106 protein-coding genes and 4 pseudogenes (2 of these 110 only partly in view) are annotated in these 112956 nt (G+C 63.7%); 36 read left to right on the top strand and 74 right to left on the bottom strand.

The features are described 5' to 3' along the window. The 3 genes from ACNQP3_RS05790 to ACNQP3_RS05780 all read right to left on the bottom strand — a co-directional run. On the bottom strand, positions 1-1046 hold the start of the coding sequence (locus ACNQP3_RS05790) for a fimbria/pilus outer membrane usher protein (protein WP_012270821.1). Its footprint begins 1306 nt before the window's first position; the window shows 1046 of its 2352 coding nt (coding positions 1-1046); the start codon lies at positions 1044-1046; the stop codon falls past the left edge of the window. Positions 1047-1090: 44 nt separating this feature from the next. Next, on the bottom strand, positions 1091-1804 hold the full coding sequence (locus tag ACNQP3_RS05785; protein ID WP_012270820.1) for a fimbria/pilus chaperone family protein: 714 nt from the start codon (positions 1802-1804) through the stop codon (positions 1091-1093). Positions 1805-1910: 106 nt separating this feature from the next. Further along, the gene (locus ACNQP3_RS05780; protein ID WP_012270819.1) at positions 1911-2558 is read right to left on the bottom strand and encodes a DUF1120 domain-containing protein; all 648 of its coding nucleotides are present in this window, start codon (positions 2556-2558) and stop codon (positions 1911-1913) included. Positions 2559-2764: 206 nt separating this feature from the next. Here ACNQP3_RS05780 and dapE point away from each other — a divergent pair, with 206 nt between their 5' ends. Genes dapE through ACNQP3_RS05765 form a run of 3 tightly spaced genes read left to right on the top strand, consistent with a single transcriptional unit; the run spans position 2765 to position 5124 of the window. Beyond that, positions 2765-3916, top strand: a complete 1152-nt coding sequence (dapE, locus tag ACNQP3_RS05775) for a succinyl-diaminopimelate desuccinylase (protein ID WP_012270818.1) — start codon at positions 2765-2767, stop codon at positions 3914-3916. Next, the gene (locus tag ACNQP3_RS05770) at positions 3916-4728 is read left to right on the top strand and encodes a putative RNA methyltransferase (protein ID WP_012270817.1); all 813 of its coding nucleotides are present in this window, start codon (positions 3916-3918) and stop codon (positions 4726-4728) included. Before dapE ends, ACNQP3_RS05770 begins: the two co-directional genes overlap by 1 nt. Before the next feature lie 18 nt (positions 4729-4746). After that, positions 4747-5124: a hypothetical protein gene (locus ACNQP3_RS05765; protein WP_012270816.1), complete on the top strand. Its 378-nt coding sequence runs from the start codon at positions 4747-4749 to the stop codon at positions 5122-5124. A gap of 64 nt (positions 5125-5188) precedes the next feature. Here the strand turns inward: ACNQP3_RS05765 and ACNQP3_RS05760 are convergent, their stop codons facing one another. Next, entirely contained in the window at positions 5189-5398 is a 210-nt protein-coding gene (locus ACNQP3_RS05760; protein WP_003252255.1) for a cold-shock protein, read from the bottom strand. 233 nt (positions 5399-5631) lie between these two features. Here ACNQP3_RS05760 and plsB point away from each other — a divergent pair, with 233 nt between their 5' ends. From plsB to ACNQP3_RS05745, 3 genes are all read left to right on the top strand, one after another. After that, a complete protein-coding gene (gene plsB, locus ACNQP3_RS05755) occupies positions 5632-8118 on the top strand; it encodes a glycerol-3-phosphate 1-O-acyltransferase PlsB (RefSeq protein WP_012270815.1) in 2487 nt (828 codons plus the stop codon). A 76-nt stretch (positions 8119-8194) separates the two neighbouring features. Further along, positions 8195-8593 carry a YbaY family lipoprotein gene (locus ACNQP3_RS05750; RefSeq protein WP_012270814.1) on the top strand — a complete coding sequence of 133 codons (399 nt, stop codon included), beginning with the start codon at positions 8195-8197 and terminating at the stop codon, positions 8591-8593. Between the two features lie 33 nt (positions 8594-8626). Next, entirely contained in the window at positions 8627-9316 is a 690-nt protein-coding gene (locus tag ACNQP3_RS05745) for a DUF4197 domain-containing protein (RefSeq protein ID WP_012270813.1), read from the top strand. A 36-nt stretch (positions 9317-9352) separates the two neighbouring features. On the opposite strand, the gene ACNQP3_RS05740 is transcribed toward ACNQP3_RS05745, so the two are convergent. Both ACNQP3_RS05740 and ACNQP3_RS05735 read right to left on the bottom strand, forming a co-directional pair. Beyond that, positions 9353-12418 carry an efflux RND transporter permease subunit gene (locus tag ACNQP3_RS05740; RefSeq protein ID WP_012270812.1) on the bottom strand — a complete coding sequence of 1022 codons (3066 nt, stop codon included), beginning with the start codon at positions 12416-12418 and terminating at the stop codon, positions 9353-9355. 6 nt (positions 12419-12424) lie between these two features. Further along, positions 12425-13525 (bottom strand): efflux RND transporter periplasmic adaptor subunit, encoded by a 1101-nt coding sequence (locus tag ACNQP3_RS05735; protein ID WP_012270811.1) that lies wholly within the window; start codon positions 13523-13525, stop codon positions 12425-12427. A gap of 283 nt (positions 13526-13808) precedes the next feature. Here ACNQP3_RS05735 and ACNQP3_RS05730 point away from each other — a divergent pair, with 283 nt between their 5' ends. After that, positions 13809-15050, top strand: coding sequence for an acyl-CoA dehydrogenase family protein (locus ACNQP3_RS05730; protein ID WP_071890913.1), 1242 nt, complete (start codon positions 13809-13811; stop codon positions 15048-15050). 36 nt (positions 15051-15086) lie between these two features. On the opposite strand, the gene ACNQP3_RS05725 is transcribed toward ACNQP3_RS05730, so the two are convergent. Then, positions 15087-16472 (bottom strand): LLM class flavin-dependent oxidoreductase, encoded by a 1386-nt coding sequence (locus ACNQP3_RS05725; RefSeq protein WP_012270809.1) that lies wholly within the window; start codon positions 16470-16472, stop codon positions 15087-15089. A 237-nt stretch (positions 16473-16709) separates the two neighbouring features. On the opposite strand from ACNQP3_RS05725, the gene ACNQP3_RS05720 reads away from it, so the two are divergent. After that, on the top strand, positions 16710-17351 hold the full coding sequence (locus tag ACNQP3_RS05720; protein ID WP_012270808.1) for a TetR/AcrR family transcriptional regulator: 642 nt from the start codon (positions 16710-16712) through the stop codon (positions 17349-17351). A 232-nt stretch (positions 17352-17583) separates the two neighbouring features. Here the strand turns inward: ACNQP3_RS05720 and ACNQP3_RS05715 are convergent, their stop codons facing one another. Beyond that, the gene (locus tag ACNQP3_RS05715; protein WP_264316872.1) at positions 17584-18360 is read right to left on the bottom strand and encodes a class I SAM-dependent methyltransferase; all 777 of its coding nucleotides are present in this window, start codon (positions 18358-18360) and stop codon (positions 17584-17586) included. A 103-nt stretch (positions 18361-18463) separates the two neighbouring features. Here ACNQP3_RS05715 and ACNQP3_RS05710 point away from each other — a divergent pair, with 103 nt between their 5' ends. Continuing rightward, positions 18464-19084 carry a hypothetical protein gene (locus ACNQP3_RS05710; RefSeq protein ID WP_012270806.1) on the top strand — a complete coding sequence of 207 codons (621 nt, stop codon included), beginning with the start codon at positions 18464-18466 and terminating at the stop codon, positions 19082-19084. Between the two features lie 2 nt (positions 19085-19086). Here ACNQP3_RS05710 and ACNQP3_RS05705 read toward each other — a convergent pair whose 3' ends face one another. The 7 genes from ACNQP3_RS05705 to ppc form a co-directional block, all read right to left on the bottom strand. Beyond that, positions 19087-19776 (bottom strand): extensin family protein, encoded by a 690-nt coding sequence (locus ACNQP3_RS05705; protein ID WP_012270805.1) that lies wholly within the window; start codon positions 19774-19776, stop codon positions 19087-19089. Further along, positions 19776-20606: an isocitrate lyase/PEP mutase family protein gene (locus ACNQP3_RS05700; RefSeq protein WP_012270804.1), complete on the bottom strand. Its 831-nt coding sequence runs from the start codon at positions 20604-20606 to the stop codon at positions 19776-19778. Before ACNQP3_RS05700 ends, ACNQP3_RS05705 begins: the two co-directional genes overlap by 1 nt. Before the next feature lie 28 nt (positions 20607-20634). After that, on the bottom strand, positions 20635-21504 hold the full coding sequence (locus ACNQP3_RS05695) for a DUF72 domain-containing protein (protein WP_012270803.1): 870 nt from the start codon (positions 21502-21504) through the stop codon (positions 20635-20637). 3 nt (positions 21505-21507) lie between these two features. Further along, positions 21508-21798 carry a hypothetical protein gene (locus tag ACNQP3_RS05690; protein WP_012270802.1) on the bottom strand — a complete coding sequence of 97 codons (291 nt, stop codon included), beginning with the start codon at positions 21796-21798 and terminating at the stop codon, positions 21508-21510. 131 nt (positions 21799-21929) lie between these two features. Then, on the bottom strand, positions 21930-22604 hold the full coding sequence (gene tsaB, locus ACNQP3_RS05685; RefSeq protein WP_012270801.1) for a tRNA (adenosine(37)-N6)-threonylcarbamoyltransferase complex dimerization subunit type 1 TsaB: 675 nt from the start codon (positions 22602-22604) through the stop codon (positions 21930-21932). 91 nt (positions 22605-22695) lie between these two features. Beyond that, positions 22696-23346, bottom strand: coding sequence for an adenylate kinase (adk, locus tag ACNQP3_RS05680; RefSeq protein ID WP_012270800.1), 651 nt, complete (start codon positions 23344-23346; stop codon positions 22696-22698). A gap of 257 nt (positions 23347-23603) precedes the next feature. Then, positions 23604-26231 carry a phosphoenolpyruvate carboxylase gene (gene ppc, locus ACNQP3_RS05675; RefSeq protein ID WP_264316871.1) on the bottom strand — a complete coding sequence of 876 codons (2628 nt, stop codon included), beginning with the start codon at positions 26229-26231 and terminating at the stop codon, positions 23604-23606. Between the two features lie 165 nt (positions 26232-26396). On the opposite strand from ppc, the gene ACNQP3_RS05670 reads away from it, so the two are divergent. The 3 genes from ACNQP3_RS05670 to ACNQP3_RS05660 all read left to right on the top strand — a co-directional run bounded on the left by ACNQP3_RS05670 (position 26397) and on the right by ACNQP3_RS05660 (position 28271). Next, positions 26397-26741, top strand: a complete 345-nt coding sequence (locus ACNQP3_RS05670) for a hypothetical protein (RefSeq protein WP_012270798.1) — start codon at positions 26397-26399, stop codon at positions 26739-26741. A gap of 274 nt (positions 26742-27015) precedes the next feature. Beyond that, on the top strand, positions 27016-27429 hold the full coding sequence (locus ACNQP3_RS05665; RefSeq protein ID WP_012270797.1) for a DUF4398 domain-containing protein: 414 nt from the start codon (positions 27016-27018) through the stop codon (positions 27427-27429). Between the two features lie 50 nt (positions 27430-27479). After that, on the top strand, positions 27480-28271 hold the full coding sequence (locus tag ACNQP3_RS05660) for an OmpA family protein (protein WP_012270796.1): 792 nt from the start codon (positions 27480-27482) through the stop codon (positions 28269-28271). Positions 28272-28375: 104 nt separating this feature from the next. Here the strand turns inward: ACNQP3_RS05660 and ACNQP3_RS05655 are convergent, their stop codons facing one another. The 17 genes and pseudogenes from ACNQP3_RS05655 to ACNQP3_RS05575 form a co-directional block, all read right to left on the bottom strand. Then, positions 28376-28702 (bottom strand): hypothetical protein, encoded by a 327-nt coding sequence (locus tag ACNQP3_RS05655; RefSeq protein WP_012270795.1) that lies wholly within the window; start codon positions 28700-28702, stop codon positions 28376-28378. Beyond that, positions 28699-29622 (bottom strand): alpha/beta hydrolase, encoded by a 924-nt coding sequence (locus ACNQP3_RS05650; protein WP_179026980.1) that lies wholly within the window; start codon positions 29620-29622, stop codon positions 28699-28701. The genes ACNQP3_RS05655 and ACNQP3_RS05650 overlap by 4 nt, the downstream gene beginning before the upstream one ends. Continuing rightward, positions 29594-30601 (bottom strand): annotated as a pseudogene (locus ACNQP3_RS05645) (flavohemoglobin expression-modulating QEGLA motif protein); the annotation flags it as partial. The pseudogene ACNQP3_RS05645 and the gene ACNQP3_RS05650, both read right to left, overlap by 29 nt. Then, positions 30602-31321: an autoinducer binding domain-containing protein gene (locus tag ACNQP3_RS05640; protein ID WP_243567400.1), complete on the bottom strand. Its 720-nt coding sequence runs from the start codon at positions 31319-31321 to the stop codon at positions 30602-30604. It lies immediately after the preceding pseudogene. Continuing rightward, positions 31319-31591: pseudogene (locus ACNQP3_RS05635) on the bottom strand (flavohemoglobin expression-modulating QEGLA motif protein); the annotation flags it as partial. The gene ACNQP3_RS05640 and the pseudogene ACNQP3_RS05635, both read right to left, overlap by 3 nt. Before the next feature lie 51 nt (positions 31592-31642). After that, a complete protein-coding gene (locus ACNQP3_RS05630) occupies positions 31643-32191 on the bottom strand; it encodes a hypothetical protein (RefSeq protein ID WP_056796298.1) in 549 nt (182 codons plus the stop codon). Positions 32192-32220: 29 nt separating this feature from the next. After that, the gene (locus tag ACNQP3_RS05625; protein ID WP_012270791.1) at positions 32221-32925 is read right to left on the bottom strand and encodes a TetR/AcrR family transcriptional regulator; all 705 of its coding nucleotides are present in this window, start codon (positions 32923-32925) and stop codon (positions 32221-32223) included. Between the two features lie 144 nt (positions 32926-33069). Next, the gene (gene lysS / locus ACNQP3_RS05620; protein WP_012270790.1) at positions 33070-34572 is read right to left on the bottom strand and encodes a lysine--tRNA ligase; all 1503 of its coding nucleotides are present in this window, start codon (positions 34570-34572) and stop codon (positions 33070-33072) included. A 93-nt stretch (positions 34573-34665) separates the two neighbouring features. Next, positions 34666-35761, bottom strand: a protein-coding gene (gene prfB, locus ACNQP3_RS05615; RefSeq protein WP_123109230.1) for a peptide chain release factor 2 whose coding sequence is annotated in 2 segments (ribosomal slippage) — positions 34666-35688 and positions 35690-35761 — 1095 coding nt in all. Because the reading frame shifts where the segments join, the coding sequence is not laid out codon by codon here. Between the two features lie 131 nt (positions 35762-35892). Beyond that, on the bottom strand, positions 35893-36897 hold the full coding sequence (gene wspR, locus ACNQP3_RS05610; RefSeq protein WP_012270788.1) for a Wsp signal transduction system regulator diguanylate cyclase WspR: 1005 nt from the start codon (positions 36895-36897) through the stop codon (positions 35893-35895). A 51-nt stretch (positions 36898-36948) separates the two neighbouring features. After that, the gene (wspF, locus tag ACNQP3_RS05605; RefSeq protein WP_012270787.1) at positions 36949-37962 is read right to left on the bottom strand and encodes a Wsp signal transduction system protein-glutamate methylesterase WspF; all 1014 of its coding nucleotides are present in this window, start codon (positions 37960-37962) and stop codon (positions 36949-36951) included. Then, positions 37959-40262, bottom strand: coding sequence for a hybrid sensor histidine kinase/response regulator (locus ACNQP3_RS05600; protein WP_264316870.1), 2304 nt, complete (start codon positions 40260-40262; stop codon positions 37959-37961). Before ACNQP3_RS05600 ends, wspF begins: the two co-directional genes overlap by 4 nt. Next, positions 40259-40924 carry a chemotaxis protein CheW gene (locus ACNQP3_RS05595; RefSeq protein WP_060492686.1) on the bottom strand — a complete coding sequence of 222 codons (666 nt, stop codon included), beginning with the start codon at positions 40922-40924 and terminating at the stop codon, positions 40259-40261. The genes ACNQP3_RS05600 and ACNQP3_RS05595 overlap by 4 nt, the downstream gene beginning before the upstream one ends. Next, positions 40921-42195 carry a CheR family methyltransferase gene (locus tag ACNQP3_RS05590; protein WP_264316869.1) on the bottom strand — a complete coding sequence of 425 codons (1275 nt, stop codon included), beginning with the start codon at positions 42193-42195 and terminating at the stop codon, positions 40921-40923. Before ACNQP3_RS05590 ends, ACNQP3_RS05595 begins: the two co-directional genes overlap by 4 nt. Then, entirely contained in the window at positions 42192-42698 is a 507-nt protein-coding gene (locus ACNQP3_RS05585; RefSeq protein ID WP_012270783.1) for a chemotaxis protein CheW, read from the bottom strand. Before ACNQP3_RS05585 ends, ACNQP3_RS05590 begins: the two co-directional genes overlap by 4 nt. A 5-nt stretch (positions 42699-42703) precedes the next feature. Then, positions 42704-44326, bottom strand: a complete 1623-nt coding sequence (locus ACNQP3_RS05580) for a methyl-accepting chemotaxis protein (RefSeq protein ID WP_012270782.1) — start codon at positions 44324-44326, stop codon at positions 42704-42706. Between the two features lie 159 nt (positions 44327-44485). Next, entirely contained in the window at positions 44486-45166 is a 681-nt protein-coding gene (locus tag ACNQP3_RS05575) for a tellurite resistance TerB family protein (RefSeq protein WP_012270781.1), read from the bottom strand. 217 nt (positions 45167-45383) lie between these two features. Here ACNQP3_RS05575 and ydcS point away from each other — a divergent pair, with 217 nt between their 5' ends. The 4 genes and pseudogenes from ydcS to ACNQP3_RS05555 form a co-directional block, all read left to right on the top strand. Then, positions 45384-46535: a putative ABC transporter substrate-binding protein YdcS gene (gene ydcS, locus ACNQP3_RS05570; RefSeq protein ID WP_264316868.1), complete on the top strand. Its 1152-nt coding sequence runs from the start codon at positions 45384-45386 to the stop codon at positions 46533-46535. 88 nt (positions 46536-46623) lie between these two features. Then, positions 46624-47655 carry an ABC transporter ATP-binding protein gene (locus ACNQP3_RS05565; RefSeq protein WP_041166392.1) on the top strand — a complete coding sequence of 344 codons (1032 nt, stop codon included), beginning with the start codon at positions 46624-46626 and terminating at the stop codon, positions 47653-47655. Between the two features lies 1 nt (position 47656). Then, positions 47657-48568 (top strand): ABC transporter permease, encoded by a 912-nt coding sequence (locus ACNQP3_RS05560; protein ID WP_060492688.1) that lies wholly within the window; start codon positions 47657-47659, stop codon positions 48566-48568. Continuing rightward, a pseudogene (locus ACNQP3_RS05555) lies at positions 48558-49103 on the top strand (ABC transporter permease); the annotation flags it as partial. The gene ACNQP3_RS05560 and the pseudogene ACNQP3_RS05555, both read left to right, overlap by 11 nt. Here the strand turns inward: ACNQP3_RS05555 and rhlI are convergent. Next, positions 49103-49708: an acyl-homoserine-lactone synthase gene (gene rhlI, locus ACNQP3_RS05550; RefSeq protein WP_003138177.1), complete on the bottom strand. Its 606-nt coding sequence runs from the start codon at positions 49706-49708 to the stop codon at positions 49103-49105. The pseudogene ACNQP3_RS05555 and the gene rhlI overlap by 1 nt on opposite strands. Between rhlI and ACNQP3_RS05545 the strand changes: the two are divergent. Both ACNQP3_RS05545 and ACNQP3_RS05540 read left to right on the top strand, forming a co-directional pair. After that, positions 49704-49970 (top strand): annotated as a pseudogene (locus ACNQP3_RS05545) (ABC transporter permease); the annotation flags it as partial. The gene rhlI and the pseudogene ACNQP3_RS05545 overlap by 5 nt on opposite strands. Before the next feature lie 17 nt (positions 49971-49987). Further along, a complete protein-coding gene (locus tag ACNQP3_RS05540; protein WP_060492689.1) occupies positions 49988-51412 on the top strand; it encodes a gamma-aminobutyraldehyde dehydrogenase in 1425 nt (474 codons plus the stop codon). 69 nt (positions 51413-51481) lie between these two features. Here the strand turns inward: ACNQP3_RS05540 and ACNQP3_RS05535 are convergent, their stop codons facing one another. Then, positions 51482-52588, bottom strand: coding sequence for an NADH:flavin oxidoreductase/NADH oxidase (locus ACNQP3_RS05535; protein WP_264316867.1), 1107 nt, complete (start codon positions 52586-52588; stop codon positions 51482-51484). Positions 52589-52697: 109 nt separating this feature from the next. On the opposite strand from ACNQP3_RS05535, the gene ACNQP3_RS05530 reads away from it, so the two are divergent. Beyond that, positions 52698-52943: a hypothetical protein gene (locus ACNQP3_RS05530; protein WP_179026978.1), complete on the top strand. Its 246-nt coding sequence runs from the start codon at positions 52698-52700 to the stop codon at positions 52941-52943. A gap of 149 nt (positions 52944-53092) precedes the next feature. On the opposite strand, the gene recJ is transcribed toward ACNQP3_RS05530, so the two are convergent. Further along, positions 53093-54802, bottom strand: coding sequence for a single-stranded-DNA-specific exonuclease RecJ (recJ, locus tag ACNQP3_RS05525; protein WP_264316866.1), 1710 nt, complete (start codon positions 54800-54802; stop codon positions 53093-53095). Between the two features lie 8 nt (positions 54803-54810). Continuing rightward, on the bottom strand, positions 54811-55353 hold the full coding sequence (locus ACNQP3_RS05520) for a YaeQ family protein (RefSeq protein ID WP_003252169.1): 543 nt from the start codon (positions 55351-55353) through the stop codon (positions 54811-54813). A gap of 131 nt (positions 55354-55484) precedes the next feature. Here ACNQP3_RS05520 and ACNQP3_RS05515 point away from each other — a divergent pair, with 131 nt between their 5' ends. After that, complete coding sequence (locus ACNQP3_RS05515; RefSeq protein WP_012270770.1) at positions 55485-56684, top strand: CaiB/BaiF CoA transferase family protein; 1200 nt, start codon at positions 55485-55487, stop codon at positions 56682-56684. A 20-nt stretch (positions 56685-56704) separates the two neighbouring features. Next, on the top strand, positions 56705-57580 hold the full coding sequence (locus tag ACNQP3_RS05510) for a TIGR02285 family protein (protein ID WP_012270769.1): 876 nt from the start codon (positions 56705-56707) through the stop codon (positions 57578-57580). A gap of 184 nt (positions 57581-57764) precedes the next feature. Here the strand turns inward: ACNQP3_RS05510 and ACNQP3_RS05505 are convergent, their stop codons facing one another. From ACNQP3_RS05505 to xerD, 6 genes are all read right to left on the bottom strand, one after another. Then, on the bottom strand, positions 57765-58046 hold the full coding sequence (locus ACNQP3_RS05505; RefSeq protein WP_264316865.1) for a DUF3509 domain-containing protein: 282 nt from the start codon (positions 58044-58046) through the stop codon (positions 57765-57767). 79 nt (positions 58047-58125) lie between these two features. Continuing rightward, positions 58126-58545 carry a response regulator gene (locus ACNQP3_RS05500; protein WP_264316864.1) on the bottom strand — a complete coding sequence of 140 codons (420 nt, stop codon included), beginning with the start codon at positions 58543-58545 and terminating at the stop codon, positions 58126-58128. Between the two features lie 131 nt (positions 58546-58676). Further along, entirely contained in the window at positions 58677-60086 is a 1410-nt protein-coding gene (gene thrC, locus ACNQP3_RS05495) for a threonine synthase (protein ID WP_012270766.1), read from the bottom strand. Between the two features lie 61 nt (positions 60087-60147). After that, entirely contained in the window at positions 60148-61452 is a 1305-nt protein-coding gene (locus ACNQP3_RS05490; protein ID WP_012270765.1) for a homoserine dehydrogenase, read from the bottom strand. A gap of 83 nt (positions 61453-61535) precedes the next feature. Continuing rightward, positions 61536-62279 carry a thioredoxin fold domain-containing protein gene (locus tag ACNQP3_RS05485; RefSeq protein ID WP_012270764.1) on the bottom strand — a complete coding sequence of 248 codons (744 nt, stop codon included), beginning with the start codon at positions 62277-62279 and terminating at the stop codon, positions 61536-61538. Between the two features lie 153 nt (positions 62280-62432). Then, positions 62433-63329: a site-specific tyrosine recombinase XerD gene (xerD, locus tag ACNQP3_RS05480; protein WP_012270763.1), complete on the bottom strand. Its 897-nt coding sequence runs from the start codon at positions 63327-63329 to the stop codon at positions 62433-62435. A gap of 68 nt (positions 63330-63397) precedes the next feature. Between xerD and ACNQP3_RS05475 the strand changes: the two genes are divergently transcribed. Further along, positions 63398-65203 carry a cation:proton antiporter gene (locus ACNQP3_RS05475; protein WP_060492697.1) on the top strand — a complete coding sequence of 602 codons (1806 nt, stop codon included), beginning with the start codon at positions 63398-63400 and terminating at the stop codon, positions 65201-65203. A 3-nt stretch (positions 65204-65206) separates the two neighbouring features. Here the strand turns inward: ACNQP3_RS05475 and ACNQP3_RS05470 are convergent, their stop codons facing one another. The 6 genes from ACNQP3_RS05470 to ffh all read right to left on the bottom strand — a co-directional run bounded on the left by ACNQP3_RS05470 (position 65207) and on the right by ffh (position 69285). Continuing rightward, entirely contained in the window at positions 65207-65614 is a 408-nt protein-coding gene (locus tag ACNQP3_RS05470; RefSeq protein ID WP_012270761.1) for an acyl-CoA thioesterase, read from the bottom strand. 94 nt (positions 65615-65708) lie between these two features. After that, on the bottom strand, positions 65709-66059 hold the full coding sequence (rplS, locus tag ACNQP3_RS05465) for a 50S ribosomal protein L19 (protein ID WP_003252148.1): 351 nt from the start codon (positions 66057-66059) through the stop codon (positions 65709-65711). A 42-nt stretch (positions 66060-66101) separates the two neighbouring features. Then, positions 66102-66854 (bottom strand): tRNA (guanosine(37)-N1)-methyltransferase TrmD, encoded by a 753-nt coding sequence (gene trmD / locus ACNQP3_RS05460; RefSeq protein WP_003252146.1) that lies wholly within the window; start codon positions 66852-66854, stop codon positions 66102-66104. A 3-nt stretch (positions 66855-66857) separates the two neighbouring features. Beyond that, entirely contained in the window at positions 66858-67394 is a 537-nt protein-coding gene (gene rimM, locus ACNQP3_RS05455; RefSeq protein ID WP_012270759.1) for a ribosome maturation factor RimM, read from the bottom strand. Positions 67395-67399: 5 nt separating this feature from the next. Then, on the bottom strand, positions 67400-67651 hold the full coding sequence (rpsP, locus tag ACNQP3_RS05450; RefSeq protein ID WP_003252142.1) for a 30S ribosomal protein S16: 252 nt from the start codon (positions 67649-67651) through the stop codon (positions 67400-67402). Positions 67652-67908: 257 nt separating this feature from the next. Next, a complete protein-coding gene (ffh, locus tag ACNQP3_RS05445) occupies positions 67909-69285 on the bottom strand; it encodes a signal recognition particle protein (RefSeq protein WP_012270758.1) in 1377 nt (458 codons plus the stop codon). A 230-nt stretch (positions 69286-69515) separates the two neighbouring features. Between ffh and ACNQP3_RS05440 the strand changes: the two genes are divergently transcribed. From ACNQP3_RS05440 to ACNQP3_RS05430, 3 genes are all read left to right on the top strand, one after another. Continuing rightward, positions 69516-70325 carry a cytochrome C assembly family protein gene (locus ACNQP3_RS05440; protein WP_012270757.1) on the top strand — a complete coding sequence of 270 codons (810 nt, stop codon included), beginning with the start codon at positions 69516-69518 and terminating at the stop codon, positions 70323-70325. 9 nt (positions 70326-70334) lie between these two features. Beyond that, a complete protein-coding gene (locus ACNQP3_RS05435; RefSeq protein ID WP_264316863.1) occupies positions 70335-71540 on the top strand; it encodes a transporter associated domain-containing protein in 1206 nt (401 codons plus the stop codon). A gap of 274 nt (positions 71541-71814) precedes the next feature. Beyond that, the gene (locus ACNQP3_RS05430; RefSeq protein ID WP_012270755.1) at positions 71815-73113 is read left to right on the top strand and encodes an MFS transporter; all 1299 of its coding nucleotides are present in this window, start codon (positions 71815-71817) and stop codon (positions 73111-73113) included. Positions 73114-73145: 32 nt separating this feature from the next. Here ACNQP3_RS05430 and purT read toward each other — a convergent pair whose 3' ends face one another. The 5 genes from purT to ACNQP3_RS05405 all read right to left on the bottom strand — a co-directional run bounded on the left by purT (position 73146) and on the right by ACNQP3_RS05405 (position 76291). After that, complete coding sequence (gene purT, locus ACNQP3_RS05425) at positions 73146-74327, bottom strand: formate-dependent phosphoribosylglycinamide formyltransferase (protein WP_012270754.1); 1182 nt, start codon at positions 74325-74327, stop codon at positions 73146-73148. Between the two features lie 76 nt (positions 74328-74403). Then, entirely contained in the window at positions 74404-74871 is a 468-nt protein-coding gene (locus ACNQP3_RS05420) for a VUT family protein (RefSeq protein ID WP_060492700.1), read from the bottom strand. Positions 74872-74935: 64 nt separating this feature from the next. Beyond that, positions 74936-75133, bottom strand: coding sequence for a DUF1289 domain-containing protein (locus ACNQP3_RS05415; protein WP_012270752.1), 198 nt, complete (start codon positions 75131-75133; stop codon positions 74936-74938). Then, entirely contained in the window at positions 75123-75647 is a 525-nt protein-coding gene (locus ACNQP3_RS05410; protein ID WP_012270751.1) for a gamma carbonic anhydrase family protein, read from the bottom strand. Before ACNQP3_RS05410 ends, ACNQP3_RS05415 begins: the two co-directional genes overlap by 11 nt. Before the next feature lie 44 nt (positions 75648-75691). Continuing rightward, a complete protein-coding gene (locus ACNQP3_RS05405; RefSeq protein WP_012270750.1) occupies positions 75692-76291 on the bottom strand; it encodes a CoA pyrophosphatase in 600 nt (199 codons plus the stop codon). 123 nt (positions 76292-76414) lie between these two features. Between ACNQP3_RS05405 and ACNQP3_RS05400 the strand changes: the two genes are divergently transcribed. The 4 genes from ACNQP3_RS05400 to ACNQP3_RS05385 all read left to right on the top strand — a co-directional run bounded on the left by ACNQP3_RS05400 (position 76415) and on the right by ACNQP3_RS05385 (position 83949). After that, positions 76415-76972, top strand: a complete 558-nt coding sequence (locus ACNQP3_RS05400) for an NUDIX hydrolase (protein ID WP_012270749.1) — start codon at positions 76415-76417, stop codon at positions 76970-76972. Between the two features lie 25 nt (positions 76973-76997). Further along, positions 76998-77552, top strand: coding sequence for a L,D-transpeptidase family protein (locus tag ACNQP3_RS05395; protein WP_012270748.1), 555 nt, complete (start codon positions 76998-77000; stop codon positions 77550-77552). Between the two features lie 160 nt (positions 77553-77712). After that, on the top strand, positions 77713-79395 hold the full coding sequence (locus ACNQP3_RS05390; protein WP_264316862.1) for a ShlB/FhaC/HecB family hemolysin secretion/activation protein: 1683 nt from the start codon (positions 77713-77715) through the stop codon (positions 79393-79395). A gap of 27 nt (positions 79396-79422) precedes the next feature. Beyond that, positions 79423-83949 (top strand): hemagglutinin repeat-containing protein, encoded by a 4527-nt coding sequence (locus ACNQP3_RS05385; protein WP_264316861.1) that lies wholly within the window; start codon positions 79423-79425, stop codon positions 83947-83949. A 70-nt stretch (positions 83950-84019) separates the two neighbouring features. On the opposite strand, the gene gspN is transcribed toward ACNQP3_RS05385, so the two are convergent. The 12 genes from gspN to ACNQP3_RS05325 are packed head-to-tail and all read right to left on the bottom strand — an operon-like array spanning position 84020 to position 94442. Next, positions 84020-84679 (bottom strand): type II secretion system protein N, encoded by a 660-nt coding sequence (gene gspN, locus ACNQP3_RS05380; RefSeq protein WP_060515682.1) that lies wholly within the window; start codon positions 84677-84679, stop codon positions 84020-84022. Then, positions 84676-85062 (bottom strand): type II secretion system protein GspM, encoded by a 387-nt coding sequence (gspM, locus tag ACNQP3_RS05375; RefSeq protein ID WP_060515683.1) that lies wholly within the window; start codon positions 85060-85062, stop codon positions 84676-84678. The genes gspN and gspM overlap by 4 nt, the downstream gene beginning before the upstream one ends. Then, on the bottom strand, positions 85059-86132 hold the full coding sequence (gspL, locus tag ACNQP3_RS05370; protein WP_256098501.1) for a type II secretion system protein GspL: 1074 nt from the start codon (positions 86130-86132) through the stop codon (positions 85059-85061). The genes gspM and gspL overlap by 4 nt, the downstream gene beginning before the upstream one ends. Continuing rightward, positions 86129-86719 carry a prepilin-type N-terminal cleavage/methylation domain-containing protein gene (locus ACNQP3_RS05365; protein WP_012270743.1) on the bottom strand — a complete coding sequence of 197 codons (591 nt, stop codon included), beginning with the start codon at positions 86717-86719 and terminating at the stop codon, positions 86129-86131. The genes gspL and ACNQP3_RS05365 overlap by 4 nt, the downstream gene beginning before the upstream one ends. Beyond that, positions 86716-87084 carry a type II secretion system protein GspI gene (locus ACNQP3_RS05360; RefSeq protein WP_060492706.1) on the bottom strand — a complete coding sequence of 123 codons (369 nt, stop codon included), beginning with the start codon at positions 87082-87084 and terminating at the stop codon, positions 86716-86718. The genes ACNQP3_RS05365 and ACNQP3_RS05360 overlap by 4 nt, the downstream gene beginning before the upstream one ends. Continuing rightward, entirely contained in the window at positions 87081-87512 is a 432-nt protein-coding gene (gene gspH, locus ACNQP3_RS05355) for a type II secretion system minor pseudopilin GspH (RefSeq protein ID WP_060492707.1), read from the bottom strand. The genes ACNQP3_RS05360 and gspH overlap by 4 nt, the downstream gene beginning before the upstream one ends. A 3-nt stretch (positions 87513-87515) precedes the next feature. Further along, complete coding sequence (gene gspG / locus ACNQP3_RS05350; RefSeq protein ID WP_012270740.1) at positions 87516-87950, bottom strand: type II secretion system major pseudopilin GspG; 435 nt, start codon at positions 87948-87950, stop codon at positions 87516-87518. Positions 87951-87967: 17 nt separating this feature from the next. Beyond that, complete coding sequence (gene gspF, locus ACNQP3_RS05345; RefSeq protein ID WP_012270739.1) at positions 87968-89170, bottom strand: type II secretion system inner membrane protein GspF; 1203 nt, start codon at positions 89168-89170, stop codon at positions 87968-87970. Positions 89171-89173: 3 nt separating this feature from the next. Next, positions 89174-90622, bottom strand: coding sequence for a GspE/PulE family protein (locus ACNQP3_RS05340; protein WP_060515685.1), 1449 nt, complete (start codon positions 90620-90622; stop codon positions 89174-89176). Continuing rightward, on the bottom strand, positions 90622-92376 hold the full coding sequence (gene gspD / locus ACNQP3_RS05335) for a type II secretion system secretin GspD (protein ID WP_177335392.1): 1755 nt from the start codon (positions 92374-92376) through the stop codon (positions 90622-90624). The genes ACNQP3_RS05340 and gspD overlap by 1 nt, the downstream gene beginning before the upstream one ends. Positions 92377-92379: 3 nt before the next feature. Further along, entirely contained in the window at positions 92380-92805 is a 426-nt protein-coding gene (locus ACNQP3_RS05330) for a pilus assembly protein PilZ (protein WP_012270736.1), read from the bottom strand. Next, positions 92802-94442, bottom strand: coding sequence for a hypothetical protein (locus ACNQP3_RS05325; protein ID WP_060515687.1), 1641 nt, complete (start codon positions 94440-94442; stop codon positions 92802-92804). Before ACNQP3_RS05325 ends, ACNQP3_RS05330 begins: the two co-directional genes overlap by 4 nt. Before the next feature lie 224 nt (positions 94443-94666). Between ACNQP3_RS05325 and ACNQP3_RS05320 the strand changes: the two genes are divergently transcribed. Continuing rightward, entirely contained in the window at positions 94667-96742 is a 2076-nt protein-coding gene (locus ACNQP3_RS05320) for a PhoX family protein (protein WP_264316860.1), read from the top strand. A 40-nt stretch (positions 96743-96782) separates the two neighbouring features. On the opposite strand, the gene gspK is transcribed toward ACNQP3_RS05320, so the two are convergent. Next, positions 96783-97748: a type II secretion system minor pseudopilin GspK gene (gene gspK, locus ACNQP3_RS05315; protein ID WP_264316859.1), complete on the bottom strand. Its 966-nt coding sequence runs from the start codon at positions 97746-97748 to the stop codon at positions 96783-96785. A gap of 145 nt (positions 97749-97893) precedes the next feature. On the opposite strand from gspK, the gene tatA reads away from it, so the two are divergent. The 3 genes from tatA to tatC are packed head-to-tail and all read left to right on the top strand — an operon-like array spanning position 97894 to position 99175. Beyond that, complete coding sequence (gene tatA / locus ACNQP3_RS05310) at positions 97894-98127, top strand: twin-arginine translocase TatA/TatE family subunit (protein ID WP_012270732.1); 234 nt, start codon at positions 97894-97896, stop codon at positions 98125-98127. Next, on the top strand, positions 98127-98417 hold the full coding sequence (gene tatB, locus ACNQP3_RS05305; protein WP_012270731.1) for a Sec-independent protein translocase protein TatB: 291 nt from the start codon (positions 98127-98129) through the stop codon (positions 98415-98417). Before tatA ends, tatB begins: the two co-directional genes overlap by 1 nt. Next, positions 98414-99175: a twin-arginine translocase subunit TatC gene (tatC, locus tag ACNQP3_RS05300; RefSeq protein WP_060492713.1), complete on the top strand. Its 762-nt coding sequence runs from the start codon at positions 98414-98416 to the stop codon at positions 99173-99175. The genes tatB and tatC overlap by 4 nt, the downstream gene beginning before the upstream one ends. A 40-nt stretch (positions 99176-99215) precedes the next feature. Here tatC and ACNQP3_RS05295 read toward each other — a convergent pair whose 3' ends face one another. Further along, positions 99216-99527 (bottom strand): NIF3 1, encoded by a 312-nt coding sequence (locus tag ACNQP3_RS05295; RefSeq protein WP_012270729.1) that lies wholly within the window; start codon positions 99525-99527, stop codon positions 99216-99218. 3 nt (positions 99528-99530) lie between these two features. Then, a complete protein-coding gene (gene purL, locus ACNQP3_RS05290) occupies positions 99531-103430 on the bottom strand; it encodes a phosphoribosylformylglycinamidine synthase (RefSeq protein ID WP_012270728.1) in 3900 nt (1299 codons plus the stop codon). 232 nt (positions 103431-103662) lie between these two features. On the opposite strand from purL, the gene mltF reads away from it, so the two are divergent. Then, entirely contained in the window at positions 103663-105120 is a 1458-nt protein-coding gene (mltF, locus tag ACNQP3_RS05285) for a membrane-bound lytic murein transglycosylase MltF (protein ID WP_012270727.1), read from the top strand. Positions 105121-105131: 11 nt separating this feature from the next. On the opposite strand, the gene tadA is transcribed toward mltF, so the two are convergent. The 6 genes from tadA to ACNQP3_RS05255 form a co-directional block, all read right to left on the bottom strand. After that, complete coding sequence (gene tadA / locus ACNQP3_RS05280; protein WP_060492714.1) at positions 105132-105611, bottom strand: tRNA adenosine(34) deaminase TadA; 480 nt, start codon at positions 105609-105611, stop codon at positions 105132-105134. Continuing rightward, positions 105611-106993, bottom strand: coding sequence for a multicopper oxidase family protein (locus ACNQP3_RS05275; RefSeq protein ID WP_012270725.1), 1383 nt, complete (start codon positions 106991-106993; stop codon positions 105611-105613). Before ACNQP3_RS05275 ends, tadA begins: the two co-directional genes overlap by 1 nt. 204 nt (positions 106994-107197) lie before the next feature. After that, positions 107198-108775, bottom strand: coding sequence for a glutamine-hydrolyzing GMP synthase (gene guaA, locus ACNQP3_RS05270; RefSeq protein WP_012270724.1), 1578 nt, complete (start codon positions 108773-108775; stop codon positions 107198-107200). A gap of 78 nt (positions 108776-108853) precedes the next feature. After that, complete coding sequence (gene guaB / locus ACNQP3_RS05265) at positions 108854-110323, bottom strand: IMP dehydrogenase (protein WP_012270723.1); 1470 nt, start codon at positions 110321-110323, stop codon at positions 108854-108856. Between the two features lie 86 nt (positions 110324-110409). Then, the gene (locus ACNQP3_RS05260) at positions 110410-110967 is read right to left on the bottom strand and encodes a hypothetical protein (RefSeq protein ID WP_012270722.1); all 558 of its coding nucleotides are present in this window, start codon (positions 110965-110967) and stop codon (positions 110410-110412) included. A 47-nt stretch (positions 110968-111014) separates the two neighbouring features. Continuing rightward, the gene (locus ACNQP3_RS05255; protein ID WP_012270721.1) at positions 111015-111770 is read right to left on the bottom strand and encodes a sulfite exporter TauE/SafE family protein; all 756 of its coding nucleotides are present in this window, start codon (positions 111768-111770) and stop codon (positions 111015-111017) included. A gap of 97 nt (positions 111771-111867) precedes the next feature. On the opposite strand from ACNQP3_RS05255, the gene ACNQP3_RS05250 reads away from it, so the two are divergent. Together ACNQP3_RS05250 and xseA are read left to right on the top strand one after the other, a co-directional pair. Next, positions 111868-112746, top strand: a complete 879-nt coding sequence (locus ACNQP3_RS05250) for a LysR family transcriptional regulator (protein WP_012270720.1) — start codon at positions 111868-111870, stop codon at positions 112744-112746. A gap of 86 nt (positions 112747-112832) precedes the next feature. After that, positions 112833-112956 carry the 5' end (the start) of an exodeoxyribonuclease VII large subunit gene (gene xseA, locus ACNQP3_RS05245; RefSeq protein WP_264316858.1) on the top strand. The gene runs 1256 nt beyond the window's last position, so the window shows 124 of its 1380 coding nt (coding positions 1-124); the start codon lies at positions 112833-112835; the stop codon falls past the right edge of the window.

Below are 112956 nucleotides of genomic sequence, written 5' to 3'. Positions count from 1 at the left end.
CTCCACCCGGCGCTAAGCACCCAAGGTGACGCGGCGCGACTGTGGCGAAGTTGACCAATGCCGAACTGGTATCCTCCTGACAACCCCGCCGCCATCGGCGAGGCAGGCAAGGTCAGGCGACGCTCCTCACCGTCCGCTTCATGGATAACCATTTCCAGTTCAGCAAAGGCATCGACTGGCGCAGGGCTATCAATGGAAAACGGGCCTGGCGGCACGACGGTGGCATACACCAGGCGGTTGCGCTGGTAGATCTCCACCCTCGCTTGGGACTTGGCGATGCCTTGAACCACGCGACGTTGTTGTAGATGGCCCAACGCCTGCTCGGAAAACAGCTGAAAACCGTCAACCGAAACGCCGCTCAGCACGGGGTTACCCATCTGGATCTGACCGACCTGCAGGACAGTCGCCTGATCGGCGAACGTTCGCTGGGCGTAGGCTTCCAGTGCGTTGAGCCGACTTGCCTGTTGCCCCAGACTGGCAATCTGACGGCTGCGCACGATCCAGTCCCCCAGGTTCAAACCCGGCTCGGTAAGGGCAGTCCAGGATCTGCTGCTGCCGTCCTTGAAACGCGTATCGAGCATCGACACGTCGTAGTTGAACATTGCAGCGAACCCACCTGAGTCATAAGCCGAAAGGTCATCACCTGCGGCGGCCGGGCGCAGGGCTTGCGCAGGCACCACCATGGTCACACTGGCGGACTGAGGGTCTGCCTGTATCTGACTCTGTGGGTAGCTTGACAGCAAGTCGATGCAGGAGCCCTGGCTTTCGCTCGCCGCAGCCGTCGGCAACCGAATCCCACCCGCCTCGAGCAGGCCAGTGTCAATGCACAAGCTGCCGTCGTTCAGAAAGCGTGCCTGTACCGTTCCTGATCGTGAGCCGTTTATAGTCAGGCTCACGATGTGATTGCCTGGGGTGAAGCGCGGCATGTCACGAAAGTAGGCCGCAAGCTCCTCACTCAAACCCCGTTGACGCAGGAGTTCGAGATCGAATGTCAGGCCATCGCTGGCTCTGCACTCAAGAAATAGAAAGGCCCAAGGGAGCGCCATCAGACATTGCCAGTTCGCTGTTCGGCTGCTCTTGGCCCGCCCATTCAATTGCCGCCCCTGAGTAACGGCGCTTCAAATTCATCGACGGCAAAGCCGTACACTGTGGCCGGGAACAGCCTGACACTTTGCGGGGCCTGTGGGGCTGGCGATTCCAGGCGAACCTCAAGCGACTCGCCAGGCAAAATGTAGGCGCGTGGCAAGTAGCCTTGCGCATTCGCAGGCATCAACCTCACTTCCTGCGCCAGCCTAACCACATAGGGCGTCGGGTTATCAACCTGTAAACCTTGCGTGCCGTAGCGCCACTGCAAGCCCTCCCAGGGCGAGCGGTTGGGGGCCAGGCCCTTGGGGTGAATGATGACCGGCAGGTTCTGCCTTACACTGACCCCCACCCTGGCAATACGCTTACCGGCCACTTCCTGCTGTGGCACGCCTTCGAATACAACCCGCTTCAACCGCTGGGTGTGCAGAGGCGCGGTTGCACGCAGCATGAACCTCACCTGCTGCTGCTCGCCGGCCTCGACACGCCAGGCGGGCTGGGTGAGGAACAACAGGGGCTCCTCATCCTCCGGCAGGTTCTGCAGGGTTACCAGTAACAGCGCTGGGGCTGGATCATCATTTCGCACCGTGATCGTTGCCTCGCCTTCGGCTTCATTGACGATCACCACGGAAGTTTCCGGGACCATGCCGGCGGCCTGGGCGCCGCTGATCGACAGCAGCATGCAGCCAGCACTCAACAGCAATTGCTTCAATTTGCTCATGCTCGACTCGATACAAGACAGGCTCGCTGCCCGAAAGGCAGCGAGCGAGGGAAGGGACCGAGCCCGCGCTTGCCATCGTAGCGACAAGCGCGCGCTCGGTGCGCCCTTAGAGGTAGGACACCTCGATGGTCGAAGCACCATCGATGGTGATGTCGTCGGTGACCGTCAGGTTCTTGAGCGCGGAGATGCTCATGTCGACCTGCAGGTCAGCGGTCAACTGCTTGATGGCAGTAGGTATCTGCGCGTCTACCGCAAAGCCGTGAAAGTGGCCCTCCTTACCGTTGTACAGGCTGAAATTAATTGAGTTGCTGTCCGGCGCCCAGGATTTGCCGCTGTCGGCCGTAATCAGACGAGTCACTGAACTGTTCCCGTCGACGACAACAGAGCTTCCAATCCCTTGCAGGAAATAAGCCCCAATACGCTGATCGAGATCATTGGTACCCAGGCCGAACGTAACGTTGGAAGGCAACATATTGCTGTCTGCCCGACCATCAACGCCCCGCAAGGCGAACCGAGTTGGCGCACCACAGTTCACGGCAAGCTGCTGGGGCTGCGATTTGAACCGGGTCACGCGATCCTCTCTGAGCTCGGCAGCCGTGATGACACCAAAGTCGAACGTTCCGCCTCCGCTGAGCGACGGCGTGCATGCACTTGGCTTGATCACTCCGCTGACGATGACATCTGTAGTATTGGCGAACACGGCTGTACTGCATCCCAGTGCCATACCCATGGCAATCCACTGCTTGATATTCATAGCGCTCTTCTACCTTTCGATACGAGTTGGTTGACCCTCTAGGGGCCGATGCAACCTACCCCCACCCGCACTGCGTATTCAGCGTGAAATACCTCCCCTCAAGGCAAGCGTTCTGTTGCGATCAATCGACACCACACGCTTCACACATAGGTTTTGCTTTAAACTACCGCTCCTTGCCTGCCTTGCCCTGCTTTCGGAGATTTACCATGACGGCGCCTGCCGAGCTCTCGCCTACCCTTCAACTGGCCTGCGACCTGATCCGCCGTCCCTCGGTCACCCCCGTCGACGCCGACTGCCAGGCGCAGATGATGAACCGCCTGGGCGCCGTGGGCTTCGAGCTGGAACCAATGCGCATTGAAGACGTCGACAACTTCTGGGCCACCCACGGCAGCCAGGACGGCCCGGTTCTGTGTTTCGCCGGCCACACCGACGTAGTGCCCACCGGCCCGGTGCAGCAATGGCAGCATGAACCGTTCGAAGCACTGATCGACGCCGACGGCATGCTCTGCGGCCGAGGCGCCGCCGACATGAAGGGCAGCCTGGCATCCATGGTGATCGCCAGCGAGCGCTTCGTGCAGGACTACCCCAACCACCGCGGCAAGGTCGCGTTCCTGATCACCAGCGACGAAGAAGGCCCGGCCCACCACGGCACCAAGGCAGTGGTCGAGCGCCTGAAAGCGCGTAACGAGCGCCTGGACTGGTGCATTGTCGGCGAACCGTCCAGCACTACCCTGCTGGGTGATGTGGTGAAAAACGGCCGCCGTGGCTCGCTGGGCGCCAAACTGACCGTGCGCGGCAAGCAGGGCCATGTGGCTTACCCGCACCTGGCACGCAACCCGATCCACCTCGCCGCCCCGGCGCTGGCAGAACTGGCCGCCGAGCACTGGGATGAAGGCAACGCATTCTTCCCACCCACCAGCTTCCAGATCTCCAACCTCAATTCCGGTACCGGCGCTACCAACGTGGTCCCGGGCGAGCTGACCGCGCTGTTCAACTTCCGCTTCTCCACCGAGTCCACCGTCGAAGGCCTGCAGGCGCGGGTGTCGGCGATTCTCGACAAGCATGAACTGGACTGGTCGATCGACTGGGCACTGTCGGGCCTGCCATTCCTCACCGAACCGGGCGAACTGCTCGACGCGGTAGCGTCCAGCATCAAGGGCGTCACCGGGCGCGACACTCAGCCGTCCACCAGCGGTGGCACTTCCGATGGTCGCTTCATCGCCACCATGGGTACCCAGGTGGTCGAACTGGGCCCGGTCAATGCCACCATTCACCAGGTGGACGAGCGGATCCTGGCCAGCGACCTCGACCTGCTGACCGAGATCTACTACCAGACCCTGGTCCGGTTGCTCGCCTGATGCTCGCCTGCCCTCTTTGCCAGGCGCCCCTGGCGCAAGTCGACAACGGTGTGGCGTGCCCGGCAGGCCACCGCTTCGACCGCGCCCGCCAGGGTTACCTGAACCTGCTGCCGGTGCAGCACAAGAACAGCCGCGACCCAGGTGACAACCAGGCTATGGTCGAGGCCCGCCGCGACTTCCTCGACGGTGGCCACTACGCGCCGGTCGCCCGTCGCCTGGCCGAGCTGGCTGCCGAGCGTCAACCTGGCGCCTGGCTGGACATTGGCTGCGGCGAGGGTTACTACACCGCGCAGCTCGCCCAGGCCCTGCCGGCCGCCGACGGTTATGCACTGGACATTTCCCGCGAAGCGGTCAAGCGTGCCTGCCGCCGTGCACCGGAAGTCACCTGGATGGTCGCCAGCATGGCCCGTGTGCCGCTGGCCGACGCCAGCTGCCAGTTCATCGCCAGTGTGTTCAGCCCGCTGGACTGGGCCGAGGCCAAGCGCCTGCTCAGCCCTGGCGGTGGGCTGATGCGGGTCGGACCGACCAGCGGCCACCTGATGGAACTGCGCGAAGTGCTCTACGATGAAGTGCGCCCTTACGCCGACGACAAACACCTGGCCTTGATCCCTGAAGGCATGGCCCATGCCCACAGCGAAACCCTCGAGTTCCGCCTGAGCCTGGCTGCGCCCAAGGCCCGCGCCGACCTGCTGGCCATGACCCCGCACGGCTGGCGCGCCAGCGCCGAAAAACGTGCCCGGGTGATCGACCAGCCCGAGCCGTTCGAAGTTACGGTTTCCATGCGTTATGACTATTTCGTGCGCCAAGACTGAGCACACCCGGAGCCCTTTATGCGCCAACCTGATATCGAGATCTACCTGAAGGACGCCGACGTCGACCACAAGCAGATTGCCGAGTGGCTCACCCAGGCAATCGGCCCGTGCAGCGAATGGCAGCAGAAAGGCCATACCTTCAAATGTCGGGCCGGTAACATTCCGGTCACCTGGTTACCCAAGGCTGTAGGGAAATGGAACAGCCTTTACTTGGAAAGCGACCAGACGCCGTGGGCTGATGACGTGGCCTGCGCCCACGCCGCATTCGCCGCACTCGGTGTGGAAGTACGCTGCGCGCCGGGTGGCTGGGTCGAGGAAGACGGGGAAGAAGATGCCGACCGCTGGGTCCGCATCAGTGCCGATGGTGAAGAGGAAATCACCTGGCGTACCAGCTGAAACAGGTTGCTTCAGGCTGCAAGTTACACGGTCAACTTGCAGCTTGAGGCCTACCGCAAAAGGCTCAGAGGCCCACTACGTCTTCGGCTTGCAGGCCTTTCTGGCCCTGCACGCAGGCGTATTCCACCCGCTGCCCTTCGACCAGGGTACGATGCCCCTCACCGCGGATCGCCCGATAGTGGACGAATACATCCGCACCACCTTCGCGCTGAATGAAGCCATAACCCTTGGCATCGTTGAACCACTTTACATTCCCAGTCTCACGAGACGACATCTGAACTACTCCGGTTTTTTATTGTGAAGATCGCCTTGCAGGCATGAGGCGACCTGCCCCGTGCCAACGCCGCTTGCTGAAATATCCTGCAAGTGGCAGGCCGAGTATATGACACAGAACAAAAAAAATTGATGACGGTCCCGCAGTTGGCCGATTTTTGCTGAACTTACGCCGATACGGCAGACTAAATAGCTGGATACTCACCTGAAAATCACACCCAGGGCACACACCCCATGACCCGTTCCCCCCTGCACCGCCTGATCTTCGGCGGCCTGCGTCGCCTGTTGTACCTGTGGGTGCGCTCCGAGACCATCAACCAGTCTTCCATGACCCTCAACCTCGACCGCAGCCGGCCAGTGTTCTATGCCCTGCCCTCGCCGTCGCTCACCGACCTGGCCGTGCTCGACCACGAATGCACCAAGGCGGGGCTGCCGCGCCCGGTGCTGCCGGTAGCCGTCGGCCCACTGCAAGAGCCGGCCGCGTTCTTCTACCTGACCCCCGACCCGGACTGGCTCGGGCGCCAGGACAAAAGTGGTGCCCCGCCTACGCTTGAGCGCCTGGTGGCGGCGGTCAGCCAGCATGCCGAAGAAGATGCGCAGATCATTCCAGTCAGCGTGTTCTGGGGGCAGACCCCGGCCAGCGAATCCAGCCCATGGAAGCTGCTGTTCGCCGACAGCTGGGCGGTGACCGGGCGCCTGCGCCGGCTGCTGACCGTACTGATTCTGGGGCGCAAGACTCGGGTGCAGTTCTCCGCGCCGATCCACCTGCGTGAACTGGTGCAGCACAACAAAGGCCACGCGCGCACCGTGCGCATGGCCCAGCGCCTGATGCGCGTGCATTTTCGCAACCTCAAGACTGCCGTCATCGGCCCGGACATCTCGCACCGGCGCAACCTGGTCAAGGGGTTGGTTCACGCGCCACTGGTGCGCCAGGCCATCGCCGACGAGGCCCAGCGAGAAAACCTGCCGCTTGCCAAGGCCGAAGCCCAGGCACTGCGCTACGGCAACGAAATCGCCTCGGACTACACCTACACCGTCATACGCTTTCTCGAAGTGGTACTCAGCTGGTTCTGGAACAAGATCTACGACGGCATCAAGGTCAACCACATCGAACAGGTTCAGGGCATAGCCCCCGGCCACGAAGTGATCTACGTGCCGTGCCACCGCAGCCACATCGATTACCTGCTGCTGTCGTACCTGCTGTTCCGCAACGGCCTCACCCCGCCGCACGTGGCTGCGGGCATCAACCTCAACATGCCAGTGGTGGGCAACCTGCTGCGCCGCGGTGGCGCGTTCTTCATGCGCCGCACCTTCAAGGGCAACCCGCTTTACACGGCGGTGTTCAACGAGTACCTGCACACCCTGTACACCAAGGGCTTCCCGGTCGAGTACTTCGTCGAAGGCGGCCGCTCGCGTACCGGGCGCATGCTGCAGCCGCGCACCGGGATGCTGGCCATTACCCTGCGCAGCTTCCTGCGTTCGTCACGTACGCCAATCGTGTTCGTGCCGGTGTACATCGGCTACGAGCGCGTGCTCGAAGGCCGCACCTACCTGGGCGAACTGCGCGGCGCCAGCAAGAAGAAAGAATCGGTGCTCGACATCTTCAAGGTGTTCGGTGCACTCAAGCAGCGCTTTGGCCAGGTCTACGTCAACTTCGGCGAACCGATCCGCCTGGCCGGTTTCCTCGACCAGCAGCAGCCCGGCTGGCGCGAACAGGATCACGGCCCGCAGTACCGCCCGGATTGGCTCAACGCCACCACCACCCGCCTGGGTGAAACCGTGGCCCGTCACCTCAACGAGGCGGCCGCCATCAACCCGGTCAACCTGGTGGCCCTGGCTTTGCTGTCCACCAGCCGCCTGGCCCTGGACGAGCGCGCCCTGACCCGCGTGCTCGACCTGTACCTGGCCCTGCTGCGCCAGGTGCCCTACTCGCCGCACACCACCTTGCCCGATGGCGACGGCCAGGCGCTGATCGAACACGTGCGCAGCATGAACCTGGTGGCTGAGCAGAAGGACGCCCTGGGCCGCATCCTCTTCCTGGATGAAGGCAATGCGGTACTGATGACCTATTACCGCAACAACGTGCTGCACATCTTCGCCCTGCCGGCGCTGCTGGCCAGCTTCTTCCTCAGCAGCTCGCGCATGAGCCGCGAACTGCTGGGCCAGTATGTGCACGCGCTTTACCCCTACCTGCAGGCCGAGCTGTTCCTGCGCTGGGCGCCGGAGCAGCTGGACGAGGTCATCGACCAATGGCTGGCCGCGCTGGTCGAGCAAGGCCTGCTACGCCAGGAGAACGACGTGTACGTACGCCCGGCGCCAAGCTCGCGGCAGTTCGTGCTACTAACCCTGCTCGCCCGCACTATCACCCAGACCCTGCAGCGCTTCTACATGGCCACTTCGCTGCTGATCAACAGCGGGCAGAACAGCCTCAGCGCCGAAGCGCTGGAAGACCTGTGCGTGATGATGGCCCAGCGCCTGTCGATTTTGCATGGCTTGAACGCCCCGGAATTCTTCGACAAGACGCTGTTCCGCCACTTCATCCAGACCCTGCTGCAGCAAGGCGTGCTGCACACCGACACACAAGGCAAGCTGGGGTATCACGACAAGCTCGGCGAGCTGGCCGAGGGCGTGGCCAAGCGTGTGCTGTCGGCCGAATTGCGCCTGTCGATCCGCCAGGTGGCCCTGCACCGTGACGACGGGCTGGAATCTTCGACCATCTGAGGCTTTATCCGTCGGGAAAATCCGCTACAGTCCCTGGGGTTGGCCACAAGCCAACGCCAAGGACTTCGGAGATACCATGAAAAAGCTCTTTATGCTGTGTTGCGCATCCCTGCTCGCAGCCTGTTCCAGCCAAACCCCATCCAACCAGGCCAGCCTGGACGGTGAAGTCTTCTACCTGCAGCGTATCGCCCTGCCACCTGCCGCCACCCTGAGCGTGGAACTGCAGGACGTGTCGCTGATGGACGCACCCGCCGTAACCCTGGCCCGCCAGGCCGGCCCGGTCAAAGGCAACGTACCGTTGCCGTTCCACCTCACCTACGACCCGGCCCAGGTCAAACCTGGCCACCGCTACGCGGTAAGCGCGCGCATCGAGCTGGATGGAAAGCTGCTGTTCATCAATACCGAACACCATGGTGTCGCGCTCGACGGCAGTGACCCACAATCGGTACGTATCAAAGTCGACCCGATTCGCTGATACCCGTATTCATCCGTTTACAAGGAAAGCTTCATGATCCGCACTTCCCTGCGCTTCACTACCCTGTGCGCCGGCCTGCTGCTGTCGGCCAGCGCCCTGGCCTTGTCGCTGGGCGACCTGAGCCAGAAAGACGCCACTGGCGGCCTGAAAGATACCCTGACCCAAGGCGCACAGCTCGCCGTCAAGCAGTTGAGCACCCCAGGTGGCTTCAGCAACAACCCCGACGTGCGCATCGAATTGCCTGGCAACCTGGGCAAAGCGGCCAAGGCCATGAAGATGTTCGGCAAAGGTGAACAGGTCGATGCCCTTGAAGCCAGCATGAACAAGGCCGCCGAAGCCGCCGTGCCGCAGGCCCAGGCGATTTTGGTGGATGCCGTGAAGAACATGAGCGTGACCGATGCCAAGGGCATTCTCAGCGGTGGTGACGACTCGGCCACCCAGTACCTGAACAAGAGCAGCCGCGAGCAGATCCGCGCCAAGTTCCTGCCAATCGTCAAGCAGGCGACCGACAAGGTCGGCCTGGCCCAGCAGTACAACAACTTTGCCGGGCAGGCGGTGGCACTGGGCGTGGTCGACGCCAAGAGCGCCAGCATTGAGAACTACGTGACCGAAAAGGCGCTGGATGGCCTGTTCGAGATGATTGGCAAGCAGGAGCAGAGCATTCGCCAGAACCCGGCGCAGGCGGCTACCAGCCTGGCCAAGAAGGTCTTCGGCGCCCTGTGACGGCCCAGGGGGAGGGCTATGCCCTCCCCCGCGCCTTCAGCCCTTTTTCACCCTGAACCACGCCGCATACAACGCCGGCAGGAACAACAGCGTCAGCACCGTGGCCACGATCAAACCGCCCATGATCGCCACCGCCATCGGCCCGTAGAACACACTGCGCGACAACGGGATCATCGCCAGCACCGCCGCCAACGCGGTCAGCACGATTGGCCGGAAGCGCCGCACCGTGGCCTCGATGATCGCCTGCCAACGCTCCATCCCCGCCGCGATGTCCTGCTCGATCTGGTCCACCAGGATCACCGAGTTGCGCATGATCATCCCCGCCAGGGCAATGGTGCCGAGCATGGCGACAAAGCCGAACGGCTGGCGGAACACCAGCAGGAACAGGGTCACGCCAATCAGCCCCAGCGGCGCGGTGAGGAACACCATCACCGTGCGCGAGAAGCTGCGCAACTGGATCATCAGCAGGCTTAGCACCACCACCACGAACAACGGCATGCCGGCGTTCACCGACTTCTGCCCACGCTCGGCGTCTTCAACCGTGCCACCCACTTCCAGCAGGTAACCATCGGGCAGCTTGGCACGGATGTCCTGCAGGGTCGGCAGAATCTGTTTCACCAGTGTGGCCGGCTGCTCCTTGTCGTAGATATCGGCGCGCACGGTCACCGTCGGCAAGCGGTTGCGGTGCCAGATAATGCCTTCTTCAAAGCCGTACTGCAGGGTCGCTACCTGCGACAGGGCCACGCTCTGGCCGTTGTCGGTGGGCAGCGCCAGGCTGCCGAGGTTGCCCAGTTCGCTGCGTTCCTGCAGGGTGCCGCGCAGCAGGATCTCGATCAGCTCATTGTCCTCGCGGTACTGACTGACCGTGCTGCCGATCAGCGAACTCTGCAGGAAGCTCGCCAGGTGCGCGGTACTCACGCCCAGGGCGCGGGCACGGTCCTGGTCGATTTCAAGGAACACGGCCTTGCTCGGCTCCTCCCAATCCAGATGCACGTTCACCACATGCGGGTTCTCACGCACCTTGTCAGCCACTTCCCTGGCCAAGGCACGGGCCTTCTCGATGTGTTCGCCGGTGACCCGGAACTGCACTGGGTAGCCCACGGGTGGGCCGTTTTCCAGGCGCGTGACCCGGGCACGCAAGTCTGGGAACTGCTGGTCCACGGTGTCGATCAGCCAGCTGCGCAGGCGCTCGCGGTCTTCCATCGACTTGGCCAGCACCACGAACTGGGCAAAGCTGGCTGCCGGCAGTTGCTGGTCCAGCGGCAGGTAGAAGCGCGGTGAACCGGTGCCCACATAGGCCACATAATTGTCGATGCCGTCCTGCTGCTTGAGCAGCGCCTCCAACTGCTTGACCCGCTCTGCGGTATTGGCCAGCGAAGCGCCTTCGGCCAGCTTCAGGTCAACCATCAACTCCGGGCGCCCGGATGCCGGGAAAAACTGCTGGGGCACAAAGCGGAACAGCACGATGCTGCCGACAAAGGCGGCAACGGTCAGCAGAATCACCGTCTTGCGCCGCCGTACACACCACTCCACCACCCGCCGCACACGCTGGTAGAACGGCGTGGCGTAAGGGTCTGGCGCGTGGCCGTCCTTGCCGTGGCGCGCGGCATGCAGCTTGGCCAGGTCTGGCAGCAGGCGCTCGCCCAGGTACGGCACGAACACCACGGCCGCCACCCACGAGGCCAGCAACGCAATAGTGACCACCTGGAAGATCGACCGGGTGTATTCGCCGGTGCTGGAGGCCGCCGTGGCAATCGGCAGAAAACCTGCCGCCGTGATCAGGGTGCCGGTGAGCATCGGGAAGGCCGTGCTGGTCCAGGCATAACTGGCCGCTTTAAGGCGGTCGTAGCCCTGCTCCATCTTGATCGCCATCATCTCCACGGCAATGATCGCATCGTCCACCAGCAGGCCCAGGGCCAGCACCAGCGCACCGAGGGAGATCTTGTGCAGGCCGATGCCAAAGTAATGCATGGCGGCAAAGGTCATGGCCAGCACCAGCGGGATGGCCAGCGCCACCACCAGGCCGGTGCGCAGGCCCAGCGAGAAGAAACTCACCAGCAGCACGATGACCAGCGCCTCGGCCAACACCTGGACGAACTCCCCCACGCCGGCCTTCACCGCCGCCGGCTGGTCCGAGACCTTGCGCAGCTCCATACCGGCCGGCAGGTTGTGCGCCAGGCGTTCGAACTCACCTTCCAGGGCCTTGCCCAGTACCAGGATATCGCCGCCGTCTTTCATCGACACCGCCAGGCCAATGGCATCCTCGCCCATGAAGCGCATGCGCGGCGCGGGCGGGTCGTTGAAGCCACGGTGCACCTCGGCCACATCGCCGATGCGGAAGGTGCGGTCACCCACGCGAATAGGGAACTGGCGGATCTGCTCGACGCTGTCGAATCGCCCGCTCACGCGCAGCTGCAGGCGCTCGCTGGGCGTCTCGAAGAAGCCGGCGGTGCTCACCGCGTTCTGCTCTTGCAACGCCTTCTGCACGGCTTCCAGCGGCACGCCCAAGGTGGCCAGCTTGAGGTTGGACAGCTCGATCCAGACTTTCTCGTCCTGCAGGCCGATCAGCTCGACCTTGCCCACGTCCTTGACCCGTTGCAGCTGGATCTGGATACGGTCGGCGTAGTCCTTGAGCACCGCATAGTCGAAGCCCTCGCCAGTCAACGCATAGATATTGCCGAAGGTGGTGCCGAATTCATCGTTGAAGAACGGGCCCTGGATTTCCGGCGGCAAGGTGTGGCGGATGTCCGCGACCTTCTTGCGGATCTGGTACCACAGCTCGGGGATGTCCTTGGAATGCAACGAGTCGCGGGCCATGAAGGTGACCTGCGATTCGCCGGGGCGGGAGAACGAGACAATCTTCTCGTACTCGCCGGTTTCCATCAGCTTCTTCTCAATACGCTCGGTCACCTGGCGCGACACTTCTTCGGCGGTGGCGCCGGGCCACAGGGTGCGAATGACCATGGCCTTGAAGGTGAACGGCGGATCCTCGCTCTGGCCGAGCTTGGTGTAGGACATGGCGCCAATGGCCGCCAGCAAAATCATCAGGAACAGGACGATCTGGCGGTTGCGCAGCGCCCAGGCAGAAAGGTTGAAACCCATCGGGACTTACTCCTTGGCCGTCAGGTTCACTACACGGTTGCTGCGGTCCACAGGCCGTACCGCCTGGCCCTCGCGCAGTACATGGCCACCGGCGGCAACCACCCAGTCGCCGGGGGCAAGGCCCTCGAGCACCGGTACGCTGTCGCTGCCGTAGGCGCCCAAGCGCACCACTGCCCGCTCCAGGCGGCTGTCCTTGTTCACCCGCCACACGTAGGCCTGGCCGTTTTCCGCCGTCACAGCCGACAGCGGTACCGCCAGCGGGATCTGGCCTTCATGGGCAATGAACACCCGGGCGCTCTGGCCCAGCTCGGCCGGTGTGGCCGCCGTGGCAAAGGCGATACGCGCCGCGAAGGTGCGCGAACGCGGGTCGGCAGCCGGTGACAGCTCGCGGATGCGCCCCTGGAAACGCTCCTGCGGGTGCGACCACAGCTCCACGCTTACCGGTTGGCCCACGGCAAAGCGGGCGAACTGCTGCTCCGGCAGGCCGATGGCCACTTCCCGCTCGCCATCGGCGGCGAGGGTGAACACGGTCTGCCCGGCGGCGACCACCTGGCCCACTTCAACCTGGCGCTTGGCAATCACCCCGGCCTGTGGCGCACGCAGCACGGCGTACTCGGCCTGGTTGCCGGCCACGTCGAACTCGGCCTTGGCCTGCTTCAAGCGGGCAAGGCCTGCACGGTAGAGGTTTTCGGCATTGTCGTACTGCGAGTGGCTGACCATCTGCCGCTCCAGCAGCTTCTGGTAGCGGTCGCGCTCGGCACGCACCAGCGACAGGTTGGCCTCGGCGGCCGCCATCTGGGCGCGGTTGGCTTCCAATTGCAAGCGCACGTCTTGCGGGTCCAGTTCGGCCAGCGGCTGGTCGGCCTTGACCCGCTGGCCCTCTTCGACCAAGCGCTTGCTGACCTTGCCGCCAATGCGGAAAGCCAGCTCCGGCTCGAAGCGCGCACGCACTTCACCGGGGTAACTGTCGGCAGCGGCTGCGGCCGGCTGCGGCTGCACCACCAGCGCCGGGCGGGGCGCGGCAGGTGGGGCGGCTTCCTGGCCGCACGCCGCCAGAAACAGCACGGCGGCGGCGGGCAAGGCGATGGACAAGGCATGGCGCAACATGATGAATCCTTTCGCGGTGGGCACTTCGAATATTTGTACTGGCGGGTATATTAAGTCAGCCGAGCGATGGCGTGAAGCCAGCGTTACAAAGAAATCCTGGCGCTTTTCCAACCGCTACCCGCTGTTGTTCGGCCCACAGCCAATCAACAACTTGCCCTGTCCCGCCACAGCCCGCAAACTGCGAAACACGCCGCAAACCCCGGCCCCCGTGCGTTTCAGCGCTCGGCACGACCTGTGCAATCACCGGGTACATACCCCTCCTTCATGTACCTGGAGTATTCCGATGACTGCCCTCGAACAACACCTGCCCGTCCCCGCCAACGGCACCGACTACGCCACGCTTGCCGCACGCTTCAGGCCCATCTTCACCCGCATTGCCGATAGCAGCGTGGAGCGCGAGCGCAACCGTACCTTGCCCCATGCACCTATCCAGTGGCTGAAGGAGGCCGGCTTTGGCGCCGTGCGCGTGCCGATCGAGCATGGCGGTGGCGGGGCATCCTTGCCGCAGTTGTTCCAGTTGCTGATCGAGCTGGCCGAAGCCGACTCCAACGTGCCCCAGGCCCTGCGCGGCCATTTCGCCTTCGTCGAAGACCGCCTCAATGCCCACGCCAGCGCACCGCAGGATGTCTGGTTCCAGCGTTTTGTCGCCGGTGACCTGGTGGGTTGTGCCTGGACCGAGATCGGCGCAGTGAAGATTGGCGATGTCATCACCCGCGTTTCGCGCCTGGGTGAGCAGTGGGTAGTCAACGGCACCAAGTACTACAGCACTGGCAGCCTGTTCTCCGACTGGATCGACCTGTTCGCCCGGCGCGAGGACACCGGCGCCGATGTAATCGCTGCCATCCGCACTCAGCAGCCCGGTATCCGCCAGAACGATGATTGGGACGGCTTCGGCCAGCGCACCACCGGCAGCGGTACTTCGGTGTTTGAAAATGCCGTGGTCGAGGAAGAGAACATCATCGATTTCGCCACCCGTTTCAAATACCAGACCGCGTTCTACCAACTGGTGCTGCTGGCGGTGATCACCGGCTCCGGGCGTGCAGCCGTGCGCGACTTCGGCCAGGAAACCAGCAAGCGCACACGGGTATTCAGCCATGGCAACGGTGCTGCCGTCAGCCAGGACCCACAGGTGCTGCAAGTGATCGGCAAGGCCTCGGGCCAGGTGTATGCCGCCGAAGCTGCGACCCTGCGTGCCGCCGAGGCCATCCAGCAGGCCTACCTGGCACGCTTCGCCAATGATTCGGCCGCTGAGCAGCAGGCCAATGTGGTTGCCGAGCTGGAATCGGCCCAGGCGCAAGTGGCCACCATCGATCTGGTACTGCGCGCCACCAGCGACCTGTTCAATGCCTTGGGCGCTTCCACCACCAGCACCAGCCGCCAGCTCGACCGCCACTGGCGCAACGCCCGCACGGCGGCTTCACACAACCCGGTGATCTACAAGGAGCGGATTATCGGCGACTGGCAGGTGAACGGTACCGAACCACCGTATGTATGGCAGATTGGTGGGGGTGCCAAGCAGTCCTGAGTCATCGACTGGGGCTGCTGCGCAGCCCCGGGTATTTCAGACAGGTTCGGCTTGACGGGCAAGGTCGCGGTAGCCAGCGGCCGGGTGGCTGGCCGGCAGCCGTGGGCCGTCGCCGAACAGTTTCTCGCGCAGGGTGCCGGGGCGGTACTCGGTCTTGTAGGCGCCACGTTGCTGCAGCTCGGGCACCAGCAGCTCGACCACATCGCGGAAGGTTTCGTGGGCCAGGGCATAGGTCAGGTTGAAGCCATCGACATCGGTTTCTTCGACCCAGGCCTGCAGTTCATCCGCCACAGTTTGCGCACTGCCGACGATCAGCGGGCCAAAGCCGCCAATGCCGACCCAGTCGGCCAGTTCCTGCACCGTCCACTGCTTGTTCGGGTCGGCGGTGGAAAACGCCTCCACAGCCGATTGGATGGCATTGGTGTGGATATGCTCCAGCACCTGATCGGGCTGGTACTCGCTGAAGTCGATGCCGGTCCAGCCTGAAATCAGCGCCAGGGCGCCTTCGTAGCTGGCGTAGCTTTTCAACTCCTGCCATTTGGCTTGGGCCTTGGCGTCGGTTTCGTCGACTATCACCGTCTGCATGTTGAAGATCAGCACCTTGCGCGGATCGCGCCCTGCCTCGGCGGCCCGGCGACGAATGTCGGCCACGGTCTTTTTCAGGATGACCTTGGAGGGCGCGGCGACGAACACGCACTCGGCGTGGCCCGCGGCGAAGTTTTTACCACGGCTGGACGCCCCTGCCTGATACAGCACGGGAGTGCGTTGCGGGGACGGTTCGCACAGGTGTATGCCCGGAACCTGGAAGTGCTTGCCCTGATGACGGATCTCGTGGACTTTGCGCGGGTCGGTGAACAGGCCGGTCTCGCGGTCGCGCACCACCGCACCGTCCTCCCAGCTGCCCTCGAACAGCTTGTACAGCACCTCCAGGTACTCGTCGGCGTAGTCGTAGCGAGCATCATGGTCGCTCAGCGCCTTCTGTCCCAGGTTGCGTGCACCGCTGTCGAGGTAAGACGTGACGATGTTCCAGCCGATGCGGCCCTTGGTCAGGTGATCCAGGGTCGATAACCGACGGGCGAACGGGTACGGGTGCTCGAAGGTGAGCGAGGCGGTCAGGCCGAAACCAAGGTGCTCGGTCACCAGTGCCATCGGGGTGATCAGGGCCAAGGGGTCGTTCACCGGCACCTGGGCCGCCTGACGGATGGCCGCGTCGCCATTGCCGCCCAGCACATCGTAGATGCCGATCACGTCGGCGATGAACACACCGTCGAACTTGCCGCGTTCCAGCAGCTTGGCCAGGTCGGTCCAGTAGTCCAGGTCCTTGTATTGCCAAGCGCGGTCCTTGGGGTGGCGCCACAGGCCGGGCGACTGATGGCCGACACAGTTCATCTCGAAGGCGTTCAAACGAATTTCACGTGGCATGGGGACTCCTGTTCAATAGGCTCGGCACCCTTGTCAGGCACCCTTGATGCTCTATCAACACGATTCATGCCAACAAAATAATGCTTATAAATCAGTAATTTATTTAAAAACACAACAACCTGGTGCCTGAACGACGACATCACTGTCGATCAACTGTCGGCTGGCGGACAGCAGGCAATGTGACCGGGTTTTAGCCGGATCGCGCTTGACCCGTTAAGATGGTGATTCTTCAACCAGATGCAGACCACAATGTCCAACGACGCACCCATCGGCCCGGGCCGGCCCAAGGACCTGGCCAAGCGCGAGGCGATTCTCGAAGCGGCCAAGACGCTGTTCCTCAGCCTTGGCTACGCCAACACCAGCATGGATGCGGTCGCTGCGGCGGCAGGTGTTTCAAAACTTACCGTGTACAGCCACTTCACCGACAAGCAGACCCTGTTCTGCTCGGCGGTCATGGCCACCTGCCAGATCCAGCTGCCAGACCTGCTGTTCGAGTACCCCGAGGGGGCACCGGTGGACGAAGTGCTGCTGACCATTGCCCGTGGCTTCCAGGCGCTGATCAGCAGTGACGAGGCGGTCAAGCTCAGCCGCCTGATCATGGCCCAGGGCAGCCTGGACCCGAGTTTTGGCGAGTACTTCTACGAAGCCGGACCCAAGCGTGTGCTGGCCGGGATGGAAGCGCTGCTGCGCGGCGCACATGAGCGCGGGCTGCTGCGCGTCGACAACCCGTTGCGAGCGGCGGAGCACTTTTTCTGCCTGGTCAAGGGTGCCCCGGATTACCGCTTGCTACTGGGGTGCGCAGCACCACTGGAAGGGGATGAAGCCGAGGCGCATGTGCGCGAGGTGGTAGGGGTGTTCTTGCGGGCATTCAAACCCTGAGGCAGCAGGCTGACTGTACTGAGCCTATCGCTGGCAAGCCGGCCCCCACAGGTAGAACGTAAAGCTGTCAGGCGATGCAATCACTGTAGGAGCGGCCTTGTGTCGCGAAAGGGCCGCAAAGCGGCCCCGGCAATTTTCGCGTGAGCGCCAAAATCCTGGGGCTGCGTTGCAGCCCTTTCGCGACACAAGGCCGCTCCTACAACGACCGCGCTTGCCGGTCAGATTTCAGGAATCAGGCTTTCAGCGCTTTCTTCGGGTAAATGTCATACCGGCTCGACTTGCCTTCCAGGCTATGGCTGGGCTTCGGCCCGTCGATGATCGGCGCCTTGCGCGGGCGCTTCACCACCACCCGGTGGCTGGCCAGCGCCAAGGCTGCTTCGAGCAGGGCCGGGGCATCCAGGTCATCACCCACCAACGGCCGGAATACGCGCATTTCTTTTTTCACCAGCGCACTCTTGTCCCGGTGCGGGAACATCGGGTCGAGGTAGATCACCTGTGGTGGCTCGCCTTCCCAGGCGCGCATGCGCTCGATGGCGTTGCCGGTCAGCAGGCGCATGCGCCCGACGATCGCCCCCACTTCTTCATCCGCGCGAGCCCGTGCCAGGCCATCCTCCAGCAGCGCGGCAATCAGCGGCTGGCGTTCGATCAGGGTCATCTGGCAGTCCAGGCTGGCCAGTACGAACGCGTCCTTGCCCAGCCCCGCCGTGGCGTCCAGCACTTGTGGCCGCACGCCTTGGGCAATGCCCACGGCCTTGGCGATCATTTGCCCGTTGCCACCGCCAAACTGGCGCCGGTGCGCGGCCTGGCCTTCAACGAAGTCCACCCGCACCGGCCCAGGCGCCTGGGGCCCCAACTGTTGAATCTGCAAGCCATCAGCGCCAACCTGCACGGCGAAATCAGCGGCCTCGTCGTGCAGCGGCAGCTCCAGGCGCTCAGCCCACGCAGCGGCTTGCGCCGCAAATTCAGCCGACAACGCCTCGACCCGGATACCTGTGCCCTGCTCTTCCATCACATACACCTGAAAATTGAACCCCGCCATTAATGTATCGGCCGTCACAGCCGATACAGGCAATATCCCGCTATTCTGCCAGAGCACAACGCGCGCGACTGCCATGTCAGATACTCTTCCCATCGGCTTGACCTATTTGTCGCCAGTCGGCAACTACAGTCAGCACAACACCCAGGCACTCGGGGGCGTCAGCCACCTGTGGCAGGATTTTTTTGCCCGGGCCATGGCCGAGCAACAGGAAGAGCCGGTAGACAGCGTCAGCCAGTCGTTCGCGCAATACGACCAGCACAGCGGCGAACCCGTCGGCGGTGCGCGTGCGCTGGCCATGATCGACGCCCAGCGCGCCTGCCCGGTGCAAGACACCGTGGTGGCACCACCCGAACCGCTGTTCCTGCCCAAGGCAGAGCTTGAAGCCAAGTTGCTGCCACCGGCCCCCGAGCCGTTCAGCGCCATCGAGCTGATCGAGCAGCAACGCCAGCTGGACATCAACAACAGCTGGCTGCGCCCCGTCGTGATGAACCAGGGCCAACCGCTTGCCGAGCCCGGCCCAGGCCCTGCTCCGCGCTCGCTGTTCCTGCCCATCGCCGAGTTCGAGACCAACCTGCTGGACCCAGCACCCGAGCCGTTCGACCATGCCACCCTGGCCAAGCAGCAGAACGACCTGGAGTTCGACATGCACTGGGCGCGCCCGGTGGTGCTGAACAATGTGCGCGTTCACGCCTGAGGCTAACGGCAGATCTGCCAGCGCCCCATGTCCATGTGATAGTGATTACGGTGCGCGGCGTTGTAGTCCGGGCCAAGCACCGTGCTGAAACTCTTGCAAGCCGCCTGCTGCACCTGACGCAAGAACTCCGCCCTCTGCCCACCCGCCTGCCAGTCACGCGCCAGCACGATGCGCTGACCGTCCTGCAAGCGGAAACCGCTTATATCCAGCGCATTGGCCGTCGCGTGCTGGCTCAAGCGGCCTTGCTTGCGGTGGTAGACATTGCGGCAGGCAAAGCTGCCCAGGTGATCGACTTGCGCCACGGGTTGGCCCAGTAACCGCTGCGCCACCGGTTGCAACCCATGCTTCTCGAACAGCGCATAGGCCACCGCCAACGGGCAACTGGCCAGGAAGCTGCTGCTGAGCCGCGCCTGGCCGCCGTCAATGCGCCAGATATTTTGCAGCGGGCAGTCGGCCGAAGCCTGACTGTCAGCTTGTGCCCGGTAGCGCAGTTGGCTGGTTTCAAGCGCTTGACGGCACAACGCCGGGTCATCGCGCAAGCGCGAAAGCTTGTACGGCGTCAGCAGGTTGGGCGGCTGGCGCACGTCCAGCGGCGCCCACGGGTTCCATGCGCCAGGCAGGCGCCAGCCGAGGTGCCAGGCCAGGCCCGCCAATAGCAGCAGGCCGGCCAACAGCGCCAGCACTGCCCTCATCAGCGGCGAAACAGGTCGTTGAGCTGAGCGAACGGCAGTGCCTGCTCACCATAGCCGAACGTGCCCTCATCACGAATTTCCAGCGCGGCCCGGTGCAAGGCCCCGAGTGCAGCACGGGCCAGCGACGAACCAACACTGATACGGCGCACCCCCAGGTCCTGCAACTGGTTCACGCTCAGCGGCACGCCCGCCATGCCCATCAGCACATTCACCGGGCGCGGTGCGACGGCTTGCACCACCGCGCGCACTTCTTCCACCGTGCGCAGGCCGGGGGCGTACAGCACATCGGCGCCGGCCTCGGCATAGGCTTGCAGACGCAGGATGGTGTCGTCCAGGTCCATGCGGCCGTGCAGCAGGTTTTCTGCCCTGGCGCACAAGGTGAACGGGAATGGCAGGCTACGCGCCGCCTGCACAGCGGCGCGCACACGCTCCACGGCCAACCCTAAATCGTAGATGGGCGCATCACTGCGGCCACTGGCATCTTCGATGGAGCCACCGACCAGGCCGACTTCGGCAGCACGCAGGATGGTCTGGGCACAGGTTTCAGGCAAGTCGCCAAAGCCGTTCTCCAGATCGGCGGCCACCGGCAACGCGGTGGCATCGACGATCTCGCCGGCATTGTCCAGGGTATCGTCCAGGCTCAAGGCGCCTTCGGCGTCTGGCCGACCCAGGCTGAAGGCCAGGCCCGCACTGGTGGTGGCCAGCGCTTCGAACCCCAGGCTGGCGAGCAACTTGGCAGAGCCGGCATCCCACGGGTTGGGGATGACGAACGCGCCTTCGCGCGCGTGTAGCGCCTTGAAAGCTTCGGCTCTCAGGGTTTGCACGTCCATGGTTCAACCTCCGGCAGTCAGGGAAAGGTCAGAGTAGCCCCAGTTGTTCGACCTCGGGCGCGCGGGGCAATTCCGGCAAAGGTGCAAGGCCCGGCAGGCGTGCCATCAGCCGCTGGTGAAAGCGCTGAGCCAAGGCGGCTGCCAAGCGGTTGTCCGATGTGTGCAGGAAGATGTACGGGTTGCGGCCCTCCTCGATCCAGCCAGCAACCTTGTCTACCCAGGGCGTAAGGAAGGTTTCGTTGGCCTGCAGTTCGGGATGGCCAATGAAGCGCACCTGCGGATGCTGGCTGAAGGCGGCCGGCCGTGGCGGCACCTTGGGCTTCTTGGACTGCGCATGCAGCACGGCAGGGTCGCGGGAGGTGCAACTGAACAGCGCACGCGGGTCAAGGCAGATACGTTCGACGCCACGTTCGTGCAGCAAGCGGTTGAGCAGCCGCTCTTCCTCCCCCTTGGCGAAAAAGGCCTGGTTGCGCACTTCCACCGCCACTGGCACGGCAATTTCATCGAGGAAGTGGCATAGCTCGCCCAGGCGTGCAGGGCCGAACTGAGCCGGAAGCTGCAGCCAGTAGGGCGATACGCGCTGGCCCAGCGGGGCCATCAGCCGGGTGAAATCGAAGGCAGGCTCAAGCTGATCGCGCAGGTCGCCCTCGTGGCTGACGTCCCTTGGAAACTTGGCGGTAAAGCGAAAGTGCGCGGGCATCACCTGCGCCCAGCGGGCAATGGTGCCGGGGGCGGGGCGTGCGTAGAAGGTGGTGTTGCCTTCGACGGCGTTGAACACCTGGCTGTAGAAGCCAAGCATTTCATTGCTGCTGGCGTCGGCGGGGTACAGGTAGTCGCGCCAGGCGTTTTCGCTCCATGACGGGCAACCGAGAAAGTAAGGCAGTGGGGATGGACTCATCCACTAAATGTACAGGTCGAGCCCCAGTACTTCCATGTCCCAGTCGTTAAAACCGGCGGTGCTCAGGTAGCTGGCCAGCGCGGTGGCAGTGCGGCGGTCACGGGCGCGGGGGAAGACCATGTCCTGCTGGCGGGCTGGCAGGCCACCGCTGCGGCGGCGGGCGGTGGCTTCCTGCGGGGCGGTTTCGGCCTCCTCGACCACCTCGGCATCGTCGATGGCCTCGTCACGCACCGCTGCCTTGCGCGGGGCGCGCTTGACCGGATAGGACTGCGAGGAGAAACCGTCGATACGCATGGCATGAGCACTCAGGACCAATGATGGCAATTTAGCAGCATCAGAGTTCCGTCGCTAATGCTTGAGTGATAACTGGACCACAGATCGCACAAAAGGTTTTAGCGTGATCGGCGATAACCGACGAACAGCACTCAGTGCTTCTTGGGCGTAGCTACATTATCGCGCAGATACACCGGTTGCGCCTGCTCGGCGACGATTGCCTCGCCACGTGCCCAGGCAAAGGTCGCCAGGCTGAGCACGTCCAGGGCATTGGGCAACGCGCCAGGGTTGCTGGCCGCCACCTGCACCGCCAGCCGCTCTGCGTAGCCCCACCCGGTGCCGGCACCGAACCACTCGCCATTGCTGCCCGCCGGCAGAGCCACCTGCTCAGGCGGCAATACCGCCTCACGGCCGACCAGGCGCATTTCGCCCGCCGTAGCCTGGTAGCAGCCCCAGTACACTTCATCCATGCGCGCATCAATGGCAGCCGCCACCTGCTGCACGCCCTGCTCGCGCAACGCACCCTGGGCCAGTGCGGCCAGGTTGGACACCGGCAGCACCGGGCGCTCGAGGGCAAAGGCCAGGCCCTGGACCACGCCGATGGCGATGCGCACACCGGTGAACGCACCTGGGCCACGGCCGAAGGCAATGGCATCCAACGCATTCAATGCCACGCCAGATTCGGCCAGCAGTTGCTTGATCATCGGCAGCAGCTTCTGGGCATGCATGCGCGGGATCACCTCGTAATGGCTGGTTACCTTGCCGTCATGCAGCAGCGCGACGGAACAGGCTTCGGTGGCGGTATCCAGGGCCAGCAGGGTGGTCATCGAACGGGTATCCAGGTGCGAATGAAAAGAGCGGCAGTATAAACGACAACGGCCCGCAAGCGGGCCGTTGTCGATGTGCGTCAATCCAGGATCAGCTCAGGGCTGCCAGGACCTTGGCAGTGATGGCGTCGACCGAACCGACACCTTCGATGTGGCTGTACTTCGGCTTGCCAGCATTGGCGGCCGACAGCTTCTGGTAGAAGTCCACCAGCGGCTTGGTCTGGGTGTGGTAGACCGACAGGCGATGGCGAACGGTTTCTTCCTTGTCGTCGTCGCGCTGGATCAGGTCTTCGCCAGTGACGTCGTCCTTGCCTTCCACTTTCGGCGGGTTGTACTGAATGTGGTAGGTGCGGCCCGAGGCCAGGTGCACACGGCGGCCAGCCATGCGGCCGACGATTTCTTCGTCATCCACGGCAATTTCGACCACGGCGTCGATGTCGACACCAGCAGCCACCATGGCTTCGGCTTGCGGGATGGTGCGTGGGAAGCCATCGAACAGGCAGCCGTTGGCGCAATCAGGCTGGGCGATGCGCTCCTTGACCAGGCTGATGATCAACTCGTCGGAAACCAGCTGGCCGGCATCCATGACTTTCTTCAGTTCCAGGCCCAGCGGGGTGCCGGCCTTGACGGCGGCACGCAGCATGTCACCGGTGGAGATCTGAGGGATACCGAACTTTTCGGTGATGAACTTTGCCTGAGTACCTTTACCGGCCCCGGGAGCTCCCAGCAGAATTACGCGCATCTCGTGCTCCTCAAATTTTTTTATGAAATTCAATGGATTCGGCAACCAGGGCCAAGTCCGGAAAATCGGGTATGACCATAAATCGGTCAGAAGGCTGCTCAAGATACACAGCGCTCGGCAGCCAGACAAGCGTCCCAAAGTTGCAGGAATGCGCCACTTGCGGCTCAGCAGACTGGCGGTTGCGCCCGGCGCAACCACCCTCCCCGTCCTTGTGCCGGGCCTGCTCGGCACTCGCCAGGCATGGCCCGGGCATGCCCTCAGCCGGTGTTGCGCAACCCGGCGGCAATACCCGCCACGGTCACCAGCAAGGCCTGCTCCAACGGGCTGTCCAGAGCGGCTTCGCGGCTGCGCGAGCGAGCCAGCAACTCGGCCTGCAGGCGGTGCAGTGGGTCCAGGTAGGTATTGCGCAGGCTGATGAATTCCAGCGTCTCGGGGCTGTGCGCCAGTAGCACCGGCTGCCCGGTCAGGCCCAGCACCACCTGGCACGACTGCGACAATAGGTCGCGCAGGTGCGCACCTAAAGGAAGCAAGTGCGGTTGCACTAGACGTTCGTCGTAGGCCTCGGCAATTTGCGCATCGGCCTTGGCCAGCACCATTTCCAACATATCGATGCGGGTGCGGAAGAACGGCCACTGCTCGCGCATCTGCGCCAGCAACTCACCCTGGCCACGGGCCAAGGCGTTGCTCAGTGCGGTCTCCCAGCCCAGCCAGGCCGGCAACATCAGCCGGGTCTGGGTCCAGCCGAAGATCCATGGGATGGCCCGCAGGCTTTCGATGCCCCCGGCGCGGCGCTTGGCCGGGCGGCTGCCCAGCGGCAGGCGCCCCAGCTCCTGTTCTGGCGTCGACTGGCGGAAGTACTCGACGAAATCGGGGTTCTCCCGCACCACGCTGCGGTAAGCCTTCACACCATCGGCGGCCAACTGGTCCATCAACTCGCGCCAAGCCGGCTGCGGTGGCGGAGGTGGCAGTAGTGTGGCTTCGAGTACGGCCGCCAGGTACAGGTTGAGGTTTTGTTCGGCGATACCCGGCAAGCCGAACTTGAAACGGATCATTTCGCCCTGCTCGGTAGTGCGAAAACGCCCCGCCACCGAACCCGGTGGCTGCGACAGAATCGCCGCATGCGCCGGGCCACCGCCGCGCCCAACGGTGCCGCCACGGCCGTGGAACAGCAGCAGCTCGACCTGATGCTCGGCGCAGATTCGCACCAGGTTTTCCTGGGCACGGTACTGTGCCCAGGCAGCGGCGGTGGTGCCAGCGTCCTTGGCCGAGTCCGAGTAACCGATCATCACTTCCTGCGGGCCACGCAGGCCGGCGCGATAGCCCGGCAGGCCGAGCAGGCGCTGCATCACCGGGCCGGCGTTGTCGAGGTCGGCCAGGGTTTCGAACAGCGGCACCACGCGCATGGGGCGAGTCAGGCCAGCTTCCTTGAGCAGCAGTTGCACGGCCAGCACATCCGAGGCGGCACCCGCCATGGAGATGACATACGAGCCCAGCGAGGCAGCCGGCGCGGCGGCGACTTCTCTGCAAGTGGCCAGCACTTCGGCGGTATCCGCCTGCGGTTTGAAATGCGCAGGTAACAGCGGCCGGCGGTTTTTCAGCTCGGCCTGGAGGAACCCGATTCGCTGCTCTTCGTCCCAATCGGCATAACGCCCCAGGCCCAGGTAATCGGTGATCTCGGTCAGCGCATCACGGTGGCGGGCAGCGTCCTGGCGCACGTCCAGGCGGCCCAGGAACAGGCCGAAGGTAACGGCGCGGCGCAGGCAGTCGAGCAGCGGCCCCTCGGCGATCACACCCATGCCGCAATCATGCAGCGACTGGTAGCACAGCTCCAGCGGCGCGATCAGGTCGCGGTTATCCACCAGCACCTCGGCACCGGCCGGCTGGTTGCTGGCCAGGGCCGAGTGCGCCCAGGCTCGTGTCGCCCGCAAGCGGTCGCGCAGTTGCTTGAGCACGGCGCGGTAAGGCTCGGCACTGTCGCCGACCCGTTCGCGCAGGGCGTCGTTGGCCTGCTGCATCGACAGCTCCGCAGCCAATGCATCGATGTTGCGCAAGAACAGGTCGGCGGCCATCCAGCGCGCCAACAGCAGCACTTCGCGGGTGACGGCAGCGGTCACGTTGGGGTTGCCATCACGGTCACCGCCCATCCACGAGGCAAAGCGGATTGGCGCGGCCTCCAGCGGCAGGCGCAGGCCAGTGGCCTCCAGCAGGGCCTTGTCGACCTTGCGCAGATGGCTGGGGATGGCGTGCCACAGCGAATGCTCGATCACTGCGAAGCCCCACTTGGCTTCGTCTACCGGCGTGGGGCGGGTGCGGCGGATTTCTTCGGTGTGCCAGGCTTCGGCGATCAGCCGGCGCAGGCGTTCGCGAACCTGCTGGCGCTCGGCCGGGCTCAGGTCGCGGTGGTCCTGCGCGGCCAGTTGACCTGCAATGGCGTCGTATTTCTGGATCAGCGTGCGGCGGGCTACCTCGGTGGGGTGAGCGGTGAGCACCAATTGGATGTCGAGCTTGGCCAGTTGTCGGGCCAAGGCATCGTTGCTGTGGCCAGCCTGCTTCAGACGCGCCAGCAACTCAGGCAACACCCGCGCTTCGAAAGGCTCGGGCTGATCGGCGTCGCGGCGGCGGATCAACTGGTACTGTTCGGCCATGTTGGCCAGGTTGAGGAACTGGTTGAAGGCCCTGGCCACAGGCAACAGGTCGTCTTCGGCAAGGTCCGCCAGGGTCGAGCTCAGTTGCTCACCGGGGCCACGGCGGTCGGCCTTGGCACTGTGGCGAATGTCCTCGATCTTCTGCAGGAACGCATCACCGTGCTGCTGGCGAATGGTTTCGCCAAGCAGTTCACCCAACACATGGACATCTTCACGCAAACGCACATCGATATCGGTCATTGGCCCTCTCTTTGGCGCGGCTCTGGCGCACTCCTGTACACAGCTCTGTCAAAGAGTGCCCCTTGCCGCGCAGCCATGGCAAGCCGTGATCGGTCAAAGCAAACTAAAGTGAAAGCACAGCACTCCCATGCCATGCAGCCTTAGCAGGCGTAACCAGAGGTCATCATGAAAATCCGTGAACTCGCCCAGCACTGGGAACAGAATGCCGCTGGCACGCTCAGTCGCACAGGGCATGTCTTGCATCTGGACCTGGAGTCCGAGGCGCGCCTGGCCGCGCTGATCGACATGTACCCCAAGCGCACCGCCGAAGAACTGCTCGGCGAACTGGTCGCCGCCGCCCTCGAAGAACTTGAAGCCAGCTTCCCCTATGTGCAGGGCCGGCAGGTCATCGCCACCGATGAAGAAGGCGACCCGCTGTACGAGGATGTCGGCCCTACTCCACGCTTTCTCACCCTGTCGCGCCAGCACCTGCACAGCTTGAGCAACACTGCCGTCGATAACGAAAAATAGCCTGCCCTCCATGTTCCGGGCCCCTGAAAGGCCCGGAATACCGCCCTCGGCCGAGAAAGTTCCAGCAAATCCTCGCTGACCAATCAGTCAGAAAAAAATCCGCTCGCAGCGCATTTTTTTCTGAACCATTCGAAAAACGGTCGAGTCGGAGCCAATAGCCATCACGCTAAAACCCTGCACACTGCCCTCGTGCACCGTTGAGCTGAAGCGCGCGGTTTTGTCAGGGATTGAGCGATGGACTGCTACGGACATCGTCGTTATCAGGAGTGATCCAATGGAGCTGACCATCATGAAGACCCGCACCCGCAAACTGTCATCCACTCATGTGCGCGGGTTCAAGCTGGCCGCGCTGGCCCTCGGCAGTAGCCTGGTCCTGGCCGGCTGTGCGGGCAACCCACCCACCGAGCAGTATGCCGTTACCCAGTCTGCTGTGAACTCCGCCGTCAGTGCTGGCGGTACCGAGTTTGCCGCCGTGGAAATGAAAGCGGCCCAGGACAAGTTCAAGCAGGCCGAGATCGCCATGCATGACAAGAAGTACGACGAGGCCAAGCGCCTGGCCCAACAGGCCGAGTGGGACGCACGCCTCGCCGAACGCAAGGCCCAGGCGGCCAAGGCCCAGAAGGCCGTGCAGGATGCCCGCCAGGGCATTCAGGACGTACGTGAGGAAGGCCTGCGCAGCGCTCAGTGAGCCCTGCCCCGCCAACCTTAGCCTTCGCACACGATCAAAGGATGAACACTATGCGCAAACACGTCATGATTCCCGCCCTGCTGGCCCTGAGCGTCGGTCTCGCTGCCTGCTCGCACGACCCGAATGCCAACCTGGAAGCGGCCCGCACCAATTTCTCCTCGCTGCAGAGCGACCCGCAATCGAGCAAGGTCGCGGCCCTGGAGACCAAGGACGCCCAGGACTGGCTGAACAAGGCCGACAAGGCCTACATGGACCGTGAAGACCAGAAGCAGGTCGACCAGCTCGCCTACCTGACCAACCAACGTATTGAAGTGGCGAAACAGACCATTGCCCTGCGCACCGCCGAAGGCGAGCTGAAAAATGCCTCGGCCCAGCGTGCCCAGGCCAAGCTGGATGCCCGCGACGCGCAGATCGCCAAGCTGCAGGACAGCCTCAATGCCAAGCAGACCGACCGCGGTACGCTGGTGACCTTCGGCGACGTGCTGTTCGACTTCAACAAAGCCGAACTCAAGAGCAACGCCTACCCGAACATCACCAAGCTGGCCCAGTTCCTCCAGGAAAACCCGGAGCGCAAGGTGATTGTCGAGGGCTACACCGACAGTGTCGGCTCGGCCAACTACAACCAGAGCCTGTCCGAACGCCGCGCAGGCTCCGTGCGCATGGCACTGGTGCGCGCCGGCGTGGACCCTGCACGCATCGTGTCCCAGGGTTATGGCAAGGAGTACCCGGTAGCGGACAACGGCAGCAACTCGGGGCGGGCGCAAAACCGTCGGGTGGAGGTGACCATCTCCAACGACAACCAGCCGGTGGCACCGCGTACGGTGAGTCAGGCCCAGCAGTAAGACTGGCCAGCTGAAATGACAAGCCCCGCGATCGACGCGGGGCTTTCTTTTGCCTGTTCCGACCTCTCGCGGGCACGCCCGCTACGGGGCCGATACAGGCAACATCACTGCACCTGCTGTGGGGTTTCCTCGCCCATGCAACGCACGGCGCGCTTGCGGTTGTCCACCAGCACGCCGGTCAGGCCTTTTTGCTGGGTGTCGAACAGCACCAGCACGCCGTCCACACACTGGGCCACCTGCGCCGCCGGGTCCAGCGACACCTTGTAGTCTTCGCCGGGGATGGTCTTGAGCATGGTGAAGTCCTGCAGCAACAGGGCATCCTCGGGTTTGGCGAAATGCAGGTAACCGTAGTACCACAAAGCCCCCACCGTCACGATGATGCTACCGATGCCGGTCAGGATCAGCGGGATGGCGTTGCGTTCTTCACTCATTGCTTGTTCTTCTCGTCAGGGAAATTGGGCACTTCGGCAAGCCGCCGCAGGCCGTTGAAATGGCTGGGATCATCAAGGAAACGCAGCATCACCTGGCGCCAGGTCGGGTCAGCGAAGGTCTGTACATGGCCGCCTCGGGTCAGTTGCAGCACCCTTGGTGCTGGTGCGTGCTGGTACAGGCGAATGCCGTTGTCCATCGGCACCAGGTTGTCGTCGATGCTGTGGAAGAACAGTTTGGGCGGGCTGCTCAGCTGCTCGATCGAACGGATCGCGCTGTCGCCGTCCGGCACCAGCCACGACAGCGGCACCTGCAGCGGCCAAGTCATCCACGAGGTGCTGAGGGCATAGCGCCCCACCTCGCGGTAACTGGCCGGCACGCCATCGAACACCAGCGCGCTGAAGCGCTGGCGCTGCTCAGGGTGGGCCGCCAGATAATGAATGGCCATGGCGCCACCCAGGCTCTGCCCCAGCAGCACCAGTGGCTTGCCCTTTACCTCGGGTGCCTGGTCCAGCCAAACCATGGCGGCGGCAATGTCCTGGTACACGTCCGGCAGGCTCGGCTGGCCCTGGGACAAGCCGTAGCCGCGATAATCGATCATCAACACCTGGTAACCCTGCTCCGGCAGCCAGTAGCTCCCCCCCAGGTGTCCAGGCAGGTTGCCGCCGTTTCCATGCAGGTGCAGCACCGTGCCTTTGACATCGACCCCGGCCTTGGCCGGCAGCCACCAGCCGTGCAGGCGCAGGCCATCAGCAGTGTTCAGGGTGACATCGCGATACGCCAGCTTGGCCCGCTCAGGGGTGAAGGCCTGGCCACGCTCGGGGTAGAACAGCAGGCTGCTGCAGCCGCCAAGCCCCAGCAGAACCAAGCCCAGGGCCAGCAGGCGGCAGCACTCAGAGAATGTTCGCGTAGTCGGCTTCAATACGATCCAGGCTCAGGTGGTTGAGGAAGTTGGAGAAGCACATCCAGGCCGACAGCGCGTTAAGGTCGCGGAACTGTTCGGGCAGGTACTTGGGTGGCTCGACCAAACCCTCCTCGACCAGCTGACGCAGGGTGCGCATGTCTTCCAGGGTGGTCTTGCCACAGAACAGCAACGGGATCTGTTCGAGCTTGCCCTTCTTCACGGCCAACTGAATGTAGTTGTAAACCATGATGAAGCCCTTGAGATAGGACAAGTCCTTGGTGAATGGCAGGCCATTGGGCACCGAGCCGCGGAACACCCGGCTGGCGTTGCTGTAGCTCTGCGCCATCTCGAAGCCCTGCTCGCGGAAGAAGTTGAACACCTGGAGGAAATCGGCGCCCTCCTCGACCATGTGGATCGCGCGGGTGCGGTTGGTGAGCTTGCGCAAGCGGCTGGGGTAGGACGCAAAGGCGATCACTTCCATGAGGATGGCCAGGCCTTCCTGGGTCACCGTCGACGAGGGCGGGCCCTTGGCCAGAAAGGTACAGATAGGCTGGTTCTGGCCATTCAGTGTGGTGCCCACGTGCACCAGCCCTTCGTGCACCTCCAGGGCGCGCACGTCGCGGACGTTGAACATGGCGTCGGCGCGCACCTTGATGTAGTCGGCACCGGCCGCAGCATCGGCGACGATGCCGTCAGACTCGAATACGCGAATGGTTTCCTCGGCCTCGCCGAACACCTTGTTCAGCCGGCGCTGGAGAATGTCCACGGCCTCCTTGGCCGTCAGATTCTTGGGTTCGTCCTTGAGGTCGCCACGGCCGTCAATGTTGTTCAGGTAGTCTGAGAACATCATGCCGAGGTCGGCCAGGGTCGGGTCACCGGCGTGGAAGGCATCCGAGGCCGCGCCGTACAGCTCCTGGGAGATCAACCCGAAGTCCTCGGTGCCGCGCGCTTCGAGCATGCGCACGACCATGCGGTACTCGCGGCACATGCGCTTCATTCAGAACATATCGATGAGCCCCGCCGAGACCGCCTTGACGACCGCCTGCACCTTGTTGGTCGCGCCAAGCTTCACGAGGACGTTGTTGACGTGAAAAGTCACCGTCCGCTCCGCGATGCCGAGGATCTGACCGATCTCGCATGCCGTCTTGCCTTCGGCGGTCCAGCACAGCACTTCGCGTTCCCGCGCCGTCAGCACGACGCTTGCCGCTGGCGCGAGCTTCGGCACCATGAAGCCGCTCATCAGCGAATGTGACAGGTTCGCGAGCCAGTGGGTCTGCAGCGTGAGCATGTCGATTTCGGCAGGCGTGAGGCGATCCGCATGGCGCGCGATGCTCAGCAGGCCGAACGCGCCGCGCGCGGCCCAGCTCGACTGCGCGATGCCGACCGACAACCCGGCCTCGCGCGCATCTTCCCACAACGGGCATGGCGCGACCTCGTCGACGTCCGGCCAGACGATCATGTTGGTGGTGAGCGCACCGTCGCGGACCGTCGAATCGATCTTGATGTAGTCCTGCGCCTGATAGTGCGCCATCCAGCCGTCCGGATAGGTGTCGAAGATCGCGACGGCCGATTTCGACACGGGCAGCGGCACCCGGATTCCGTAACAGCAGTATTCGAAGCCCAGGCGCTTCGAATACGCGGCGATCCGCTGGAAGAGCTGCTGCTCGTTCTCCGCGGCGCTGAATTGATGGTAGGCGTCCTGCCAGCGCAGCTCCATGATCTGGCCAACCGGGTTGAACTGGCCGAGCTGGCGAATGATGTCGCGCTCGATGCCCTGAAACTCGGCCTTGACCGCGCTGGAGTCGAACGACAGCGGGCGCGACTGGTAGTAGGCGCGGTCAACCGCCGGCGGCTCCTTGCCCTTGGCCTTGAGGAAGCCCTGGCGAATGTTGTCGTCCCACTTCACCGCGTCCAGGACCCGGATCGGGGTCTGCGCCGCGACGATGCGGTCGGACAGGGCGCGGATGGTTTGCTGGTATTCGTCCACCGGGGACTCCTTTCTAGTACAAGAAACCTGCCCGCGAGGAAGCCAACACGGTCATTTGCCGGAGCGCTGGAACCGCGCCACCTCGACGAACAGGTCGGAGTTGGCCGGGTCGTCCAGATACGCCAGCACCCGCGCCGACGGGCTGTCGATCAACACGCCATCGCCGTTGTCTTCTGGCACCTCGGTGCTACGCCCGGTCAGTTCTTTCTTGTCCACCGCCTGCTGCACCTGCTCGACATCCAGGTTGTAGACCACCAGTTCCTTGCCATCGACGATGTCGAAACCGCCAATCAGGAAGTTGCCACCCAGGCGCTTGGGCACACCAGCCGACAGGTACCAGCGGTTGCCGTGGCGCGACACAGTGAACACGTATTCTTCAGGGGCCTTGCCCTTGGCCGTGGCCACTGCCTTGTAGGCATCGCCACCGCTGCGGCTGATGGTCAGCTTCAGCGGCTCGCCCCAGGCGTCCTTGCTGCTCCACTTGCCGAGCAGGGCCTTGGGCGCCGCCTGGTTGCTGGGCAATGGCTCATGGAAGGTCACCAGACAACCGCCCAGCAGCAGGAATGACAGAGTCAACAACACCACACGCCAGGCTTTCATCAGGTTCTCCTTGAAAAGTCGATCTCGGCTCAGGCCGATGCCAGCACAAGCTGCAGGTATCGGGTAAGCATAGCGAGCATCTGCCCATCGGCTTGCGCATTCGCATCCTTGAGCAGGCCCTGATATTCCATCTGCTCGATAATCGCCGTCAACATCTGGGCGTCCTGTTCCGGTTGCCGCGAACCCACTACCTGCAGCAATTGCCGGGTGCCGTGCAACAGGATCTGCTCATGGGCGCACACCAGCTCGGCCAGGCGCGGGCAAAGCAGCGCCTCCTGGCGGAAGGCCTGCTCGGCCATCAGGAAGTCACGGCGGTTCAGCAGTTGCCGCTGCACATAGTCAGCGGTCATGCGCGCCACTTCGTCGGCCAACCGCGCCCGTGCCTGCTGGCTGCCATCGCCCTGGGCCAGCAACTGGCGCAACACCACCTCGGTGTTGGCCCACAGCTTGGCCATGTAGGCCGCGCTCCGCTCGACGTACTGGGCGAAGGTATCGGTGAGCAGGTCCTCGATGTCCTTGAAGTAGTAGGTGGTGGCCGACAATGGCACACCAGCCTCGGCGGCCACTGCGCGGTGGCGCACGCCGCGTACACCATCGCGCACGACGATGCGCATGGCGGCGTCGAGGATCAGCTGGCGACGCTGTTCGCTGCCTTGGCGGGCAGTCTTGCGCCCTTGGTATTGCACGCTTTCGGCGACGGCGGTGGCAATGCCGGCGGCGCCCTGGTCAGGCATGGCGGGTGTCACGGGTATACCTCATTGGACAACGTTTCATCAGTGCCGGCCTCTTTGCGGGCGTGCCCGCAAAGAGGCCAGTACAAACAACATAAAGCTTCAGGCAAGAAAAAGCCGCCTCGAAAGGCGGCTCGTTCAAATCACTCAGGCCTGCGGACGCATGTGCGGGAACAGGATCACGTCGCGGATCGACGGCGAGTTGGTCAGCAGCATCACCAGGCGGTCGATGCCGATACCCTCACCGGCGGTCGGCGGCATGCCGTACTCCAGTGCACGCACGAAGTCGGCGTCGTAGTGCATGGCTTCGTCGTCACCGGCGTCCTTCTCGGCCACCTGGGCCAGGAAGCGCTCGGCCTGGTCTTCGGCATCGTTGAGCTCGGAGTAGGCGTTGGCGATTTCACGGCCACCGATGAACAGCTCGAAGCGGTCGGTAACGGCTGGGTTGTCGTCGTTGCGACGGGCCAGCGGCGACACTTCGAACGGGTACTCGGTAATGAAGTGCGGCTGCTCCAGCTTGTGCTCAACCAGTTCTTCGAAAATCATCACCTGCAGCTTGCCCAGGCCTTCGTGGCCCAGCACCTTGGCACCGGCCTTCTTGGCGATGTCGCGGGCGCGGTCGACGTCCTGCAGGTCGGCAGCGGTCAGCTCGGGGTTGTACTTGAGGATCGAGTCGAACACCGACAGGCGCACGAACGGCTCGCCAAAGTGGAACACCTTGTCACCGTACGGCACGTCGGTGCTGCCCAGTACCAGCTGCGCCAGCTCACGGAACAGTTCCTCGGTGAGGTCCATGTTGTCGCGGTAGTCAGCGTAGGCCTGGTAGAACTCGAGCATGGTGAATTCAGGGTTGTGACGAGTCGAAACGCCTTCGTTACGGAAGTTGCGGTTGATCTCGAACACCTTTTCAAAGCCACCCACCACCAGGCGCTTGAGGTACAGCTCCGGCGCGATGCGCAGGAACATGGCCATGTCCAGGGCGTTGTGGTGAGTTTCGAACGGCTTGGCCGCCGCGCCGCCTGGAATGGTCTGCAGCATCGGCGTTTCGACTTCGAGGAAGTCACGCTCGATGAGGAACTTGCGGATGTGCGAGATCACCTGCGAACGCACACGGAAGGTGTGGCGGGTTTCTTCGTTGACCATCAGGTCGACGTAACGCTGACGGTAGCGCTGCTCGGTGTCGGTCAGGCCGTGGTGCTTGTCGGGCAGCGGGCGCAGCGACTTGGTCAACAGGCGCACATTGGTCATTTCGACGTACAGGTCGCCCTTGCCGGAACGGGCCAGGGTGCCTTCGGCACTGATGATGTCGCCCAGGTCCCAAGTCTTGACCGCAGCCAGGGTTTCTTCGGGCAGGGTTTTGCGGTTGACGTAGACCTGGATACGGCCAGTCATGTCCTGGATAACCATGAACGAGCCACGGTTGAGCATGATACGGCCGGCAACCTTGACCGGGATCGCGGCTGCTTCCAGCTCTTCCTTGGTCTTGTCCGCGTACTGTTTCTGCAGGTCGTTGCAGTAGCTGTCGCGACGGAAGTCGTTGGGGAAGGCGTTGCCCTTGGCGCGCTCGGCGGCAAGTTTTTCCTTGCGCAGGGCGATCAGGGCATTTTCTTCCTGTTGCAGGTCTTGCGATTCGGTCTTGAGGTCGCTCATGTCGTCATTCTTTCCATCAGGTATTCGTTGCCCTTTTCGGGCAGGGCACGCGATACCGGCGGGCAGCCAGGTATCGCGGCAGTGGAGTGCGGCTTACAGCCCTTGCTTGAGGCTTGCTTCCAGGTACTGGTCGAGGTCGCCGTCCAGCACTTTCTGGCAGTCGCTGCGCTCTACGCCTGTGCGCAGGTCTTTGATGCGCGAGTCATCCAGTACGTAGGAACGGATCTGGTGGCCCCAGCCGATGTCCGACTTGCTGTCTTCCAGCGCCTGCGATGCGGCGTTGCGCTTCTGCATTTCCAGCTCGTACAACTTGGCCCGCAGCATTTTCATGGCGGTGTCTTTGTTGGCGTGCTGGGAGCGTTCGTTCTGGCACGCCACCACGGTGTTGGTCGGTACGTGGGTGATACGTACGGCCGAGTCGGTGGTGTTCACGTGCTGACCACCGGCACCGGAGGAGCGGTAGGTGTCAATGCGCAGGTCGGACGGGTTGATCTCGATCTCGACCTTGTCGTCGATTTCGGGCGACACGAACACTGCCGAGAACGAGGTGTGGCGACGGGCACCGGAGTCGAACGGGCTCTTGCGCACCAGGCGGTGCACACCGATTTCGGTACGCAGCCAGCCGAAGGCGTACTCGCCCTTGATGTGCACGGTGGCGCCCTTGATGCCGGCGACTTCACCTTCGGAAAGCTCGATGATGGTGGCGTCGAAACCGCGCTTGTCAGCCCAGCGCAGGTACATGCGCAGCAGGATGTTGGCCCAGTCCTGCGCTTCGGTACCACCAGAGCCGGCCTGGATGTCCAGGTAGGCGTTGTTCATGTCCATCTCGCCGCTGAACATGCGACGGAACTCAAGCTTGGCCAGGTTTTCTTCCAGCTCTTCCAGCTCGGCCACGACGTCGCCGACGGCGTTTTCGTCATTTTCCTCGACGGCCATGTCGAGCAGGTCCTGGCAGTCACCCAGGCCGTTGGACAATTTGTCCAGGGTCTCGACCACCTGCGCCAGCATGGCACGCTCGCGGCCCAGGGCCTGGGCGTACTCGGGCTTGTTCCAGACGTTGGGGTCTTCCAGCTCGCGGTTGACTTCGATCAGGCGGTCATGCTTGTGATCGTAGTCAAAGATACCCCCGAATGGACTGGGAACGCTCGGTGAGGTCCTTGATGGTGTTCAGGATCGGTTGGATTTCCATGGGCTGGCTACTCGCACGAATTCGGTGAAAAGCCTGCGAGTATAACCGAGTCCGCTGCATGGCGGCAGACCCGCCGGGCGGTAGTCTGTTCAGAAAGCTGCACCGCGCCTACACGGTCCGCGCAATCCTGCTCAGGCGATGCCAACCTGATTACGCCCGCTGTTCTTGGCTTGGTACAGGCCTTTGTCCGCTGCCGAGATCAGCTGCCGGCAATGGCTGCCGACGGCCGGGGTCTGGGTAGCCAGGCCAATGCTCACGGTCAGGAACGATTCGGCCACCGGCGCAGTATGCGGGATGCCCAGGCCAAGCACGGTTTGACGCAGCTTTTCGGCCACCAGGCGTGCCCCGCCTGGCGAGGTGTTGGGCAGCACCAGGGCGAACTCTTCACCGCCATAGCGCGCCGGCAGGTCGGTCGGCCGCGAGCACGAGCCACGAATGGCTTCGGCCACCTGGCGCAAGGCCTCGTCGCCGGCCAGGTGGCCGAAGCTGTCGTTATAGGCCTTGAAGTAGTCCACGTCGATCATCAGCAACGACAGCTGCTGCTGTTCACGCATCGCCCGGCGCCATTCCAGCTCCAGGTACTCGTCGAAATGGCGGCGGTTGGACAGCCCGGTCAGGCCATCGGAGTTCATCAGCCGCTGCAGCATCAGGTTGGAATCGAGCAGTTGCTGCTGGCTGACGCGCAAGGCGCGGTAGGCCTCGTCGCGCTGCAGCAGCGTCAGGTAGGAGCGCGAGTGGTAGCGGATACGCGCCACCAGTTCGATGGTGTCCGGCAGCTTGACCAGGTAATCGTTAGCCCCGGCGGCAAACGCCGCGCTCTTGACCAGTGGGTCTTCCTTGGTCGACAGGACAATGATCGGAATGTCCTGGGTCGCCGGGTTGTTGCGGTACTCGCGCACCAGGGTCAAACCGTCCAGGCCAGGCATGATCAGGTCCTGGAGAATGACCGTAGGCTTGATGCGCATGGCCTGGAGCACCGCCTGGTGCGGGTCGGCACAGAAGTGGAAGTCGATGTTGTCCTCATTGGCCAGACCACGCCGCACCGCTTCGCCGATCATTGCCTGATCGTCGACCAACAGCACCATCGCCGAGTTCTCGTTGGTGGTCGCGAAACCTTCGATCGGTAAGTCATTCATACCTGTTCACCCGATCACTACCGGCCTTGCGGCGTGATTCAATACGTTTCGTCATTTTGCGAAAAAGTCCGTCAAGCGCCCGGCTATGCGTTCCAGCGGGCGAATTTCCACTGCGGCATCAATGGCCGCAGCAGCTTTGGGCATGCCGTACACCGCGCTGCTGGCCTGGTCCTGGGCAATGGTCAAAAAGCCCTGCTGACGCATCAGCTTCAGGCCTTGGGCACCGTCACGGCCCATGCCGGTGAGCAGCACGCCCACGGCATCACCATTCCAGTAACGTGCCACACTCTCGAAGAACACATCGATCGAGGGCCGGTAGATTTCATTGACAGGCTCGGCAGTGTAGGCCAGTTGGCCGTTCTGTAGCAGGCGAATGTGGTGGTTGGTCCCCGCCAGCAACACCTGCCCTGGCTGCGGCGGTTCACCTTCACGGGCCAGGCGCACCGGCAGGCCGGCTGCGCTGCTGAGCCATTCGGCCATGCCTGCGGCAAACACCTGGTCCACATGCTGGACCAGCACGACGGCCGCCGGAAACGCTGCCGGCAAGCTCTTGAGCAACACTTCGAGCGCCGCCGGGCCGCCCGCCGACGAGCCAATTGCCACCAGCCCGCGACGCTGCGAAGCCTCGCGCAGCGGAGCGGCTACCGGCCTTGCGGCTGGGGCACGCTGCTGACCGACCAGCCAGCCGATATTGAGGATTTTGCGCAGCAGGGGGGCCGCCGCTTCGCGGGCATCGCCAGCACCCAACGCCGGGGTGTCGACCACATCGAGAGCGCCATGGCCCATCGCCTCGAACACCCGGTGCACGTTTTGCTTGCGGTCGACCGTGACGATGACGATGGCGCACGGGGTTTCGGCCATGATCCGCCGGGTCGCCTCGACACCGTCCATCACCGGCATGATCAGGTCCATGAGAATCAGGTCGGGCAGTTGTTCGCAGCAGCGCTGCACCGCCTCGGCACCATTGCTGGCCACCCACACCACCTGGTGCGCGGGCTCGAAGGCCACTGCCCGGCGTAACGCCTCCACGGCCATGGGCATGTCATTGACGATGGCGATCTTCATCCCTGAGCACCTCCGATCAGCTCGACTACAGCATCCAGCAACGCATCGTCGTGGAAACTGGCTTTCGCCAAATAGTAGTCCGCGCCAGCATCCAGACCACGCCGTCGGTCTTCCTCACGGTCTTTGTAGGACACCACCATCACCGGCAACGACTGCAGCCGCTGGTCGCGACGCACCAGGGTGACCAGCTCGATGCCGTCCATGCGCGGCATGTCGATGTCGGTGATCAGCAAATCGAAGTCCTCACCGCGCAGGGCGTTCCAGCCGTCCATGCCATCGACTGCCACTGCCACGTCGTAGCCACGGTTACCCAACAGCTTGCGCTGCAGTTCGCGCACGGTCAGCGAATCGTCGACCACCAGGATGCGCTTGCGGGCCACCCCACGGGCACCGCTGCTGCCGCGCTCGATGCGCTCCAGGCTACCGGTGCTGAGCAGTTTTTCCACCGACCGCAGCAAGTCTTCGACATCGACGATCAGCACCACCGAGCCATCATCGAGCAAGGCACCGGAGGAAATGTCCTGTACCTTGCCCAGCCGTGGGTCGAGGGGCATCACCACCAGCACCCGTTCGCCCACCAGCCGCTCCACGGCCACGCCGTACAGCTGCTCGCGCTCACGGATCACCACCACCCGCAGGCTGGCTTCGTCGCTTTGCCCGGCCGGGCGGTTGAGCAACTGGCTGGCGGCCACCAGGCCAATATGCCGGCCTTCGTGCCAGAAGTGCTGACGCCCTTCGATCTGCACGATCTGTTCGGCGGTCACTTCCAGCGTGCGTTCGATATGGGCCAGCGGGAAAGCGTAAGCCTCACCGCCCACCTCGACCACCAGGCTGCGCACCACCGACAGGGTCAGTGGCACCTGCAGATGGAAGCGACACCCCTGCCCCGCCACCTGAGTCAGCTCGATCGAGCCGCGCAGCTCGCGGATCATGTGCTGCACCGCATCCAGCCCCACGCCGCGCCCGGACACTTCGGTAACCTTGTCGCGCAGGCTGAAACCGGGCAGGAACAGGAACGTCAGCAGCTCCGCTTCACTCATCCGCGCCACCGTGTCGGCCGGCGACAGGGCACGCTCGACGATGTTGCTGCGCAAGCGCTCCAGGTCGATGCCGGCGCCATCGTCGATCAGCTCCAGGCTGAGCATGCCGGCCTGGTGCGACGCCCTCAGGCGGATCTCCCCCTCGTCCGGCTTGGCCGCCAGCAGGCGCCGCTCGGGCAGTTCGATGCCGTGGTCGACGGCATTGCGCAACAAGTGGGTCAGCGGTGCTTCGAGTTTTTCCAGCACATCGCGGTCGACCTGGGTTTTCTCCCCTTCCACCACCAAGCGCACCGGTTTGCCCAGCGAGCGGCCCAGGTCACGGACCATGCGGCTCTGCCCAGTCAGCACGTCGGCAAACGGCCGCATTCGGCAAGCCAGAGCCGTGTCATACAGTAATTGTGCACGCTGGCTGGCCTGCCAGCCGAATTCGTCCAGGTCCGCAGCCTGTTGCTGCAGGATCTGCTGGGTTTCCGCCAGCAGGCGCTGGGTTTGCGCCAGGGCTTCGAGCACCTCGCTGCGCTGGCCACTGTCTTCCAGCTGCATACGCAAGCCATCGAGCGCCTGCATGCCTTGGCCGTGCATGCGTTTGAGGCGCTGCAGGGTGGCCAGGTAAGGCTTGAGCCGCTGGGTTTCCACCAGCGACTTGCTGGACAGGTCGAGCAGGCTATTGAGGCGGTCGGCGGTAACACGCAGTACCCGCTCGGCACCTTCCCCGGCGCGCTTGCCGGCCTTGCGCCGCAGGGCCGGCTGGGGCTCGGGCTCTGGTTCCGGCGGTTCGGCTGGCACCACCAACGGGGCCGACGTCGGGGTTGCCGGGGGTGGCTCCGGCAGCACGGGTGCCACCAACGGCGCCGCAGGAATGGCAGCAGCGCCTGGGTCAAGCAGGTTGGCCATTTGCGCAAGAAACACCGGCAAGGTCGCCTGCGCGCCGGCATCGCCTGGCGTGGCGATGCGCATCAGCAGGTCGGTGCCTTGCAAGAGTGCATCGATATGCTCGGCGGTCAGCCGCAGACGGCCTTCCTGGGCCGCTACCAGGCAATCCTCCATGACATGGGCGACACTGACGCCCGCATCCACCCCGACGATGCGCGCGGCCCCCTTGAGCGAGTGGGCGGCGCGCATGCAGGCCTCGAGCTGGTCGGCCTGGGTGGGATTGCGCTCCAATGCCATCAGGCCGGCACTGAGCACCTGGGTCTGCGCCTCGGCCTCTAGGCTGAACAGTTCGAGCAACGATGCGTCGCGCATTTGCTCTGGGGTCATGACAAGCTCCGCTGCACGGCAGACAGTAAGTGTTGATCGTCCAGCACCCGCACACTGCGGCCGCGCCACTGCAGGACTGCGGCGGTGAAGCGTGTGGCGTCCTGGCCGCTGCCAAGCAACAGTGGGTCGAGCCGGTGAATACCGTCGATTTCCTCGACGGCCATCACCACCGGCCCACCTTCGGCGGCCAGAATCAGCATGCGTGGCATCGCCCGGCCGCCACGCTGCTCGGCGGTACCGGCTTGCACACCCAGCAAGTCAGCCAGTGACAGGCACGGCACCAACGCACCGCGCACATTGGCAACCCCCTGCAGCAGCCGCGAGCGCTGATGCGGCAGCGAATGCACCGCCTGCAACGGGGCGATCTCGGCCAGGCAGGCGGTAGCCAGCGCCAGCCACTCTTCGCCCAGGCGGAACAGCAGCATGGAGCGGCCGGTGTTTTCTTCGACCGGCTGCGCTACTGCAGCCTGGTGGTCCTGCATCAGCGCATAGCGGTCGAGCAAACGCGTGGCCGCGGCGGCATACACCTCGCAATTGCGGCAATGAACATGCTGCTCCAGCAGCGGGCACTGCTTGTCGCCATGCACGCCAATGCGGTTCCAGCAGTCGTCGATGTGCGCGTCATCCTCGGCCAGCAACTGCATCGCGGATTCACTGTTCATCGTTCAGACTCCCGGCCAGCCCGCGCCGCCCGTTCCTGCAGGCGCCGGGCACCGGCCAGGTCACCCTGGGCCGCCAGCAAGGCCGCCAGGTGCACCAGCGCCTCGGGGTGCTGTGGTTCCAGGTACAGGGCCTTGCGGTAGTGGGTCAGCGCCTGCTGCGCATCGCCTTCGGTATCACTGAGCAGCCCCAGCCAGTAGTACACCTGCGCCGACGGCGGGTACTGGCCCAGGTAGCGCTGGCACTCGCCCCGGGCCTGCTCGCTGGCACCGGCATTGGCCAGGCGGGCAATGCTGGCCAGCAACTCACTGGCCCCCTCGTGCTTGTGCTCGCGGGCCGGCGCCGGCCTGGCCGCCACAGGCAACACTCGCAGCGGCGGTGGCAACGGCGCGCTGGGCGGTGGATACCCCGCTGTGGGCAACGTCGCCAACGTTCGCTTCACCGGTTGGGCGGGTACCACGTCCATCGGGGCGCTGTCGCCTTCCTGACGCACATAGGCAAACGACTGGGGGATCCCCAGCGGACGCATGCCCAGGCGTGCCAGCAAGCTGCCCTCGGCCGGGCCGATGAACAGCACACCCTGCAGATGCAGCAGGCGTTTGAGCACCTCGAACACACGCTGCTGGGTCGGCACGTCGAAATAAATCAACAGGTTGCGACAGAACACGAAGTCATACAGGCCATCGCGGCTGGCCAACGCCGGGTCAAGCACGTTGCCCACCTGCAGGCTGACTTGCTGGCGTACCCGTTCATGCAGGCGATGGCCTTCGTCGAGGGCATCGAAGTAGCGCTCACGAAAGCCCAGTTCGCTGCCACGAAAGGCATTGCGCCCATACACGGCCAGCCTTGCCTTGGCTACCGAACTGGGGCTGATGTCCATAGCATCAATCAGCAATGCCCCTGGCGCGATGCCAGCGTCGAGCAAGGCCATGGCCAGCGAATACGGCTCCTCGCCGGTCGAGCACGGCAGGCTGAGCAGGCGCAATGGGCGTGCACCCGCCAGCTGGGCCAGGCGTTTATGGGCCAGGCTGGCCAGCGCAGTGAAGGATTCGGGGTAACGGAAAAACCAGGTTTCCGGGACGATCACCGCTTCGATCAGCGCCTGTTGCTCATCCGCCGACTGCTGCAGGCGCAGCCAGTAATCGTCCAGGTCCATCGCGCCTGCAGCCACGCAGCGCTGGCGCAGTGCGCGCTCGACCATGGGCGCGCCCACCGACTCCACGTCCAGGCCAATGCGCTCGCGCAAGAAGCGGAAGAAACGCTGTTCGTTCATGTAGGCATCCCTGTCGGGTCTTGCGTGTACAGCAATTCGTGCACAGCGTCGGGCAGCAGGTCATTGACTTCGATGCGCTGCAGCATGCCCTGGGCATCCTGGCGCACCGGGCCCAGATAAGGCGCATCGCCGGTGTCCACCCCATAGGGCTGAAACTCGTCGGGTTGGCAACGCAGGGTTTCGGTGGCCTGCTCCAGAATCAAACCAAGCTGCAGGCTGCCACGGTAGTGCACCAACACCAGGCGGGTGCTGGTGCGCTGCGCCGCTGGCTGGCCAAAGCTCAGCGCGGCAAGGTCGATCACCGGCACCAGCTGGCCACGATGAGCGAGGATACCGGCGACCCAGGCAGGTGCCTGGGCAATCGGCTTGAGCGGCTGACGCGGCAACACCTCGATCACCTCGTGCACGCTCAGGGCAAAACGCTGCGCCCTGATGCGAAACTGCAGGTACAACGCCCCCTTGGCGTTTTTCGCCCGCGCGGGGCGCGGTTGCAAGTCGTTCATCGCGGTCAGACTTTGAAGCGCGACACGCCGCCACGCAGGCCCGCGGCCACCTGGCTTAGCTCATCGATGGCAAAACTGGCCTGGCGCAGCGACTCGACGGTCTGGGTGCTGGCATCGCTGAGCTGGGCCAGCGCCTGGTTGATCTGCTCGGCACCGGTGGCCTGGGCCTGCATGCCTTCGTTGACCATCAGCACGCGCGGTGCCAGGGCCTGCACCTGGTGGATGATCTGGCTGAGCTGCTCGCCCACCTGTTGTACTTCGAACATGCCGCGGCGCACTTCTTCGGAGAACTTGTCCATGCCCATGACCCCAGCCGACACGGCCGACTGGATCTCGCGCACCATCTGCTCGATGTCGTAGGTGGCGACGGCGGTCTGGTCGGCCAGGCGGCGCACTTCGGTGGCGACCACGGCAAAGCCGCGACCATATTCGCCGGCCTTTTCTGCCTCGATGGCGGCGTTGAGCGACAGCAGGTTGGTCTGGTCGGCAACCTTGACGATGGTGACCACCATCTGGGTGATGTTGCTGGCTTTCTCGTTGAGGATGCCAAGCTTGGCGTTGACCAGATCGGCTGCGCCCATCACCTGGTGCATGGTCTCTTCCATGCGCGCCAGGCCCTGCTGCCCGGAGCCTGCCAGGCTGGAAGCCTGGTCAGCGGCGGTCGTCACTTCGGTCATGGTGCGCACCAGGTCGCGCGAAGTGGCGGCGATTTCTCGCGAGGTGGCGCCGATTTCGGTGGTGGTGGCGGCCGTTTCGGTGGCGGTGGCCTGCTGTTGCTTGGACGTGGCGGCAATTTCGGTAACCGAGGTGGTCACCTGCACCGACGAACGTTGCGCCTGGGCTACCAGGTTGGCCAGTGCTTCGGCCATCTCGTTGAAACCGCTTTCGATGGCACCGAACTCGTCCTTGCGGTCCAGGCTCAGGCGCATGCTCAGGTCGCCCGAGCGCAGCTTGTCGAGGGCATGCACGATACGTTGCATGGGCGCGGTGATGGCGCGCATCAGCAGCAAGCCGCAGATGCCAGCGGCAACGATTGCCAGCAGCAGCGAAACGACCATGCTGCCCTTGGCCGTGCTCACGGCGCTGACGATCTCGTTGGTGGCGGCGTCGGCTGATGCCCGGTTGTTCTCGATCACTTCATTCAAGTGCTTGCGCCCATCTACCCAGGCCGGGGTCAGCACTTCGATGATCAGCCGTTCGGCTTCGGCGTAGTTGTGCTGGCGGTAAGTATCCAGCACCTGGTTGACGATCTTCAGGTAGCCCTCTTCCAACTGCACGAAGTTGTCGAAGCGGGTTTGATCATCCTTGTCCTGGATGGTGGCCTGGTAGCTGGCCATGTGTTGCTTGAGCCGGTCTTCGAAGCTTTTGAACAGCTCCATGTCGGCCGAAGTGATTTCACGGTGGTTGGACAGGCCCACCAGTTGCTGGCTGGTGACGTAGCTATCGACCCAGGCGCTGCGGATCATCGAGCTGTAGTAGACCCCGGGAATGCTGTCGGTCCCTACCGCCTCTTCGGCGGTTTCGATGGTCACCAACCGCGAATAGGCGGCCACGATCATCAGCAGCATGATGGCGATGATCACGGCGAAACTTGCCAGGATCCGTTGGCGCAAGGTCCAGTTTTTCACATTCAGCCCTCAGGAATTCACAACGAGCGGGAAAAATCGCCGAAGTATAGCCTAGAGGCCTTACGGTTTTGCGGGTGAAGTGAAGGGTAAACAGGCAGCAGTGCTGATGGACACGCCATTTGGGCAAAGGCAATTGGGGCCGCTGCGCGGCCCCGATCACTAACCTGCGGCAAGCCGCGCCTGGCTATCCAGCGCCTGGCGCAAGCCTGGGTCCAGGCGCAACTGACGGGCCAGCTCGTCCAGGTAGGCCCGCTCCATGAAGTTTTCCTCGTCGACCATCATCACGCTGGCCAGGTACATCTCGGCAGCCATCTCCGGCGTTTGCGCGGCGCGGGCCACTTCAGCCGGGTCCAGCGGCTTGTTCAACTCGGCATGCAGCCAGTGCTGCAATTCGCGGTCGCTGTCCAGGCGGGTGAACTCGCCCTCGATCAACGCCCGCTCGCGCTCGTCGATATGGCCATCGGACTTGGCCGCTGCCACCAGCGCCCTCAGCACCGCCTGGCTGTGCTGCTCGACCTGGGCCGGCGGCAGGCGGTCGACGGTTTGCGGCTCGCTTGCAGCTACCCGCTGATTGGCCTGCCAGTTGCCGTAAGCTTTGTAGGCCAACACGCCCAGCGCGGCCAAGCCACCGTAAGTCAGAGCCTTGCCGCCGTACTTGCGCGCCTTCTTGTTCCCCAGCAACAAGCCCAGCGCCCCCCCACCCAACAGGCCGCCGCCTGCTCCAGACAACAGCCCGCCAAGCCCGCCTGACGCGCCGCCAGGCTTGTTGGCGCCGCCTTGTTTTTCAAGCAATTGCTGGCCGGACTTGAGGAGCTGATCAAGCAAACCCCGAGTATTCATGCGCGTGTCTCCACGTAAGAAGATTCAAGCGCCAGAGTAAGGCTTGGCGCAGCACACGCCATGCAGGGATTTGCTTCCGGATGTTGCGTTAGCTGGCAAAAAGCCAACTAGACTCGATATCGCCAATACCTCGCACCCGCGCACTACGCTTATAACGATTGCTTCACCGCTTGCTTGATGACTGCCCCGAACAAGATCGCCAAGAAGAGGGAACACCATGTCAGTGCACAAGACCGCATTGCTCGGCGCCATGACTGGCGCCGTGCTGGCCAGCGCCAGCCTGCAGGCCGCCGAACCGCCCAAGGCCCTGGGGGCCGGTGAGGGGCGCCTGGACATCGTCGCCTGGCCCGGCTACATCGAGCGCGGTGAAAGCGACAAGGCCTACGACTGGGTGACCGGTTTCGAGAAGGAAACCGGCTGCAAGGTCAGCGTGAAAACCGCCGCCACCTCGGACGAAATGGTCAGCCTGATGACCAAGGGCGGCTATGACCTGGTGACCGCCTCGGGCGACGCCTCGCTGCGGCTGATCGTCGGCAAGCGCGTACAGCCGATCAACACCGCCTTGATCCCCAACTGGAAAAACATCGACCCACGCCTGCAGAACGGCGGCTGGTACGTGGTCGACAAGCAAGTGTATGGCACCCCGTATCAATGGGGGCCGAACGTGCTGCTGTACAACACCAATACCTTCAAGCAGGCGCCAACCAGCTGGAGCGTTGTGTTCCAGCCGCAGGAGCTGCCTGACGGCAAACCGAACAAGGGGCGCGTGCAAGCCTATGACGGGCCGATCTACATCGCCGACGCCGCCCTGTACTTGAAGTCGGCCAAGCCCGAACTGGGTATCAAGGACCCGTACGAACTGAACGAGGAGCAATACAAGGCCGTGCTGGAACTGCTGCGCCAGCAGCAACCGCTGATCCACCGCTACTGGCATGACGCCACGGTGCAGATGAGCGACGTGAAGAACGAAGGCGTGGTCGCCTCCAGTTCATGGGGCTACATGGTCAATGGCCTGAAGGCCGAGAACCAGCCAGTGGCCTCGACCATTCCCAAGGAGGGTGCGACCGGCTGGGCCGACACCACCATGCTGCACGCCGAGGCCAAGCACCCCAACTGCGCCTACAAGTGGATGGACTGGTCGCTGCAGCCGAAGGTGCAGGGCGACGTGGCGGCCTGGTTCGGCTCGTTGCCGGCGGTGCCGGCTGCCTGTACAGGCAGCCAATTGCTGGGCGCCGAGGGCTGCAAGACCAATGGCTTCGACAATTTCGACAAGATTGCCTTCTGGAAAACCCCACAGGCCCAGGGCGGCAAGTTCGTGCCGTATAGCCGCTGGACCCAGGACTACATTGCAATCATGGGTGGGCGCTGAGGTTGCCTGAATGCCTGATCCTGCCTTTTCGCGGGTTTACCCGCGCAAAGGCAGGATCAGGAGCAAGCCCATTGCCCGGAGCCCACGCATGCCCCTAGCCGTCCAGTTCACCCAGGTTTCCCGCACCTTCGGCGAGGTCAAGGCCGTCGACCAGGTCAGCATCGATATCATCGATGGCGAGTTCTTCTCCATGCTTGGCCCTTCCGGCTCGGGCAAGACCACTTGCCTGCGCCTGATCGCCGGCTTCGAACAACCCTCCAGCGGTTCAATCCGCATCCACGGGGTGGAGGCCGCTGGCATGCCGCCCTACCAACGTGACGTCAACACCGTGTTCCAGGACTACGCACTGTTCCCGCACATGAACGTGTTGGACAACATCGCCTATGGCCTGAAGGTAAAGGGCGTGGCCAAGGCCGAACGCCATAGTCGCGCCGAAGAAGCCCTGGCCATGGTGGCCCTGGCCGGCTACGGCACGCGCAAACCAGCGCAACTGTCTGGCGGCCAGCGCCAGCGTGTGGCCCTGGCCCGTGCACTGGTCAACCGGCCGCGCGTGCTGCTGCTGGACGAGCCGCTGGGCGCACTGGACCTGAAGTTGCGCGAACAGATGCAAGGGGAGCTGAAAAAGCTGCAACGCCAGCTGGGCATCACCTTCATCTTCGTCACCCACGACCAGACCGAAGCGCTGTCGATGTCCGACCGGGTCGCGGTGTTCAACCGTGGCCGCATCGAACAGGTCGACACCCCGCGCAATCTGTACATGAAGCCCGCCACCACCTTCGTCGCCGAATTCGTCGGCACCTCCAACGTGGTACGTGGCGAGCTGGCCATGCAGCTCAACGGCAGCCCGGCCCCCTTCTCCATCCGTCCCGAGCACATCCGCCTGGGCGACCTTGTGGTCACCAGCCACGAAGTGCAGGTAAGCGGCCTGTTGCGCGATATCCAGTACCAGGGCAGCGCCACCCGCTACGAGCTGCAATTGGACAACGGCCAACTGCTGGCGGTAAGCCAGGCCAACGACCGCTGGCAGGCACAGGCACAGGCCTGGCAGACCGGGCAGCGGCTGCAGGCGCACTGGCCCCGCGAGGCAATGACGGTGCTGCAGGAAACCGAGGGCCGCTGACATGAGCACACTGCGCGGCCTGTCCAACCTGCTGTACCGGCGCCCCAACCTGTACCTGGCACTGCTATTGATACCGCCGCTGACCTGGTTCGGCGCAATCTACCTGGGCTCGCTGCTGAACCTGCTGTGGCAGGGTTTCTATACCTTCGACGATTTCACCATGGCGGTGACCCCGGACCTGACCCTGGGCAACTTCGCCGCGCTGTTCAACCCGTCGAACTTCGACATCATCCTGCGCACCCTGGGCATGGCAGTGGCGGTGTCGCTGGCCAGTGCGGTGCTGGCCTTCCCCATCGCCTACTACATGGCGCGCTATACCAGCGGCAAGACCAAGGCATTTTTCTACATCGCGGTGATGATGCCGATGTGGGCCAGCTATATCGTCAAAACCTATGCCTGGACCCTGCTGTTGGCCAAGGGCGGCGTGGCCCAGTGGTTCGTCCAGTTGTTGCACCTGGATGCCCTGCTGCAGGCGGTGTTGGCGGTGCCGGGCGTGGGCGGCAGCACGCTGTCGACCTCGCACCTGGGGCGCTTTCTGGTGTTCGTGTACATCTGGCTGCCGTTCATGATCCTGCCCATCCAGGCCTCGCTGGAGCGCTTGCCACCGTCGCTGCTGCAAGCTTCGGCCGACCTCGGCGCACGGCCGGGGCAAACGTTCGTGCAGGTGATCCTGCCGTTATCTATCCCCGGCATCGCCGCCGGCTCGATCTTTACCTTCTCGCTCACCCTGGGCGACTTCATCGTGCCGCAACTGGTCGGCCCACCCGGTTACTTCATCGGCAGCATGGTCTATGCCCAGCAGGGGGCGATTGGCAACATGCCGATGGCTGCCGCGTTCACCTTGGTGCCCATCGTGCTAATCGCGGTGTACCTGTCCATCGTCAAGCGCCTGGGGGCCTTCGATGCACTCTGAAAAAGCATCACCGGGGCTGCGCCTGGCGGCCTGGGGCGGGTTGCTGTTCCTGCACTTCCCGATCCTGATCATCTTTCTGTACGCCTTCAACACCGAAGACGCGGCGTTCAGCTTCCCGCCCAAGGGCTTCACCCTGAAGTGGATTGGCGTGGCCTTCGCCCGGCCCGATGTGCTGGAGGCAATCAAGCTGTCACTGCAGGTGGCCTGCCTCGCCACGCTGATCGCGCTGGTACTGGGCACACTAGCCTCGGCTGCGCTGTACCGGCGCAGCTTTTTCGGCAAGGAGAGCATTTCGCTGATGCTGATCCTGCCCATCGCCCTGCCCGGCATCATCACCGGCATCGCCCTGCTCTCGGCGTTCAAGACCTTGGGGATCGAGCCTGGTGTGTTCACCATCGTGGTCGGCCACGCCACGTTCTGCGTGGTGATCGTCTACAACAACGTGATCGCCCGCCTGCGGCGCACCTCGCAGAGCCTGATCGAAGCGTCGATGGACCTGGGCGCCGATGGCTGGCAGACCTTCCGCTACATCATTCACACCGCCATCGACAGCGGTACACCCTGCAGCCATTCCGGGTGGTAGCGCAACAGCATCTCCAGGCCGCGCTCCTGGTAGGCCGGGAAGCTGATCGCGACCAGCGTCTCGCCCTTGACCTTCTGCGGCGGGCCGAGGCGCTGGAGGATCACGCCGTTGCGAACGAAATAGCGCTCCATGGCCGTGGTGGTCACCGCCACCACCGAACTGGCCCCCAGGTACCAGCCGCATTGCAGGCTGGACCAGAATATCTTCATCGCCAGCTGCGGATCGTCCGCCGCGCTGGCGGCGTAGCGCGAAAGCTCCCAGACCGACGGATCGCTCGGCGGGGTTTCGCTGCACAGGTAGGCGAAGACGTCCTTGAGCAGGTAGGCGTCGGTCGTCGGCAGCAGGCGGGCGCAACCGCAGATGCCCTGGCGGCCCATGGCGACGATGTAGCGGGTTTGCGGATGGTCGAACTGGTCGAATTCCTGGTCGCGGACCCTGGAGGTGGAGACCACGTCCCAGCCCAGCTTCTCGATGAAGACTTGATGCCGGTAGCGTCCCAGCTCGGCGATCATGGCGGCGGAAAGCCCTTCCAGCGATTCAGAGAGCAATTCGATCATCCTGCCCAACCTCGGTTCGGCGCTGCTGGCCGGCGGCATGCTGGCCTTTGCCCTGTCGTTCGATGAAATCATCGTCACCACCTTCACCGCCGGCCACGAACGCACGCTGCCGATCTGGCTGCTCAACCAACTCAGCCGCCCGCGTGACGTACCGGTGACCAACGTGGTCGCCATGCTGGTGATGCTGGTGACCATGCTGCCAATCCTTGGCGCCTATTACCTGACCCGTGGCGGCGAAAGCGTCGCGGGCAGTGGCAAATGACCCTGGAGGAGTCCCCGATGCAAACGCAGATGCTGATCAATGGCCAACTGGTCGCGGGCCAAGGCCCCGCCTGGACCGTGCTCGACCCGGCGCAGGGCACCGCCCTGGCGCAGATCAACGAAGCCACCGAGGCCCAGGTGGACAGCGCCGTGCGCGCCGCCGACCAGGCTTTCGACAGCTGGTCGCAAACCAGCCCCAAAGACCGCTCGCAAACCTTGCTGGCGCTGGCGGACGCCATCGAAGCCCACGGCGATGAACTGGCCCGGCTGGAATCTCAGAACTGCGGCAAGCCCCTGAGCGCCGCGCTGAACGACGAAATCCCGGCGATTGCCGATGTGTTCCGCTACTTCGCCGGTGCGGCGCGTTGCCTGGGCGGCTTGGCGGCCGGCGAATACCTGCCAGGCCACACCTCGATGATCCGTCGCGACCCGCTGGGTGTGGTGGCCTCGATTGCCCCGTGGAACTACCCATTGATGATGCTGGCCTGGAAGATCGCCCCGGCCCTGGCAGCCGGCAATACCGTGGTGATCAAACCCTCCGAAATGACCCCGCTGACGGCCCTGCGCCTGGGCGAGCTGGCCCAGGACCTGCTGCCACCGGGTGTACTGAACATTCTGTTTGGCCGCGGCCAGACCGTCGGCAACCCGCTGGTCAACCATCCAAAGGTGCGCATGGTGTCGCTGACCGGCTCGATCCCCACGGGTGCACACATCATCAGTGCCACCGCCGACAGTGTGAAGCGCATGCACATGGAGCTGGGCGGCAAGGCCCCTGTACTGGTGTTCGACGACGCCGACATCGACGCCGCTATCGATGGCATCCGCACCTTCGGCTTCTACAACGCCGGCCAGGACTGCACCGCTGCCTGCCGCCTGTATGTGCAGGACGGCATCTACGAACGCTTCGTCGAGCGCCTGGGTGAAGCCGTCGCCAGCCTCAAGCCCGGCCTGCAGGAGGCCGAGGACACCGAGCTGGGGCCGCTGATCAGTGCCCAGCACCGCGACAAGGTCGCAGGCTTGGTGCAGCGGGCCATCGCCCAGCCGCACATTCGCCTGGTAACCGGTGGCAAGGCGATTGACGGCGACGGCTTCTTCTTCGAGCCGACCGTGCTGGCGGATGCCCAGCAGGACGACGAGATCGTGCGCAACGAAGTGTTCGGCCCAGTGGTATCGGTCACCCGCTTTACCGATGAAGCGCAGGCGCTGGAATGGGCCAACGACTCCAACTACGGCCTGGCCTCATCGGTATGGACCCGCGACACAGGCCGCGCCCACCGCCTGGCGGCGCGCTTGCAGTACGGCTGCACTTGGGTGAATACCCACTTCATGCTGGTCAGTGAAATGCCCCATGGCGGGCAGAAGCACTCAGGGTATGGGAAGGACATGTCGATGTATGGGCTTGAGGATTACACCTGCGTGCGGCATGTGATGATCAAGCACTAGCCCGCTGAACATACGCGGTTGTTGTAGGTGCGCGCATGCGTTCCTACAACAACCGCGTAAAGGCCTGGATCAGTCCCGCAGATCCGACTCGTGAATCGGGTTGGCCCGGCTGGTCGCGCGCTGGTACTGCGCAGGCCAGGTCGCCTTGTTGCCGCCCAGGTCGTCATCGGCATGCAACGGCCAGTACGGGTCGCGCAGCAGTTCACGGGCGAGGAAGATGATATCGGCCTGGCCGGTGCGCAAAATATGCTCGGCCTGGGCCGGTTCGGTGATCATGCCCACGGTGCCGGTGGCGATTTCCGATTCCTTGCGCACGCGCTCGGCGAAGCGGGTCTGATAGCCAGGGCCAGTGGGGATTTCGGCGTTTACCGAGGTCCCGCCAGAGGACACATCGATCAGGTCTACGCCCAACCCTCGCAGACGTCGGGCCAGTTCAACGGTTTCATCGGGGTTCCAGCCATCTTCGACCCAATCGGTTGCCGATACCCGCACGAACAATGGCAACTCGGCCGGCCAGACCTTGCGCACGGCCTCCACCACTTGCAAGGTCAGGCGGATGCGGTTTTCGAAGCAGCTGCCGTACTCGTCGCTGCGTTGGTTACTCAGCGGCGAGAGGAACTGGTGCAACAGGTAGCCATGGGCAGCATGAATTTCCACCACCTTGAAACCGGCCTTCAAGGCGCGCTCAGTCGAGGCAACGAAGGCGTCGATAACACCCTGGATCTCGTTCTCGGTCAGCTCGCGTGGCGCTGTGTGCTGCGGGTCGAAGGCGATCTTCGAAGGGCCCACCGGCTGCCACCCGCCGTCTTCGAGCTTCACACTACCCTGCTTGCCCAGCCATGGGCGATAGGTGCTGGCCTTGCGCCCGGCGTGTGCCAGCTGGATACCGGGCACGGCGCCTTGGGCGGTGATGAAGCGAGTGATGCGTTGCAACGGGGCGATCTGCGTGTCGTCCCACAGGCCGAGGTCTTCGGCGGTGATGCGGCCATCGGCGGTGACCGCCACGGCTTCGGTGATCACCAGGCCCGCACCACCGACGGCGCGGCTGCCTAAATGGACAAGGTGCCAATCGTTGGCCAGGCCATCGATAGCGGAATACTGGCACATCGGCGAGACGGCGATGCGGTTGGGCAGGGTCAGCTGACGCAGGGTGTAAGGCTCAAGCAGCAGGCTCATGAGGGCACCTCCCAAGGACTCCAATGGTGATCCGGCCCGGACACTCAATTGCACGTCCCTGGCCCAGGTCCGGTCATAACTTCAGACTAGACCAGAATGGGTGGGGGGGATGTTCCGTGGGATTTTGGGGTGGCTGGCGGTCGGTCAAAGGCAGATTTTAGCGGGCCCATACCTGATAGGAATTTCAGATGTTCCCTACGACTCAGATCTGGTGTATGTGATCGAGACGTACAACCGGGAAGCAGTGGAAGGCATTGTGTTCTTCTCACTGCTTGGTTTGGCCTCGTTTGTCGCAGCAGGCGTAATGCACTGGCAAAACCGGCAGCGGAAAAAACAATCCGAGATCAGTCAATAGCCGTTGCACCTGACACCGGGGGCGGGTTTACCCGTGAAGAATGTGACGCGGTGAATGGCACCGGCTTTGCCGGTGTTCGCGGGTAAACCCGCTCCCACAGGTACTGCGCAAGCCCTGAACCAGCCGCCGGCCCTCTGGGAGCGTTGGGCTCAGCGTGGCTCCATGTGGGCAATCATCAACTGCACACTTTCATTGCCACGAAACTCGTTCACATCCAGCTTGTACGCCAGTTCGACCCAGCGCACGGTCGGGTTCGGCCACACTTCGCGGTCAACGCCGAAGGCGATGCCATCCAGTCGCACCGAACCACACTCGCTCTTGAGCACCACCTTCAGGTGCCGCTCGCCCACCACGCGCTGCTCCACCAGTTGGAACACGCCGTGAAACAGCGGCTCGGGGAAATGCTGGCCCCACGGCCCGGCATGGCGCAAGGCCTTGGCCAGGTCGAGGTGGAATTCCTCCACGGCCAGGCTGCCATCAGACAACAGCCGGCCTGTCAGGTCTTCCTCGCGCAGCTGGCGCCGCACTTCTTCGTCGAACGCCTCGGCAAACGCCTGGAAATTGCCTTCAGACAACGACAACCCCGCCGCCATGGCGTGGCCGCCGAATTTGCTGATCAGTTGCGGGTGGCGGGCCGCTACGGCATCCAGCGCGTCGCGGATATGGAACCCTGGTACCGAACGCGCCGAGCCTTTCAGCATGCCTTCGCCGGCATCGGCAAAGGCAATGGTTGGACGGTGATAACGCTCTTTAAGGCGCGACGCCAAAATACCGATTACACCCTGGTGCCAGTCGGCATCGAACAAACACAGACCATACGGCATCGACTCGACCGGCAGGTCCTTGAGCTGGGCCAGGGCTTCGCGTTGCATCCCCTGCTCGATGGACTTGCGGTCCTGGTTCAGGTCGTCTAGCTGCTGGGCCATGTCCTGGGCCAGTGCCGCGTCTTCGCACAGCAGGCATTCAATGCCCAGGCTCATGTCGTCCAGGCGACCGGCGGCGTTCAGCCGTGGGCCGAGGATGAAACCCAGGTCAGTCGAGGTGATACGCCGGTGATCGCGGCGGGCCACTTCGAGAATCGCCTTCAGCCCTGGCCGGGCACGACCGGCGCGGATGCGCTCGAGGCCCTGGTGCACCAGGATGCGGTTGTTGGCATCCAGCGGCACCACGTCGGCAACGCTGCCCAACGCGACCAGGTCGAGCAGTTCGCCTATGTTCGGCTGTGCTTGCGTCTCGTAACGGCCCAGGCTGCGCAGTCGCGCGCGCAGGGCCATCAGCACGTAGAAGATCACCCCTACCCCGGCCAACGACTTGCTGGGGAACGTACAGCCCGGCTGATTGGGGTTGATGATGGCGTCTGCGTCGGGCAACTGCTGGCCTGGCAGGTGATGGTCGGTGACCAGCACCTTGAGCCCAGCGGCCTTGGCCGCCGCCACACCCTCGACGCTGGAAATGCCATTGTCCACGGTAATCAGCAGTTGCGGCTGGCGTTGCAGCGCCACTTCGACGATTTCCGGGGTCAGGCCATAGCCATACTCGAAGCGGTTGGGTACCAGGTAATCGACATGGGCCGCACCCAGTAGGCGCAGGCCCAGCACCCCTACGGTGCTTGCGGTGGCACCGTCGGCATCGAAATCGCCAACAATGAGGATACGCTGGCGCTGGTCGAGCGCCTCGACCAGCAGGTCGACACCGGCCTCGATGCCCTTTAGCTGCTGGTACGGCAGCAGGCGCGCCAGGCTTTTGTCCAGCTCGGCCTCGCTCTGCACGCCGCGCGCGGCGTACAGACGGGTGAGCAAAGGTGGCAGATTACCCAGAAATGGCAGGGTCGGCGGCAGAGGGCGAGGTTCGATGCGCATGGGTTGCTTCAGCCACGCTCACCAAGCAGCCACTGCAGTTGTACCTCATGCTGGCCACGGTCGTCGGTGACGAATACCGTGCCTTCGCTGATCATCACGTCCCACTTGATGCTGCGCGGCATGTCGGTCGCCAAGGTTTCCAGCACCTCTTGCGGTACAGCGGCAATGCTCAGGTTCTTCAGGTTCTTGACCGCGCTCACCACTTTGCCCTCCCACACCCGCAGGCTGCCGTAGGCCAGCAGGCTGGTGCGTTCGGTACGGCGCGAGCACCAGGTCAGGCGGTCGGCGTCTGGCTGGCCCACTTCGATCCAATGCAACACGCGATCGTCCAGGCTCTTTTCCCAAAGCGCCGGCTCATCGACATCCGACAGGCCACGGCCAAACGACAAGTTCTCGTTGTACCAGAGCGCATACGCCAACAGACGAACCGCCATACGCTCTTCGGTTTCCGAAGGGTGGCGAGCGATGGTCTGCTTGACGCTTTCGTAGACGTTGCGGTCAAGGTCGGTGAGATTCAATTCGAACTTGTAGGTGGTGGACGGCTGGGCCATGGTCGACGGGCTTCGTGCAAAAGAAAAGTGGCACAGTCTACCCCATCCGCACCTTCCATGCGCCGCAGCAGTACCCGGCGAAACCGACGTGTGATAAAACCACGGCACTGCCCAACTGCCACGGATGCCCCATGTCGACGCCCAGCAAACCCCTCGCCGGCCTTAAAGTTGTCGAACTCGGCACCTTGATCGCCGGGCCGTTCGCCTCGCGTATCTGTGCCGAATTCGGCGCCGAGGTGGTCAAGGTCGAATCGCCCGATGGCGGCGACCCGTTGCGCAAGTGGCGCAAGCTGTACGAGGGCACGTCGCTATGGTGGTTCGTGCAGGCCCGCAACAAACAGTCGCTCACCCTCAACCTCAAGCACCCCGAGGGGCGCGAGATTCTCAAGCGCCTGCTGGCCGAGGCCGACATCCTGATCGAAAACTTTCGCCCAGGCGTGCTGGAAAAGCTTGGCCTGGGCTGGGATGTACTGCATGCGCTGAACCCGCGCCTGGTAATGGTGCGCCTGTCAGGCTTTGGCCAAACCGGGCCGATGAAAGACCAGCCGGGCTTCGGCGCGGTGGGCGAGTCGATGGGCGGCCTGCGCTACATCACCGGTTTCGACGACCGCCCGCCGGTGCGCACGGGCATTTCCATCGGTGATTCGATTGCCGCCCTGTGGGGGGTGATCGGCGCACTAATGGCGTTGCGCCACCGGGAAGTCAATGGCGGCCAGGGCCAGGTGGTGGACGTGGCGCTGTACGAAGCGATCTTTGCCATGATGGAAAGCATGGTCCCGGAATTCGATGTGTTCGGTTTTATCCGCGAACGCACCGGCAACATCATGCCAGGCATTACGCCCTCCTCCATCCACACCAGCGCCGACGGCAAGCATGTGCAGATCGGCGCCAACGGCGATGCGATCTTCAAGCGCTTCATGCAAGCGATCGGCCGCGACGACCTGGCCGACGACCCGACCCTGGCCAGCAACGACGGCCGCGACCTGCGTCGTGACGAGTTGTACGGGGTGATCGATCGCTGGGCCAACAGCCTGCCGCTGGAGCAATTGATGCAGGTGCTTACCACCGCCGAAGTACCGGCCAGCCGTATCTATTCAGCCGAAGACATGTTCAACGACCCGCAGTACCTGGCACGCGAGATGTTCCTGCAGGCCAAGCTGCCGGATGGCAAGCCATTTCGCATGCCCGGCATTGTGCCCAAGTTGTCGGAGACCCCCGGTTCCAGCGAATGGGTCGGCCCGGCCCTTGGCGAGCACACCGAGGCACTGCTCGCCAGCCTGGGCTATGACGCGGCGGCCATCGCCAGCCTGCGCGTAGCAGGCACGGTCTGACTCTGGCGCTGCCCGGTTTCATGCGCGCGGCCCGCTGCCTACGTCACCTGGTCCTGCTGTGCGGGCTATTGCCCGCACTGCTGCTACAGCCTGTCAGTGCCAAGGAACACATCTTCTGGCTGGTGCGCGACCTGCCGCCGTTCACCATTTTCGAAGGCCCGGAAAAAGGCCAGGGGGTGATCGACCAGTTGTTGCCACTGCTGATCGGGCAGATGCCCGAGTACGACCACACCATTTTGCGGGTCAACCGCGCCCGCGGCCTTCAGATGCTGCAAGACCGCAACAGCTTCACCTGCGACCCGACCCTGCTATGGACCCCGGAACGGGCCGAATACGTGCGTTTTTCCATGCCGTCGCTGGGTGTGGTCAGCGGCGGGCTGGTGCTGCGCAAGGAAAACCAGGCGCTGATGGCGCCCTACCTCGACGGCCAGCAGGTAGACCTGCATGGTTTGCTGAGCAACAACGCGCTGAAGCTGGGGATTGTTGCAGAACGCAGTTACGGCACGCAGATCGACGCCATTCTGCGTCAGTTGCCCGACACCGCGCTCAGCCGCCATTATGGCAACGACGCCACTGCCAACCTGCTGCAGATGCAACAACTGGGGCGTTTGCGCCTGGTGCTCGGCTACTGGCCTGAGGTGCGCTATCTCATCCAGCAACAAGGTGGTTCACTGGCTGATTACCAGTTTCATCCTGTGCAGGGGGTAGAACGCTATCAGTTTCTGCATGTGGGTTGCTCGGACAACCCTCTGGGGCGCGAAGCGATTGCGCATATCGATCAGCTGTTACCCAGGCTGCGCCAGGATGTATTGCCGGCGCTGTATGCGCGCTGGCTGGACCCTGCGTTGCAGGAAGACTACCTGGAAGAGAGCAAGCGTTTCTTCGAAGCGCAGTAGTTGCAGCCCATCGCGCCAAAAAAAGCCGCGCCTACAGGCGACTGCGCAGAACCCAAAAAGAAACCCCGGACGCTGGGGAAGACGCCCGGGGCCAAGCGAAAGTCCTTGGAGACTTCCCGTGACAGCCCTGCCAGCGCCGGAGCAAAGCGCTGGCCGGCTGCCCCTACTGTGTCTGATAAGCCACTCAGGCAAAGGTTCCCTGGGGTTGCTGACGCTGCTGCAATGCGGCAATCACACACGGCTGCAAACGCCCTTCTGCTATTTGCAAGTCACGGTGCAAGCCATCCACCAAATCGATCAGCAGGCGTTGCTCCTGCAACTGTCGCTCGCTGACCATGCGCCGCAAGGTAATACCGGCAAGGTGGTCATGAACGGTCAATTGGCGATTGCCACTGGCATCGGCGCTGCCGAGGTGTGCCTGATAGGGGGCTAGGGCGTCGTTGAGCAGGCTGCAGATTCTTTCCATCCGGATCACTCGCTGCGTGGTGGGATCTAAAGGAACTGACCAACAGGCACAGCAGAAAGTTCGTCACACTGCGGCTGTCTCAGTGAGCATGCGGGGCCGACATGACAGCTTTACTACACCGCCCTGGGCGCACCTGCAGTGTTTGCAGGGCGTGCTGCAGGCCCGGCATCGACAGCGGCCAGGGCAGCTCGGCGAGCACCCACAGGCCGCGTTTTCTGGCCTCTTGGGCAAGGTTTTGACGATTGGGCGCGGGCTGGCCGACGAACAGCAATGCGCGCGCATTGTGTTGCTGGGCGAGCAAGGCAAGACCGGCCCGCGTTGGCATGGCGTGGTCGAGGATCAGCAAATCGGGGCGATGCTCAGCGCTGAGGCAGGCATCCAGGTCACCGGTGCTCGCGCTGATGCGCACGTTGAAGACACCCTGGCTATTGAGCGCCTGGTGCAGCAGGATCTGGTGGGATGGGCGTGCCTGGTGGATCAACACGTAGGTCTGGTGCATGAGCCGCTCCGGATGGGAGGACCGGCTAATCTAGGCGTTGCGCCCAGCAGGCTGAATAGGGTTTTTCAGAGGCGATCGTGGGAAAAGTCCGAGAAGCTGGGGCCGCGTAGCGGCCCCCCAAACCCACTCAGTTACAGCGGCTTGCCGCGGTTGCCGTGCTGGCTGACAAAGCCCTGTACAGCTTTCAGGTCATTGGCCAGCACCGTGCAACGCTCTTCACGGCTGAACAGGTCGCTGAGGTGCGCCGGCAGTTCCAGCGCCTTGCCCACACCGGCCTTCTCCACCGCTTCCGGGAACTTGACCGGGTGCGCGGTGCCCAGCACCACCATCGGCGTATCCAGGCTACGGCGGCACTCGCGGGCAGCCTTGACGCCGATCGCGGTATGCGGGTCGAGCACTTCACCGGTGGCGGCGAATACTTCGGCAATGGTCTCGCAGGTTTGCTCGTCGCTCACAGCCAGCGAGTCGAACAGCTTGCGCGCTTCGGTCCAGCGGTCTTGCTCGACGCTGAAGCCGCCACCTTGCTTGAAGTTGGCCATCAGCTCGGCAATCGCCCCCCCGTTGCGGCCGTGCAGGTCGAACAGCAGGCGCTCGAAGTTGGACGAGACCATGATGTCCATCGACGGCGACAAGGTCGCGTGCAGGGTGTCCTTGACGTACTGGTTGCCGCTCATGAAGCGGTGCAGGATGTCGTTGCGGTTGGTGGCGACGATCAGCTGGCTGACCGGCAGGCCCATGTTGCGCGCCAGGTAGCCGGCGAAAATGTCGCCGAAGTTGCCAGTCGGTACCGAGAACGCCACCGAGCGCGCCGGGCCGCCCAACTGCAGCGCTGCGTGGAAGTAGTAGACGATCTGGGCCATGATCCGCGCCCAGTTGATCGAGTTGACGGCTACCAGGCGGGTGCCCTTGAGGAACGACTGGTCGGCGAAGCTGGCCTTGACCATTTCCTGGCAGTCGTCGAAGTTGCCTTCGATGGCGATGTTGTGGATGTTGTCGCCGAAGATGGTGGTCATCTGCCGACGCTGCACTTCCGACACGCGCTGGTGCGGGTGCAGGATGAAGATGTCGACGTTGTCGCAACGGCGGCAGCCTTCGATGGCGGCAGAACCGGTGTCACCACTGGTGGCGCCGACGATCACCACGCGCTCGTTGCGCTTGGCCAGCACGTGGTCGAGCAGACGGCCGAGCAACTGCAGGGCAAAGTCCTTGAACGCCAGGGTCGGGCCGTGGAACAGCTCCAGCACCCATTCGTTGCTGTTCAGCTGGCGCAGCGGTGCGACCGCCGCGTGGGCGAACTCGCCGTAGGTTTCTTCGAGGATCTTCTTGAAGTCGGCGTCGGCGATGCTGCCTTCGACGAACGGGCGCATCACTCGGAAAGCCAGCTCGTGGTACGGCAGACCGGCCCACGAGGCGATTTCTTCCTGGGTGAAGCGTGGCAGGTTTTCCGGCACGTACAAGCCGCCGTCACTGGCCAGGCCAGCCAGCAGCACGTCTTCGAAATTCAGGGCCGGTGCCTGGCCGCGGGTACTGATATAGCGCATGGGTGCAAACCTTCGATGCTGGGGCCGGGGCCGCGCTGGCGGCCCGACGGCACTAATTTTGTTAGTTGAGCTGTTCGACGCGAATGCGCACAACCTTGCCGACCACGTCCTGCAGGGCTTCCAGGGCGATGATGGCATCGTTGATACGCTGCTCGACCACACCATGGGTCAGCAGGATCATCGGCACCAGGCCGTCCTGCTCCTCGGCTTCCTTCTGCATGATCGACTCGATGTTGATGCCACGCTCCGAGAGAATGCTGGCCACCTGGGCCAGTACGCCCGGGTGATCCTTGGCCTGAATGCGCAGGTAGTAGGCGCTTTCGCAGGCTTCAATCGGCAGGATCGGGTGGGCCGACAACGAGTCTGGCTGGAAGGCCAGGTGCGGCACGCGGTTTTCCGGGTCGGAGGTCATGGCACGGACCACGTCGACCAGGTCGCCGACCACCGACGAAGCGGTGGGCTCCATACCAGCGCCCGCGCCGTAGTACAGGGTAGACCCGGCCGCGTCACCGTTGACCATGACGGCGTTCATCACGCCGTTGACGTTGGCGATCAGGCGGTCGGCTGGGATCAGCGTCGGGTGCACGCGCAGCTCGATACCTTCGGCGGTGCGACGGGCAACACCCAGGTGCTTGATGCGGTAGCCCAGGGCCTCGGCGTAGTTCACGTCCGCCGTGGTCAGCTGGGTGATGCCTTCGGTGTAGGCCTTGTCGAATTGCAGCGGAATGCCGAACGCGATGGACGCCAGGATGGTCAGCTTGTGCGCGGCGTCGATGCCTTCGACGTCGAACGTCGGGTCGGCTTCGGCGTAACCCAGCGCCTGCGCTTCGGCGAGCACGTCCGGGAAGGCGCGGCCCTTCTCACGCATTTCGGTGAGGATGAAGTTGCCGGTGCCGTTGATGATGCCGGCCAGCCAGTTGATGCGGTTGGCCGACAGGCCTTCGCGGATAGCCTTGATGACCGGGATGCCACCGGCCACAGCCGCTTCGAAGGCGACAATGACGCCCTTCTCGCGGGCTTTAGCGAAAATTTCGTTGCCGTGCACGGCAATCAGCGCCTTGTTGGCGGTGACCACGTGCTTGCCGTTTTCGATGGCCTTGAGCACCAGGTCGCGGGCGATGGTATAGCCACCGATCAGCTCGATGACAATGTCGATCTCCGGGTTGCTCGCAACTTCGAACACGTCAGCGGTAATGGGGGTACCGGTAATCTGGCAGTTCGGGTTCTGCGAGCGCATGGCGATCTGTGCCACTTCAATACCGCGCCCGGCACGGCGGGCAATCTCCTCGGCGTTGCGCTGAAGTACATTGAAGGTTCCGCCACCGACGGTCCCCAACCCACAGATGCCTACTTTGACCGGTTTCACTGTGAACTCCCCATTGAACGGTCGACACGCTTGCCGACCGTGAAACATGCCGTCACCCCATGACGACGGCGTACTTGATTGAATTACTTGGCAAGTGCCAGCTTGGCAACTTGCGGTGCCGGCTGGTAGCCCGGAATGACCTGGCCGCTTTCAAGGACGATGGCCGGCGTGCCATTGACACCGATCGACTGGCCCAGCTGGAACTGCTTGCTGACAGGATTGGTGCACTTGGCGGCCTTGATTTCTTCACCTTCGACCATTTTGTCCATCGCCCCACGGCGGTCGCTGGAGCACCACACCGCCTGCAACTGCTGGTCACCCGGCGAGCCGAGGCCCTGACGCGGGAACGCGACATAGCGCACTTCGATACCGCGACGGTTCAGCTCGGGCACTTCGGCATGCAGCTTGTGGCAGTACGGGCAGGTGGTGTCGGTGAACACGGTGATATGCGACTTGGTCTCGCCCTTGGCAGGATAAACCACCATCTCGGCGGCTGGAATGCCGTTGATGAGCTTGGCGATGCCTTGACGTTCGGTCTTCTCGGTGAGGTTGACCGGCTTGCCGTCCTGGATCTGGAACAGGTAACCCTGCATCACGAACTGGCCGTCGGCGCTGGCGTAGAGCACGCGACCGCCCTGCAGCTTGACTTCATACAGGCCGTTGAGGGGGCTGCTGGCCACGCTTTCCACGGGCACTTCCAGCTCTAGGTTCTGCAACGATTTACGGATGGCCTGCTCGGCACCGGCGTTGCTATCGGTTGCCGCAGCGACGGCAAAGGTACTGGCCAGCGCCAAAGCGGCGGCGGCGAAAAACTGGGTCACGCGCATGGGAACTCCTGAAGGCGGACAGGGGCCGGAGGGCGCCACCTGCGGAAAATACGCGGTGACCGTGCGGCCCTTGGTGCAAACCGCCCAAGCCTACCACATCACGCTGCCGGTGAAGGGGCTGGCAAGGACCGGCCGGCGGAACATGAAAAACATTCATCCACGCGGGTGGTGCTGGGCGTGCAACTGCTGCAGGCGGGCCTTGGCGACGTGGGTATAGATCTGCGTGGTCGACAGGTCGCTGTGGCCCAGCAGCATCTGCACCACACGCAAGTCGGCACCGTGGTTGAGCAGGTGGGTGGCGAAGGCATGCCGCAAGGTGTGCGGCGACAGCGGCTTGTCGATGCCAGCAACCCGGGCATGATGCTTGATGCGGTGCCAGAAGGTCTGGCGAGTCATCTGCTCGCCTCTCAGGCTGGGGAACAGCACGTCGCTGGGGCGGCCGTTGAGCAGTTCGGCGCGGCCATCGCGCTGGTAGCGTTCCAGCCACACCACCGCCTCTTCACCCATGGGCACCAGGCGCTCCTTGCTGCCCTTGCCCATTACCCGCAGCACACCCTGGCGCAGGTTGACCTGGTCGAGGGTCAGGCTGACCAGCTCGGTGACGCGCAGGCCGCAGGCATAGAGCACTTCGAGCATGGCACGGTCGCGCTGGCCGATGGCTTCGCCCAGGTCCGGTGCCTGCAGCAGGGCTTCGACATCGGCTTCGGAGAGTGACTTGGGCAGTGGTTTGCCCAGTTGTGGCATGTCGACCTGCAAGGTCGGGTCGATGGCCACCAGCCTTTCCCGCAGCAGGTAGCGGAAAAAACCACGCAGGCCGGACAGGAAGCGCGCCGTGGAGCGCGGCTTGTAGCCTTGGTCGAGGCGCCAGGCCAGGTGATCGAGGATAAGCTCGCGGCCGGCATCCGGCAGCGACACTGCCTGCTCCTGCAGCCAGCCATTGAACAAGGCCAGGTCACTGCGGTAGGACACTCGGGTGTTGTCGGACAGGCCTTTTTCAAGCCACAGGGCGTCGAGAAACTGGTCTATCAGGGGGTGATCGAGGGCGGGCATGAAGACTCGGTGGCAAACGGCGAATTGACGCTTAGTCTTTCATAACACTGCAGGCATAGGGAGCCCGTATGAGCGAACAGCAGATTCTTCTCAGCGTCGGCGGTATCGGTGCCGCCGCGCTTGCCTGCCAATGGCTGGCCTGGCGCCTGAAACTGCCGGCGATTCTGTTTCTGCTGCTGGCCGGGATCATCGCCGGCCCGGCACTGGGCTGGCTCGATCCCGAAGCACTGTTCGGCCCGTTGCTGATGCCGCTGGTGTCGCTGGCAGTGGCACTGATCCTGTTCGAAGGCAGCCTGACCCTGCACCTGTCGCAGTGGCGCGAGATCGGCAGCGTGGTGCATCGCCTGGTCACCGTGGGTGCCCTGCTCACCTGGCTGGTGATCGCCCTGGCGACCCACTGGCTACTCGGGTTCGACTGGCCGCTGTCGATTCTGTTCGGCACCCTGACCCTAGTGACCGGGCCCACGGTGATCGTACCCATGCTTCGCGTGGTGCGGCCAAAGTCGACGATCGCCAACATCCTGCGCTGGGAGGGGATCATGATCGACCCCATCGGCGCGCTACTCGCCGTGGTGGTGTACAGCTTCATCATCGCCAGCGCCGATGGCAACGGGCTGAGCCAGAGCCTGACCACTTTTGCCGGGGTGATTTTTTGCGGCACAGCCTTGGGCGCGGCCGGCGGGTGGCTGCTGGGGCAGATCATGCGCGAGCAGTGGCTACCGGAGTACCTGCACAACCTCGCATCGCTGGCGGCGGTACTGGGCATTTTCATCGCCGCCAACCAGATCATGCATGAATCCGGGCTGCTGGCGGTGACTGTGATGGGCATGTGGCTGGCCAACATGCGCGGGGTCGATGTGCGACAAATCCTGCACTTCAAGGAAAACCTCAGCGTACTGCTGATTTCCGGCCTGTTCATCCTGCTCGCCGCGCGCCTTGACCTGCATGCCCTGCTAGGCCTCGGCCCTGCGGTGCTGGCCTTGTTGCTGGTGATCCAGCTGGTGGCACGCCCGCTCAACGTGTGGCTGTCCACGCTGGGCTCGACACTCAGCTGGCGCGAGCGCGCACTGCTGGCCTGGATTGCGCCCCGCGGCATCGTCGCAGCCGCTGTTTCCGCTATCTTTGCCATCCGCCTGCACCAGGCCGGCCACCAGGACGCCCTGCTGCTGGTGCCGCTGACCTTCGCGGTGATCATCGGCACGGTGGTACTGCAAAGCGCCACGGCCAGGCCGCTGGCACGCCTGCTCAAGGTCGCCGAACCAGCACCCAGCGGGTTTCTCATCGTCGGTGCCAACGAACCAGCCCGCGCCATCGCCAAAGCCCTGCAGCAGCTGGGCTGCCGGGTGTTGCTGACGGACTCCAGCTGGGAAAACATCCGCGCTGCGCGCATGGACGGTCTTCCGACCTATTTTGGCAACCCCGCCTCGCAGCATGCCGATGCCCACCTGGACCTGGTCGGCCTCGGGCACTTGCTGGGCCTTTCTCCCGCTGGCGAAATCAATGCCCTGGCCTGCGCAAGGTTTCGCCATGATTTCGGGCACGGGCGGCTGTTCGTGCTGGCCAGCGGCCTGGAGAAACAACGTAGCGACAAGCACCGGGCGGCCGAGGAGCATCGTGGCCATCTGCTGGGGGCCAACCCGATGACCTACCTGCAACTGGCCAACCGCCTGCATCAAGGCGCCGAGTTGTACAGCACCAACCTCACCGAAGGCTTTGGCTGGGATGCCTACCAGGCACTGCATGGCGAACGTGCACTCCTGCTGTTCGCCCGCGATGGCCATGGCTGGGTGCATGTAGCCAGCCCCGACAACCCGCTGCAGCCGCAACCGGGCTGGACCCTGGTGGCGTTGATCGAGCCAGCGCCAGAACCCTGATCTTCAGGCGCTTGGCAGCACGGGCACCGGGCGCTTGTCCTCGTCGATGGCGACGAAGCTGAACACCCCATGGATCGCCCGCTCACGGCCGTCCAGGTACATGTTCTCGACAAACACATCCACCTGCACCTGCAAGCTGGTATTGCCGACCTTGATCACCGTCCCCACCAGCTCGACGATCGAGCCCGCCGGGATCGGGTGCTTGAAGTCGATGCGGTCGGTAGAAACGGTCACCAGCGGCAGGCGGCAGAAGCGCGTGGCGGCGATGAACGACACTTCGTCCATCCAGGCCAGTGCGGTGCCGCCGAACAGGGTGTTGTGGTGGTTGGTGGTGTTGGGGAACACCGCCTTGGTCACGCGGGTCACCGACAGCTCGGTGCGGCGCTGGATTTCCTGGTCTCGGGTAGTCATGGCAATCACATCTTCGGGGTTTCAAAACGCAAAAAAGCAGCCCGAAGGCTGCTTTTTTCTCGCTAGGCGGCCTCGGCCACCGGGCAAACTGTACTCAGGACAGTTTTTCCTTGATGCGAGCGGCTTTGCCGGACAGGTCGCGCAGGTAGTACAGCTTGGCTTTACGCACGTCACCACGACGTTTCACGGCCAGGCTGTCGATTTGCGGGCTGTAGGTCTGGAAGGTACGCTCTACGCCAACGCCGCTGGAGATCTTGCGCACGGTGAAGGCGCTGTTCAGACCGCGGTTACGCTTGGCGATAACGACGCCTTCGAACGCCTGCAGACGGGAACGCTCACCTTCCTTCACTTTAACCTGAACGACAACGGTGTCGCCTGGTGCGAAGGTCGGGATTTCCTTGCTCATCTGCTCGGCTTCGAGCTGCTGGATGATCTTGTTGGTCATGCTGTGCTCCTAAGATGGATACGTGATCCACCATCGATACGTTTAACTATCGTCCCGCTCGCGGAGATATTCCTCGAGCAGCTTCTTCTCTTCTCCAGAAAGCGAGCGACTTTCCAGAAGATCGGCGCGTCGTTCGAAGGTCCTACCAAGGGACTGCTTCATCCTCCAACGCCGGATATGTGCATGGTTGCCACTTAGCAACACGTCGGGAACACGCTGATCCGCATACACCTCAGGTCGGGTGTAGTGCGGGCAATCGAGCAGACCGTCGGTGAAGGAATCTTCTTCCGCCGAGTCCACATGCCCTAAAGCTCCGGGCAGCAGCCGCGTAACCGCATCGATCAGTACCATGGCCGGCAGCTCGCCACCGGAAAGCACATAGTCGCCAATCGACCACTCCTCATCGACATGAGCCTCGATAAAGCGCTCGTCGATGCCTTCATAACGACCGGCGATCAGGATCAACGATTCCTGTTCGGCCAGGCCTTTGACCGCCTGCTGAGTCAGCTTGCGGCCTTGTGGCGAAAGGTAGATCACCTTTGCCGCAGCTCCGGTCGCTTGCCTGGCGCTAACCAGGGCATCTTCCAGAGGCTTGATTTTCATCACCATGCCCGGACCACCGCCAAACGGCCGATCATCTACCGTGTGGTGACGATCTGTGGTGTAGTCCCGCGGGTTCCAGCAAGTTACCTGAAGCAACCCCTGTTTCACCGCGCGGCTGGTAATGCCGTACTCCGTGATGGCCGAGAACATCTCGGGGAACAACGTGATGACGTCTACGCGAAGGTTACCCATCGTTTAGAAGTCCGCGTCCCACTCAACCCGCATCACGCCTGCTTCCAGGTCGATTGCCAGCACGCATTGCGCCGTATAGGGCAACAGACGCTCGCGATCATCCAGGCTGCCTGCGCAGGGTTTGACCACCATTACATCGTTCGCACCGGTCTCCAACAGGTGATCGACCTTGCCGAACAGGTGTTCGTCCTGGTTGATGACCTTCAGACCGACCAACTGGTACCAGTAGTACTCGTCGGCAGCCAGGTTGGGCAAAAGGCTCCGCGCAATGCAGATTTCGTAACCGCTCAGAAGACGGGCTTCATCGCGATCTTCGAGGCCTTTGAGCTTCACGACCAGGCCCTTTTGGGAGCCACGACCGCTGACCAGCTCGACCTGCTTTACCTTGCCTTCGTGCCGAAGCGTCCAGCGCGGATAATCCAACAGGTTTTCAATCGGATCGGTAAAGGAATACACCTTCACCTCGCCGCGAACGCCGTGAACCGAAAAAATCTTGCCAACGACGATCAGGTCGTCAGCCTTTTCTGGCGTCGCGTTCATACTGTTCAGGCAGCGGCCTTGGCAGCTTCCTTCAGCAGCTGAGCAACACGCTCAGACGGCTGTGCACCCTGGCTCAGCCAGTAGGTGACGCGCTCTTGGTTGACCGACAGTTTAACTTCGGCGCCAGCAGCGATCGGGTTGAAGAAACCTACGCGCTCAACGAAACGGCCATCACGGGCGTTACGCGAGTTGGTCACGGTCAGGTGGTAGAATGGGCGCTTTTTCGAGCCGCCACGGGCCAGACGGATGGTTACCATGTGAACATCGTTCCTATAGTCGGTGCTGCAGTTGATACAGCAGCTGGTACTGCAAATCTGAATGCCAAATAGGCACACGGGTGCCCAAAAGGCCGCATATTCTCGGGGAATACACGGACATTTGCAAATGACTTTTTCGGCAAGGCCATGCCCTACCGTCCAGATTTGCCGGTTGTGCCGCGAAATCCGCGGCCGTTACCCCACTACAGCGGGGGTTCTGGGCGCCAGCCCGACGAAAGGCAGGCACCCGGAATAAGTTACAGCTTCGGCATACCGCCGCCTGGCAGCATCCCGCCCAGGCCGCGCATCATCTTGGCCATGCCGCCTTTGGCAGAGAATTTTTTCATCATCTTCTGCATCTGCTTGTGCTGCTTGATCAAGCGGCCGATGTCCTGCACCTGGGTACCGGAACCCAGGGCGATACGGCGCTTGCGCGAACCGCTGATCAGGTCAGGGTCACGGCGCTCGGCCGGGGTCATGGAGTTGATGATCGCTTCCATCTGTTTGAACTGCTTCTCGGCGGCGCCCTGGGCGTTGCCCATCTGCGACAGGTTGACCCCGCCGATGCTCGGCAGCTTGTCCATCAGGCCACCGAGGCCGCCCATGTTCTTCATTTGTTGCAGCTGGTCGCGGAAGTCTTCGAGGTCAAAGCCCTTGCCCTTCTTCAGCTTCTTGGCCAGCTTGTCGGCCTTGGCCTTGTCGATGGTCTGCTCGGCCTGCTCGATCAGGCTGAGCACGTCACCCATGCCGAGAATGCGCGAAGCGACGCGATCGGGGTGGAACGGCTCGAGAGCCTCGGTCTTCTCACCCATACCGATGAACTTGATCGGCTTGCCGGTGATGGCACGCACCGACAGCGCAGCACCACCACGGGCGTCACCGTCGACCTTGGTCAGTACCACACCGGTCAGCGGCAGCGCCTCGCCAAAGGCCTTGGCGGTGTTGGCGGCGTCCTGGCCGGTCATGGCGTCGACCACGAACAGCGTCTCGATTGGCTTGACCGCGGCGTGCAGCGCCTTGATCTCGTCCATCATGTCGGCGTCGATGTGCAAACGGCCGGCGGTGTCGACGATGACCACGTCGATGAACTTCAGCTTGGCTTCACGGATGGCCGCTTCGGCAATGGCCACCGGCTTCTGGCTGATATCGGACGGGAAGAAGGTGACACCGATGTCGTTGGCCAGGGTTTCCAGCTGTTTGATCGCCGCCGGGCGATAAACGTCGGCGGACACCACCATCACGCTCTTTTTCTTGCGCTCTTTAAGGAAGCGCGCCAGCTTGCCGGCGGTGGTGGTCTTACCGGCGCCTTGCAGGCCGGCCATCAGCACCACGGCAGGCGGGGCGGCGTTCAGTGCGAGGTCTTCGTTGGCCGCGCCCATCAGGCTTTCCAGCTCGGCCTGGACGATCTTCACGAATGCCTGGCCCGGGGTCAGGCTACGCGAGACTTCGGTGCCGACCGCACGTTCCTTGACGCTGTTGACGAAATCCTTGACCACCGGCAGGGCAACGTCGGCCTCGAGCAGGGCCATGCGCACTTCGCGCAGCGTGTCCTTGATGTTGTCTTCGGTCAGCTTGGCCTTGCCGGTGACATGGCGCAGCGTCTGTGACAGGCGGTCGGTCAGGTTTTCGAACATGGTGATCCTTTCAGGCCCAGTAAAAGCCGAGGTTTGTCAGGCGCCCAGGGGAAATACACACCCGCCGGGCACAGCAAGGCGGCGATTATAGCGAAGTGCGGCGGCGGCGCACACCTTGGGAGATATTCGGTGGCTTTACCCGCGAATGCCGCGACGCGGCCTACCAGTCTTCCTAGAGCAGCGGAATCTATGCCAAACTCCGTCTCTTTAAGGCTCGCCAACCAGGACTTATGGTCTCCTCTCCCAGCCTCATCCCCAACCTGATCGCTGCCGGCCTATATATAGCTGCGGCCATCTACCAGGGCTCGTACCTGGCCCAGGGCCGCAAGGCCGACAAGCGCCTGCTTGGCCTGCTGGGCGCCGTCGCGGTGCTGGCCCAGGCCGGCGCGCTGTTCTTCCAGTTGATCACCCCGCTGGGCCTGAGCCTGGACTTCTTCAGCGCCGCCAGCCTGATCGCCGTGGCCGTCATCACCCTGACCCTGCTGGCCTGCCTGCGCATACCGGTAGAAAACCTGCTGTTGTTGCTGTTCCCGCTGGGCGCGGTGACAGCGTTGCTGGCGCAGTTCGCACCACCCGGCACGGTGCCACTGATAAACGAAGAACCGGGCATTCTCGCCCATATCCTGTTGTCGATCCTGGCCTATGGGCTGTTCACCATCGCGGTTTTCCAGTCACTGCTGTTGCTGCTGCAGGACCGCCAGTTGAAGAACAAGCACCCGTCCGGGCTTATCCGCAACTTCCCACCGCTGCAAACCATGGAAAGCCTGCTGTTCGGCTTTCTCTGGGCCGGCTGGTGCCTGCTGTCGCTTTCGTTGATCTCCGGCTGGCTGTTCCTCGACAACCTGTTCGCCCAGCACCTGGTGCACAAGACGTTGCTGGCCTGTGTCGCCTGGGTGGTGTTCAGCGTGCTGCTGTGGGGCCGTACCCGCCTGGGCTGGCGGGGCCACAAGGCCATCCGCTGGACGCTGGCCGGTTTCTGCCTGCTGATGCTGGCCTATTTCGGCAGCAAGCTGGTTCGCGAATTCATCTTGCATATCTGACGGCCGCCCATGGACACCCTGCCGTACGCACCGCTATTCGGCACACTGGCACTGGCCCTGTTGTGGTCAGCACTGTTCACCGCCGTGGATGCCGCCCGCTTGCAACTCAATGGCACGCAACGCGCTGGCGAAGATGGCCAGCCCATGCTGCCAGCCCAGGCCCTGGTGCTGTGTGCCAGCCTGGGCAAACTGCTGGTACTGGGCCTGGCCTGCCTGGTGGGCCAGCGCTACAGTGGCGAGCACGGCTTCTGGCTGGCCGGTCTGGCCGCCACCCTCAGCTTGCTGGTGTTCGCCGAATACCTGCCGCGGCGCCTGGCCCGGCGCAACCCGCAGGCGTTCGTCAGCCTGGGCACCAGCCTGCTGAAAGTCCCCCTCGCCCTGCTGCAGCCGCTGGCCTACCTGCTGGACGGCTTCGCCAAGCTGCTGCTGCGCCCGTTCCGCGTACAGCCCACAGCCGTGGCCTTGCATGCTCAGGAATCGGATGACTTCGACGACGACGAGGAACACGAACCACCTCGCCACGGCCTGCTCGACGGCCTGCAGTCGCTGGACAAGGTCACCGTCAACGACATCCTGGTGCCACGTAACGAAGTGGACGGCATCAACCTCGACGAGCCGATCGGGCGCATCATCGAGCAGTTGATCGTCAGCCGCCACACCCGCCTGCCGGTCTACCACAACGACATCAACCAAGTCGAAGCCATCCTCAACACCAAGCTGATCAGCCACCTGCTGCCCAAGGCCGAGCTGACCCTGGATGCGCTGCACAGCGCCTGCTACGAACCCTATTTCGTACCCGAAAGCACGCCCCTGCAAATGCAACTGCTGAACTTCCACAAACAACAACGCCGCTTGGGCGTGGTGGTGGACGAGTACGGCGAGGTACTGGGCATCGTCACCCTGGAAGACATCCTCGAAGAGATCGTCGGCGAGTTCGAGGACGAGCAAAGCCTGGAAAACCCTCACGTGCACCCGCAGCCCGATGGCACCTTCGTCATCGACGGCACGGCTTCGTTACGTGAAATCAACCGCACCTTGGGCTGGCACCTGCCCTGCGACGGTGGGCCGAAAACCCTCAACGGGCTGGTTACCGAAGCGCTGGAAAGCATCCCGGAGAGCGCTGTTTGCCTGAAGATCGGCCGCTATCGCCTGGAAATCCTCGAAACAGAGGACAATTGTGCCAGCAAGGTACTGGTGTGGACCGTGACCCGATAGCTATACTCGGGTCACGCTTACCCAGCCCCGCCGTCACGCCTGCTACCCGCACCCGGCGCTCCACGGCCAGTCCGCTCCACTGACACGCCCCGCGGTCCTGCTTCAACACCCCGAACAGTGCCCGCCCCGCCCCTATCCCCCTTGGGCTATCGTCAGTCGGGCGCGCACAACAACAAAACGCTCCGGCGCCCGCGCAACCGTGCCTGCCCTTTGCATTGCACGCCGACGCTGGCCAAGCCCATGGAGCCGGACCAGACTGTTAGGGACCTACTTAATGACAAGCAGCACCTATGCCCAAGCGCCTGCCGCGCCGGTCAACTCGCCTGCGCGGGTCGCCACCGCCAGCTTCATCGGCACCGCTATCGAGTTCTACGATTTCTACGTCTACGCCACTGCCGCAGCCCTGGTGATCGGCCCGGTGTTCTTCCCGTCCGAGTCGGGCACCGCGCAAATGCTGGCTGCCTTCCTCACCTTCGGTATCGCCTTCCTCGCCCGCCCGCTGGGCTCGGCGTTGTTCGGTCACTTTGGCGACCGCATTGGCCGCAAGTCGACGCTGGTCGCTTCGCTGCTGCTGATGGGCGTTTGCACCACGGCCATCGGCGTACTGCCGGGCTACGACAGCATTGGCATGTGGGCACCGATCATCCTTTGCCTGCTGCGTTTTGGCCAAGGCCTGGGCCTGGGCGGGGAATGGGGCGGCGCGGCCCTGCTGGCTACCGAGAATGCCCCTGAAGGCAAGCGGGCCTGGTTCGGCATGTTCCCGCAGCTAGGCCCTTCGATCGGCTTCTTGGCTGCCAACGGGCTGTTCCTGACCCTGGCCTTGGTGCTCAGTGACGAGCAGTTCCGTGAGTGGGGCTGGCGTATTCCGTTCCTGCTCAGCGCCGCGCTGGTGCTGGTGGGCCTGTATGTACGCCTGAAGCTCGAAGAAAGCCCAGTGTTCGCCAAGGCCGTTGCCCGCCATGAGCGGGTGAAAATGCCGGTGGTCGACCTGTTCTCCAAATACTGGCTGCCAACCTTGCTGGGCGCTGCGGCCATGGTGGTGTGCTACGCGCTGTTCTACATTTCCACGGTGTTCTCGCTGAGCTATGGCGTGACCACGCTGGGCTACAGCCGCGAGACGTTCCTTGGCCTGCTGTGCTTCGCAGTGGTGTTCATGGCCCTGGCCACACCGTTGTCGGCGTGGCTCAGCGACCGCTACGGGCGCAAGCCGGTGCTGATCGTGGGCGGCCTGCTGGCGATCGCTTCGGGCTTTACCATGGAACCACTGCTGACGTCGGGGTCGACCACGGGCGTGGCGCTGTTCCTGGCCATCGAGCTGTTCCTGATGGGCGTGACCTTCGCACCGATGGGGGCACTGCTGCCTGAACTGTTCCCGACTCATGTGCGTTATACCGGGGCTTCGGCGGCGTATAACCTGGGCGGCATCGTCGGCGCCTCGGCGGCACCGTTCTTTGCCCAGAAGCTGGTGAGCATGGGCGGCTTGAGTTGGGTGGGGGGTTATGTGTCGGCAGCGGCGGTGATCAGCCTGATTGCTGTGCTGTGCCTGAAAGAGACTCGCAATACCGAACTGTAAGCAATTGGGGCCGCGTTGCGGCCCCAGTCGAATCAGAACTCTACCTTGACCGCCTGCGAAGCGCGGGTCGCCTTGGCCCGCGCCAGCTCCACCGACTCGTCACGCGCCAGGCACACGCCCATACGGCGGGTACCATTGATTTCCGGCTTGCCAAACAAGCGAATGGCGGTATCGGGCTCGCTCAGCGCCGCCCCCAGGTTGGCGAAGCTGGTCTGCTGCGACTGCCCTTCCGGCAAGATCACTGCCGAGGCCGACGGACCAAACTGACGCACCACTGGAATCGGCAGGCCAAGAATGGCGCGGGCATGCAGGGCGAATTGCGACAGGTCCTGGGAAATCAGGGTTACCAGCCCGGTGTCATGCGGGCGCGGCGACACTTCGCTGAACCACACCTGGTCACCCTTCACGAACAGCTCTACGCCAAACAGGCCGCGACCACCCAAGGCATCGGTGACCGCCTTGGCCACGCGCTGCGACTCAGCCAGCGCCTTGGGGCTCATGGCCTGTGGCTGCCAGGATTCCTGATAGTCGCCCTTCTCCTGACGGTGGCCGACAGGTTCGAGGAAGGTGGTGCCCCCCACGTGGCGCACGGTCAGCAGGGTGATCTCGTATTCGAAGTCGATGAAGCCCTCGACGATCACCCGGCCTTTGCCAGCGCGGCCGCCTTCCTGGGCGTAGTCCCACGACTTCTGCAGGTCGGCATCGCTGCGCAGCAGGCTCTGGCCCTTACCCGACGAGCTCATCACCGGCTTGACCACGCACGGGTAGCCCACGTCGGCAACGGCCTTGGCGTAGTCCTCGAAGGTGTCGGCGAAGTGGTACGGCGAGGTTGGCAGGTCCAGCTCTTCGGCAGCCAGGCGGCGGATGCCTTCGCGGTTCATGGTCAGTTGGGTGGCACGCGCGGTCGGTACTACGTTGAAGCCTTCGTTTTCCAGCTCGACCAGGGTGGCGGTGGCGATGGCTTCGATTTCCGGAACGATGTAGTGCGGTTTCTCGGCCTCGATCACCGCGCGCAGGGCAACGCCATCGAGCATGTTGACCACATGGCTGCGGTGCGCCACCTGCATGGCCGGGGCATTGGCGTAACGGTCGACGGCGATTACTTCGACGCCCAGGCGCTGCAGCTCGATCACCACTTCCTTGCCCAGCTCGCCACAGCCGCAGAGCAGTACACGGGTCGCGGTGGGCGACAATGGGGTTCCGATACGGGTCATTTCAGGTCCTCGAAGGCATCCGGGGCCGCACCAGGCTTGGTGTGGCCCGCTGAAAAAGGACCGCTATTCTACACCATCAACCCGCGACGGCAGCCCGCCGGGCGCGAAATGCCATGGCCAGCCACACGGCGGTGACACCGGCGAACTTCGAGGCCATGGCCGTGCCGACCACCGCCGGGGTCAAGGCCCCGATCATGCCGAAGAAGATGAAGGTGTCCACCGGAATACTCAGCGCCGAGCTCAGCCACAGGCGATCGCGCAGCGGCCGACGGGTGATGCTGAACACCAGCCAGTCGATCAGCTCGGAGATGAAGAACGCAGTGGCACTGGCCAGCGCGATGGCCGGCTCGGAAGTGACATACGACAGCACCAGCGCCACCAGCATGGCGACCAGGGCACCGTGACCGAAGCGGGTCTGCACCATGTCGCGCAGGATGAATACCAGGCCGCCCCAGGCAGACCAGATGATGTCCAGGTGCGGGGCACTGGAGAAGGCGTAGTTGATCAGCACTACGCTGCTGATATAGGCAATCAGATAGAACATGGCGGGTCATCTGTGGGCAAGCCCTACAGAGTACCGCTAGCCCCCTCGACAGGCAACGCCGCGCCTAGAGGACGAGCCCGGCTTGTACTGCGCGCTCATGGCACAACTTCAGCACCGCCCGGCGCTCGTCATTGTCCATCCGCCCCCAGCGGCCGATTTCGGCCACGGTACGCTGGCACCCGGTGCAGATATCCTGCTCATCCAGCGCGCAAATGCTGACGCACGGCGAGGCCACCGGCCGCTCTACCCTTTCACTCATCATCAACCACCAACTCACGTGCATAACGCTGGGCATTGTGCACGTAATGCGCGGCGCTGGCTTCCAGCATGCGCTTCTGCTGCTCGGTCAATTCGCGCACGACCTTGCCCGGCGAGCCCATCACCAGCGAACCGTCTGGAATTTCCTTGCCCTCGGGGATCAGTGCATTGGCGCCGATGATGCAGTGCTTGCCAATGCGCGCACCATTAAGGATGACGGCATTGATACCCACCAGGCTGTAGTCGCCTACCGTGCAGCCATGCAACATGGCGTTGTGACCAACGGTCACCCCCTTGCCCAAGGTCAGCGGTGAGCCCATGTCGGTGTGCATTACCGTGCCATCTTGCACGTTGCTGCCCTCGCCGATGTCGATCAGCTCGTTATCGCCGCGCAGCACCGCGCCGAACCACACGCTGGCATCGGCTTGCAGGCGCACGTTGCCAATCAGCGTGGCATTGGGGGCAGCCCAACTGGTGGGGTGGGTTTCGACGCGCAGGTTACCCAGGCGGTATTTCATGAACGCTCCTCAGGCTGCAACGCAGACGACGGGGTAGGCCCCGTTCAGTTTTTGATGTAACGCTCAGGGGGCTGGTGCAAGCTGATGCCGGCATCGAACAGCACGTTGACCAGCTCGACGATCATGATCGCCGACAACCCCCAGATCTTGTATTCACCGTAGCGATAGCTTGGCACATACCAGCTACGTCCCTGGTAATCGATACGGTGGGTATGGTCACGCGGGTCCTGCCGGAAGAACTCCAGCGGTACGGTGAATACTGCCGCGATTTCGGCGTCGTTGGCGCGGTATTCGACGAAGTCGGGGATAAGCCCGACGAATGGTGTCACTTTCAGGCCATGCAGTGAAATAAGCGGGCTGAGCGGGCCGATCACCTCTACCAGGCCAGGCGGCAGGCCGATCTCTTCCTCGGCTTCACGCAGGGCGGTAAATACCAGGTCTGGGTCTTCCGGGTCACGCCGACCACCGGGAAAGGCGACTTCACCGCCGTGGGTAGACAGCCCCTTGGCGCGCAGGGTCAATACCAGTTCGGGCGCTTCGCTGCGGGTAATGGGCAAGAGAACCGCCGCTTCGGGAAACCGTCGGTCGGTTTCCAGTGATGCGGGGTGATGGTTGCTCATTCGGCGAAGTAGCTCGTCCAGCATTGCGCACGCTCATGTCCAAGGCCTGTCTTGCATGATGCACGAAAGCCGCGAAGCACCCAAGCCCCAGCGCTTGCGGCGGCACGGTGGCCGCGCCAAGATAGCCGTGAACATAAGGATCTACACATGAAATTCTGCAGCGCGTGCGGCCAACCGGTCACTCAACAGATCCCCCAGGGCGACAGCCGCCTGCGGTATGTCTGCGAGTCTTGCCAGACCATCCACTACCAAAACCCCAATATCGTTGCCGGTGTATTGCCGACCTGGGGCAGCCAGGTGCTGCTGTGCCGGCGCGCCATCGAGCCGCGTCGGGGCTTCTGGACCCTGCCCGCCGGTTTCATGGAAAACGGCGAAACCCTCGACCAGGCCGCCCGTCGCGAAACCGTCGAGGAAGCCTGCGCCAGGGTCGGGCCAACGTCGCTGTATCAACTGTTCGATTTGCCGCACATCAACCAGGTGCATGTGTTCTTCCGCGCCGAATTGACGGACCTGGACTTCGCCGTCGGTGTCGAAAGCCTGGAGGTGCGCTTGTTCGAAGAACATGAGATACCGTGGGGCGAGCTGGCTTTCCGCACCGTCACGCGCACACTAGAATGCTACTATCGCGACCGCCTCGGGCAGCATTACCCCATAGGTCATGAATACCTGCCGCCGATGAGCGTCACGACCACCACCTCTACATAGAAGAAGCCTTCAGGGATACCGTTACATGCGCTGGTTGCTTGCCCTTTTCTGCCTTTGCGTTACCTCGGTGTCCCAAGCGGCCTTCACCGAGACCATCATCCGCAAGCCCGTGCCGGCAGCGCAAACGCCCTCGCCTTCGCAGCAGGCCATGCAGCCGTTGATCGACAAGGTGCTGGTAATCAAGTCCGAGCGCCGCCTGCAGTTGATCAGCCGTGGCGAGCCGCTGAAAACCTACCGTATCTCGCTTGGCAAGCAGCCCAAGGGCGCCAAGGAGCGCGAGGGCGACAAGAAAACCCCCGAGGGTTTGTACTGGCTGGACTGGCGCAAGCAGAGCGACCGCTTCAACCTGGCCATGCACATCAACTACCCGAACATCAGCGATGCCGCCCGCGCTACCCGTGAAGGGGTGAGTGCCGGCAGCATGATCATGATCCATGGCACGCCGATCAACGATGAATACCCGGAATGGTACTTCCATACCCTGGACTGGACCGATGGCTGCATTGCCATGCGTAACCGCGACATGCAGGAAGTATGGGAACTGGTACGCGATGGGACGCTGATCGAGATCCGGCCCTGATATAGGGCCTTCCAGCAAAGGTTGTAGGAATCTTCCCGCGACTTTGCGAGAACTTGCCTGACAAGCGCTTAGGCAGGGTACTGCATCCAGGCGAATGACTTAATTCTTAGCATCCACGCAGACGAGTACGAAAACCGTACATCATTTGCGGGGTGCTTCAATGCCGTGCCTGATTCACCGCATCGCCCGTTGGCTGCCAGCCTTTTGCCTGTCAGGCGTGCTGTCCATCACCCAGGCGCTGGCCGACGACCCAGCCAGCCAGCAGTTGCGCGACCAACAGCATGGGCTGCGACAGCTGGAGCAACAGCAGCGTCTTGAGCGCTGGCAGCGTATACCCGCCCCAACCGCCCCCAGCGACACCACTGCCGCCCTCCCGCACCACGCTCGCTGCTGGGCCGTCGATGGCGTGCGCGTGGCCGGCAACCAGCAGCTTTCGAACCCAGCGCTGGCGCCAACCATCCGTGCCCTCACCCCTGCCTGCATGGGCATCGCCGACATCAACCGGCTACTGAAAGCCATCACCCTGCGCTACGTGCAGGCCGGCTACCCGACCAGCCGGCCTTACCTGCGGCAACTGCCAGAAGACGGTGCACCGTTGGATATCGTCATTGTCGAAGGCTTTGTCGAGTCCATTGAACTGGCAGGCCCCGACCTACCCTTGTCCCTCGCCAATGCATTCCCCGGCCTGCTTGGGCAGCCCCTGTACCTGCCGGACCTTGAGCAAGGCCTGGACCAACTCAACCGCCTGCGCGCCTACGAGCTGGGTGCCGCTCTGCTGCCCGGCGAACTGCAGGGCGGTACCCGCGTTGTCGTGCAGCCACACAAAGTGGCTTCACGCTGGCACCTGGACAGCCGCTTCGACAACCGTGGCAGCGAATTGACCGGCCGCCACCGCATCAACCTCGGCATTGGCCTGGACAGCCCTTTGGGCATCAATGACGACCTGCGCCTGTCGATGACCACAACGGTGCTCGAAGCGCCTGGGCAAAGCCAGGGTGTGTCGCTGTACTACAGCATCCCCTACGGCGCCTGGACCGTTGCGCTCAGCGCCAGCCAGCTACGCTACCGGGCGCCACTTCCCCACAGCGACAAGGCGGCCGACGGCAGCAGCAGTTACCAGGGCCTGAGTGTCGAGCGGGTGTTGTGGCGCAACCAGCAAGGCATGCTCAGCGCCAGCATCCGCCTGGACCGCAAGCAACTGATCAACCGCAGCGCTGGCGCGGTCATCGTCCAGCAGAGCCCGACACTGGCCTCGGTAGAGGCCGGTATCAACCTGTTGTGGCTCGAAGAGGGCTTGTGGAATGGCTACTTCGGGGTTGCTCAAGGCATCGACGCCCTGGGCGCTGACCGCTCGCCGCTGGGTGCGCAACGCCTGCGCCCGAACTTTCGCAAGTACCGCGCCAACCTGCTGCATTTGCGTCAGGGCCCGGCCCCTGCCCCGTGGCGCTGGCAGAGCGAGCTGGGTGTGCAGTACAGCCATGACCCCTTGCCTGCCGTCGAACAGTTGCTGGTCAGTGACGACTCGGCTGTGCGCGGCTTTCGCCAGCGCACCTACTCCGGCGCCAGCAGCGCGGTTTGGCGCAACACGCTCAGCCAACCGCTGCCCCTGACCTGGGCCTATCCCATCGAGGTACGCCCCTACATCGGCCTGGACCTGGGCTGGGCCCGCACGGCCGAAGGCAAACCGTCACAGCGCCTGGCCGGGGCCGCCGCTGGGCTGGAACTGAGCCTGCCCGGCAGTCGCCTGCGCCTGGACTATCAACGCGCCTTGTACACCAGCGACCTGCCCCGCCCACTGCTGGAGCCCGGCTTCTGGGTAATGGACTGGACCCTGAACATCTGATTCACCCACAACAAAGAGAACGAGAAAATGCAAACACTCTCGCAGTTACCACCTATCCGCCCAAATATCTTGCGCTGGTCCATCTTCCTCACGTTGCTGGGCCCCAGCGCCGCTCTGGCCCAGAACGGCCTGGATGCAACAGCCGGCCCGGCAGGCACCCCGATCATCCACAACGGCCATGGGGTACCGGTCATCGACATCGTGCCGCCCAACGCCAGCGGGCTGTCGCACAACCAGTTCATCGACTACAACGTTGGCACCCCTGGCTTGGTGTTGAACAACGCCACCGAGGCCGGGCGGTCGCAGCTGGCCGGTGCCCTGGCGGCCAACCCGCAGTTTCAGGGCCAGGCCGCCTCGACCATCCTCAACGAAGTGGTCAGCCGCAACGCCTCCTTGATCGAAGGGCCACAGGAAATCTTCGGGCGCCCGGCCGACTACATCCTGGCCAACCCCAATGGCATCACCCTCAATGGCGGCAGCTTCATCAACACCACCCGTGCTGGCTTCGTGGTGGGAACCCCGGCTTTCGAAGAGCAGCAGCTCAAATACCTGGACACACTCACGGCCAGCAGCACCCTCCAGGTACTGGAAAATGGCCAGAGCAATGCCAGTGGCGCGCTCGAGCTGATTGCACCGCGCGTGGACAGCAAAGGCCTGCTCACGGCCGGCGAAGCGCTCAACATCACGGTTGGTCGCAACCGTGTGGACAGTCGCAGTGGCGACGTTGTGGAACACCTGCCCAGCCCCTCTTCGAGCATTGATGCCAGCCTGTTCGGTGCAATGCGCGCTGGGCGTATCCGTGTGGTGAGCACTGCCGAAGGCGCGGGAGTGCGCATGGGGGCATCACAGGTCATGGGCACCGAGGGCGTCGACATCCAATCGGCAGGCGGTTTGCATATCAGCGGCAACGTCGACAACCCCACCGAGCTACGTAGCGAGCGCGGTACACTGAAACTCACCGCTGCCGATGACCTGATACTTGATGCGGTCAACGGCCAGGCCGCAAGCATCGAAGCCCGCGCCGGCAAGAAGCTCACACTGGACGCCCAGACCCGCAAGCACATCGAGCACAACAACGACAGCTGGAACAAGAAGTTCTTGTTCATCACCCGCGAAACCTACAGCCGCAAAACCACCACCACTCACCAACAGCAGCAGGGCAGTCAATTGCAGGGCAGCGACAGCGTGCTGTTGCAGTCTGGCGAGGACATGCGCCTGGCTGCAGCAAAGGTGGACGCAGGCAACGAGCTGATCGTCGACAGTGGCGCCGGCCTGGACATCGTGGCCGGCATCGATAGCCAGCGCACTGAAGAGCAGGTGCGCCACCGCAAGGATTTATGGCGCGGTGACAGCGATACCGACCAGCTCAAGGAAACCGCAAAGGGCAGTACGCTCGGCGCCAAGCACATGGCGATCAAGGCAAGCGGCAAGCTCGATGTGCAAGGCAGCAGCCTGCACAGCCGCGGCGATTTGGCCATCCAGGCAAAACAGGCAGACATCGGCACCACCACATTGCAGGAACGCGGAACCAAACGCGACTATCGCGGCGACCTGGTATCGGGCACCTTCTTTGGTGATCGCCAAGGCAAGGACACCGAGGGCAAGGCCGTTGCAGGCAGCACGGTCGCCAGCGAGGGCAAGCTCACCGTGGCTGCCGAGCAGGTCGCTATCACCGGCAGCAGCGTGCACGGCAAGCAGGACGCCGTGCTCTACAGCGAAAAAGGTTCGCTGGCCATCGAGGCAGACCACGCCAGCAGCACCTCCACCAACCGCTCCAGCGACAGCAAACTGTTCGGCCTGATTGGCAGCGAACACGAAGGTACAGACCGCAAACAGCAGGTGCTGGTCAGCGACGTCAGCTCGGCCAGCAACCTGCGCCTGGCCAGTGCCGAAGAATTGCGCATTCAGGGCGCCAAGGTCGAAGCGGGCAAACACCTGCAAGTGGAGGCCAAAGGCGACCTGCTGATTGGCAGTGCACAATCGGTCGATGAACGCGAAACCCGCGACCAGCAACGCGGCTTCACGGCCAGCGCCAGGCAAACCCAGGAAGCCGAGGATGGCAAGCCAGAATCCCGCCAGTACGCGGCTGGCGTGGCATATGAGGTCGCCAACAGCACCAGCAAGCAGCGCACCACCCACCAGGTTGCCAGTGAGCTTAAGGGCGCCTCGGTGGGCATGAACAGTGGCGCGCACCTGCAGGTCAAGGGCAGCAAGGTCCAGGCCACTGCCGGCGACCTCGACGTACAGGCTCAGGAAGTGACGCTGGGTGCGGCCCGTAATGAGCGTGACGCGACCACCACTACCACCCATAGCGGTGGCGGGTTGACGGTAACCGGCGGCATCGACCGCTTGGGCAGTTTGTTCGAAGGCCATCACAACCGTGAGGTGCAGACCGAGCGCGAGAGCAAGGTGCAGCGCAGCGCGTTGCAGGCCAGCGGCGATCTGAAATTGCGCAGTGATGCACTGCTCACCGAGACCGCGCACGTCGAGGCCGGCAACTCCCTGCAGGTGACCGCCGAACGCATCGATAACCGCGCGCTGCAGGATACCCAGGAACATGAGCAAAGCCGTGACAACTGGTCTGCCAGCCTGGGCGCCAGTGTCGAGTACCGCGACCTTACCCGCCCCATCGAACGCCTGGTGCTGGGTGAGGAAGCCGCACGCTTCCAGCAAGCCTCGCCCGAAGATGCCATGGCGCCACCCAGCATCGGTGCCGACATGACCGTCGAACACCTCAAGCGCCTGGAAAACCAGCGTCGCAGCTTGGCTCGGGTGAGCGAGTTTTCCGGGGCCAAGGTCGAGGTCAAGGCCGACACCCTCGCAGACCAGGGAACAGCTTGGCAGGCCAACGCCGGCGCGCTGCAGATCGAGGCGCAGCAGCACCAGATGCACGCGGCCGAGAACACCCAGGAAGTGACCGTGCAACGCCTGGCCTATGGCGGCGACGTGCGCCTGGACACCAGCACCGGCGAGGACCTGAACGTACGCGCCGCTGGCCAGGGAGGGTCGCTGGAAAGCAAGGATATCGCCTGCACCGCCGTGCCCGGCAGCCTGTACGGGCAACAGGGTATCCAGGTACAGCTGGGCAGCGATGGCCGCTACGAAGGGGCCCGCATCGATGGCGGCGAAGGTAGCGTGGTCATGCACAGTGCTGGCTCTCTAACCTTGTCACAGGCGACCGACCAGGCCGAACAACAGTCACGCCAGCTCGATGGCAATGCCTGGGCCAAAGTTGGCAACCGTCCGGGCAGCACCGGCGTCAATGGCCGTGGCTATCTCGACCACAGTCAAACGCTGAGCACGCAGAGCACGGCTCAAGTGGCACAAGTCGACGCCAAGGGCGAGGTGCGACTGACCAGCGGTGCCGACCTGCTGCTCGAAGGTACCCGCATTGGCAGCCGCGAGGCCAAGGTTGGCGACATCCTGGTGCAGAGCGGCGGCCAACTGCGGGTCAAGGCCGCCAGCAATACCCAGCAAGCCACAGGCGCCAAGCTGGGCGGCGGCCTGGAGCTGGCGGTCAAGGCAGGCACGACCAAGGGGGGAGCATTGGGTGGCCACTTCAGCCACGGCAAACAGGAAGAAAATGCACACCAGGCGATTGATGCCCAGTTTGCCAGCAACGGCGCACTGACCCTGAGCAGCAACGCCCGCGAGGATATCGCCCTGCACCTGCAAGGCCTTCAGGCCTCGACCGAACGAATGACCCTCGACGCTTCGAACGGCGGCATGCTGGTGGAAGCCTCTTCCAACCAGGAGCGACGCGACAACCTCGACATCACCGCCGGCGCCGGTTTCGACATGGCCAAGGGCGCGCTGGATACCCGCGGCCTGCATGGCCGCCTCAAGGTAGAGTTCGACAAGCGCGACAACCTCACCTGGAATGCCAATGACCTGCGCGCCGAGCGCATCGACCTGCAAAGCCGCGGCGATACCCGCATCGAAGGCGCCACCCTGGTAGCGGGGCATATTGGTGGCGTGATCGACGGTGACCTGCGTATCGCCAGCCGCAAGGACCGCGTCGACACCCTGAGCGTCAAAGGGGATGCCAGGCTGAGCCAGGAGAAAAACCCGCAGGGCTATGTCAACGCGGCCACTTCGGTGGCCGGGCCTCTGGGGGGCAAGGTCGAGAAAAAAGCCGGCTCCGCCTTGAGCAAGGCAGACCCAGGGCTCTCGCCGACCCTAAGCCTCGACGTTTCGCACGTGCAGCGTGACAGCGTGGCCCATCAGGCCACGCTCAAAGGCAGCGATGGTATCGACCTGCAGGTGGGTGGCAACGCTCATCTGGTGGGGGCACGTTTGCAGTCGGCCAGGGGCGCCGTGGGGCTCGACGCCGACTCGATCACTCAAGAAACGCTGAGCGGTAATGACTATCGCCGGGACGTATCGATCGATGCGTCCAACTCACCGGTGGACCTGGGCACGGCAATCGCCGATATGGCCAAGGGCAAAGGGGCAGCGGATGGCGAGAATGCGCTGGACCTTGGGTTGTTGAGAACCAGTGGGCATAGCCGCAGCGAGCAATGGGCTTCGAGTGTGCAGGGCAAGAAGCAATAGCCACAAGCGCGACCCAACGCAAGGTTGCTTCCGCATCGACAGTGTCGCCATGCAGTAGCAACCTTGTCGCCTACCAGCGAAGGTCTCGCTGCCCCACCAGTGCCTGTGGCCCAAGCCATTGGGCGCCCCGCAACAATGGGGTCAACGCCGCCTCTGGCTGCAGCTCGAACAGCACCTGTGCCCGGCCCCCGGGCAGGTCGGCATCCACGCTCAATTGATGCTGCCCCGGCTGCGCCAACTGCCCGCGCAGGTGCCAGCCGCTGCGGCAATCCATTTCCAGCCAACCCTGCCCCAAGCCCAGCGACCATGGCTCGCTCAGGGCAAGATCAGCCACTGTCAGCCGGCCTTCGCTGGCTTGACACTCGCTGCCCGCCCCCTGCATACGCAGCGTGCCCTGCCACTGCCCGGCCAACCGATAATCCATGTGTACAGTTGCCTGGGGGCCCATGGCTGCTGCTTCCAGCCGCCAACGCCACGGCCAACCTTCGCCGCGCAGGTGCCAGCCTTGGCCCTGCAAGCCCAACTGTGCGCTTGCCTGCAGGCGCCAAGGCTGTACTGTCCAGCGCAACGGCCCGAGTGGCCCCAACTGCTGCGCCTGGCCTTGCCACAGGCTGCCACTGACATCACGCGCGGGCAGGCCAAGCCCGCGCGCCAACCAATCGGCAGGCAGTTCCACGAGCAATGTCAGTGCGAAAACCAAACACATCCACACCACGCTGCCGCGCCTCATGGCTGCACCACCACGTCGAACTGCAACCCCTTGCCATGCTGCTCCAGCCCCCATTGCAAGGTCTGAACGCCTTCTGCACGCAAGCTCTGCAACCACCCTTGCAGCGCTTGCTCATCGGCCACCTCGCCGCGCAACTGCCAGGCGTTGCCTTGGGCATCGACGTCGGCCAGCTCGATCTGCCGCGCATGGGCCGACTGGCGCAACCGCTCCAGGCTCAACCCCGGCCCGCCGTGCAGGCCGGCGGCCTGTTCGGCCAGCCCGCGCCACAGGCTGAGCTCGCGCCACTGCTCGACGCCTGCGCGCAGGGCCAGGAAGGCCAGCAACAGGGCAATCAATGCCCAGGCAAACGTCAAGCGATGACGCTGCAGCCAGTCCCGGTTCATGAGGCCGCTCCCAGGTCGAAGATCACTTGGTCGCCTTGAATCTGCACCGTGGCGCCAGCGGCAGCGGCCATGTCGCTCCATGGCGGCGTACTGCCCTCGCCTGCCAGACTCAGGTGCCAGCGTTGTCCATCGAAACGCACCGCCTGCAGGCGCCAACCGGGGTTTTCACGCATCCAGGCCTGCAAACGTACTTGCAGGTCGTCCAGCTGACGGGTGCGCAGTTGCTGTTGCAGCGCACGCTCGCGCAGGCCCTTGAGTGCCTGTGCGGCATGCCGGGGGCTGGCTTGCTCGCCAGTCACGGCAATGACCTGGCTGCGCCAGAGTTGCGCCTGGCGCCATTGCTGGCTCAACCAAAGCCCCGCCCAAACCGCTGCCAGCACCAGGCAAGCCGCAAGCAGCCGCTGTTGCTGGCGGGACGGCACCGGCAAAGCGCGCGCCTTGCGGTCGCGATCGAACAGGCCAGGCAGTGAGTCGAGCGATGCAAACGCAGTTGGCCAGTTACCGCTCAGCGATGTCTTGTGCAACTCGTCCCACGGGTGCGACGGCGCGTTACCCAAGGCATCTGGCCAAGCCAGCCAGTGTTCCTGCCCGTCTTCGCTCAGCCCTTTGTACAAGGACATGCCGGGGGTGCGTTGCCATAACCAGGCGCCCCCTGCCTCGGGCAATGGCAGTAACTGCAACTCGGCCCAGCAACGCTCCACCTGCAAACCCCATTCAGCACATTGCCCGCGCCAGTCGTCCAATTGCTGACGCGCCACGACCAACAGGCGAAGGTGCCCGGGCTCACGGGCCAGGCAGGCACAGGCCACCTCATCCGTGGCCTGTAGCAGGCGGTCTTCGAGCAGCAACGGCCATTCTTCGCGCTTGAGGCCGGGCGGGGCCGGCACGCGGAAATGGCTGCAGGCCTCGGCAGGCAGGACCAACGCAATACGCGCCTGCAGGTTTGCCGGCGGCTCACCCTGCCCATCACATTGCACGATACCGCCCTTGACCAGTGCCCACTGCCAGACCCCGCCCGGCCGCAGCAATAGCCATGGCTGGGCCGACGGCCGCCGCCATTCACGTTTCATGAGCGCCCCCATGGGAGGGCGAAGGTGCAGACATAAGGGGCTCCATCACGCTGCAGTTCCAGGCGCACACCACGGCCGGGGTGCGCCGGTTGATCGGAAGGCCAGGCCAGCCAGCGGCCGCCCTGGTAGTACAGAACATTCATTGCACTGACCCGGTCGAGCCGTTCACGCTGTATCCATCGAGGGGCAGCGGCGGCGTAAAGGTCGGCCGAACTTTCCAGCAGCAGGCGCTGCTCACGGGCCTCGAAGCGCAGGCGCTGGCGTTGCAGGCGCGATCCGCCTTCGGCTGCGGGTAGGCCGGTGCTGGCGACCCACAGCAACTGGTGGCTGGCGGGCTGCCAGTCCAGCCAGCGGCTGGCCAGGGGTAGGCGCTGGTCGTAGACCCGGCGCAGTACCGGGCTGTCGAACCGCCGCTCCAGGGCCAGGCAGAACTCCAGCACCGAGCTTTCCTGCGTGGTCACCAGCAGGCGTTCGCGCACCTTGAGCCAGCCATTGACCAAGGCGGCGAGCATGATGCCAAGCAAGGCGGTCAGGGCCAGGGCGACCATCAGTTCGATCAGGGTCAGGCCCGCCTGGTAGCGTTTCATGGGCGCTCCAGAAACACGGTGTACTGGCCCAACGGCAGGCGCTGGTCGCGGTCGGCGAAAAGCCGCAGTTCACCACGGCGTAAGTCGCGCACCCCGGTACGGCGCAGTTGCAGTTGCCAATGACATGGCAAGCCGCCCTGGCTCAGCTCGCCATTCACCTGATTGGCAGCAGGCCAATACTGTTCGACGGCAAAGCGGGTTTGCAGCTCGCGCGCGCACAGCAGGCCAAGGCGGTGCTGCTGCAGGTTTTCCTGCACCGCCAGGCGCTGGCGCAGAACCTGGCTGGTGATGACGGCCAGCACGGCAGCAATCGCCAAGGCCACGGTCACTTCCAGCAAGGTGAAGCCGCACTGACGCGGCTTCATGGCGCCACCTGCAAACGACCATCGCGGTCCCACGCCCAGCGCTGGCCGCCATCAGCCCAGCGCCAACGCACGCTGCCCGGCTGAGCCCAGCCATGGGGGGTGAACATCAGGCGGGGCTGTGGGCTGACGGGCCAGTCCGGGTGCAGGCCCTTGGGCCAGTCGCCGAGCGCGACCGCTTCAACCACCCAGGCATTGCCCTCGCGCCGGACGAACTCCGGGCGCTGGCCATTCCAGCGCAGCCCGCGCAATTGCCCGGCATGCCTGGCCAGCGCGGCCTGGCTGCGGGTCTCAGCCACCAGCCGTTGCAGAGCCTGCTCGACACCGACCTGGCCACTGCCGAACCCGGCTACTGCCAGCCCGGTCATCAGCCCGGCGATGGCCAACACCACCAGCAACTCGATCAGGCTGAAACCCCGCTGACCACGCACCGGTTACAGCGCCCAGTTGCCCAGGTCGGCGTCCTGACCTTCGCCGCCCGGTTGGCCATCGGCGCCCAGCGAGTACACATCGACCCGGCCATGCTCGCCCGGCATACGGTACTGGTAAGGGGTGCCCCACGGGTCTTGCGGCAGGCGGCGTACATAGCCGTCACTGCGCCAGGCCCGTGGCAGCGGCTCCTGGGCCGGCTTTTTCACCAGCGCGGCCAGGCCCTGTTCACTGCTGGGAAAGCGCAGGTTGTCCAGCCGATACATGTCCAGCGCTTGCTCCAGGGTAGCCAGGTCGGCCATCACCTTCTGCTTCATGGCCTTGTCCTGGTTGCCCAGCACGCTGGGGGCAACCACGGCAATCAGCAGGCCGATGATGAAGATCACCACCATGATCTCCATGAGGGTAAAACCGCGTTGGCGATTACGTCGATGCTGCATGGCAATACTCCTTGTCGTCACAGTTGCAGGCCCTGGTTGAGTTGCATGATCGGCAGCAGCACCGCCAGCACGATGAACAGCACCACGGCGCCCATCACCAGAATCATCAGGGGTTCGAACAGCGCCATGGCGGTATCCACCTGGCGGGCAAAGCCGCGCTCCTGGTCGTCGGCCACACGCTCGAGCATGTCGGCCAGGGTGCCGCTGGCCTCGCCGCTGCCGACCATGTTCACCAGCAGCGGCGGGAATTGCTGGCAGGCATCCAGCGCACGGTGCAGGCTGGTGCCGCCCTGCACTTGCTGGCGTACCTGCTCCATGGCCAGGCGGATACGCCGGTTGCCGATGGTGTCGGTGGCCACGTGCAAGGCTTCGAGCAGGGCCACGCCGCTGCCACTGAGAATCGCCAGGCTGCGTGCCAGGCGTGCGCTTTCCAGCACCTGCACCAGGCCGCCGATGCGCGGCAGGCGCAACAGCAGTTGGTCGCGGCGCAGACACCAATGCGGCTTGCGCAGCAACCAGCCACCCAGCACGGCGAGCATCAGCGCCAGCCCTACCATCCACGGCCCTGCCAGCACCAAGCCCTGGCTCAGGCCAATCAGCAACGAGGTGATCAGTGGCAGGCTCTGCCCGGCATGGGCAAATTGTTCGGTGAGTTTGGGCACGACGAATGTCATCAGGCCGATGACCACGGCAAGCGACACCCCCATCAGTACCGTGGGGTAGATCAGCGCAGTGCGGGCCTTGTGCTGCTGCCGTTGCACCTGTTCCAAATGATCGGCCAAGCGGGTCAGCACCTGGGCCAGGCGCCCGGAACGTTCGCCAGCCTCGACCAGCGCGCAGTACAGGCCAGTGAAAGGTGCGCCCTGCCGGGCCAGGCTGCGAGCCAGGCCCAGGCCTTCGGCAAGCGAGCCGCGCAGGGCCACCAGCACACTGTGCAAGGCGGGCTGGCGCAGTTGCCGTTCCAGGGTGGCCAGGGCATCGACCAAGGGGATGCCGGCCCCGATCAAGGTGGCCAGTTGACGGGTCAATTCACACAGCTGGGCGCGGCTAAGCCGCTGGCGCCGGGGTCGCTGGACACCGGCTTCGTGGCGCTGCAACTGGCGGGCAAACAGGCCCTGCTCGCGCAACAGCTGGCGGGCGTGGCGCTCATTGTCAGCCTGCAGGCTGGCCTTGTGCGATTTGCCCGCGAGGTCCACGGCCTGGTAGCGATAGGTCGGCATGCCTTAGCCCTGCACCGCGCGCAGCACTTCGGCCAGGCTGGTCTCGCCACGGGCCAGGCACTCGCTGGCCATCGCCACCAGGCTTTGCCGGCGCTCACCGAGGTAGGCCTGCATGGCCAGTTCGCTGGCGCCGTCATACAACAGGCCGATCAGCCCGGCGTCCAGTTCGATGAATTCGTACAGGCCCAGGCGGCCGATGTATCCGCTGCCCTGGCACTGCTCGCAGCCGACCGCGTGGTAACTGCTGCCCAGTGCAGCCAGCTCTGGCCACAGGTCACGCTCGGCCGGTTGCAATGGGTGCGCCACGGCACAACTGCACAAGCGCCGCACCAGGCGCTGGGCCAGTACACCGCGCAGACACGAGGCAATCAGGAACGGCTCGATACCCATGTCACGTAGCCGGGTCACCGCGCCCACGGCACTGTTGGTGTGCAGGGTAGAGAGCACCAGATGGCCGGTGAGGCTGGCCTGCACGGCGATCTGTGCGGTCTCCTGGTCGCGGATTTCGCCGAGCATGATCACGTCCGGGTCCTGACGCAGGATGGCGCGCAGGCCACTGGCGAACGTCAGCCCGGCACGCGGGTTGATGGCGGTCTGGCCAATGCCTGCGATGGCATACTCCACCGGGTCCTCAACGGTGAGGATGTTGCGGCTGCCGTCGTTGAGGCTGTTGAGGCTGGCGTACAGGGTGGTGGTCTTGCCCGAACCGGTTGGCCCAGTGGACAACACGATACCGTTGGGCCGCGCCAGGCAGCTGCGCAGGCCCTGCAACACCGCCGCCGGCATGCCCAGGTTTTCCAGCGCCAACAGGCTGGCCTGCTTGTCGAGTACCCGCATCACCACCCGCTCGCCATGGATGCCGGGCAAGGTCGAGACCCGCACGTCCACTTCGCGTCCCGCCGCGCGCAAAGTGATGCGCCCATCCTGGGGCTGGCGTTTTTCTGCGATGTCCAGGCGGGCCATGACCTTGATCCGTGACACCAGCATCGCCGACAACGCTCGCGGCGGGCGCAGCACTTCGCGCAGGTGGCCATCGACCCTCAGGCGCACCACCAGGCTTTGTTCGAACGTCTCGATATGAATGTCCGAGGCACGCAGGCGCAGCGCCTGGCCGAACAGGCCGTTGATCAAGCGGATTACCGGGGCTTCGTCGTCGCTTTCCAGCAAGTCTTCGATGCGCGGCATCTCGCTCATCAGGCTGTCCAGGTCGACCTGGTCGCCAATCCCTTCGATCAGCGCTGCAGTGGCCGCATCGCCGGCCTGGTACAGCTGGCCCAAGCGCTCATCGAATACTGCGGGCTCCAGGTATTCAAGCGCGCAGGGTTGGCCATGCACGCGCAACAGCTCCTGCAACTGCGCGCTGTCGGCGTCGGGCCTTAGCCACAACTGCCAACCCTGCTCCGTCGCAGCCATGGCCACCCCGCTCAGCCGTGCCTGGCGATAGGGCAGCATCACCAGTCACCGCCTTCCAGGCGCGCGCGGCTGGAGGGAAATACCTGCAACAGTGGCGTGCCCTGTGCAAGGTCTGGCAATTGCAGCGGTGTGGTCTGCTGCAAGGTGCGGTATTTGTCTTCGCTGAGCCCCGCCAGGCTGGGCCCATCGCGCAGGATGCGCGGGCGGATGAACACCATCAGGTTCTGCTTGGTGTTCTTGCTGGCATCGGAGCGGAACAACCGGCCCAGATAAGGGATGTCGCCAAGCAGCGGCACACGCTGGTTGCTGGTGCTCAATTCGTCGCTGATCAGGCCGCCGAGAATCACCAGGCCGTTGTCCTCGACCATGACCTTGGTCTTGATCTCGCGCTTGTTGGTGATCACGTCACTGGCCGCGCTGGAGTCGGCAATCGACGACACTTCCTGGACGATGTCCAGGCGCACGCTGTTGTCGATGTTGATCTGCGGCTTGATGCGCAGCTTCACCCCGACTTCCTTGCGTTCGATGGTCTGGTACGGGTTGGCGTTGTTCTGCGTCACCGAGCCGGTGACGAAAGGCACTTCCTGGCCGACCAGGATCGACGCTTCGGCGTTGTCCAGGGTCAGCAAGGTGGGCGTGGACAGCAGGTTGAAGCCGCTTTTGCCCTTCAGCGCGTTGACCAGCATGGCGAAGTTGAAGCCGCCGCCGAAATGGCCGATGCCCGCCGTGGCACCCGCCGTGGTGGACAGCAAGTCGCCGAGGGCCTCGTTGTCACCACTGGCGGCGGCCCCGGCGATGTTGGCGATATTCACGCCATTGCTGCCGAAGTTGACGATACCGGCACCGAACTTTTCGTCGGCGAACAGCCATTGCACACCCAGCTCCTGAGCGCTGCTGTCCGATACCTCGGCGATGATCGCCTCGACCACCACCTGGGCGCGACGAATGTCCAGTTGCTCGACAATGGCACGATACGCCGCCAGCTCGCTGTCGGGGCCGACCATGACCACGGCGTTAGTGCCCTCTTCGTACTCCAAGCGGATACTTGGGCCTGCGGAGGCGGCCATCACCGGCCTGTCCTTGCTTTCTCCTTCTCCGGGCGCTTCAGCTGGCACCGCACCTTCCTGGCTGAGCCCGCGCAGCACCTTGACCACTTCACCGGCATTGGCATGGCGCAGGTAGATCACCTGGGTACTGCCGCTGCCTTGTGCCTCCTCTGGGCGGTCGAGCTGGCGCAGCAGGCTGGCGATGCGTTCCAGGTTGCTGCGCCAGTCGGTCACCACCAGCTGATGCGCCGCCGGATACGGTGTAATCACCCCAACCCGTGGGTCGATCAGCGGCTTGAGAATGCCCAGGACTTGTTCACTGGCGGCGTTACGCACGTTGAATACCCGAGTGGCCACGCTGTCGCTGCCCTCGCCCTGCTGCCCGCCCGCCTCCACCGGCACCGGTTCCAGGCGTGCGGCCTGGTCGGGGACGATCTTCACGCTGCCGTTGGGCAGGTCGACGGTGGCATAACCCTGGGCGCGCAGTTGGGCCAGGAAGATGTCATAGATGGCATCGGCGTCGTGCAGGTCGACGGTGCGCACGGTGACCTTGCCCTTGACCCTGGGGTCGACGATGAAGGTGGTGCCGGTGATGCGCGACACACTGTCGATGAACTCGCCAAGCTCGGTATCGACGAAGTTCACTTCGTACATCGGCGTGCCGTTGTCATCGAACACCGGTTCTTCAGCGCAGGCCATGGACAAGGCCACGCTCAGCGCGGCCGCCACGCAGTATCTAACAGGCATCGTTCATCCTTGCCGCTTGAAGCCGGTCACGGCAGGGCGTGGCGGCCAGGGCAGGCGTTCGCGCCGCCCCTGGTTGTTGAAAATCAGGCCATCGCTGTCGATGTCCTGCAGCACGATCCCAGGTGCCAGGCGCTGGCCACGGGCTAGAGTGCGTACTTGCTCGCCGTAGCGCAGCACCACCACACTGGATGCCAATGGCTGCGCCTTGAGGCCGCCGAGGTATTGCAGTGGCAAGCGAGTAAGGGCAATGGCACCGTCGTCGATGGGCGCTTGCCAGTGGCCAACCATCAGCCCGGGCAGCGGGCTGTCGACCGCCGCAGGCGCCGTGGCGGGTTGCGGCTGACGGCTCAGTTGCAGCACACACTGTGCAGCGAGCCAGCCGGCCAAGGTCAGGCCAGCGCCCGTGAACACGCGCGAGGCGAGGGTCACGAGGCCAACTGCCGTGGATGCCAGCCCGGGTGCCCCTGCACGTAACGCACTTCGGGCAGTTGCAGCGGCACCAGTTGCCAGTCGGCACCTTGCCGGGCCAGCCAGGCTTCGACCCGCTGCCACAGGGGCTCGCCGGCTTGACTGTCGAATTGCAGGCCAAAGGTGCGGCACAGGCCCTGCACGGGCTCCAGGCCAGTGATGCGCTTGCCTTGCGGGCTGTAGCTGACGCGCCAGGCCTGGCCCTGCCAGCGCGGCAGGTCCTGGCTGTTGTCCAGCAGCAGCGGGTCGCCGAACAATTGTTCTGCAGCGTTCTCCAGCACTTGCTCGACCTGCCGAGCCGGCGCTTCGACCACCGGCGCCGGGTAACCGCCGGTAAGGCTGATCAAGTGTTCGCGGGTGATGGACGCTCCCGCCGGCAGCGGGTAGTCATAACGCAGGCCCGGCAACAGCACGGGCATGCTGCTGTCGTCAGCCAGGGCTTGATGCAGCAGGCGGTCCCAGCTGCCGCCTCGGGTATCGCGGCGCCACAAGGCCTGGGGTGCGCGGGCCAACGGCTGATCGAGCCAGGCCGCGTGGCCGGCACGTTGCTGGCGTAGTTGTGCCTGAAACTGCGCGACGCGCAGCTGCGCGGCAGGCGCCAGTTGTTGTTCAAAGGCCGGGAAGAAGCGCCCGTCGAACTGCCACAGCCCGGCCACACGTTGGCAGCGCAGGCGGAACGCACCGCTGCCCCGGCAGCCGGCGAACAACACCGGCACGCGGCGGCCGCTGGCCTGGGTTACTTCGACCGGCGCCGGCCACAAGTCCTGGCCACGGGCGCACAGCAGCACATCGATTTGCGGCAACCGTTCAGCCAGCCACAGGCCGGGGCCTGTGCCCACATCGGCCATGGCCACCACCAGGTCCGCCTCGCGCCGGGCCTGCTCGAATACCGGCTGCAGTGACTGGTACCACTGTTTGAGCGAAGCTTTCTGGTCCTGGGCATAAGGGTCGGTCACGCCAACCACCGCAATGCGCGCACCGCCGCGCTCGAAGACGTGCAAGGCTTCCAGGCCGAATGCCTGGCGTTGCGCGTCTGCCAGCCCGGCAGCCAAGGTAAGGGGGCTTGCCTGGCGATAGAGCCCTGGGCTGCGTTGTGGCCACAGTACCCGCTCGTCGCTGCTGACCCGCGCTTCGACGCCCAGCAGTTGGCTGCCTTGCACTCCACTTTCGCCCTGGGTCAGGTAAGCCAGGCCACTGCCATTCCAGCCTTGGCCGTTTTCCAGGGTGAGGCTGTTGCCGGCACCGGCCTCGCCGCGCAGCTGCTCCAGCAACGCCGCCAGCACCGCATAGCCGCCCAACTGGGCAGCCCCAGCCTGATTCGCATCGAGCAGCGGCGCCAGTTGCGGGTAGGCGATGCTGGCGCTGCTGCCTGTCATCCATGGCGCGCGGCCCAGGTGGCTGACCGGTCCCAGCCGGGTAGCCGGCACCACGGCCAGGCCAGGTTGGCGGGCATCGAGGGTATCGGCTACATAGAGCAAGTCGAGGTGGGCGTTACCGCCCTGCTGCCCTGGGAAGGCAGTGCAGGCGCCGAGCAGCGGTGCCAAGGCACCGATACCCATCCAGCCGATCACTTCGCGCCTGTGCACACTGCTCGCCATCGCACCCGCCATCCTTTTCCGCGTTCATTCAGGGCCCCGGATGTTGCGGCGTTGGCATTACAGTTTGATGGCAGAAATCCGACAGACATTCCAAATTGATCTGTCAGAAGCTTTTCTAAGAGCGAGTCGTTTTAAAAACCCCTTAACATTTCTGCCAATGAATCATCATATTTTCCCCCTAAAGTCGCGGGTTCTTCTAACTCAGCCAATATAAGGACACCCTGATGAGTCGAGATACCGGCGACAACCTGAACCGGAACCAAAGCGGCAACCTGCCGATGGCCAACGTCATGGACGCCTACCTGAGCCGTCGCAGCGTGATGCGCGGTAGCCTGGGCGCCGCCATCGCAATGATCGCCGGTACCGGCCTGACAGGCTGCTTCGACGGTGGCGGCTCCGATCACGATGACCCCGTCACCGAGCCACCGGTGACCGAGCCGCCAGTCACCGAACCGGAAGTACCGAAACTGGCGTTGGGCTTCCAGTCCATCCCAGGTTCGCGCACCGACGCCTGTGTCGTCGCCGCTGGCTATAGCGCCTACGTGCTGGCGCCCTGGGGTACGCCGCTGAACAGCAACGGCAACCCGTGGAAGTCCGACGGCAGCAACACCTCGACCGACCAGGCCAACGCCATGGGCATGCACCATGACGGCATGCACTTCTTCCCCATCAACGGCAGCTCGGAAGACGGCCTGCTGGCGATCAACTTCGAATACATCGACACCGCGGCCCTGCACCCGGCCGGCCCGACCACCGATGTGAACGGCAAGCGCCCGGCCGAAGAAGTGCGCAAGGAAATCAACGCCCACGGTGCCGGCGTGGTACGCCTGCAGAAAATCAACGGCCGTTGGCAGGTGGTCGACAACGACCCGCTGAACCGCCGCTTCACCACTGCCTCGCGCATGGAAATCACCGGGCCGCTGCGCGGCACCGACCACGTCAAGACCAAGTACTCCACCGCCGGCACTCACTGCCGTGGCACCAACAACAACTGCGGCAACGGCTATACCCCGTGGGGCACCTACCTGACCTGCGAAGAGAACTGGCCGGGCATCTTCGTCAACAAAGGCACCCGCCCCGAGGACCAGCGCCGTATTGGCGTGGGCACCTCCAGTGGCCAGTACAAGTGGGAAAGCGCTGCCGGTGACAGCACCGAGGTGGCCGACGAATTCGCCCGCTTCGACGTGACCATCAAGGGCGCCAGCGCCAGCGACGACTACCGCAACGAAGCCAGCACCTACGGCTACATCGTCGAGATCGACCCCTACAACAGCAGTACCCTGGCCACCAAGCGTACCGCGCTGGGCCGTTTCCGCCACGAGGGCTGCGCCCCAGGCCTTCCCGTCGCGGGCAAGCCGCTGGTGTGGTACATGGGTGACGACTCGAACAACGAGTACCTGTACAAGTGGGTGTCCACCGCCGTGTGGGACGCCGCCGACGCCAACCCGGCCGACCGCCTGGCCACCGGCGCCAAGTACCTCGACCAGGGCAAGCTCTACGTGGCCCGCTTCAATGCCGATGGCACCGGCGTATGGCTGCTGCTGGACGTGGGCACCGCCACCAAGGCCGGCAGCACCCTGGGTGCACTGTATGGTGACCTGCCAGGCATCATCCTCAACACCCGTGGTGCCGGCGATGCCGTGGGCGCAACGCCGATGGACCGCCCGGAATGGACCACGGTCAACCCACTGAACGGCGACGTGTACCTGACCCTGACCAACAACAGCGCACGCACCCCGGAAAAGGTCGATGCAGCCAACCCACGTGGCCCGAACCGTCACGGCCACATCATTCGCTGGCACGACAGTGACGACCAGCTGAGCTTTACCTGGGACATCTTCGTGTTCGGCGCCAACGCTGCCGGCACTGCCGACATCAATCGTTCCGGCCTGACCGAGCTCAACCAGTTCGCCAGCCCCGACGGCATGAGTTTCGATAGCCGTGGCATTCTGTGGTTCGAAACCGACAACGGCGAAACCACCTTGACCGACTACACCAACGACCAACTGCTGGCGGTGATCCCCACCGACCTGGTGGATGCCAGCGGCAAGCAGGTACCGGTGAACGCACAGAACCAGGTGGCCCTGCGCCGCTTCTTTGTCGGGCCGAATGATTGCGAGGTGACCGGGATTTCCTTTACCCCGGACAACAAGACCTTGTTCGTCAACATTCAGCATCCGGGGAACTGGCCTTATACCGACAAGGCCACCGATGCTACGCCGGCTGGGGCGACTGTAAGGCCACGGGCTTCGACGGTGGTGATTCAGCGCAATGATGGCGGGGAGATCGGCACCGCCTGATCGATCTGGGGCCGCTCTGCGGCCCCAGTACTCTCAAGCTTTACCAGGCCATGGGCTCCCGGCTACGCACCCGCACCTGCTGTGCTGGCACCCGCGCATGCCATTGCACCACCCCAAGCGCCTCTACCTGAAACTCGCTGCGCATCATCCTGCCCTCCTCTTCGAACGACAGCTGCAACAGGAAGTACCCACTGTTGAGCAGCAAGCCTTCACTCAGTCGTTCGAACGTCTCGTCATCCACCGCCCCCAGCGCCTGGCGCAACGCGGCCGCATCCGCATACCCCGACGCCGGTCGCCCGGTGATGATGCGGCTGAGCAAAGAGCGCGAATAGCGCCCTTCGTACAGCGCTTCCAGCAACGGTAGGTGCTCCAGCCCCAGCGCATTGGCATTCAGGCGCCAGCCGGTGACCTGGGGCAAGGCGCACAGCATCGGATAACGAGCCTGGCGAGCGGCATCCGGCTCCAGCAACAGGTTCAGCTCGCTGGTGTCGAGCATCGGCTGATTGGCCGCCAGCCGTGCGGGTTGCTGACGCAGGTACTGGGCACTCTCGGCGCCCTGCAGACGGGTATCACTGTCGGCGTCGAGCCAGTCGGCCAGTGCATCGACCAGGCGCTCGGCAGCCATGTCGTCGCCCAGCAGATAACGCAATTGGTGCTCGGCACGTTCGCCATCGGCACCCAGCAACGCATTGACGTTGAAGCATGTGTGCTGGTCGTGCACCCGCAATTGCGCCTGGCCCGTGCCAAAATCGTAGTTCAGTGGCTGCCCGCGCAAGGCTTGCCAGAACAATGGGCTAAGCCGCCAGGCGGGGTCCCGCAGAGCCTGCTCGGCATAGGCAAGGCCCGCCTGCTCCATGGCGCGCACCTGCACCCGCTGCTGCAACAGACGCACCTCATCCACCTGGCGCCGACCATCTTCCACCAACCAAGCCATGCCCGCCGCCAGCATCGCCAGCACCACCATCACCATCAACAGGGCCGCCCCCTGCTGTTGCCTGCCACCCATCCGTGCGTGCCTCGCTCGCGAAGTAAAAACGCCAGTCAACACGCCGCTTGTTGCAGGTAGATGGCAATGCCCGTTCGTCATGCGCATGTCATCTAGGCGATGCAGGATTGCCCTTCCTTTTCATGGCCTTACAGGAGTGGTCGCAATGGGTGGCATTGGAATCTGGCAACTGGTGATCGTACTGCTGATCGTATTTCTGCTGTTTGGGACCAAGCGCCTCAAGGGCCTGGGCAGCGATGTGGGCGAGGCGATCCAGGGTTTTCGCAAGTCCATGGGCGGTGACAATGACGCCAGCACACCCGGCCAGGCGCAGATGCAGCAACAGGCCCCGCTGACCGGCCAGGCCACGCAGCAACCGCAAGCGGACCGTCAGGCCTGATGTTCGAGGTAGGCTTCAGCGAGTTGCTGCTGGTCGGCGTCGTCGCCCTGCTGGTGCTGGGCCCGGAGCGCCTGCCAGTGGCGGCACGCACCCTTGGGCGTGGCCTGGGCCAGGCGCGCCGGGCCATGCACGCCTTGCGTACGCAGGTGGAGCGCGAAATCGAGCTGCCCCACCTCGACAGCGCACCCTTGCAGCGCCTGGAACAGGAGATCCGTCAGGGCATCAGCCTGAATACAGAGCCGGCCAATGATGCGGCTACAGTCACGCTACCCAAGGAAAACGCCTCATGAGCAGTGCCATGGACCCGACGGCCAGCATGCCGTTGATTGAACACCTGCGCGACCTGCGCAAACGCCTGGTGCGTTGTCTGGGGTTGGTGGCATTGGTGTTCGCCGGCCTGTTCCCCTTCGCCCAAACGCTGTACACGCTCATCTCCGAGCCGCTTCGGCGCTTTTTGCCGGAAGGCGCGAGCATGATCGCCACCAGCGTCACCTCGCCTTTTCTGACGCCGTTCAAGCTGACCGCGATGTGCGCACTGTTCGTGGCCATGCCGCTGCTGCTGCACCAGGCCTGGGGCTTTCTGGCACCGGGGTTGTACCGCCGTGAACGGCGCATTGCCCTGCCGCTGCTGGTGTCGAGCATCGTGCTGTTCTATGCCGGCATGGCGTTCGCGTTCTTCCTGGTGTTTCCGATGATGTTCGGCTTTTTTGCCAGCGTGACACCGGACGGTGTGGCGATGATGACTGACATCAGCCAGTACCTGGACTTTATCCTGGCGCTGTTTTTGGCATTCGGGCTGGCATTCGAGATCCCGGTGGCGACCTTCATCGTGGTCTGGGTGGGGTTGGCCGATGTGGCCACATTGCGGCGCAGCAGGCCCTACGTGATCGTCGGGTGCTTTGTGGTGGGGATGATCCTGACTCCGCCGGATGTGTTTTCGCAGACGATGCTAGCGGTGCCGATGTGGATACTGTTCGAGGTGGGATTGCTGGCTTGTGCCTGGTTGAAGCGGCCTGAGCCCGGCAAGGAGATTGTGGCCGGCTTATAGAGCCCTTTCGCGGGCTTGCCCGCGAAGGCCTTGATGCAGTCTAGAACTGGGCGAGCTGCCAGACTTCGTAGGCTGGCGTCTCGTAGGGGTGGTTCTGCTTCAGGGCAGCGACGACCTGGGCTACCAGACCGTCAGCCACCACAAGCTCCACCTTCCACTCTTCCACCACCTCGACCTGGCCGGTTTGCCCGAGGAACGGCTGGCTGCCGTCCAACGGGCGGAACTGGCCCTGGCCCAGGGTTTGCCAGGCGCAGTGGTCATAGTCACCGATGCGCCCGCCACCAGCAGCGAACACAGCGGCCTTGACCACTTCGACGTGGCTGGCGGGGACGAAGAAGGCGAGCTTGTACACGCCTTAGTTCACCCACACCCGCGCGTTGCGGAACATACGCATCAGCGCAGCATCTTCCTGCCACTCGTCTGGGCGCCAGGAGTTCTGCACGGCGCGGAATACGCGCTCCGGGTGCGGCATCATGATGGTCACACGGCCATCGCGGCTGGTCAGGCCGGTGATACCACGCGGCGAGCCGTTCGGGTTGGCCGGGTAGGCTTCGGTGACCTTGCCGTGGTTGTCGACGTAGCGCAGGGCCACGCAACCGGACAGATCGGCTTCCAGCAATGCCGCTTCGTTGGCGAATTCGGCATGGCCTTCACCGTGGGCGATGGCGATCGGCATGCGCGAACCGGCCATGCCCTGCAGGAAGATCGAGTTGGACTTCTGCACCTCGACCATGGCCACGCGTGCCTCGAACTGCTCCGAGCGGTTACGCACGAAATGCGGCCAGTACTCGGTGCCCGGGATCAGCTCGTGCAGGTTGGACATCATCTGGCAACCGTTGCACACGCCCAGGGCGAAGCTGTCGGTACGCTCGAAGAAGGCCTGGAAGGCATCACGGGCACGGGCGTTGAACAGCGCCGACTTGGCCCAGCCTTCACCCGCGCCCAGCACGTCGCCGTAGGAGAAGCCACCGCAGGCGACCAGGCCCTTGAAGGCCTCGAAGTCGACACGGCCAGCGAGGATGTCGCTCATGTGCACGTCGATGGCAGCGAAGCCTGCGCGGTCGAAGGCAGCGGCCATCTCGACCTGGCCGTTGACGCCCTGCTCGCGCAGGATGGCCACTTGCGGGCGCACGCCCTTCTTGATGTACGGTGCGGCGATGTCATCGTTGACGTCGAAGCCCAGCTTGACCGACAGGCCCGGGTTGTCTTCCTCGAGCAGCAGGTCGAATTCCTGGTCGGCGCAGTCGGCGTTGTCGCGCAGGCGCTGGATTTGGTAGCTGGTCTCGGCCCACTGGCGCTGCAGCATGCGACGGTCATCGTCGAACAGCACCTCACCGTTCAGGCTGATGGACACTTCACCGTTGTTGACCGGCTTGCCGATCACTGCCACGCAACCTTCACCCAGGCCGGCTGCGCTGAACTGTGCCAGCACGTCCGGGGTGGCATCCTGGCGAACCTGGATGACCGCACCCAGCTCTTCGTTGAAGAGGATGGCTGGCACGTCGCCTTTGCTGTCGGTCAGCGGGTCGAGCTGCAGGTCGAGGCCGCAGTGGCCGGCGAAGGCCATTTCCAGCACGGTGGTGAGCAGGCCGCCGTCGGAGCGGTCGTGGTAGGCCAGCAGATGGCCGTCGGCGTTCAGGCCCTGGATCACGGCGAAGAAGGCCTTGAGGTCTTCGGCGTCGTCGACGTCCGGTGCCTGGGCCGCGATCTTGCCGTAGGTCTGGGCCAGGATCGAGGCGCCCATGCGGTTCTTGCCACGGCCCAGGTCGATCAGGATCAGGTCGGTCTCGCCCTTGTCCATGCGCAGTTGCGGGGTGAGGGTCTTGCGGATGTCGGTGACCGGGGCGAAGCCGGTGATGATCAGCGACATTGGCGAGGTGACGCTCTTCTCCACGCCCTCCTCGCTCCACTTGGTCTTCATCGACATCGAGTCTTTGCCGACCGGAATGGTAATGCCCAGTTCCGGGCACAGCTCCATGCCGACGGCCTTGACGGTGTCGTACAGGCGGGCGTCTTCACCTGGGTGGCCAGCGGCGGACATCCAGTTGGCCGACAGCTTGATGTCAGACAGCTTCTCGATACGCGAAGCGGCCAGGTTGGTGATGGTCTCGCCGATGGCCATGCGGCCGGAAGCCGGGGCATCCAGCAGCGCCAGCGGGGTACGCTCGCCCATGGCCATGGCTTCACCGGTGTACACATCGAAGCTGGTGGCGGTGACGGCGCAGTCGGCTACCGGAACCTGCCACGGGCCGACCATCTGGTCGCGGGCAACCAGGCCAGTGATGGTGCGGTCGCCGATGGTGATCAGGAAGCTCTTGCTGGCCACGGCCGGGTGGTTCAGCACGCGCTGCACGGCGTTGTCCAGGTCCAACTTGCTCGGGTCGAAGTCATCGCCCAGCTCGGCTTCGCGGGTAACCGAACGGTGCATGCGCGGTGGCTTGCCCAGCAGCACGTCCAGCGGCATGTCCACCGGGGTGTTGCCGAAGTGGCTGTCGCTCACGGTCAGGTGCGGCTCTTCAGTCGCTTCGCCGACCACGGCAAACGGGCAACGCTCACGCTCGCAGATGGCCTGGAAACGCTCGAAGTCGACCGCGCTGACAGCCAGCACGTAACGCTCTTGCGATTCGTTGCTCCAGATTTCGTGCGGGGCCATGCCCGGCTCGTCGTTGGGCACGTTGCGCAGCTCGAAGCGGCCGCCACGGCCACCGTCGTTGACCAGCTCCGGGAAGGCGTTGGAGATACCCCCCGCGCCCACGTCGTGGATGAAGGCGATCGGGTTGTCGTCGCCCAGCTGCCAGCAGCGGTCGATAACTTCCTGGCAGCGGCGCTCCATTTCCGGGTTTTCGCGCTGTACCGAAGCGAAGTCCAGGTCAGCCGAGCTGGCACCGGTAGCCACCGACGAAGCCGCGCCGCCGCCCAGGCCGATCAGCATGGCCGGGCCGCCGAGCACGATCAGTTTGGCGCCGACGGTGATCTCGCCCTTCTGCACGTGGTCTTCACGGATGTTGCCCATGCCACCGGCGAGCATGATTGGCTTGTGGTAACCGCGCACCTCTTCACCGTGCGGGGTGTTGATGGCCTGCTCGAAGGTACGGAAGTAACCGGTCAGGGCCGGGCGACCGAATTCGTTGTTGAACGCCGCGCCACCCAGAGGGCCTTCGATCATGATGTCGAGGGCGTCGACGATACGCTCAGGCTTGCCGTAGGCCTGCTCCCAAGGCTGTTCGAAGCCTGGGATGCGCAGGTTGGACACGGTGAAGCCGGTCAGGCCCGCTTTGGGCTTGGCGCCACGGCCGGTTGCACCTTCGTCGCGGATTTCACCGCCGGAGCCAGTCGATGCACCGGAGAACGGGGCGATGGCGGTCGGGTGGTTGTGGGTTTCCACCTTCATCAGGATGTGCACCGGCTCCTGCACCGCGCCGTACTGGCGGGTTTCAGGGTTCGGGAAGAAACGGCCAGCCACGTTACCGACGATGACCGAGGCGTTGTCCTTGTATGCGGACAGCACGCCTTCGTTGTGCATCTGGTAGGTGTTCTTGATCATGCCGAACAGGCTTTTTTCCTGAGCCTGGCCGTCGATGTCCCAACTGGCGTTGAAGATCTTGTGGCGGCAGTGCTCGGAGTTGGCCTGGGCGAACATCATCAGTTCGATGTCGTTCGGGTTGCGCTTGAGCCCCTGGAAGGCAGCGACCAGGTAGTCGATCTCGTCTTCGGCCAGGGCCAGGCCCAGGTCGATGTTGGCCTGGGCCAGGGCGTCACGGCCACCGGCCAGGATGTCCACCGAGGTCATCGGCTTGGGCTGGGCGTGGCTGAACAGGTCGGCCGCCTGCTCCAGCTGAGCCAGCACACGCTGGGTCATGCGGTCGTGCAGTTCGGCGGCGATCAGTGCAGCGTCAGCGTCGCTCAGGGTGCCGGCAACGTAGTAGGCGATGCCGCGCTCCAGGCGCTGGATCGACTGCAGGCCGCAGTTGTGGGCGATGTCGCTGGCCTTGCTGGCCCACGGCGAAATGGTGCCCAGGCGCGGCACGACCAGGAACAGGCGGCCGGTCGGCTCCTGTACCGGCACGCTCGGGCCGTACTTGAGCAGACGGCCCAGCACCTGCTGCTGGTCGGCGGTCAGCTCGCCGTCAACATCGGCGAAGTGGGCGAATTCGGCATACAAACCAGTAACAGCGGGGACTTTCTGGCTCAGTTGCTCGAGTAATTTACCGTGGCGAAAGGCAGAAAGGGCAGGAGCGCCGCGCAGGATCAACATCGTCGGGACAGCCTCAGGAAGGGGTGTGCTTAGAGGCCGTGCATTCTAGCCTAATTCGATGGCTTTCGGCACCTGCTCTAAGCCACGGCTGCCGGGCGGCGGAACCGGACTTTCGGGTCAAAAAAAAGCAGTACGCATGCAATCAATGCGGGAACAGCACATAACGCGCTACCAGACAACCTAACCGTTGTCGAGATATGGTTGGGCCAGTCCTTTGCGTATACTGCAACCTATGTTCGCCCACACTGCTTTGCGCCAGCGTTGCGCCAAATGGCTTTTCGCAACCGGACTCTTTCTGCTGCTCGGTGCCTGCGTTGAAAAACCCAGCACCCTCGAGCGCGTGAAGGAGGATGGCGTGCTGCGCGTGATCACCCGCAACAGCCCGGCCACCTACTTCCAGGACCGCAACGGCGAAACCGGCTTCGAATACGAGCTAGTCCAGCATTTCGCCGAAGATCTCGGCGTAAAGCTGCAGATCGAGACCGCCGACAACCTCGACGAGCTGTACGACGCCCTAGGCAAACCCTCTGGCCCGGTACTGGCCGCAGCCGGCCTGGTCAGCAGCGAGCGGCGCAAGGCCCAGGTGAAATACTCGCACCCGTACCTGGAAGTGACGCCACAGGTCATCTACCGCAACGGCCGCCCACGCCCGACCAACGCCAAGGGTCTGGTCGGCAAGAAAATCATGGTGCTCAAGGGCAGCAGCCATGCCGACCTGCTGGCTGAGCTGAAAAAGCAGAACCCTGGCCTGGAATATGAAGAGTCCGACGCCGTCGAGGTGGTCGACCTGCTGCGCATGGTCGATGAAGGGCAGATCGACCTGACCCTGGTCGACTCCAACGAACTGGCGATGAACCAGGTGTACTTCCCTAACGTGCGAGTCGCCTTCGACGTGGGTGATACCCGCGACCAGCGCTGGGCCGTGGCGGCAGGCGAAGACAACAGCCTGCTCAACGAGATCAACGAGTTTCTCGACAAGGCGCAAAAGAACGGCACGCTGCAGCGCCTGAAAGACCGCTACTACGGCCATGTCGATGTATTGGGCTATGTCGGTGCCTACACCTTCGCCCAGCACCTGCAACAACGCCTGCCCAAGTACGAAAAACACTTCAAGAGCTACGCCAAGGTCGAGCAGGTCGACTGGCGCCTGCTGGCCGCGATCGGCTACCAGGAGTCGATGTGGCAGCCGGAAGTCACCTCCAAAACCGGCGTGCGCGGCCTGATGATGCTGACCCAACGCACCGCCCAGGCGATGGGTGTGTCCAACCGACTGGACCCCAAGCAGAGCATTCAGGGCGGCGCCAAGTATTTCATGAAGATCAAGGAAGAGCTCGACGACAGCATTCAGGAGCCGGACCGCACCTGGTTCGCCCTGGCGGCCTATAACGTGGGTACCGGCCATCTGGAAGACGCCCGGACCCTGGCCAAGCGCGAAAAGCTCAACCCGAACAAGTGGCTGGACGTCAAGAAGATGCTGCCACGCCTGTCACAGAAGCAGTGGTACCGGCAGACCAAGTACGGTTATGCCCGTGGCGGCGAGCCGGTGCACTTCGTGGCCAACATCCGTCGTTACTACGACATCCTTACCTGGGTGACCCAACCGCAGCTCGAAGGCCAGGTGGCCGAGGGCAACCTGCATGTGCCTGGGGTGAACAAGGACAAGCCGGCGGATCAGTCGCCGCCGATGTAAGCCAATACAGGTCAGCCTTTGGCCCGGCGGGCCTTGAAGAACTCGCTGAGGATCTGCCCGCACGCCTCCGCCAGCACTCCACCCTCCACCATCACCCGGTGGTTCAGAAACCCTTGGCCGAAGAACTGCCCCTGGCTCTGTACGATCCCCGCCTTGGGCTCCAGCGCGCCAAACACCACCCGCATCACCCGCGAATGCACGATCAGCCCTGCACACATGCTGCACGGCTCCAGGGTCACGTACAGGGTGCTGCCGGGCAGCCGGTAGTTGCTGGCCGCTTTCGCCGCTGCGCGGATGGCCACCATTTCAGCATGCGCACTCGGGTCGCTGTCGATGATCGGCCGGTTGAAGCCCTGGCCAATCACCTGCCCATGCTGCACCAATACCGCACCCACCGGCACCTCGCCCAACGCCGCGCCCTCGGCAGCCAGCGCCAGGGCCAGGCGCATGAACTCCTGATCGCGGCTGCGATCGATGATCTGCGGACGCATCAGACCACCGCGATCGCGGCCATCAGGCCGGTTTCCATGTGGTCGATGACGTGGCAATGGAACATCCAGGTACCTGGGTTATCCGCCACCAGTGCAACCTGGGCGCGCTCGTTCTTGCCCAGCAGGTAGGTGTCGGTAAACCACGGCTCCTTGATGTCGTGGCGATTGGAGCCGATCACCTTGAAGCTCATGCCATGCAGGTGGATCGGGTGCTGGTACTGGGTCATGTTCTTCAGCTCGAAAATGTAGCTCTTGCCCTTCTGCAACGTGGCGATGGGGCGGTCGGCGCAGGTCTTGTCGGTGATGTCCCAGGCCTGGCCGTTGATCTGCCACATGCTGGACGGTTTGTCGGGGTCAGGGGTAACCGTGACGCTCGCCGCCCACTCGAAATTGAAGTTGAGCTTTTCGGCATTCTCCAGGTCTGGCTCGGCGATCGGGTTGGGTGGCAGCGCTGGCGGCCAGTCGCTTGGCGCGTCATTGCTGGCCACTGAACGCAGGGTGCCCAGGCGCACGAAACCGTCGCGCAGGGAGATTTCCTCACCCGCTTGGGGAATGCGGATAGCCAGGCAGATACGCATGCCGGGGCCAAGCCAGTAGTCGTCTTCCAATGGCCGTGGGGTCACTGGGTTGCCGTCCAGGGCATAGATTTTCGCTTCGCAGTTGCCCTTGAGATTGAGGCGGTAGGTCCAGGTGTTGTCCAGGTTCAGCAGACGCACCCGCACCACCTGGCCGGCTGGCAGCTCGGTGACCGAGTCGGCCTGGCCATTGATGGTGATCAAGCGCCCGGCGGTGCCGTTGCGCGCGGCCTCACGCGGGATGCTGAAGGGCAGCCAGGCGCCTTGCTCGTCTACATGCCAGTTCTTCAGGCTCAGCGTGCGCTCATGAAGGAAGCCAGTCGGTTCGCGCTCTTCGACGATCAGCGGCCCAACCAGGCCACGGCCCAGCTCTTCGGAGCTGCTGACATGCGGGTGATACCAGTAGCTGCCGGCGTCTGGTACGCGGAACTTGTAATCGAAATACTCGCCCGGCTTGACTGGCAGTTGCGAGACATACGGCACGCCGTCCATTTCCAGCGGCAGGCGGATGCCGTGCCAATGGATGGTGGTCTCGACCGGCAGGTGGTTGATGAAGCGTACCCGCAACCAGGTGCCCTGGCGCACGCGCAGCTCGGTACCCGGTGCCGACGGGCCGAATGCCCAGGCCTCGGTCTTGAAGCCCGGCACCAATTCGACGTCCAGGGGCGCTGCAATCAGCTCATAATCGTGGCCGGCGTTGTCATCTTCGACCTTGCCCAGCCAGTAACGCGCCGCGCCACCGGCGCCCAGGCCAACCACAACCAGGCCAGTGAGGCCCTTGAGCATTTGTCGACGGGTGAAGGACATCGGTGCGGGTACCTCGTGTTCTGCGCAATCAAGCTGCCAGCATTGGCTGGCGATGAAGGGCGAATACGATACACCTGCAAATGGGAAAGATTAAGTGAAGTCTTGTATCGGCCTGTGCTGGCCCCTTCACGGTTTTACCCGCGAAGGGGCCAGCACAGGAAACAGATACGACAAGGGCGCCTTACGGCGCCCTTGTGGCTCAACTTATTCCCACTCGATAGTGGCAGGCGGCTTGCTCGACACGTCGTAAGTAACGCGCGAGATACCGTCGATTTCGTTGATGATACGGCCGCTGACGGTTTCCAGCAGCTCGTACGGCAGGTGCGCCCAACGCGCGGTCATGAAGTCCACGGTCTCGACGGCACGCAGGGCCACGACCCAGGCGTAGCGACGGCCGTCGCCAACGACGCCAACCGACTTGACCGGCTGGAACACCACGAACGCCTGGCTGGTCTTGTGGTACCAATCGGCCTTGCGCAGTTCTTCGATGAAGATGTGGTCGGCGCGACGCAGGATGTCGGCGTATTCCTTCTTCACTTCACCGAGGATACGCACGCCCAGGCCCGGGCCTGGGAACGGGTGGCGGTAGACCATGTCGTACGGCAGGCCCAGCTCCAGGCCGATCTTGCGCACTTCGTCCTTGAACAGTTCACGCAGCGGCTCGACCAGCTTGAGGTTCATTTCCTCTGGCAGGCCACCCACGTTGTGGTGCGACTTGATCACATGGGCCTTGCCGCTCTTGGCACCCGCCGACTCGATCACGTCCGGGTAGATGGTGCCTTGGGCGAGGAACTGGATGTTTTCCAGCTTGCTGGCTTCGGCATCGAAGATGTCGATGAAGGTGCGGCCGATGATCTTGCGCTTCTTCTCTGGGTCGGCTTCGCCTTCCAGGTTGTCGAGGAACTGCTTTTCAGCATCGGCACGGATCACCTTGACGCCCATGTTCTCTTTGAACATGGCCATCACCTGGTCACCTTCGTGCAGGCGCAGCAGGCCGTTGTCGACGAATACGCAGGTCAGCTGGTCGCCGATGGCACGGTGCAGCAGCGCGGCAACCACCGAGCTGTCAACACCGCCGGACAGGCCCAGCAGGACGTTGGCCGAACCTACTTGTGCACGCACCTGGGCGATGGCGTCTTCGACGATGTTGGACGCGGTCCACAGGGCTTCACAGCCGCAGATGTCCTGCACGAAGCGGGACAGGATGCGACCGCCCTGCTTGGTGTGGGTCACTTCCGGGTGGAATTGCACGCCGTAGTAGCCGCGGGCATCGTCGTACATGCCGGCGATCGGGCAGCTTGGGGTGCTGGCCAGGATGTTGAAGTTGCCCGGCATCTGGGTGACCTTGTCGCCGTGGCTCATCCACACGTCCAGGCCCAGCACGCCGTCGTCGTCAACGTGGTCTTCGATGCCGTCGAGCAGGCGGCTCTTGCCGACCACGTCCACGCGGGCATAACCGAACTCACGCAGGTCGGAACCTTCGACCTTGCCGCCCATTTGCTCGGCCATGGTCTGCATGCCGTAGCAGATGCCCAGCACGGGTACGTTCAGGTCGAACACGGCCTGCGGCGCGCGCGGGCTGTTGGCTTCGTGAACCGACTCGGGGCCGCCGGCGAGGATGATGCCGCGCGGGTTGAATTCGCGGATCGCTTCATCGTCCATGTCGAACGGGTGCAGTTCGCAGTACACGCCGATTTCGCGCACGCGGCGGGCGATCAGCTGGGTGTACTGGGAACCGAAATCGAGGATCAGGATGCGGTGAGCGTGAATGTCGAGGGCCATGACTCAATCTCGTCAGTGGAAATCGGAAACGACGCGGGGCTGTCGTGACAGCCCCGCTTTAGGTTGTAGCTGGAAGCCTCAGCCTACGCGGTAGTTAGGGGCTTCTTTGGTGATCTGCACGTCATGCACGTGCGACTCGGCCATGCCGGCACCGGTGATGCGCACGAATTCCGGCTTGGTGCGCATCTCTTCGATGGTTGCGCTGCCGGTGTAGCCCATGGACGAACGCAGGCCGCCCATCAGCTGGTGGATGATCGCGGCCAGGGCGCCTTTGTAAGGAACACGGCCTTCGATCCCCTCAGGAACAAGCTTCTCGGCGCCGGCCGAGGAGTCCTGGAAGTAACGGTCGGACGAGCCTTGCGCCTGTGCCATGGCACCCAGCGAGCCCATGCCGCGGTAGGCCTTGTAGGAACGGCCCTGGAACAGTTCGACTTCGCCTGGGGCCTCTTCGGTACCGGCGAACATCGAACCCATCATCACGCAGGAAGCACCGGCAACGATGGCCTTGGACAGGTCACCGGAGAAGCGGATGCCGCCGTCGGCGATCAATGGTACGCCAGTGCCTTCCAGTGCGGCTGCGACGTTGGCGATGGCGCTGATTTGCGGCACGCCGACACCGGCAACGATACGGGTGGTGCAGATGGAGCCCGGGCCGATACCGACCTTGACGGCATCAGCGCCCGCTTCGGCCAGGGCCTTGGCAGCAGCGCCAGTGGCGATGTTGCCGCCGATCACCTGCACTTGCGGGTAGGTTTCTTTCACCCAGCGCACGCGGTCGATCACGCCTTTGGAGTGGCCGTGGGCGGTGTCGACCACCACCACGTCAACGCCTGCGGCTACCAGGGCAGCAACACGCTCGCCGGTGTCCTTGCCGGTGCCGACGGCGGCGCCGACACGCAGGCGACCTTGGTCGTCCTTGCTGGCCAGCGGGTAGGCCTTGGCCTTTTCGATGTCCTTGACGGTCATCATGCCTTTGAGGTTGAACTTGTCGTCAACGATCAGGACTTTTTCCAGGCGGTGCTTGTGCAGCAGCTCACGGACTTCGTTCTTGTCGGCGCCTTCGCGGACAGTGACCAGACGCTCTTTGGGCGTCATCACGTCGCGGACCTTGGCGTCCAGGCGGGTTTCGAAGCGTACGTCACGGGAGGTGACGATGCCGACCAGGTCGCCATTCGCCAGTACCGGAACGCCGGAGATGTTGTTCAGGCGGGTCAGGTCGAACAGGTCGCGCACGGTGGCGTCGGCCTCGATGGTGATCGGGTCCTTGACCACGCCAGCCTCGAACTTCTTGACCTTGCGTACTTCGCCGGCCTGCTGTTCGATGGTCATGTTCTTGTGGATGATGCCGATGCCGCCTTCCTGGGCCATGGCAATGGCCAGACGCGCTTCGGTCACGGTATCCATGGCGGCGGAAACCAGCGGAATGTTCAGCTCGATGCCACGGGTCAAACGGGTCTTGAGACTGACTTCATTAGGCAGTACCTCGGAATAGCCAGGTACAAGGAGGATATCGTCGAAGGTCAGGGCTTCTTGGCTGATACGCAGCATCGCGGGGGCTCCCGGGCGGGAAAAATGGAAGCGCGCCATTATACTCATGCACGGCGCGCCGCTCAATGCAAAATAAGGGCCTTCGGTCAGCCTTGTGGCAGTTTTACCTGTACCACGGCCACCGGCTGGTCGAGCCAGTCGGCGAAGCTGTCGAGAAAGGCCTGGGTGAACCCGGCCTCGCCCCAGTTGTTGAAGATGAACCCCAGGTTGGAAAAGGCACATGGCTGCAGGTAAATGAAGCCATTGATGTCATCTTCGAAGCCGCACAGCGGGCACGTGAAGTTATCGCTCACTCCCGGCATCCACTCTTCCAGGCTTTCGAACAGCGGCTCGCCCACCTCGCGCCGGCACTCCGGGCAACCGGCTTCTTCGAGGAAGCCCTCGGTGGGGGTATAGATGCAGCGCTTGAGCATCACTTCCAGGCCGTTGGCCTGCGCGCCGAAAGGCAGTTTTTCCGGGTGCAGGGCCACCTTGCGCGCCCCTGCCGCCAGGGCATGGCCCATGCGGTTGCCGGTGCGGCCACAGGTGGTCAGCTGTTCCTCGACCACCTTTTCGCGCACCAGCCAACGCAGGATGGCGCGGGCACGGGCTTCGTGCACCGGGACGGTAGACAGTTTGGGAACGATGATGCTCTGGGTGTTCATGAACGGGTCAAGCCTGAAAGACTGCGGTAATGGCGCAATTCTACCGCTCAGGCGCTCAGGTAGCGACCGATCAACGCCAGGCCGCTGGCTAGCACCAACCAGGTGACCAGGCGCACGAAAGCTTCACGGGACAGCCGGTTGGTCAACCTGCGCCCCACCCAGAGCCCGACGAACATCACTGGCAGCAAGCAGGCGGCGAGCAGCAGCAGGCTTTGGTCAGCATAAACGCCGGCAATCAGGAACAGCGTCAGGCGCACTACCGTGCTGCAACTGATGAGCGCGCTTTGAGTGGCACGCACCTGCTCTTTGACTTCCAGCCGCGCGCTCAGGTAAAGGGCGTAAAGAAACCCACCGCTACCGAACAAGGCCCCGAACAACCCGCCTGCCGTCCCCATCGGCACCGCCCACAAGCCCGACAGACTGGCCGGCCGCACTTTGACTGCCAGCCCGTACAGCGCATAGGCGGTCACGAACACCCCCATCAACAGCAGCAAGAGGTCGGACTTCAACTGCAGCAGGAACACCACGCCCAACGTGCAACCCAGGGCCATGAACGGCAGCAGCCGCAGCAACTCGCCGCGCACTACATCCCGGCGCGACGGCAGCAGGTTGCCGAAGGCGGCGACAAAGTCCAGCAACACCAGCAGCGGGATGATGCGAGACAAAGGCATGAAGTGGATCAACACCGGGCCGGCCACCAGCGCGGTGCCAAAGCCGGCGATACCGAAGACGATGTAGGCAACGCCGACACCCAGCAGAATGGGTAGCCAATCAAGGCCGGAAAACGACAATTGAGCAAGCATGGCGGCAGTTCCTGGGAAGACAGGCAAAGGTTAGCCAGCGATGAGTCATGCCGACTAATATGCCTTTATCGCCACAGCCATCTCGAAAAGGCATGACATGACGTCGATCCGCCAGTTGCGTTACTTCGTGGAAATCGCCGAATGCGGCAGCTTCAGCGGTGCCGCCGAGCGGTTGTACATCGCCCAGTCGGCATTGAGCCGGCAGATCACGGCGTTGGAACAGCAACTGGGCACGCCGCTGTTCGAGCGCACCGCGCGCCTGCCACGCCTGACACTGGCCGGGCAGGCATTTCTGGAGCGGGCCCGCCGCTTGCTGGCCGACCTGGCACAGGCCGAGCGGGTTACCCGCGACATCGGCGACGGGCTGAAAGGCAGCCTGCGCCTGAACCATTCCAGCACCGTACCGGTGACAGGCCCGTTGCTGGGTCGCCTGGGCAACTACCTGAAGGACAACCCCGGGGTTTCACTGGAGATTGCACAGCAATCGTCGGAGGCACAGCTGGAAGATATTGCTGGCGGGCGGTTGGATATCGGCCTGCTGCGTTTGCCGGTGCTGCGCCAGCATGAAGGTGTGGTGCTGCATGAACTGTTCCGCGAGCCCTTGCTGCTGGCGGTCGCCGCTGGGCATCCCTTGGCCAACGCCCAGCAAGTTCAGTTGGAGCGACTGCGGGAAGAACGCTTCATTTCCATCCCGCACCGAGATCGCGGCGGCTTGAGCTATCTGTCGGCCTCGTTGTGCATGGACGCTGGCTTCTTCCCGCAGGCGGCGCAGGTGTTGTCACGCAAGACGACGCAGTTGCAGCTGATTCAAGCGGGGTTTGGGGTGGCGCTGTTGCCAGCGTGCATGCGCGAAATCGCGCCGGCGTCGGTCAGCTTCGTGGCGCTGGAGGGTGACTGCCAGAGCACAGTGGCGCTGGCCTGTCGACGCGATGCGGGGCAGATGGTGCGGCAGTTCGTAACGACGATGCAGGCTTGAAGCTGCGACCGCGACAGGTCCGACCACAGATGCGGTGACAGGGCCGGGACAGACAACCGGGGCTGATGTCCTTTATGATGCCTGCCATGATCAAAGACCCCTTCGAACGACTCGGCCTGGACCGCGAGGTCCTTACCGTCAGCCAACTCAATGGCCGCGCCCGCGTGCTGCTGGAAGACGTGTTCCGCAGCGTCTGGGTGGAAGGCGAAA

It is taken from the genome of Pseudomonas sp. LFS074 (assembly GCF_047978165.1).
Classification (GTDB): Bacteria; Pseudomonadota; Gammaproteobacteria; order Pseudomonadales; family Pseudomonadaceae; genus Aquipseudomonas; species Aquipseudomonas putida_P.
The sequence above is the reverse complement of the archived record's forward strand: the minus strand, read 5'-3'. Positions and strand labels throughout refer to the sequence as shown.

Coding starts and splice junctions, on each gene's coding strand:
- tadA (WP_060492714.1), bottom strand. CDS start 105,611: ATGCGTCCGCAGATCATCGATCGCAGCCGCGATCAGGAGTTCATGCGC.
- ACNQP3_RS05565 (WP_041166392.1), top strand. CDS start 46,624: ATGCCCCTAGCCGTCCAGTTCACCCAGGTTTCCCGCACCTTCGGCGAG.
- ACNQP3_RS05340 (WP_060515685.1), bottom strand. CDS start 90,622: ATGCTGCCCTATCGCCAGGCACGGCTGAGCGGGGTGGCCATGGCTGCG.
- ACNQP3_RS05710 (WP_012270806.1), top strand. CDS start 18,464: ATGTCAGATACTCTTCCCATCGGCTTGACCTATTTGTCGCCAGTCGGC.
- ACNQP3_RS05410 (WP_012270751.1), bottom strand. CDS start 75,647: ATGAAATACCGCCTGGGTAACCTGCGCGTCGAAACCCACCCCACCAGT.
- ACNQP3_RS05625 (WP_012270791.1), bottom strand. CDS start 32,925: ATGCCTGACCAGGGCGCCGCCGGCATTGCCACCGCCGTCGCCGAAAGC.
- ACNQP3_RS05745 (WP_012270813.1), top strand. CDS start 8,627: ATGATCCGCACTTCCCTGCGCTTCACTACCCTGTGCGCCGGCCTGCTG.
- ACNQP3_RS05630 (WP_056796298.1), bottom strand. CDS start 32,191: ATGAAAGCCTGGCGTGTGGTGTTGTTGACTCTGTCATTCCTGCTGCTG.
- ACNQP3_RS05665 (WP_012270797.1), top strand. CDS start 27,016: ATGGAGCTGACCATCATGAAGACCCGCACCCGCAAACTGTCATCCACT.
- ACNQP3_RS05690 (WP_012270802.1), bottom strand. CDS start 21,798: ATGCGTATCGACGGTTTCTCCTCGCAGTCCTATCCGGTCAAGCGCGCC.
- ACNQP3_RS05325 (WP_060515687.1), bottom strand. CDS start 94,442: ATGGCGAGCAGTGTGCACAGGCGCGAAGTGATCGGCTGGATGGGTATC.
- ACNQP3_RS05440 (WP_012270757.1), top strand. CDS start 69,516: ATGGTCTCCTCTCCCAGCCTCATCCCCAACCTGATCGCTGCCGGCCTA.
- plsB (WP_012270815.1), top strand. CDS start 5,632: ATGACCCGTTCCCCCCTGCACCGCCTGATCTTCGGCGGCCTGCGTCGC.
- ACNQP3_RS05385 (WP_264316861.1), top strand. CDS start 79,423: ATGCAAACACTCTCGCAGTTACCACCTATCCGCCCAAATATCTTGCGC.
- ACNQP3_RS05470 (WP_012270761.1), bottom strand. CDS start 65,614: ATGACTACCCGAGACCAGGAAATCCAGCGCCGCACCGAGCTGTCGGTG.
- rpsP (WP_003252142.1), bottom strand. CDS start 67,651: ATGGTAACCATCCGTCTGGCCCGTGGCGGCTCGAAAAAGCGCCCATTC.
- ACNQP3_RS05760 (WP_003252255.1), bottom strand. CDS start 5,398: ATGTCGTCTCGTGAGACTGGGAATGTAAAGTGGTTCAACGATGCCAAG.
- ACNQP3_RS05500 (WP_264316864.1), bottom strand. CDS start 58,545: ATGCACCAGACCTACGTGTTGATCCACCAGGCACGCCCATCCCACCAG.
- ACNQP3_RS05510 (WP_012270769.1), top strand. CDS start 56,705: ATGCGCGCGGCCCGCTGCCTACGTCACCTGGTCCTGCTGTGCGGGCTA.
- ACNQP3_RS05660 (WP_012270796.1), top strand. CDS start 27,480: ATGCGCAAACACGTCATGATTCCCGCCCTGCTGGCCCTGAGCGTCGGT.
- ACNQP3_RS05585 (WP_012270783.1), bottom strand. CDS start 42,698: ATGAACGACTTGCAACCGCGCCCCGCGCGGGCGAAAAACGCCAAGGGG.
- ACNQP3_RS05365 (WP_012270743.1), bottom strand. CDS start 86,719: ATGAAACGCTACCAGGCGGGCCTGACCCTGATCGAACTGATGGTCGCC.
- ACNQP3_RS05590 (WP_264316869.1), bottom strand. CDS start 42,195: ATGAACGAACAGCGTTTCTTCCGCTTCTTGCGCGAGCGCATTGGCCTG.
- ACNQP3_RS05770 (WP_012270817.1), top strand. CDS start 3,916: ATGCTCGCCTGCCCTCTTTGCCAGGCGCCCCTGGCGCAAGTCGACAAC.
- purL (WP_012270728.1), bottom strand. CDS start 103,430: ATGTTGATCCTGCGCGGCGCTCCTGCCCTTTCTGCCTTTCGCCACGGT.
- trmD (WP_003252146.1), bottom strand. CDS start 66,854: ATGGGTAACCTTCGCGTAGACGTCATCACGTTGTTCCCCGAGATGTTC.
- ACNQP3_RS05785 (WP_012270820.1), bottom strand. CDS start 1,804: ATGAGCAAATTGAAGCAATTGCTGTTGAGTGCTGGCTGCATGCTGCTG.
- lysS (WP_012270790.1), bottom strand. CDS start 34,572: ATGAGCGACCTCAAGACCGAATCGCAAGACCTGCAACAGGAAGAAAAT.
- ACNQP3_RS05260 (WP_012270722.1), bottom strand. CDS start 110,967: ATGAACACCCAGAGCATCATCGTTCCCAAACTGTCTACCGTCCCGGTG.
- ACNQP3_RS05255 (WP_012270721.1), bottom strand. CDS start 111,770: ATGCTTGCTCAATTGTCGTTTTCCGGCCTTGATTGGCTACCCATTCTG.
- ACNQP3_RS05250 (WP_012270720.1), top strand. CDS start 111,868: ATGACGTCGATCCGCCAGTTGCGTTACTTCGTGGAAATCGCCGAATGC.
- ACNQP3_RS05415 (WP_012270752.1), bottom strand. CDS start 75,133: ATGATGAGTGAAAGGGTAGAGCGGCCGGTGGCCTCGCCGTGCGTCAGC.
- ACNQP3_RS05360 (WP_060492706.1), bottom strand. CDS start 87,084: ATGAAGCCGCGTCAGTGCGGCTTCACCTTGCTGGAAGTGACCGTGGCC.
- ACNQP3_RS05540 (WP_060492689.1), top strand. CDS start 49,988: ATGCAAACGCAGATGCTGATCAATGGCCAACTGGTCGCGGGCCAAGGC.
- ACNQP3_RS05740 (WP_012270812.1), bottom strand. CDS start 12,418: ATGGGTTTCAACCTTTCTGCCTGGGCGCTGCGCAACCGCCAGATCGTC.
- purT (WP_012270754.1), bottom strand. CDS start 74,327: ATGACCCGTATCGGAACCCCATTGTCGCCCACCGCGACCCGTGTACTG.
- ACNQP3_RS05420 (WP_060492700.1), bottom strand. CDS start 74,871: ATGTTCTATCTGATTGCCTATATCAGCAGCGTAGTGCTGATCAACTAC.
- rhlI (WP_003138177.1), bottom strand. CDS start 49,708: ATGATCGAATTGCTCTCTGAATCGCTGGAAGGGCTTTCCGCCGCCATG.
- gspM (WP_060515683.1), bottom strand. CDS start 85,062: ATGAACCGGGACTGGCTGCAGCGTCATCGCTTGACGTTTGCCTGGGCA.
- ACNQP3_RS05730 (WP_071890913.1), top strand. CDS start 13,809: ATGACTGCCCTCGAACAACACCTGCCCGTCCCCGCCAACGGCACCGAC.
- ACNQP3_RS05575 (WP_012270781.1), bottom strand. CDS start 45,166: ATGAATACTCGGGGTTTGCTTGATCAGCTCCTCAAGTCCGGCCAGCAA.
- ACNQP3_RS05485 (WP_012270764.1), bottom strand. CDS start 62,279: ATGCGCGTGACCCAGTTTTTCGCCGCCGCCGCTTTGGCGCTGGCCAGT.
- ACNQP3_RS05390 (WP_264316862.1), top strand. CDS start 77,713: ATGCCGTGCCTGATTCACCGCATCGCCCGTTGGCTGCCAGCCTTTTGC.
- wspR (WP_012270788.1), bottom strand. CDS start 36,897: ATGAATGACTTACCGATCGAAGGTTTCGCGACCACCAACGAGAACTCG.
- rimM (WP_012270759.1), bottom strand. CDS start 67,394: ATGAACGCGACGCCAGAAAAGGCTGACGACCTGATCGTCGTTGGCAAG.
- ACNQP3_RS05430 (WP_012270755.1), top strand. CDS start 71,815: ATGACAAGCAGCACCTATGCCCAAGCGCCTGCCGCGCCGGTCAACTCG.
- ACNQP3_RS05700 (WP_012270804.1), bottom strand. CDS start 20,606: ATGGACGTGCAAACCCTGAGAGCCGAAGCTTTCAAGGCGCTACACGCG.
- gspG (WP_012270740.1), bottom strand. CDS start 87,950: ATGCAGCATCGACGTAATCGCCAACGCGGTTTTACCCTCATGGAGATC.
- ACNQP3_RS05435 (WP_264316863.1), top strand. CDS start 70,335: ATGGACACCCTGCCGTACGCACCGCTATTCGGCACACTGGCACTGGCC.
- thrC (WP_012270766.1), bottom strand. CDS start 60,086: ATGCGCTATATCAGTACCCGCGGCCAGGCACCGGCCCTGAATTTCGAA.
- gspF (WP_012270739.1), bottom strand. CDS start 89,170: ATGCCGACCTATCGCTACCAGGCCGTGGACCTCGCGGGCAAATCGCAC.
- tatA (WP_012270732.1), top strand. CDS start 97,894: ATGGGTGGCATTGGAATCTGGCAACTGGTGATCGTACTGCTGATCGTA.
- ACNQP3_RS05780 (WP_012270819.1), bottom strand. CDS start 2,558: ATGAATATCAAGCAGTGGATTGCCATGGGTATGGCACTGGGATGCAGT.
- ACNQP3_RS05405 (WP_012270750.1), bottom strand. CDS start 76,291: ATGCTGGACGAGCTACTTCGCCGAATGAGCAACCATCACCCCGCATCA.
- ACNQP3_RS05750 (WP_012270814.1), top strand. CDS start 8,195: ATGAAAAAGCTCTTTATGCTGTGTTGCGCATCCCTGCTCGCAGCCTGT.
- ffh (WP_012270758.1), bottom strand. CDS start 69,285: ATGTTCGAAAACCTGACCGACCGCCTGTCACAGACGCTGCGCCATGTC.
- ACNQP3_RS05400 (WP_012270749.1), top strand. CDS start 76,415: ATGAAATTCTGCAGCGCGTGCGGCCAACCGGTCACTCAACAGATCCCC.
- ydcS (WP_264316868.1), top strand. CDS start 45,384: ATGTCAGTGCACAAGACCGCATTGCTCGGCGCCATGACTGGCGCCGTG.
- recJ (WP_264316866.1), bottom strand. CDS start 54,802: ATGCGCATCGAACCTCGCCCTCTGCCGCCGACCCTGCCATTTCTGGGT.
- ppc (WP_264316871.1), bottom strand. CDS start 26,231: ATGACCGATATCGATGTGCGTTTGCGTGAAGATGTCCATGTGTTGGGT.
- ACNQP3_RS05725 (WP_012270809.1), bottom strand. CDS start 16,472: ATGCCACGTGAAATTCGTTTGAACGCCTTCGAGATGAACTGTGTCGGC.
- ACNQP3_RS05735 (WP_012270811.1), bottom strand. CDS start 13,525: ATGTTGCGCCATGCCTTGTCCATCGCCTTGCCCGCCGCCGCCGTGCTG.
- ACNQP3_RS05535 (WP_264316867.1), bottom strand. CDS start 52,588: ATGAGCCTGCTGCTTGAGCCTTACACCCTGCGTCAGCTGACCCTGCCC.
- ACNQP3_RS05670 (WP_012270798.1), top strand. CDS start 26,397: ATGAAAATCCGTGAACTCGCCCAGCACTGGGAACAGAATGCCGCTGGC.
- ACNQP3_RS05715 (WP_264316872.1), bottom strand. CDS start 18,360: ATGGAAGAGCAGGGCACAGGTATCCGGGTCGAGGCGTTGTCGGCTGAA.
- ACNQP3_RS05560 (WP_060492688.1), top strand. CDS start 47,657: ATGAGCACACTGCGCGGCCTGTCCAACCTGCTGTACCGGCGCCCCAAC.
- ACNQP3_RS05475 (WP_060492697.1), top strand. CDS start 63,398: ATGAGCGAACAGCAGATTCTTCTCAGCGTCGGCGGTATCGGTGCCGCC.
- ACNQP3_RS05520 (WP_003252169.1), bottom strand. CDS start 55,353: ATGGCCCAGCCGTCCACCACCTACAAGTTCGAATTGAATCTCACCGAC.
- gspD (WP_177335392.1), bottom strand. CDS start 92,376: ATGCCTGTTAGATACTGCGTGGCGGCCGCGCTGAGCGTGGCCTTGTCC.
- ACNQP3_RS05595 (WP_060492686.1), bottom strand. CDS start 40,924: ATGAACAGTGAATCCGCGATGCAGTTGCTGGCCGAGGATGACGCGCAC.
- mltF (WP_012270727.1), top strand. CDS start 103,663: ATGTTCGCCCACACTGCTTTGCGCCAGCGTTGCGCCAAATGGCTTTTC.
- gspK (WP_264316859.1), bottom strand. CDS start 97,748: ATGGGTGGCAGGCAACAGCAGGGGGCGGCCCTGTTGATGGTGATGGTG.
- tatB (WP_012270731.1), top strand. CDS start 98,127: ATGTTCGAGGTAGGCTTCAGCGAGTTGCTGCTGGTCGGCGTCGTCGCC.
- ACNQP3_RS05695 (WP_012270803.1), bottom strand. CDS start 21,504: ATGAGTCCATCCCCACTGCCTTACTTTCTCGGTTGCCCGTCATGGAGC.
- ACNQP3_RS05320 (WP_264316860.1), top strand. CDS start 94,667: ATGAGTCGAGATACCGGCGACAACCTGAACCGGAACCAAAGCGGCAAC.
- guaB (WP_012270723.1), bottom strand. CDS start 110,323: ATGCTGCGTATCAGCCAAGAAGCCCTGACCTTCGACGATATCCTCCTT.
- ACNQP3_RS05600 (WP_264316870.1), bottom strand. CDS start 40,262: ATGACCCCAGAGCAAATGCGCGACGCATCGTTGCTCGAACTGTTCAGC.
- ACNQP3_RS05720 (WP_012270808.1), top strand. CDS start 16,710: ATGCAGACCACAATGTCCAACGACGCACCCATCGGCCCGGGCCGGCCC.
- adk (WP_012270800.1), bottom strand. CDS start 23,346: ATGCGCGTAATTCTGCTGGGAGCTCCCGGGGCCGGTAAAGGTACTCAG.
- rplS (WP_003252148.1), bottom strand. CDS start 66,059: ATGACCAACAAGATCATCCAGCAGCTCGAAGCCGAGCAGATGAGCAAG.
- gspL (WP_256098501.1), bottom strand. CDS start 86,132: ATGAAACGTGAATGGCGGCGGCCGTCGGCCCAGCCATGGCTATTGCTG.
- ACNQP3_RS05275 (WP_012270725.1), bottom strand. CDS start 106,993: ATGTCCTTCACCCGTCGACAAATGCTCAAGGGCCTCACTGGCCTGGTT.
- ACNQP3_RS05655 (WP_012270795.1), bottom strand. CDS start 28,702: ATGAGTGAAGAACGCAACGCCATCCCGCTGATCCTGACCGGCATCGGT.
- ACNQP3_RS05765 (WP_012270816.1), top strand. CDS start 4,747: ATGCGCCAACCTGATATCGAGATCTACCTGAAGGACGCCGACGTCGAC.
- ACNQP3_RS05705 (WP_012270805.1), bottom strand. CDS start 19,776: ATGAGGGCAGTGCTGGCGCTGTTGGCCGGCCTGCTGCTATTGGCGGGC.
- ACNQP3_RS05530 (WP_179026978.1), top strand. CDS start 52,698: ATGTTCCGTGGGATTTTGGGGTGGCTGGCGGTCGGTCAAAGGCAGATT.
- guaA (WP_012270724.1), bottom strand. CDS start 108,775: ATGGCCCTCGACATTCACGCTCACCGCATCCTGATCCTCGATTTCGGT.
- xerD (WP_012270763.1), bottom strand. CDS start 63,329: ATGCCCGCCCTCGATCACCCCCTGATAGACCAGTTTCTCGACGCCCTG.
- ACNQP3_RS05515 (WP_012270770.1), top strand. CDS start 55,485: ATGTCGACGCCCAGCAAACCCCTCGCCGGCCTTAAAGTTGTCGAACTC.
- gspN (WP_060515682.1), bottom strand. CDS start 84,679: ATGAGGCGCGGCAGCGTGGTGTGGATGTGTTTGGTTTTCGCACTGACA.
- ACNQP3_RS05395 (WP_012270748.1), top strand. CDS start 76,998: ATGCGCTGGTTGCTTGCCCTTTTCTGCCTTTGCGTTACCTCGGTGTCC.
- dapE (WP_012270818.1), top strand. CDS start 2,765: ATGACGGCGCCTGCCGAGCTCTCGCCTACCCTTCAACTGGCCTGCGAC.
- tsaB (WP_012270801.1), bottom strand. CDS start 22,604: ATGACCACCCTGCTGGCCCTGGATACCGCCACCGAAGCCTGTTCCGTC.
- ACNQP3_RS05640 (WP_243567400.1), bottom strand. CDS start 31,321: ATGGAGCTGCGCTGGCAGGACGCCTACCATCAATTCAGCGCCGCGGAG.
- ACNQP3_RS05505 (WP_264316865.1), bottom strand. CDS start 58,046: ATGGAAAGAATCTGCAGCCTGCTCAACGACGCCCTAGCCCCCTATCAG.
- tatC (WP_060492713.1), top strand. CDS start 98,414: ATGAGCAGTGCCATGGACCCGACGGCCAGCATGCCGTTGATTGAACAC.
- wspF (WP_012270787.1), bottom strand. CDS start 37,962: ATGAAGATCGCCATCGTCAATGACATGCCCATGGCCGTGGAGGCGTTA.